100 protein-coding genes, 1 pseudogene and 2 riboswitches are annotated in these 115,343 nt (G+C 34.9%); of the genes and pseudogenes, 33 read left to right on the forward strand and 68 right to left on the reverse strand.

The features are described from left to right. From ACIQ7T_RS17080 to ACIQ7T_RS17100, 5 genes are all read left to right on the forward strand, one after another. On the forward strand, positions 1 to 989 hold a 989-nt coding region (locus ACIQ7T_RS17080), incomplete at its 5' end, for an acyl-CoA dehydrogenase family protein (protein ID WP_402871903.1). After that, entirely contained in the window at positions 986 to 2,062 is a 1,077-nt protein-coding gene (locus tag ACIQ7T_RS17085) for an acyl-CoA dehydrogenase family protein (protein WP_370076199.1), read from the forward strand. The genes ACIQ7T_RS17080 and ACIQ7T_RS17085, both read left to right, overlap by 4 nt. Before the next feature lie 49 nt (positions 2,063 to 2,111). Beyond that, positions 2,112 to 2,918 (forward strand): enoyl-CoA hydratase/isomerase family protein, encoded by an 807-nt coding sequence (locus ACIQ7T_RS17090; protein WP_402871906.1) that lies wholly within the window; start codon positions 2,112 to 2,114, stop codon positions 2,916 to 2,918. Positions 2,919 to 2,938: 20 nt separating this feature from the next. Then, positions 2,939 to 4,081, forward strand: coding sequence for a CaiB/BaiF CoA transferase family protein (locus ACIQ7T_RS17095; protein ID WP_402871908.1), 1,143 nt, complete (start codon positions 2,939 to 2,941; stop codon positions 4,079 to 4,081). A gap of 559 nt (positions 4,082 to 4,640) precedes the next feature. Beyond that, positions 4,641 to 5,408: an IclR family transcriptional regulator gene (locus tag ACIQ7T_RS17100; protein WP_402871911.1), complete on the forward strand. Its 768-nt coding sequence runs from the start codon at positions 4,641 to 4,643 to the stop codon at positions 5,406 to 5,408. A gap of 218 nt (positions 5,409 to 5,626) precedes the next feature. On the opposite strand, the gene ACIQ7T_RS17105 is transcribed toward ACIQ7T_RS17100, so the two are convergent. Genes ACIQ7T_RS17105 through ACIQ7T_RS17120 form a run of 4 tightly spaced genes read right to left on the reverse strand, consistent with a single transcriptional unit; the run spans position 5,627 to position 9,144 of the window. Beyond that, positions 5,627 to 6,190 (reverse strand): 5' nucleotidase, NT5C type, encoded by a 564-nt coding sequence (locus ACIQ7T_RS17105; protein WP_370076207.1) that lies wholly within the window; start codon positions 6,188 to 6,190, stop codon positions 5,627 to 5,629. Between the two features lie 16 nt (positions 6,191 to 6,206). Next, positions 6,207 to 7,292, reverse strand: a complete 1,086-nt coding sequence (locus ACIQ7T_RS17110) for an FAD-dependent monooxygenase (RefSeq protein WP_370076209.1) — start codon at positions 7,290 to 7,292, stop codon at positions 6,207 to 6,209. Then, a complete protein-coding gene (gene ribD, locus ACIQ7T_RS17115; protein WP_370076211.1) occupies positions 7,289 to 8,398 on the reverse strand; it encodes a bifunctional diaminohydroxyphosphoribosylaminopyrimidine deaminase/5-amino-6-(5-phosphoribosylamino)uracil reductase RibD in 1,110 nt (369 codons plus the stop codon). The genes ACIQ7T_RS17110 and ribD overlap by 4 nt, the downstream gene beginning before the upstream one ends. 14 nt (positions 8,399 to 8,412) lie before the next feature. Continuing rightward, positions 8,413 to 9,144 carry a GTP cyclohydrolase II gene (locus ACIQ7T_RS17120; protein WP_370076213.1) on the reverse strand — a complete coding sequence of 244 codons (732 nt, stop codon included), beginning with the start codon at positions 9,142 to 9,144 and terminating at the stop codon, positions 8,413 to 8,415. Between the two features lie 273 nt (positions 9,145 to 9,417). Here ACIQ7T_RS17120 and ACIQ7T_RS17125 point away from each other — a divergent pair, with 273 nt between their 5' ends. The 5 genes from ACIQ7T_RS17125 (at position 9,418) to ACIQ7T_RS17145 (ending at position 14,364) form a co-directional block, all read left to right on the forward strand. Continuing rightward, positions 9,418 to 10,053 (forward strand): GntR family transcriptional regulator, encoded by a 636-nt coding sequence (locus tag ACIQ7T_RS17125; RefSeq protein WP_370076215.1) that lies wholly within the window; start codon positions 9,418 to 9,420, stop codon positions 10,051 to 10,053. 283 nt (positions 10,054 to 10,336) lie between these two features. Beyond that, the gene (locus ACIQ7T_RS17130) at positions 10,337 to 11,536 is read left to right on the forward strand and encodes a quaternary amine ABC transporter ATP-binding protein (protein WP_370076217.1); all 1,200 of its coding nucleotides are present in this window, start codon (positions 10,337 to 10,339) and stop codon (positions 11,534 to 11,536) included. Further along, entirely contained in the window at positions 11,529 to 12,383 is an 855-nt protein-coding gene (locus ACIQ7T_RS17135) for an ABC transporter permease (protein ID WP_402871916.1), read from the forward strand. The genes ACIQ7T_RS17130 and ACIQ7T_RS17135 overlap by 8 nt, the downstream gene beginning before the upstream one ends. Positions 12,384 to 12,465: 82 nt before the next feature. Continuing rightward, positions 12,466 to 13,338, forward strand: coding sequence for a glycine betaine ABC transporter substrate-binding protein (locus ACIQ7T_RS17140; RefSeq protein ID WP_370076221.1), 873 nt, complete (start codon positions 12,466 to 12,468; stop codon positions 13,336 to 13,338). A gap of 312 nt (positions 13,339 to 13,650) precedes the next feature. After that, positions 13,651 to 14,364 carry a 4'-phosphopantetheinyl transferase family protein gene (locus ACIQ7T_RS17145; RefSeq protein WP_370076223.1) on the forward strand — a complete coding sequence of 238 codons (714 nt, stop codon included), beginning with the start codon at positions 13,651 to 13,653 and terminating at the stop codon, positions 14,362 to 14,364. A 344-nt stretch (positions 14,365 to 14,708) separates the two neighbouring features. Here the strand turns inward: ACIQ7T_RS17145 and ACIQ7T_RS17150 are convergent. From ACIQ7T_RS17150 to ACIQ7T_RS17195, 10 genes and pseudogenes are all read right to left on the reverse strand, one after another. Then, positions 14,709 to 14,983 (reverse strand): annotated as a pseudogene (locus ACIQ7T_RS17150) (thiamine pyrophosphate-dependent enzyme); the annotation flags it as partial. Between the two features lie 73 nt (positions 14,984 to 15,056). Beyond that, positions 15,057 to 16,109 carry an HAD-IIIC family phosphatase gene (locus ACIQ7T_RS17155; protein WP_370076225.1) on the reverse strand — a complete coding sequence of 351 codons (1,053 nt, stop codon included), beginning with the start codon at positions 16,107 to 16,109 and terminating at the stop codon, positions 15,057 to 15,059. Positions 16,110 to 16,136: 27 nt separating this feature from the next. Beyond that, the gene (locus ACIQ7T_RS17160) at positions 16,137 to 17,270 is read right to left on the reverse strand and encodes an acyl-CoA dehydrogenase family protein (protein WP_370076227.1); all 1,134 of its coding nucleotides are present in this window, start codon (positions 17,268 to 17,270) and stop codon (positions 16,137 to 16,139) included. A 14-nt stretch (positions 17,271 to 17,284) separates the two neighbouring features. Then, positions 17,285 to 17,554, reverse strand: a complete 270-nt coding sequence (locus ACIQ7T_RS17165; protein ID WP_370076229.1) for an acyl carrier protein — start codon at positions 17,552 to 17,554, stop codon at positions 17,285 to 17,287. Between the two features lie 26 nt (positions 17,555 to 17,580). After that, positions 17,581 to 18,426 carry a 3-hydroxyacyl-CoA dehydrogenase family protein gene (locus ACIQ7T_RS17170; RefSeq protein ID WP_370076231.1) on the reverse strand — a complete coding sequence of 282 codons (846 nt, stop codon included), beginning with the start codon at positions 18,424 to 18,426 and terminating at the stop codon, positions 17,581 to 17,583. 121 nt (positions 18,427 to 18,547) lie between these two features. Next, on the reverse strand, positions 18,548 to 19,480 hold the full coding sequence (locus ACIQ7T_RS17175; protein WP_370076233.1) for an acyltransferase domain-containing protein: 933 nt from the start codon (positions 19,478 to 19,480) through the stop codon (positions 18,548 to 18,550). A 108-nt stretch (positions 19,481 to 19,588) separates the two neighbouring features. Next, complete coding sequence (locus tag ACIQ7T_RS17180) at positions 19,589 to 20,290, reverse strand: thioesterase II family protein (RefSeq protein WP_402871924.1); 702 nt, start codon at positions 20,288 to 20,290, stop codon at positions 19,589 to 19,591. Between the two features lie 58 nt (positions 20,291 to 20,348). Further along, positions 20,349 to 28,298, reverse strand: coding sequence for a non-ribosomal peptide synthetase (locus ACIQ7T_RS17185; RefSeq protein WP_402871927.1), 7,950 nt, complete (start codon positions 28,296 to 28,298; stop codon positions 20,349 to 20,351). A gap of 268 nt (positions 28,299 to 28,566) precedes the next feature. After that, positions 28,567 to 37,728, reverse strand: coding sequence for an amino acid adenylation domain-containing protein (locus tag ACIQ7T_RS17190; protein ID WP_402871930.1), 9,162 nt, complete (start codon positions 37,726 to 37,728; stop codon positions 28,567 to 28,569). 17 nt (positions 37,729 to 37,745) lie between these two features. Next, complete coding sequence (locus tag ACIQ7T_RS17195) at positions 37,746 to 43,556, reverse strand: type I polyketide synthase (protein WP_402871933.1); 5,811 nt, start codon at positions 43,554 to 43,556, stop codon at positions 37,746 to 37,748. A gap of 860 nt (positions 43,557 to 44,416) precedes the next feature. Between ACIQ7T_RS17195 and ACIQ7T_RS17200 the strand changes: the two genes are divergently transcribed. Both ACIQ7T_RS17200 and ACIQ7T_RS17205 read left to right on the forward strand, forming a co-directional pair. Further along, on the forward strand, positions 44,417 to 45,124 hold the full coding sequence (locus ACIQ7T_RS17200; RefSeq protein WP_370076243.1) for an ABC transporter ATP-binding protein: 708 nt from the start codon (positions 44,417 to 44,419) through the stop codon (positions 45,122 to 45,124). After that, complete coding sequence (locus ACIQ7T_RS17205; protein ID WP_370076244.1) at positions 45,124 to 47,469, forward strand: ABC transporter permease; 2,346 nt, start codon at positions 45,124 to 45,126, stop codon at positions 47,467 to 47,469. The genes ACIQ7T_RS17200 and ACIQ7T_RS17205 overlap by 1 nt, the downstream gene beginning before the upstream one ends. Positions 47,470 to 47,548: 79 nt before the next feature. Here ACIQ7T_RS17205 and ACIQ7T_RS17210 read toward each other — a convergent pair whose 3' ends face one another. The 3 genes from ACIQ7T_RS17210 to ACIQ7T_RS17220 form a co-directional block, all read right to left on the reverse strand. Beyond that, positions 47,549 to 47,863 carry a DMT family transporter gene (locus ACIQ7T_RS17210; RefSeq protein ID WP_370076245.1) on the reverse strand — a complete coding sequence of 105 codons (315 nt, stop codon included), beginning with the start codon at positions 47,861 to 47,863 and terminating at the stop codon, positions 47,549 to 47,551. After that, positions 47,863 to 48,204, reverse strand: a complete 342-nt coding sequence (locus tag ACIQ7T_RS17215) for a DMT family transporter (RefSeq protein ID WP_402871938.1) — start codon at positions 48,202 to 48,204, stop codon at positions 47,863 to 47,865. The genes ACIQ7T_RS17210 and ACIQ7T_RS17215 overlap by 1 nt, the downstream gene beginning before the upstream one ends. A 350-nt stretch (positions 48,205 to 48,554) precedes the next feature. Next, a riboswitch (guanidine-I (ykkC/yxkD leader) is annotated at positions 48,555 to 48,649 on the reverse strand. Between the two features lie 31 nt (positions 48,650 to 48,680). After that, positions 48,681 to 49,826, reverse strand: a complete 1,146-nt coding sequence (locus ACIQ7T_RS17220; protein WP_402872075.1) for a PstS family phosphate ABC transporter substrate-binding protein — start codon at positions 49,824 to 49,826, stop codon at positions 48,681 to 48,683. 135 nt (positions 49,827 to 49,961) lie between these two features. Here ACIQ7T_RS17220 and ACIQ7T_RS17225 point away from each other — a divergent pair, with 135 nt between their 5' ends. Beyond that, positions 49,962 to 50,435 carry a YbaK/EbsC family protein gene (locus ACIQ7T_RS17225; protein ID WP_402871941.1) on the forward strand — a complete coding sequence of 158 codons (474 nt, stop codon included), beginning with the start codon at positions 49,962 to 49,964 and terminating at the stop codon, positions 50,433 to 50,435. A 232-nt stretch (positions 50,436 to 50,667) separates the two neighbouring features. Beyond that, positions 50,668 to 50,841 (forward strand): hypothetical protein, encoded by a 174-nt coding sequence (locus ACIQ7T_RS17230; protein WP_402871944.1) that lies wholly within the window; start codon positions 50,668 to 50,670, stop codon positions 50,839 to 50,841. 449 nt (positions 50,842 to 51,290) lie between these two features. Here the strand turns inward: ACIQ7T_RS17230 and ACIQ7T_RS17235 are convergent, their stop codons facing one another. The 3 genes from ACIQ7T_RS17235 to ACIQ7T_RS17245 form a co-directional block, all read right to left on the reverse strand. Next, complete coding sequence (locus ACIQ7T_RS17235; protein WP_402871947.1) at positions 51,291 to 52,550, reverse strand: glutathionylspermidine synthase family protein; 1,260 nt, start codon at positions 52,548 to 52,550, stop codon at positions 51,291 to 51,293. A 14-nt stretch (positions 52,551 to 52,564) separates the two neighbouring features. Next, positions 52,565 to 53,254 (reverse strand): hypothetical protein, encoded by a 690-nt coding sequence (locus ACIQ7T_RS17240; RefSeq protein WP_370076249.1) that lies wholly within the window; start codon positions 53,252 to 53,254, stop codon positions 52,565 to 52,567. A gap of 150 nt (positions 53,255 to 53,404) precedes the next feature. After that, positions 53,405 to 54,451 (reverse strand): DUF418 domain-containing protein, encoded by a 1,047-nt coding sequence (locus tag ACIQ7T_RS17245; RefSeq protein ID WP_370076251.1) that lies wholly within the window; start codon positions 54,449 to 54,451, stop codon positions 53,405 to 53,407. 223 nt (positions 54,452 to 54,674) lie between these two features. On the opposite strand from ACIQ7T_RS17245, the gene ACIQ7T_RS17250 reads away from it, so the two are divergent. After that, entirely contained in the window at positions 54,675 to 54,938 is a 264-nt protein-coding gene (locus ACIQ7T_RS17250; RefSeq protein WP_370076253.1) for a Parvovirus coat protein VP1-like protein, read from the forward strand. A gap of 41 nt (positions 54,939 to 54,979) precedes the next feature. On the opposite strand, the gene ACIQ7T_RS17255 is transcribed toward ACIQ7T_RS17250, so the two are convergent. Beyond that, entirely contained in the window at positions 54,980 to 55,759 is a 780-nt protein-coding gene (locus ACIQ7T_RS17255; protein ID WP_402871951.1) for a GNAT family N-acetyltransferase, read from the reverse strand. Positions 55,760 to 55,918: 159 nt separating this feature from the next. On the opposite strand from ACIQ7T_RS17255, the gene ACIQ7T_RS17260 reads away from it, so the two are divergent. Beyond that, positions 55,919 to 56,449, forward strand: coding sequence for a GNAT family N-acetyltransferase (locus ACIQ7T_RS17260; protein WP_370075012.1), 531 nt, complete (start codon positions 55,919 to 55,921; stop codon positions 56,447 to 56,449). Positions 56,450 to 56,678: 229 nt separating this feature from the next. Here ACIQ7T_RS17260 and ACIQ7T_RS17265 read toward each other — a convergent pair whose 3' ends face one another. After that, positions 56,679 to 57,302 carry an HAD family hydrolase gene (locus tag ACIQ7T_RS17265; protein ID WP_370075013.1) on the reverse strand — a complete coding sequence of 208 codons (624 nt, stop codon included), beginning with the start codon at positions 57,300 to 57,302 and terminating at the stop codon, positions 56,679 to 56,681. A gap of 172 nt (positions 57,303 to 57,474) precedes the next feature. Further along, entirely contained in the window at positions 57,475 to 58,338 is an 864-nt protein-coding gene (locus ACIQ7T_RS17270; RefSeq protein WP_370075014.1) for an AraC family transcriptional regulator, read from the reverse strand. A gap of 229 nt (positions 58,339 to 58,567) precedes the next feature. Between ACIQ7T_RS17270 and ACIQ7T_RS17275 the strand changes: the two genes are divergently transcribed. Both ACIQ7T_RS17275 and ACIQ7T_RS17280 read left to right on the forward strand, forming a co-directional pair. After that, positions 58,568 to 58,789, forward strand: a complete 222-nt coding sequence (locus ACIQ7T_RS17275) for a hypothetical protein (protein WP_402871956.1) — start codon at positions 58,568 to 58,570, stop codon at positions 58,787 to 58,789. A 10-nt stretch (positions 58,790 to 58,799) separates the two neighbouring features. Continuing rightward, positions 58,800 to 59,192 (forward strand): NUDIX hydrolase, encoded by a 393-nt coding sequence (locus ACIQ7T_RS17280; RefSeq protein WP_370075015.1) that lies wholly within the window; start codon positions 58,800 to 58,802, stop codon positions 59,190 to 59,192. A 134-nt stretch (positions 59,193 to 59,326) separates the two neighbouring features. Here ACIQ7T_RS17280 and ACIQ7T_RS17285 read toward each other — a convergent pair whose 3' ends face one another. Then, positions 59,327 to 59,539 carry a hypothetical protein gene (locus ACIQ7T_RS17285; RefSeq protein WP_402871959.1) on the reverse strand — a complete coding sequence of 71 codons (213 nt, stop codon included), beginning with the start codon at positions 59,537 to 59,539 and terminating at the stop codon, positions 59,327 to 59,329. A 22-nt stretch (positions 59,540 to 59,561) separates the two neighbouring features. Beyond that, a complete protein-coding gene (locus ACIQ7T_RS17290) occupies positions 59,562 to 59,738 on the reverse strand; it encodes a sporulation protein Cse60 (protein WP_156304561.1) in 177 nt (58 codons plus the stop codon). A 233-nt stretch (positions 59,739 to 59,971) separates the two neighbouring features. On the opposite strand from ACIQ7T_RS17290, the gene ACIQ7T_RS17295 reads away from it, so the two are divergent. Together ACIQ7T_RS17295 and ACIQ7T_RS17300 are read left to right on the forward strand one after the other, a co-directional pair. Continuing rightward, positions 59,972 to 60,790 carry an MBL fold metallo-hydrolase gene (locus ACIQ7T_RS17295; RefSeq protein ID WP_402871962.1) on the forward strand — a complete coding sequence of 273 codons (819 nt, stop codon included), beginning with the start codon at positions 59,972 to 59,974 and terminating at the stop codon, positions 60,788 to 60,790. A gap of 94 nt (positions 60,791 to 60,884) precedes the next feature. Beyond that, positions 60,885 to 62,006, forward strand: coding sequence for a TolB-like translocation protein (locus ACIQ7T_RS17300; RefSeq protein WP_402871965.1), 1,122 nt, complete (start codon positions 60,885 to 60,887; stop codon positions 62,004 to 62,006). A 113-nt stretch (positions 62,007 to 62,119) separates the two neighbouring features. Here ACIQ7T_RS17300 and glnA read toward each other — a convergent pair whose 3' ends face one another. Then, entirely contained in the window at positions 62,120 to 63,454 is a 1,335-nt protein-coding gene (gene glnA, locus ACIQ7T_RS17305; RefSeq protein WP_402871968.1) for a type I glutamate--ammonia ligase, read from the reverse strand. 458 nt (positions 63,455 to 63,912) lie between these two features. On the opposite strand from glnA, the gene ACIQ7T_RS17310 reads away from it, so the two are divergent. From ACIQ7T_RS17310 to ACIQ7T_RS17325, 4 genes are read left to right on the forward strand one after another with little or no spacing between them, the layout of a single operon-like run. Further along, on the forward strand, positions 63,913 to 65,043 hold the full coding sequence (locus ACIQ7T_RS17310) for a SpoIIE family protein phosphatase (RefSeq protein ID WP_370075020.1): 1,131 nt from the start codon (positions 63,913 to 63,915) through the stop codon (positions 65,041 to 65,043). Positions 65,044 to 65,046: 3 nt separating this feature from the next. Then, positions 65,047 to 65,469 carry an ATP-binding protein gene (locus ACIQ7T_RS17315; protein WP_370075021.1) on the forward strand — a complete coding sequence of 141 codons (423 nt, stop codon included), beginning with the start codon at positions 65,047 to 65,049 and terminating at the stop codon, positions 65,467 to 65,469. Between the two features lie 27 nt (positions 65,470 to 65,496). Further along, positions 65,497 to 67,191: a methyl-accepting chemotaxis protein gene (locus ACIQ7T_RS17320; protein WP_370075022.1), complete on the forward strand. Its 1,695-nt coding sequence runs from the start codon at positions 65,497 to 65,499 to the stop codon at positions 67,189 to 67,191. Between the two features lie 54 nt (positions 67,192 to 67,245). Then, a complete protein-coding gene (locus ACIQ7T_RS17325) occupies positions 67,246 to 67,632 on the forward strand; it encodes an STAS domain-containing protein (protein WP_402871973.1) in 387 nt (128 codons plus the stop codon). 68 nt (positions 67,633 to 67,700) lie between these two features. Here ACIQ7T_RS17325 and ACIQ7T_RS17330 read toward each other — a convergent pair whose 3' ends face one another. From ACIQ7T_RS17330 to ACIQ7T_RS17375, 10 genes are all read right to left on the reverse strand, one after another. Then, complete coding sequence (locus ACIQ7T_RS17330; protein WP_370075024.1) at positions 67,701 to 69,047, reverse strand: sodium-dependent transporter; 1,347 nt, start codon at positions 69,045 to 69,047, stop codon at positions 67,701 to 67,703. 164 nt (positions 69,048 to 69,211) lie between these two features. Beyond that, a complete protein-coding gene (locus ACIQ7T_RS17335; protein WP_370075025.1) occupies positions 69,212 to 69,799 on the reverse strand; it encodes an ECF transporter S component in 588 nt (195 codons plus the stop codon). 222 nt (positions 69,800 to 70,021) lie between these two features. Beyond that, positions 70,022 to 70,220, reverse strand: a riboswitch (FMN riboswitch). Positions 70,221 to 70,514: 294 nt separating this feature from the next. Next, the gene (locus ACIQ7T_RS17340) at positions 70,515 to 71,822 is read right to left on the reverse strand and encodes an RNA polymerase subunit sigma (protein ID WP_402871977.1); all 1,308 of its coding nucleotides are present in this window, start codon (positions 71,820 to 71,822) and stop codon (positions 70,515 to 70,517) included. Continuing rightward, entirely contained in the window at positions 71,819 to 72,352 is a 534-nt protein-coding gene (gene sigX, locus ACIQ7T_RS17345; protein WP_370075027.1) for an RNA polymerase sigma factor SigX, read from the reverse strand. The genes ACIQ7T_RS17340 and sigX overlap by 4 nt, the downstream gene beginning before the upstream one ends. An 83-nt stretch (positions 72,353 to 72,435) precedes the next feature. Further along, a complete protein-coding gene (locus ACIQ7T_RS17350; protein WP_370075028.1) occupies positions 72,436 to 74,211 on the reverse strand; it encodes an ATP-binding protein in 1,776 nt (591 codons plus the stop codon). Further along, positions 74,204 to 74,920: a response regulator transcription factor gene (locus ACIQ7T_RS17355; protein ID WP_049668637.1), complete on the reverse strand. Its 717-nt coding sequence runs from the start codon at positions 74,918 to 74,920 to the stop codon at positions 74,204 to 74,206. The genes ACIQ7T_RS17350 and ACIQ7T_RS17355 overlap by 8 nt, the downstream gene beginning before the upstream one ends. A gap of 157 nt (positions 74,921 to 75,077) precedes the next feature. Then, complete coding sequence (ccsB, locus tag ACIQ7T_RS17360) at positions 75,078 to 76,265, reverse strand: c-type cytochrome biogenesis protein CcsB (protein WP_370075029.1); 1,188 nt, start codon at positions 76,263 to 76,265, stop codon at positions 75,078 to 75,080. After that, the gene (gene resB / locus ACIQ7T_RS17365; RefSeq protein ID WP_402871980.1) at positions 76,262 to 77,926 is read right to left on the reverse strand and encodes a cytochrome c biogenesis protein ResB; all 1,665 of its coding nucleotides are present in this window, start codon (positions 77,924 to 77,926) and stop codon (positions 76,262 to 76,264) included. The genes ccsB and resB overlap by 4 nt, the downstream gene beginning before the upstream one ends. 13 nt (positions 77,927 to 77,939) lie before the next feature. Further along, a complete protein-coding gene (gene resA, locus ACIQ7T_RS17370; protein WP_402871983.1) occupies positions 77,940 to 78,473 on the reverse strand; it encodes a thiol-disulfide oxidoreductase ResA in 534 nt (177 codons plus the stop codon). Between the two features lie 350 nt (positions 78,474 to 78,823). Continuing rightward, positions 78,824 to 79,555, reverse strand: a complete 732-nt coding sequence (locus tag ACIQ7T_RS17375; protein WP_370075032.1) for a pseudouridine synthase — start codon at positions 79,553 to 79,555, stop codon at positions 78,824 to 78,826. Between the two features lie 196 nt (positions 79,556 to 79,751). Between ACIQ7T_RS17375 and ACIQ7T_RS17380 the strand changes: the two genes are divergently transcribed. Beyond that, complete coding sequence (locus tag ACIQ7T_RS17380; RefSeq protein ID WP_402871986.1) at positions 79,752 to 80,201, forward strand: hypothetical protein; 450 nt, start codon at positions 79,752 to 79,754, stop codon at positions 80,199 to 80,201. A gap of 59 nt (positions 80,202 to 80,260) precedes the next feature. Here ACIQ7T_RS17380 and ACIQ7T_RS17385 read toward each other — a convergent pair whose 3' ends face one another. The 5 genes from ACIQ7T_RS17385 to ACIQ7T_RS17405 form a co-directional block, all read right to left on the reverse strand. Then, positions 80,261 to 80,341, reverse strand: coding sequence for a hypothetical protein (locus tag ACIQ7T_RS17385; protein ID WP_402872076.1), 81 nt, complete (start codon positions 80,339 to 80,341; stop codon positions 80,261 to 80,263). A gap of 177 nt (positions 80,342 to 80,518) precedes the next feature. Further along, complete coding sequence (locus tag ACIQ7T_RS17390) at positions 80,519 to 81,106, reverse strand: Asp23/Gls24 family envelope stress response protein (RefSeq protein WP_402871989.1); 588 nt, start codon at positions 81,104 to 81,106, stop codon at positions 80,519 to 80,521. Between the two features lie 172 nt (positions 81,107 to 81,278). Then, positions 81,279 to 82,349 (reverse strand): D-alanyl-D-alanine carboxypeptidase family protein, encoded by a 1,071-nt coding sequence (locus ACIQ7T_RS17395; protein WP_402871992.1) that lies wholly within the window; start codon positions 82,347 to 82,349, stop codon positions 81,279 to 81,281. Between the two features lie 91 nt (positions 82,350 to 82,440). Beyond that, the gene (gene scpB, locus ACIQ7T_RS17400) at positions 82,441 to 83,034 is read right to left on the reverse strand and encodes an SMC-Scp complex subunit ScpB (RefSeq protein ID WP_402871995.1); all 594 of its coding nucleotides are present in this window, start codon (positions 83,032 to 83,034) and stop codon (positions 82,441 to 82,443) included. Beyond that, positions 83,006 to 83,785: a segregation/condensation protein A gene (locus ACIQ7T_RS17405; RefSeq protein ID WP_402871998.1), complete on the reverse strand. Its 780-nt coding sequence runs from the start codon at positions 83,783 to 83,785 to the stop codon at positions 83,006 to 83,008. Before ACIQ7T_RS17405 ends, scpB begins: the two co-directional genes overlap by 29 nt. A gap of 55 nt (positions 83,786 to 83,840) precedes the next feature. Between ACIQ7T_RS17405 and ACIQ7T_RS17410 the strand changes: the two genes are divergently transcribed. Beyond that, positions 83,841 to 84,347, forward strand: coding sequence for a DUF309 domain-containing protein (locus ACIQ7T_RS17410; protein WP_370075037.1), 507 nt, complete (start codon positions 83,841 to 83,843; stop codon positions 84,345 to 84,347). Here the strand turns inward: ACIQ7T_RS17410 and ACIQ7T_RS17415 are convergent. The 11 genes from ACIQ7T_RS17415 to ACIQ7T_RS17465 all read right to left on the reverse strand — a co-directional run bounded on the left by ACIQ7T_RS17415 (position 84,341) and on the right by ACIQ7T_RS17465 (position 94,860). Next, positions 84,341 to 84,715 carry a GNAT family N-acetyltransferase gene (locus tag ACIQ7T_RS17415; RefSeq protein WP_132363147.1) on the reverse strand — a complete coding sequence of 125 codons (375 nt, stop codon included), beginning with the start codon at positions 84,713 to 84,715 and terminating at the stop codon, positions 84,341 to 84,343. The two genes, ACIQ7T_RS17410 and ACIQ7T_RS17415, sit on opposite strands and share 7 nt — an antisense overlap. Before the next feature lie 199 nt (positions 84,716 to 84,914). Continuing rightward, entirely contained in the window at positions 84,915 to 86,234 is a 1,320-nt protein-coding gene (gene lysA, locus ACIQ7T_RS17420; protein WP_370075038.1) for a diaminopimelate decarboxylase, read from the reverse strand. A gap of 256 nt (positions 86,235 to 86,490) precedes the next feature. Continuing rightward, positions 86,491 to 87,939 (reverse strand): spore germination protein, encoded by a 1,449-nt coding sequence (locus ACIQ7T_RS17425; RefSeq protein WP_402872002.1) that lies wholly within the window; start codon positions 87,937 to 87,939, stop codon positions 86,491 to 86,493. A gap of 15 nt (positions 87,940 to 87,954) precedes the next feature. After that, on the reverse strand, positions 87,955 to 88,746 hold the full coding sequence (gene sigF, locus ACIQ7T_RS17430) for an RNA polymerase sporulation sigma factor SigF (RefSeq protein ID WP_370075040.1): 792 nt from the start codon (positions 88,744 to 88,746) through the stop codon (positions 87,955 to 87,957). A 10-nt stretch (positions 88,747 to 88,756) separates the two neighbouring features. Further along, on the reverse strand, positions 88,757 to 89,197 hold the full coding sequence (gene spoIIAB / locus ACIQ7T_RS17435) for an anti-sigma F factor (RefSeq protein WP_370075041.1): 441 nt from the start codon (positions 89,195 to 89,197) through the stop codon (positions 88,757 to 88,759). Further along, positions 89,190 to 89,543: an anti-sigma F factor antagonist gene (spoIIAA, locus tag ACIQ7T_RS17440; RefSeq protein ID WP_370075042.1), complete on the reverse strand. Its 354-nt coding sequence runs from the start codon at positions 89,541 to 89,543 to the stop codon at positions 89,190 to 89,192. Before spoIIAA ends, spoIIAB begins: the two co-directional genes overlap by 8 nt. Positions 89,544 to 89,729: 186 nt before the next feature. Beyond that, on the reverse strand, positions 89,730 to 90,044 hold the full coding sequence (locus ACIQ7T_RS17445) for a hypothetical protein (protein WP_402872007.1): 315 nt from the start codon (positions 90,042 to 90,044) through the stop codon (positions 89,730 to 89,732). A gap of 628 nt (positions 90,045 to 90,672) precedes the next feature. Then, positions 90,673 to 91,923, reverse strand: coding sequence for a thymidine phosphorylase (locus ACIQ7T_RS17450; protein ID WP_370075045.1), 1,251 nt, complete (start codon positions 91,921 to 91,923; stop codon positions 90,673 to 90,675). Between the two features lie 14 nt (positions 91,924 to 91,937). Further along, entirely contained in the window at positions 91,938 to 93,119 is a 1,182-nt protein-coding gene (deoB, locus tag ACIQ7T_RS17455; RefSeq protein ID WP_402872010.1) for a phosphopentomutase, read from the reverse strand. 85 nt (positions 93,120 to 93,204) lie between these two features. After that, the gene (xerD, locus tag ACIQ7T_RS17460) at positions 93,205 to 94,107 is read right to left on the reverse strand and encodes a site-specific tyrosine recombinase XerD (RefSeq protein WP_402872013.1); all 903 of its coding nucleotides are present in this window, start codon (positions 94,105 to 94,107) and stop codon (positions 93,205 to 93,207) included. A 114-nt stretch (positions 94,108 to 94,221) separates the two neighbouring features. After that, positions 94,222 to 94,860 (reverse strand): hypothetical protein, encoded by a 639-nt coding sequence (locus tag ACIQ7T_RS17465; protein WP_402872016.1) that lies wholly within the window; start codon positions 94,858 to 94,860, stop codon positions 94,222 to 94,224. A 52-nt stretch (positions 94,861 to 94,912) separates the two neighbouring features. Between ACIQ7T_RS17465 and ACIQ7T_RS17470 the strand changes: the two genes are divergently transcribed. Then, complete coding sequence (locus ACIQ7T_RS17470) at positions 94,913 to 95,605, forward strand: TcaA NTF2-like domain-containing protein (RefSeq protein ID WP_402872019.1); 693 nt, start codon at positions 94,913 to 94,915, stop codon at positions 95,603 to 95,605. A 71-nt stretch (positions 95,606 to 95,676) separates the two neighbouring features. Here ACIQ7T_RS17470 and fur read toward each other — a convergent pair whose 3' ends face one another. The 3 genes from fur to ACIQ7T_RS17485 all read right to left on the reverse strand — a co-directional run bounded on the left by fur (position 95,677) and on the right by ACIQ7T_RS17485 (position 97,707). Then, complete coding sequence (gene fur, locus ACIQ7T_RS17475) at positions 95,677 to 96,141, reverse strand: ferric iron uptake transcriptional regulator (RefSeq protein ID WP_132363163.1); 465 nt, start codon at positions 96,139 to 96,141, stop codon at positions 95,677 to 95,679. 444 nt (positions 96,142 to 96,585) lie between these two features. Then, positions 96,586 to 97,098: a hypothetical protein gene (locus tag ACIQ7T_RS17480; protein ID WP_370075051.1), complete on the reverse strand. Its 513-nt coding sequence runs from the start codon at positions 97,096 to 97,098 to the stop codon at positions 96,586 to 96,588. Between the two features lie 72 nt (positions 97,099 to 97,170). Continuing rightward, positions 97,171 to 97,707: an NUDIX domain-containing protein gene (locus tag ACIQ7T_RS17485; protein ID WP_370075052.1), complete on the reverse strand. Its 537-nt coding sequence runs from the start codon at positions 97,705 to 97,707 to the stop codon at positions 97,171 to 97,173. Between the two features lie 76 nt (positions 97,708 to 97,783). Here ACIQ7T_RS17485 and ACIQ7T_RS17490 point away from each other — a divergent pair, with 76 nt between their 5' ends. The 5 genes from ACIQ7T_RS17490 (at position 97,784) to ACIQ7T_RS17510 (ending at position 101,390) form a co-directional block, all read left to right on the forward strand. Beyond that, entirely contained in the window at positions 97,784 to 98,683 is a 900-nt protein-coding gene (locus ACIQ7T_RS17490; protein ID WP_370075053.1) for an aldo/keto reductase, read from the forward strand. After that, positions 98,680 to 99,150 (forward strand): VanZ family protein, encoded by a 471-nt coding sequence (locus ACIQ7T_RS17495; RefSeq protein WP_402872023.1) that lies wholly within the window; start codon positions 98,680 to 98,682, stop codon positions 99,148 to 99,150. The genes ACIQ7T_RS17490 and ACIQ7T_RS17495 overlap by 4 nt, the downstream gene beginning before the upstream one ends. Before the next feature lie 190 nt (positions 99,151 to 99,340). Beyond that, positions 99,341 to 99,955 (forward strand): aspartyl-tRNA synthetase, encoded by a 615-nt coding sequence (locus ACIQ7T_RS17500; RefSeq protein ID WP_370075055.1) that lies wholly within the window; start codon positions 99,341 to 99,343, stop codon positions 99,953 to 99,955. Between the two features lie 212 nt (positions 99,956 to 100,167). After that, positions 100,168 to 100,950: an MBL fold metallo-hydrolase gene (locus ACIQ7T_RS17505; protein ID WP_370075056.1), complete on the forward strand. Its 783-nt coding sequence runs from the start codon at positions 100,168 to 100,170 to the stop codon at positions 100,948 to 100,950. Between the two features lie 140 nt (positions 100,951 to 101,090). After that, the gene (locus ACIQ7T_RS17510) at positions 101,091 to 101,390 is read left to right on the forward strand and encodes a hypothetical protein (protein ID WP_370075057.1); all 300 of its coding nucleotides are present in this window, start codon (positions 101,091 to 101,093) and stop codon (positions 101,388 to 101,390) included. 27 nt (positions 101,391 to 101,417) lie between these two features. Here ACIQ7T_RS17510 and ACIQ7T_RS17515 read toward each other — a convergent pair whose 3' ends face one another. From ACIQ7T_RS17515 to ACIQ7T_RS17575, 13 genes are all read right to left on the reverse strand, one after another. Further along, positions 101,418 to 101,825, reverse strand: a complete 408-nt coding sequence (locus ACIQ7T_RS17515) for a hypothetical protein (protein ID WP_402872028.1) — start codon at positions 101,823 to 101,825, stop codon at positions 101,418 to 101,420. A gap of 370 nt (positions 101,826 to 102,195) precedes the next feature. Continuing rightward, positions 102,196 to 102,666 (reverse strand): SMI1/KNR4 family protein, encoded by a 471-nt coding sequence (locus tag ACIQ7T_RS17520; protein WP_402872031.1) that lies wholly within the window; start codon positions 102,664 to 102,666, stop codon positions 102,196 to 102,198. A gap of 159 nt (positions 102,667 to 102,825) precedes the next feature. Next, positions 102,826 to 103,314, reverse strand: coding sequence for a DUF6584 family protein (locus tag ACIQ7T_RS17525; protein WP_402872079.1), 489 nt, complete (start codon positions 103,312 to 103,314; stop codon positions 102,826 to 102,828). Positions 103,315 to 103,718: 404 nt separating this feature from the next. Next, complete coding sequence (locus ACIQ7T_RS17530; RefSeq protein WP_402872034.1) at positions 103,719 to 104,222, reverse strand: GNAT family N-acetyltransferase; 504 nt, start codon at positions 104,220 to 104,222, stop codon at positions 103,719 to 103,721. Positions 104,223 to 104,543: 321 nt separating this feature from the next. Next, positions 104,544 to 105,197: an L-fuculose-phosphate aldolase gene (locus tag ACIQ7T_RS17535; protein WP_402872037.1), complete on the reverse strand. Its 654-nt coding sequence runs from the start codon at positions 105,195 to 105,197 to the stop codon at positions 104,544 to 104,546. Between the two features lie 44 nt (positions 105,198 to 105,241). Beyond that, positions 105,242 to 106,030, reverse strand: a complete 789-nt coding sequence (locus tag ACIQ7T_RS17540; protein ID WP_402872040.1) for a DeoR/GlpR family DNA-binding transcription regulator — start codon at positions 106,028 to 106,030, stop codon at positions 105,242 to 105,244. Positions 106,031 to 106,050: 20 nt separating this feature from the next. Continuing rightward, positions 106,051 to 107,085, reverse strand: coding sequence for an S-methyl-5-thioribose-1-phosphate isomerase (gene mtnA, locus ACIQ7T_RS17545; protein WP_402872043.1), 1,035 nt, complete (start codon positions 107,083 to 107,085; stop codon positions 106,051 to 106,053). Next, positions 107,085 to 108,278 carry an S-methyl-5-thioribose kinase gene (gene mtnK, locus ACIQ7T_RS17550; RefSeq protein ID WP_402872046.1) on the reverse strand — a complete coding sequence of 398 codons (1,194 nt, stop codon included), beginning with the start codon at positions 108,276 to 108,278 and terminating at the stop codon, positions 107,085 to 107,087. The genes mtnA and mtnK overlap by 1 nt, the downstream gene beginning before the upstream one ends. 12 nt (positions 108,279 to 108,290) lie before the next feature. Beyond that, positions 108,291 to 109,265, reverse strand: coding sequence for an ABC transporter permease (locus ACIQ7T_RS17555; RefSeq protein ID WP_402872049.1), 975 nt, complete (start codon positions 109,263 to 109,265; stop codon positions 108,291 to 108,293). Then, complete coding sequence (locus ACIQ7T_RS17560; protein WP_402872052.1) at positions 109,252 to 110,775, reverse strand: sugar ABC transporter ATP-binding protein; 1,524 nt, start codon at positions 110,773 to 110,775, stop codon at positions 109,252 to 109,254. The genes ACIQ7T_RS17555 and ACIQ7T_RS17560 overlap by 14 nt, the downstream gene beginning before the upstream one ends. Positions 110,776 to 110,842: 67 nt before the next feature. Continuing rightward, positions 110,843 to 111,937, reverse strand: a complete 1,095-nt coding sequence (locus tag ACIQ7T_RS17565) for a sugar ABC transporter substrate-binding protein (RefSeq protein ID WP_402872055.1) — start codon at positions 111,935 to 111,937, stop codon at positions 110,843 to 110,845. A 410-nt stretch (positions 111,938 to 112,347) separates the two neighbouring features. Continuing rightward, complete coding sequence (locus tag ACIQ7T_RS17570; RefSeq protein WP_132363177.1) at positions 112,348 to 112,614, reverse strand: YqkE family protein; 267 nt, start codon at positions 112,612 to 112,614, stop codon at positions 112,348 to 112,350. Positions 112,615 to 112,637: 23 nt separating this feature from the next. Continuing rightward, on the reverse strand, positions 112,638 to 113,822 hold the full coding sequence (locus tag ACIQ7T_RS17575; RefSeq protein ID WP_402872058.1) for an acetyl-CoA C-acetyltransferase: 1,185 nt from the start codon (positions 113,820 to 113,822) through the stop codon (positions 112,638 to 112,640). 256 nt (positions 113,823 to 114,078) lie between these two features. On the opposite strand from ACIQ7T_RS17575, the gene ACIQ7T_RS17580 reads away from it, so the two are divergent. Then, on the forward strand, positions 114,079 to 115,050 hold the full coding sequence (locus ACIQ7T_RS17580) for an alpha/beta hydrolase (protein ID WP_370075062.1): 972 nt from the start codon (positions 114,079 to 114,081) through the stop codon (positions 115,048 to 115,050). The last annotated feature ends 293 nt before the right edge of the window (positions 115,051 to 115,343 follow it).

The following is a 115,343-nucleotide window of genomic DNA, read 5'->3' on the forward strand; positions in this document are numbered from 1 at the left end:
GTTGGATTGGCTTAACTTGGCCTAAAAAATATGGCGGTCAAGAGAGGAGTACTATTGATCGATACATTTTAACGGAAGAATTTTTAGCTGTTGGTCCTCCGGTTGCTGCACATTGGTTTGCTGATCGCCAAACAGGACCACTTCTTTTACGGTATGGAACAGAAGAGCAGCGAGAATATTTCTTACCGAAAATCGTGAAAGGCGAATGCTACTTCGGCATAGGTTTAAGTGAACCAAATAGTGGCTCTGACCTCGCTTCGGTTAGCACACGTGCTGAAAAAGTAGAGGGCGGATGGATTGTCAACGGTCAAAAAATATGGACGAGTAATGCACACCTTTGCCACTATATGGTGACTTTAGTACGGACTAGTCCTTTTGATGGAAAAAGTAAACATGCAGGGCTCAGTCAGTTGATTGTTGATTTACATGCGGAAGGGGTAACGGTTGTTCCGATCAAGTTTCTAACTGGTGAGCATCATTACAACGAAGTATTCTTTGACAATGTTTTTGTACCTGACAATATGGTTGTTGGAGAGATCGGTAATGGCTGGGCTCAAGGATTAGCAGAGCTTGCCTTTGAGCGCAGTGGTCCAGAGCGAATATTGAGTACTTTCCCATTAATCGATGAACTAATTCAAGAGTTAAAGCGCCAAAACAATTTAGAAGGGTTACAGCAAGCGTCTAAAATAATAGCTCGTCTTTGGGGTCTACGTAATTTGTCAATTGGAGTAGCCCAGCTTTTAGAATCCGGTAATGGTGAAGACGTATCTATTCCTGCAGCACTTGTGAAAGCACTCGGTACGAAATTTGAGCAAAGTATTCCTGAAATTACACGCTTAATCGTACAGACTTATCCTACTCTTGACGCGCATCGTAAAATTGATCGCTTTATGGCTGAATCCATTTTACATGCACCAGGTTTCACTATCCGAGGAGGAACTTCAGAAGTACTGTATGGCGTTGTAGCGAAAGGGGTTGTAGCACAATGAGCGAAATGAAAGATATGATTCTTGATGTTGTAGAGCGCATGTTAAAAGAAAAAGTCGATAAAGAGTTAGTCGATACAGTGGAACAAGGTCATTGGGCACCAGAACTATGGGATCTGTTTAAAGAAAACGGGATGACAGCTGTAGCCATTTCAGAAGAAAATGGCGGTGCAGGTGGCGACATAGAGGATTTATTGAATATTGTTCGTTTAACTGGAAAATACGCGGCACCGATTCCATTTGCCGAAACCACATTCGCAAATTATTTATTAGAGTTTACTAGTTTACAAGTAATTGAAGACCTGGCGACGTATATGCTCTGCCCTAACCAAGCCTTTACGTTAGAGAATGGCAAATTAACCGGAGAGGCGATCCAAATCCCTTGGGCACGTCATACAAAACATCTAGTGACACTTGCCTATAGCACGGAGGGTACTCATCTTGTAGAAATCGATTTAAGCCAAGCTGAAATTAAGCTAGGGTCGAATTTAGCAGGCGAACCGCGTGATACCGTGAAATGCCATCATACTAAGGTTTCACAAGTATCTGCTGTGTTATCTCCTGACAAGATACACGCTATAACAACACTCAATACTGCTTTTCAATTAGCACTGATGACTGGTGCCGTCGATAAAATAAATGATTTAACTGTTCAATATACGAAAGAACGTGAGCAATTCGGTCGACCGATTCATCGCTTCCAGCTCGTACAACAGCATATTGTACAGTTAGCAGGTGAAACAGCGATCGCCTTAGCAGCATTTAATAATGTTACAGAAGCCCTTCAGATGAACAGTCAAAATAGTGAGGTTGCTTACGCCAGCATTCGTTTCGAAGAAATTATTCAAGCAGTGACAACAATTGCACATCAAGTACACGCTGCAATTGGTACGACACACGAGCATAGTTTGCACCAATTTACACGCAGACTTTGGTCATGGCGCGATGAAGGAGCCAGCACCTCTTATTGGACTAATTTGGTCGCAACACAACTGCTAGAAAATAGTGGAGATAGTCTATGGGAATATTTAACTTCAAGTAGCGCAAGCTCTCCACTTCTCAAAGTGGAAGGATAAGTAATTAATTTGTGACAAACTACTAATGACATGATAAGGAGTGTTATCAATGACTGATTTACTTTTTGAAGTGCAAGACCATGTAGCCACAATTACATTAAATAGACCTGAGGCGTACAATGCTTTTAGTGAAGAGATGATCGCTAAATGGATTGAAGCCCTTGAAACTGTTCGTGATTCAGAGGACATTCGTGTTGTGATCGTAAAAGGTAATGGAAAATCATTTTGCGCTGGCGGGGATATTAAGGCGATGCAAGCTGGTGAAGGATTTTTCCAAAGTGAGGACGATATCTCTTCTACAGGATTAGCACGAAAAAATTCTCTGTGGAAAAAGATTCAACGTATCCCCCTTCTCCTTGAAGAAATTGATAAGCCCGTTATTGCTCAGGTACATGGGTTTGCAATGGGCGCAGGGCTTGATATGGCCTTAATGTGCGATATACGGATTGCTGCAAAATCCACAAAAATTTCAGAAAGCTACATTAACGTGGCGATCGTTCCTGGCGACGGTGGTGCTTATTATTTACCGAAATTAATCGGCGTCGATCAAGCGTTGGACATGTTCTGGACGGCTCGTGTATTAACTGCTGATGAAGCAAAAGACAAAGGTGTTGTGACATTTGTTGTAGAAGACCATGAGCTTGAAGAATACACATTGAATTATGCAAAAGAATTAGCAAGTCGTCCAACTACCACATTGCAATTCATAAAGCGTGCTGTTTATCAAAGTCAACGAATGGATTTACGTAGTGCCCTTGATTACATTTCATCACAAATGGCTATTGTAACAGAGCTAGATGATTTCAAAGAGGGTGTAAACGCAGTTGTAGAAAAACGTAAGCCCGTTTATAAATGACGTATTTAGGAGGAAGAACAATGCAACCTCTTGAAAATATTCGAGTATTAGATTTATCTCGTGTTTATGCTGCTCCTGCTGGCTCCATGATGTTGGCAGATTTAGGAGCAGAAGTAATTCGCATAGAACATCCAGATGGCTCTGATAGTATGCGTGATTGGGGGCCATTTGTGAATGGTCAAAGTACGTATTATTTATGTGCCAATCGCAATAAAAAATCAATCACATTAGATTTAAAGAAAATTGAGGACAGAGAAAAATTTAAAGAACTTGTCAAAGATGCTGATGTCGTCCTCGAAAATTTTAAAACGGGTGACATGGAGCGAATGGGGCTCAGCTATGAGGAATTAAGCAAAGTGAATCCTAGAATCATTTATTGTGCAGTTACAGGATTCGGTCAAACTGGTCCTCTTTCACACGAACCAGGCTTCGATCCAGTAATTCAAGCGATGAGTGGTTTAATGCATGTCACTGGCTCACCTGAAGGGGAAGCGACAAAAGTTGGTGTTCCTATTGCAGATATTTTAACCTCTAACTATGTCGTCATTAGTATTTTAGCCGCCTTACGAATGCGTGATCAAACAAATACAGGGCAATTTATTGACTTAGCTTTATTAGACGTTCAAATGAGTAGCTTAGCGAATGTAGCGAGTGCTTATTTAAATACAGGCTTTATCTCAGAACGTCTCGGTAATCGTCATAATAATGTTGCGCCGTATCAAGTATTTAACTGTGCGGATGGCCCCCTAATGATTTGCGTTGGGACAGATGGACAATTTAAAAAGTTTTGCACGATGTTGCAACGTGAGGAATGGGCCAATGATCCGCGCTTTTTAACGAATACATTGCGCAAGCAACATGAAGCGGAGCTAGTTCGGATGATTACTGACCTTACCATGACAAAAACACGGGATGAATGGATTACCTTATTACAACAATACAAAATTCCCGGCGGACGTGTGAACACAATTGCAGAAGCACTAGAACAACCGCAATTTATGGCACGCGACATGATTGGTGAAATAGAGCACGAACAATATGGTACAATCAGATTCATCAAAAGCCCGTTAAAGTTCTCTGATTTAGATATTCAATATAAATTAGCACCACCTGTACTTGGAGAACATACAAACCAATTCCAAAAGTCCTCTCTACAAAAATAAAATTGCGCTATAATAGAGGTACTTTAATGGTTCATCACTGATAGTTTGGCATGACATTTTATTAAAAAGTCTGTCATGTGGATAAGTTGATTGGAGTTAAGACTGGGCGACTCCTTGGGGATTAGCGATATAGAGGAACAAAGGCTAAAAGCATCACGTCCTGTGATAACGCCTTCGTGACCAACATCCTGTTGCCCCGAAACCCTGGAGCGAGCAACGCGAGTGAAGCGGCTCATCGGACGCGCCCAGGAAGCTCTGCTCTGCGCGAAAGCGAAGCGGCAGCGGCAAATGTTTTATCTGTGCGAAAGCGAAGCGACAGCAACAAATGTTTTATCTGTGCGAAAGCGAAGCGACAGCAACAAATGTTTTCTGTAGCGAAAGCGAAGCGGCAGCTACAAAGCGCCCAGTCGGGATGGAAATCAACCCCACGTTATGGTGATTAGCCAGTTTATTCTTCATTTTATAAATGCTTTTATTGGCAAAAGCATAACGGCATATATATCTGAAGATAAATCCTCCGGCAGATGTCGAAGAAAATTTTATTACTGTAGGTGACGGGATGAATCAGGAGATTTTCGAAAAAAACTATACAATGTCATCGCTGCACAAAGCTATTAAAGTGTTAAAAGCTTTTTCAAAAGATGAACCTAGCCTTTCCCTAACTGAGTTAAGTAAAAAAACAGGGATCAGCATTTCCAGTTTACAGCGCTTCGTTTCTACCTTTGTATACGAAGGCTTTCTTCACAAAGACGAGCAAACTAAGCGCTACCAATTAGGTCATTCACTTCTATATTTAGGGAATTTGGTAAAAGAAGAATCAAGTCTTATTATTGTTGCAGAACCTATTTTAAAAAAGCTAAACGAAGAAATCGGCGAAAGTGTTTCCATGAATATTATTGATGGATTGGAAAGACGATGTATTTTAAACTACGATTCAACATATCCGCTTTCAACGAAAATGTTTGTAGGTGACACCTCTCCCCTTTATGCAGGTGCATCATCTAAAATATTGCTCGCATTTATGCCGAATGTTGAAGAATATGTGGAGAATATAAGTCTTGAAGCTATCACTGATAGAACGATACTTTCAAAAGAGCAGCTGTTAAAGGAATTAAAGCATACCCGTTTACAACGGTTTGCAAAAAGTAATAGCGAACGTGTGCGTGGCGCATGCTCTATATCTGCACCGATTTTAAATGCTTCCAACCAAATAATTGCATCAGTGTCACTCGTTATACCAGAAGTACGCTTTAGTGACTACGATGAAAATTTATTAATTGAAACTATTCAAAGCGTTGCATTAGAAATCGAAAAGCAATTGTATTGATTGAAACAAAGAATACACCCGAACAGGTTCACTTTTAAAGTGCCCTCTATTCGGGTGTATTGCTTTAACTATTTGGTTCATCGGACGCCCCCAGGAAGCTTTGCTCTGTGCGAAAGCGAAGCGACAGCAACAATTGTTTTATCTGTGCGAAAGCGTAGCGACAGCAACATCAAAGCGCCCAGTCGGAACGGAAATCAACTACACGTTATGGTGATAAGTTAATTATTTACTAATCTCAAGAAATCATCCCAATGACTTAAGCGTGGCAGTTCAACATGCTTGTTATAGGATTGATTTTTTAAAATTACTTTTGTATCCACATCTTGCAGTGTTTCTAATACAGCTGGTTTATCATCTACATAAACATCTAAAGCTAGCTCTTTGATGATCGCCACTTTCTCTGTATCCTGCATTCCGCAGAAAAAGTGACCTTCTGTGATTGGAAATCCTTGTGCTTTCATCCATGCTTGTGTTTGCTCACAATACTGTTTAGGACGTGAAGTAATATAATAAATGTCATGTCCCTGCTGTGCCAAGGCTTGAAGCGTCTCTAGTGCTCCCTCAAAAGAAGGACAATCCGTAAAATAAATGTCCTCTAATGAACGATTCCACATCGCCGCTCCTTCAGCATCTGTTAATCCAAAAGGTTCGTGAATTTCAACTCTTTGCAAAGCTTGAAATACTTCTAGCGCAACATTTTTACCAAGTTTTTTATTATAGAGCGCAAAGGCGTGTGCTCGTAAATCGATGAGTGTGTCATCTATATCAAAGCCAAATTTCATGTTGTTTTTCTTCCCTTCAAGAAGCCTTGTTGATGAAGTTAGTCGCGAATGTTTGCTCTTTTTCAATTTGCATCGCTAATACTTCTTCTATGGCTTGCTCGCGCATTTGTTGAAAATCGTGTACGTTAAAATGAACAAGCGTATCTTTATTTAATAATGACGCAAGACACTCTGCGTCCTTGAGTGCACTATTGAGCCCAAATGCTCCAGTTGGTGTCATCGTGTGAACAGCATCCCCTAATAGCGCAAGCCCCTTTGTTCCCCAGCAGTCACAATGACTACTGAATACATCAAGTAAGACAAAATCTTGCCAGGATCTGATATGTTCGTTTACAGTATCAGATAGTTCCGGGAATTGTTTTAAAAGCTGTTGGATAAATGGTGTAAATGCTTTTTTTCTGAGCTGAGGAAAACTTCCTTGTTCAATATTCCAGCCGATTTGAATGAACCCACCTACTTGCGTAAATAAGGATAGCTGTTTATCACCTATTAATGCCATTTTAATCGATGGCTCCCATCCCTGAGGGGCAGGAATTTTTGCCCACAATAAATCAAAGCCATGCTTATGCTTTTGAATCTCAATGTGCGCTTGCTTACGAATAGTAGAGTAACGGCCGTCAGCTCCGATTATTAACTGACTACTAATTTCAATGGTTTCCCCATCCCTTGATGCAATGACACCCGTATATCTGCCCAAAGAATCAACTATGAGCTTCGTTACCTTCGTATTCAGGAAACAAGAAAAGTGAGGAAAATGCTGTGTTTCTTGTAAAATTCCCTTTAATAGATTGGCTTGCGGTACATGAATCCCTAAATGTCCAACAGCTTCATCAGGGAAAATAGTTTTTATTACTCTACCGTCTGCGTAATATTCAAGCTTTCCCATACGTAATAAGCCGAGCGCCTCGACTGCTTCAAAAAGCTGATGACTTTTTAAAACAGCCTCACCCTCCTCATTTAAATGTTCACCGCGAAATGCCTGCCCAAGTGCTGCGTTTTGTTCCAGTAGAATTACGGAAAGACCTTTTTTCGCTAGTAAGTGCGAAAGAAGTGCTCCACCTGGTCCAGCCCCTACGATACAAACATCTGCTTGATAATTCACTTTCCTTCACCTATCTTTGGATAAGCAATAATACGTAAATCTTGCCCAACCTGCTCAAACGAAGCAAATTCTACATCCCATGCTTCATCCATAGTAGATGGATTTTGACCAGCAAAAGGTGTTAATGATAAACGACCACCGAGAATCTTTGGCGCTATGTAAATCACATATTTGTTAATAGCACCTTGCTGTAAAAATGAAGAGTTGATCGTACTTCCACCCTCTACTAAAATATCCGTAATGCCATTTTGATAGAGTTTTTCAAGCATATCATCAATAACAAGCCCCTCAGAGTCATGTCGAACTGGCAATACAGTCACGCCTTTTTTCTCAAATGCTGTTATTTTTTCTTGACTGGCATTCTCACTACATACAATAATTGTTTTCGCTTCTTCTACATTCAGAACATTGGCATGAGCTGGTGTACGAAGGGAGCTATCCATAATAATGCGCACTGGATTTTTTCCGTAATCTTCTTTTAATCTTGTCGTTAAGGATGGATTGTCAGCTAAAACAGTACCAACACCAACTAAAATACCATCAACCTCATGACGAATACGGTGAACATCCTCACGCGCTGCCTCACCCGTTACCCACTTGGAATGTCCTGTATGGGCAGCTATTTTCCCATCTAAAGTCATCGCATATTTTGAAATAATAAATGGTCGTTTTGTTAGCATATTGTGAATAAAACGTTCATTTAAACGGCGAGCTTGAGCTTCTAAAACACCCACCTCTACCTCAATGCCTGCATCTCGTAACAGTTGAATACCACGTCCAGCAACAGCAGGATTTGGATCTTGCATAGCTACAACCACACGACTAACTGCTGATTCCTTCACTAAATTTGCACAAGGAGGTGTTTTTCCAAAATGCGAACACGGCTCAAGAGTTACATAAAGTGTCGCACCTTTAGCATGTTCTCCAGCCATACGGAATGCATGCACCTCTGCATGTGGTTCCCCTGCTTTTCTGTGTAAACCTGTTCCAACAATGACACCGTCTTTGACGATTACAGCCCCTACTAGTGGATTTGGATTCGTATTTCCTTTTGCACTAGCGGCTAAATCAAGTGCCAATTGCATATATTTTCCATCTGTTGTCATCTTCGTTCCTCCACTCACTTCTCTTCGCGCAAATGTCCAGATTTCTCTACTTTTGTGTCTAAATAAAATCGATTTGTCTCCGTTAATCCTCCCCATAATGGGACATGTCCTTCTGCTGCTAAACCATGTGCCTGTAATGCGGCAAGCTTCTTAGGATTATTGGTAATCAGTGTAACTGGTTTTGAACGAAGTGCAGCTAACACATTAATGGCATCTTCGTAAGAACGAGTATCATCTGGGAAGCCAAGAGCATGATTTGCTTCAACCGTATCTAATCCCTCTTCTTGTAATAAATAAGCAAGAGATTTCGAGAATAACCCGATCCCACGACCTTCATGATCAGCTAAGTAGAAAATGGCACCACAGCCATGCTCCACAATCATTTTCATCGATTCATGTAATTGATAACCACAGTCACAGCGCTGGCTTCCAAAAATATCACCTGTATGACAAATGCTATGCATGCGAATTAAAGCATCCTCTGCATGTGTAAAATCTCCATAAACAAGCACTGATGACTGTTGTAAAAAAGCTAAGTTTGCAGATGCTAACCCATCAATAATTTCCTCTTTTGACTGATTAGCGCCTACTTTTAACCAGTTATACCATTGAAATGTCGCTGAAAATTCACCCTGTTTTACCGGTAATTTCACTGGACCAACTAGGCAAATACTTTCAGTTTCTGAATGCTTCACGATCGTCATTTTGTCTTTCACTATATCCAAAACTTTAGTAGTAATTGTCATATTTTTCTCCAACCTTCTATTGTTAAACAGCTAGCTAAACATACTAGCTGAGCACTTGTATTTTCACACCACTTACATAACGTAACTTAGTTTATAATAATAACTAACACCTGTCAAACTATAGCTCCTATTCTATTTTAAAAATGTATTAGAAACAAAAACTGCTATATTACGTTTTTATCATATACTAATAGCTTATGGAGATGCTATTTTTTCTGTGCAGGCTAGTCTATAATAAGCTGAGGGAACTGTAATGACGAAAGGAAGTTTAGAATGCAATTAGAAAAAAATGTGCAGGTGAAACAGCCAAAATATCAGCAAATTGCTGTCGATCTAGCCTCAAAAATCGTGGAAAGAAAATATCGAATTGGCGATAAAATTTACGCAAGATCATCTCTAGCTAGTCAATACAATGTCTCTTCGGAAACTGCAAGAAGAGCGATTGCTGTTTTGCAAGACTTGGAAATTGTAGAGGCCACTAAAGGTAGTGGGGTTATAATCATCTCATATGAAAAGGCTGCACATTTTGTCCGCCAATTCCATGATGTTCAATCAGTCCATGAACTACAACATGAGCTTATGTCTAGCATTCAGAAGCAGCACCAAGAATTAATAAATCTACAGGAAAAAACCAAACAACTTATTAGTCGAACTGAACATTTCAGATCCGTCAATCCGTTCATTCCTTATCAATTAGAGATGACAGTTGAAAGCCCTTGTATCCACCAAACCGTACAGGAATTGAATTTTTGGCAAAATACATCTAGCACGATTGTCGGAATTCGTCGTAAAAATGAATTATTACTATCACCTGGTCCATATGTGTCCTTGGAAGAAGGAGATATCATTTACTTTATCGGCAATGATGAAAGTTTCGCTCGAGTTCAGAGTTTTTTATATCCAAATTAAAATCCGCATAAACGCTGATATAACAGCGTTTATGCGGATTTTTTCTATTTTGTCGATTTGACAGAAGTAACAACTTTTTGTTAGGGTTAAGTTGTTACTTGTTTATATTTGGGTATCATTATCCTCAAATAGTATATATCTTCATTCAGTGAGTGTTCAAACACCTACTGAAATAGAGGGACTCAGCCTAAAAACGCCTCGTCTAGTGGCGATTTATATGTGCGTAAGTGAAGCAACACCCATTACGCCAAGGCGAAATTGATCTACGAAAGGAGTGGTTCTATTGGAAAAAATTAAAGTGGAACATGTTTCTAAAGTTTTCGGTAAACATATTCCCCAAGCCTTAGAACTCGTCAAGCAACAAAAAAGCAAGACTGATATCTTAAAAGAAACAGGTGCAACAGTTGGTGTATACGATGCAAGTTTTACCGTAAATGAAGGTGAAATCTTCGTTATCATGGGATTATCAGGAAGTGGAAAGTCGACACTGATTCGGCTTTTAAACCGTCTCATAGAACCTACAAGTGGAAATATTTACATCGATGGAGAAAATATTTCTAAAATGGGCAAAGAGAGTTTACGTAATGTAAGAAGAAACAAAATGAGTATGGTCTTTCAAAACTTCGGTTTATTCCCCCATCGTACACTTCTTCAAAACACAGAATACGGCCTTGAAATCAGAGGCATCTCAAAAGAAGAACGGCAAGCAAAAGCAGAGCAGGCTCTCGACAATGCAGGCTTACTTGCTTATAAGGACCAATATCCTAGTCAATTATCAGGTGGTATGCAACAGCGTGTTGGATTAGCACGAGCACTTGCAAATGACCCTGAAATATTACTAATGGATGAGGCTTTTTCTGCACTCGATCCATTAATTCGAAAAGAAATGCAAGATGAGTTACTCGATTTACAAAGCACATTGAAAAAAACAATTTTATTTATCACTCACGATTTGAATGAAGCATTACGTATTGGTGATCGTATCGCCATTATGAAAGATGGCTCAATCATCCAAATTGGTACTGGAGAAGAAATTTTAACAAACCCTGCAAATGATTATGTTAAAACCTTCGTAGAAGACGTCGATCGCTCTAAAGTACTAACTGCTGAAAATGCCATGGTTCGACCTGTATCTGTCAATGTAGATGTAGATGGGCCGACCGTAGCACTTAAAAGAATGCGCGAAGAAACGGTTAGTTTACTAATGGCCGTTGACAAAAATCGACATTTAAAAGGCTATATTACTGCTGACGACGCACGGGCTGCAGCAAAAAGACAAGAACAAACGGTACATTCAATTGTTCAATCAGATATGTTGACCGTTCCACCAGATATGCTTTTACAGGATATATTAGGTTTGATTCATAATTGTCCTACTCCTATTGCAGTTGTAAAAGATGAGCGTTTACTTGGTGTTCTTATCCGGGGCGTTGTCATCGAAGCACTTTCAACTAGCGATGAGGAGGCAGTTGCAAATGAATAATTTTTTAGACAATATTCCAGTTATACCACTGGGACCATGGGTAGAATCAGTTATGGACTGGTTGACGAGTAATTTTTCAGTGTTTTTTAACTTGATTCAAAAAAATGGAAAACTACTCATGAATCAGGTCACTGATTTATTAGTGAGCATTCCCCCGATTATTCTAATTTTACTTGTTGTCATTTTTGCCTTTTTCGTTACCGGCAAAAAATTCGGGCTCGCTACGTTTTCATTACTTGGTTTGTTATTTATTTATAATCAAGGCTTATGGACGCATCTTATGGAAACAACCACGCTCGTGCTATTTTCAAGTATCATCTCAATCATTTTAGGTATTCCTCTTGGCATTCTAATGTCTAAGTCAACTGTAGCAGAAAATGTGATTAAGCCGATACTCGATTTCATGCAAACAATGCCTGGCTTCGTGTACTTGATTCCTGCCGTTGCCTTCTTTGGTATTGGAATAGTCCCTGGTGTATTTGCATCCGTTATTTTTGCCTTACCACCAACTGTACGTATGACGAACCTTGGAATTCGCCAAGTACCAAAAGAATTAGTAGAAGCTGCTGATTCATATGGTAGTACTTCAAATCAAAAACTATTTAAAGTAGAAATCCCTCTTGCCAAATCAACTATAATGGCAGGGATTAACCAAACTGTTATGCTATCACTGTCAATGGTTGTAACTGCCTCAATGATTGGTGCACCTGGTCTAGGTCGCGAAGTATTAACTGCACTACAACGTACACAGGTTGGAAATGGCTTTGTTGCAGGTTTAGGTCTAGTAATTTTTGCCATTGTAATAGACCGCTTAACGCAAAGTTTTAATAAGAAGAAAGCCGTTTAGATAAAGAGACAATTTTTTAGTGAAAGTCTTAGTTCTAGCTTTAGATTTACGTGTTGTAGTTGAATAAAGAAAGGAAGATTCGATGAAACTGAAAACATTAACTAAATTAGGGATGGCTTTAGGGCTTGGCTTTTTGCTAGCTGCATGTAGTGGTGACGATTCAAGTAAGAGCGATGGTAACTCAAAGGACGTCAATCTAGCCTACGTTGAATGGGATACAGAAATTGCTTCCACTAATGTAGTTGGGCAGGTGCTTGAGGATTTAGGTTACAATGTAACATTAACACCACTCGATAATGCAATTATGTGGGAGGCTGTTTCAAAAGGTGAAGCAGATGGTATGGTTGCCGCATGGTTGCCAAATACACATGCCCCACAGTACGAAAAATATAAGGCTGATCTTGATGAGCTAGGTGAAAACCTTGCTGGTGCCAAAATAGGTTTAGTAGTACCAAGCTATATGGACGTTAATTCGATTGAGGATTTAAAAAAGCAAGCAGATCGCACAATTACAGGTATTGAGCCTGGTGCTGGGATTACAGCTGCTACTGAAAAAGCTTTAGATGAATATGATAACTTAGCAGATTGGAATCTATTAACATCTTCATCTGGTGCTATGACAACTTCTCTTGCTAAAGCGATTAAAAACAAAGAAGACATCGTCGTGACTGGCTGGTCCCCTCACTGGAAATTCGCTAAATACGATCTTAAATATTTAGATGATCCAAAAGGCGTTTATGGTGGCGAAGAAACGATTAACACATTCGCTCGTAAAGGTTTAAAAGAAGATCAACCAGATGTTTATTCTGTACTAGATAACTTCCACTGGACATCAGAAGACTTAGAGAACGTTATGCTAGAAATTATGGATGGCAAAGACCCAAAACAAGCCGCTAAAGATTGGGTAGAAGCCAATGCAGACAAAGTGGCTGAATGGACGAAGGATGTTAAATAATTATTAAAAATGCGTGTCTAAAAAGCAGTTTTCAACTGCTGCTTTTAGGCACCTTTTTATATTTACCATGATATGGACACCTCATATATATATATTGATTACGATAAAATACATATTGTGTTAAAATAAATTTATGGTTTATAAAAAGAAAATTATTAGTATTTCAAGTATTATAAAGCTAAATGTAGGTCCAATAAGAGAAACTATTGGTCTTATTGTTTAGAAAATCTATTGTTTGAGTTAAATGCAAACAGAAACTTAATTTAGAATTTTGTCTCACATTATATAAATTGTAAAGGATTTGAACGTAAGATGATCGAATTATTTGCTATGAATATCAATAATTCCATTTGTTTTTCAACGTACAAACAACTAATGCAATTCTTACCACAAAAAAAGCAAGACAAATTAAAAAAATTTACTAGAATAGAAGATTCGATAAGAGGTCTTTTTGCAGAAATATTAATACGAAATATTATTATACAACAAAAACTTAAAAATAATTTTCAATTTGAGTTTGCAACTAATCCTTATGGAAAACCATATTTATCTGATGTAGAAAACTTTTATTTTAATTTAAGCCATTCAGAAGATTGGGTAATATGTGCAATAAATAGTAATCACATTGGCATTGATATAGAAAAAGAAAAGTTTATTGATATTACGCTAGCAAAACAGTTCTTTACAGAAAAAGAATGTGATTACATTTTTTCATTAGAAAACTATCAATTGAATAGATTTTTTGAAATATGGACTTTAAAAGAAAGCTATATCAAAGCAATCGGAATTGGTCTATCTCTTCCTCTAAACTCTTTCTCAATTATAAAAGATAGCATTGATCAAAATTTTATAATTGAGTCACAATTCCAGGACAGAAAGTTTTATTTAAAAAATTATTTAATAGATTCAACCTATCAAATCGCAGTTTGCGCACGTAATTATGATTTTCCTTCTGATATAAAATATGTTGATCCTGAAGATTTGGTGATAGAAGCTTTAAATAATAGCTCACTTAAATATAAATAATGTAACTTTAACTACTAAAATACTTTAAATTAAACATAGTTTTTTATAAAATTCTATATACTGTCCTCACAAATCATTCTTTTAAGCCATTATTCGGATTGTAAACACTTAAACCTATTAGTAGAACACTAGTTAATTAATTATATACGGTGCCGAGTATGATGTTGCTTTTGAAAAACAAACTACTTCTCTGAATTATAAAATTTCTTTACATTCATTTTTATGTAATAAAATAAGGCGCCATTTCAGATTCTTTGAAGTTGGCGCCAATGAGTGAAATTTCGATTTTAAGATGTTGGAGTTATGTAGGCTATAACTCAAATTAATATTTCTTTATATTTTAATAAAGATTGGCCAAATGTCATTGATGCTCCATGGTCACGATATGATGGAACTAACCAATCATTTTCATTTAATGCTAATGCACTGCCGACTTGTGATGCCTCTTGCCCCTCAAATGGTGCATACGTTCCAATCCTGCCCTGCCTCTGTAAACTTACTGCTTTTCTATCGAACTCTCTAATCCTACCAATTCTTTTGTGATGAGAGATTCATAATCCTTATTTAAAAGTTTTCCTTCTTCACACACCACTCTTCTTATTGGAAAATGTTGTTCCAAATAATCCACCCCCTATTTTTTATTCACTCAATATCAAAAAGGTTAATTTTTACAATTAGAGAGTTTAAATCTTTTATAAAATAATAAACGAGTTCAATTTTATATAGTTTGGTAAAGGCTGAATGTCCATTAAATTATTTTCTAGCAATACTAAATTTTCATTCTCTTCAATCTCTCCAAATCCTGAAAATCTATAAGTCATATACATCATTCGATTTTTATTAGTTGGAACGAATTCTGCACGTAGACGTACATTTGCATTCTTAGCTAGATGCATAACATAATTGAGCATAATCGTACCAATTCCCCTGGACATAACTCTGCACGACATAAGTAACAGCTTTATAGTCCATACATATTTATCGCATTCAATTAGTACTACTCCTATTTTCCCATATGCTCCATATTTATCTTTTAAATCAGCTATTAATAATTTATGTCTATCCGATTTACTGAAATTATCCAGTTCTTCATAAGAATAAGTATATCCAGTTGCATTTAACTGATGAGTTCTTACCGTTAACTCCTCTGCTCGCTGTAAATCACCACCACTGACTGGAGATATGGTAAGTTCCATATTAAGGGTTTCTAAAAATTCCGCTTTTGTACCCTCATAGCTTTTTTCTTCTTTATTGCGTTCTATATCACTTAAATACATTTTTCTTCTCATTTTCGAATCTTCTGTTATAAAATTCGGATTCATTTCAGGCAGACTAAGTAAGCCATTTAGATCAGTCGCATCTAGACACATTACTTCTGGGACTGAAAAACTGACTTCCTCTCTTTCGAAAGGCTGATCATCTATAAATGCCAAAGTATCAAGTCCAATATTAATAGACTGGGCTATCTTTTTAATAGCTTCCCCCTTTGAATTCCAGTTAATTTGAGGATAAATAAAATACTCCTCAATACCGAATTCTTTAAGCTTCTCAATTGCTAAATGATGTTCATTTTTACTTGCAATAGATTGTAATATGCCACGCTTATCTAATTCCTCTAAAATTTTTTTTACACCTTCACGTAATATAACATTCTTATCTTCAAGTAAAACGCCTTGCCATATTGTATGATCAAGATCCCAAACAACACACTTCACTTTTCGTTCTTGTGAACTAATCTCTAACATGTTACACCTCCGATAAGAACCATTCTTCTAGTTGTTTCCAATAATATTTTTAGCAATTAAAATTTCATGCATCTGTGTAGTTCCTTCAATGATTTCATTAATCTTTGCATCTCTATAATATCTTTCTACTGAATATTCTTGGCTTAATCCATTAGCGCCATGAATCTGCACGGAATCCCCTGCAACCTTATTTATCATTGTAGAAGCAAAGTACTTTGCATTCCATGTCTCCATAATGGTTTCGGGGTCTCCAGTTTCCTTCAGATAGCCAGCATTTAAACACATTAATCTTGCAGCCTTTACATTAACAACCATTTCCGTTATCATTTTCTGAATTAATTGATTTTGACTTAATGTATATCCAAATTGTTCTCTTTTCTTTGCATAATGTACACTTTCTTCAATACACGCCTGTCCAATGCCAACACACCCCCAAGCAATTGTATATCTACCGTAGTCTAAACAAGAGAATGCGACATGGGATAATCCTATACCAGGTCTACCAATCATATTTGTCTCAGGAATATGGCAATCATCCATGAATATTTCTGCTACCATTGATGCCTTCAAACCCATCATTCCATGAATTCCTTTCGTTGAAAAACCTTGGCTATTTTTTTCAACTAAAAATGCAGTTGGTTTACCATCTAATTTTGCAAAAATAATGAAAATATCAGCTATTTGGCCCATAGTAATCCATTTTTTGCTACCGTTTATAATAAAGTTGCCATTTAAAAGTGCAGCAGATGTTTCTATACTTTTAGCGTCACTACCTATTTTAGGTTCAGTTAAACCAAAAGCTCCTATGCTTTCACCTTTCGCCATTTTTGGAAGCCAATATTCCTTTTGCTCATCTGTCCCCCACTTTTCAATCGCAATGGCTACCATACCATGTACTGTCAACAATGCTCTAGTTGAAGAACATCCTCTTCCCACTTCTTCATTTAATAATCCCAAAGTAATCATGTCGTAGCCTAATCCACCATACTTCTTAGAAATAGTTGCTCCTAAGAACCCACTTTTAGAAACCTTTTCTATAAGTTCGGTAGGCAAATATTCAGCTCGATCATTTTCCCCTGCGTAAGGAATTATTTCAGATTGAACAAAAGCTCTAAAACTTTCTTGATATTTTAATTGTTCTTTTGTAAATTCTATATTCATATTTTCACCATCATTCAATTATTATTTACTTGATTTTCGGTAGTTGTTTCATTGTGCTTTTTACTAATAAAAGAGACAATTGAATCAATCGTTCTGAAATTAGCAAAGTCTAAATCTTTATTTTCAACCTTTATGTTAAATTCCTTTTCAATAAACATAACTAACTGCATTGCGAAGAGTGAATTGACAAACCCTGTTGAAAATATATCTTCATTATCCATTAATTCATGGCTTTTAAAAAACTTAGAAAGATACGTTTTTATTTTCATTTTAGTTTCAGACATTTATTCATACTCCTTTGGACATTTTTTTAATAAGTATAAAATCCTTGACCAACTTTCTTACCGTACAATCCTGCATCAACCATTTTACGTAGTAAAGGACAGCAACGATATTTCGAATCTTGGAAGCTTTCATATAAAACATCTAGTGAATTTACAACAGTATCGAGTCCAATTAAGTCAGCTGTTTCAAGTGGCCCCATCTTATGTCCGTAACACTTTTTAAAAATGTTATCTACATCTTTAGGTGCTGCTACTTGATCCTGTACAACATAGGCTGCCTCATTCATAAAAAGATGAGAGATTCTGTTCGATACAAAACCAGGTAAATCATTAACAATAATGCACTCTTTCCCAATATGTTTAAGAAGTTCTTTTGTTAGAAAAATAGTTTCCTCCGATGTATGATATCCTTTAATAACCTCAATAGTAGTCATAAGCGGTACAGGATTCATAAAATGTGTTCCAATACACTTCTCCGGCCTATTGGTTAATGCTGCTATTTTTGTAATAGGAATACAAGAAGTATTAACTAAAAAAATACAGTTTTCTGTACAAATTTTATCTATTTTTTCATAAACTGATTTTTTAACCTCCCATTTTTCAGGGACATTTTCAACAACAAAATCTACTTGTTCTAATAGCTGGTAATCCGTTGAGAAGTTGACTCTTGATAAAATTTCTTCCGAGTCATCATCTATCTTGTTTTTGTTAAATAAAGCGTGAAAACGAATATTTTGGCGTATTTCTTCTTTTGCATGCTCTAATTTCCCCTCAGAAATGTCTAATAATATGACATTTAATCCCTCCTGAGCAAAATTTTGAGCTACTCCTCTTCCCATTACTCCTGCTCCAATGACGGCTATTTTTCTCATACTAAATTACCCCTTTTTATTTACATAATTTTAATAATTATATAAAAATTCACTTCATATCATTATCGAGCATTCATTCAACAACCTCCTGTATTATCATTTTTTTATAAATATAACCATTTTAATGCTTATTTTTTAACCTTACTATTTTTTTGTATGATAAAAACTTATAATCTGTATTTATCACTCTTGATATTTTAGTAAGGGAGTCATCTAGGCTAACTTCAATAAAAGTAGTTATACCAAAATCAATCATTTTTTCTATTGAGATTTTCCAATTCATTGAGCTTGGCATATTTTTCACTAGTTCTTTCTTTAAGTCAGAAGCACTTTGAAGAACATTTTGGTTAAATACTGAAACTATCGGTATTCTACTATCATCAACCTTTATTTTTTCAACAAGATTTATTAATTTATCAATCCCTTTTTCAGCAAATGGAGTATGGAATGCATAGGGGACATTTATTTTTACAACCTTTATAGCGCCCTCCTCTTCCGCTTTATCCAAAATTTGATTTATATCATTTTTCTTTCCAGCTATTACAATGCAGTACTTACTATTTTCACTAGCAATCTTAACAGTTTCGAAAAAATTGTTTTTTTCAATTAAGTTTACAACTTGTTGGTAATTCAAGCCTATTATAGTTGCCATAGACTCCTCTTGCCTTGAAATACCTTTAGGATATTCATATATAGTTAGTAGCATGTGCAATCCTGTTTCAAAAGAAATAGATTTTCCACATGACATTGCAGTAATCAAGCCCATACTGTAACCTAGAAATATTTTAGGGTTTACACCAATGGAAATATATGTATTAAATACTATATTATCACAGGTGTAGATAGCAATCCAATCATTGAAAAAGTCATCATATTTCGTTTTTTTGGAATAAAATAGATAGTTCCACAAATCTAAATCTAATTCCTTTTCCACAATGGCGCAATATTTACGTAATAATTCTAATTGCTCTTCATCCAGTAAATATAATAAACTTTGATATTCTGATCCAACTCCTTGAAAAAGAAACGCATTTCCACCATCAAAATAATCCACCTTTTCCCTCCTATAATATAATTTTAGACACCATTGTTCTAATATTGGAGTATTCATAGTATTGATAAAAAATGTAATCAATACTATGAATACTTATTCTCCAAAGGCTTAAGAGTTTAATAAGTTTTCTTCCATTATTCGGGCTATCTTTTCAACATTAATATTATTGTTAATAAAAAAATGGTTGCCGTTTAAATCGTATAATTCACAATCTCTATCGCACAAATATTTCCAGCTATTTTTTTGATAGAAATCTATATTATCTTCTGTCCCATTTAAAACAGATATATTACACTGAATCTTTTCATCCCTTTCTTTGTAAACATAATTTTCTACTATCCTTATATCATTTTTTAGAATAGGTAAAATAAACTCTAGTAATTCTTTCGATTCTAGTACCTCATCAGCAATTCCGCCTAACGCTACGATCCTATCCATAAATTCTTTATCAGGCATTTTATGACTAATAATAATATTACCTTTTACATTGGGAGAAAATCTGCCAGAAAAAAATAAATGCTTTGGCTTTCTATTACTGGTATTAATGATTTTATAATATAGCTCATATGTCAAAAGCGCTCCCATACTATGCCCATAAATTGCATATTCTTCTTGTTGGATTTTATCATGTATTTGACAATAAATATCCTCCACTGCTTCATTTAGATTTTGATAAAAACCTTCACAAAACCTTTTTCCTCTTCCTTTTAGTGTAATAGCATGTATTTCTATACGTTGATTTATAAATTTATTCCAATTATGATATATCAGCTCTGAACCACCGGCATATGGCAAACAAAATAAAAGCATCATGAGCTCCCCTTTTATGTTTAACATATTTAGTATTTTTAAAGATCTGTTGATTGAATCACCTTAAAAGTGTTATAAGTTCATTAAATATTTTAAAAGGTTCACTTATAACATTACTTTTATCAGCTGCCTCTTGATTTAAATGAATGACAAAACTATATCCATTATATTTATAAAGAATATTCTGAAACCCTAGTCCATGCCCCTCATGTCCTAACATATCGTTCACATTAAAGATACCTAATCCCATATTCACTTTGTAGTCAGTTGGATAATTCATTGAAATATCAATATAGTCATTGATTATATCTTTGTTTTTTAGTAACACTCCATCTACAAATGCATCAAGCCATATAAGTAAATCACTAGCATTAGATATCATACCTCCTGATGCCCAACTTGCACTTAAAGCATTATTTGTCACATCTTTTTTTTCAGGATTAGTATAACAACGACTAAAATTATATAAATTAGGTAACTCATCTACTAACCTCGTTTGTTCAAGACCCAACTTATTGCATATTCTATTTTGTATATTTTCTTCTAAACTTACATGTGTAATTTTTTCGATAATTAATCCTAATAATATATATCCGGTACTAGAGTAAATCCAAATGTTATTATTAAATGTCTGATCGTATGGTAAAGATAAACCATAGTATAATAATTCTTCCTTAGTCCATTCTCTATTACTTTCTAAACCTTTAATAAAACTAGGATGTTTTACAAAGTCATGTATTCCACTAGTGTGATTTAATAAACTTTTTATTGTTATATTATTAAAATAATCCGCTTTATATTGTTCTAATAATTCTGGAAGAAAATGTATAACAGAATCATCTAAATTTAATAACCCTTCCTCCATCAATTGTAATATTATAGTTGCCACAAATGTCTTAGTAATGCTTCCTATTTTAAAATTAGTAGTAGACTTCATATTTATATTATTCTTTATATCCGCAAGCCCTTTTGAAATAACAGTATTTTGTCCATCAGGAGCTTTTATTCCCAATATCAATCCTGGAGCCTTGTATTTATTTAAAAAAAACGATAAATTGTTTTCTAAACTAGCTATATTTAATTGCTTTTTATTTAAAGAAATAAATTCTAATAAAATTTCTTTATATTTTTTTGCTAAATTAGCTATAGTATCAGATTTATATGCTTTTGTATTGAACGTTAATAATATTTTTAATTTTCCATTGCTTATGTTCCCATTAAACTCCAATTCAAAATGTCTTTCACTATTGATACTAATATTACTTCCATGTTCCTCTTCAATTATCTCGAATATTCTACCTTTATTCTCTAAATCCGTTTCTCCGTGGTAATTAAAACAAATTTGAGGAGTCATGAACCTATCAATATCTTTTTTATTTTCTTCTTCAGTTAAATATTTTAAGATATGATAACCTATACCATTTCTAGGGATAGCATTTCTTATCAAGATTGTTCTATCTAAATAATCTATCAAATTATTAGTTTCTGGAGCTTCTAAAATAATAGGATAGATAGATGTAAACCATCCTACTGTTCTTTGAATACTTACATCATTAAATAAATCTTCTCGTCCATGCCCTTCAAACATAATTGCATTTTCCTTACTTCCAGTCCAATTCTGTAAAACAAACGATAACGCAGATAGTAAAATATTAACAACACTTGTTTTGTATAATTCAGAACATTTTTCCAACAAAGCCTCAGTTTCTTCTAGATTAAGAGATATTTCGTAAGTATCGCTATCTCTCATAGTATTAGTATCATGACTAAAATCAAAAGGAACGCTATTTATTTTTCTTTGGATATTTCTCCAATAGGACTTTTCTTTTAAAAACGCTTCACTATTACTAAAATAATAAAGTTTTTTAGACCATTCTTTGATTGAATTAGATTTGTTAGTTAGTTTAATATCTTTCTTACGTAAAAACTGTTTATATAAACTTTGGATATCATTTATTAAAATACCCCACGATACAGTATCGACTGCCAAATGATGAATTAAGATGTATATATAATCAAAATTGTTTGTTTTAAATACAACTGTACTCATCATTGGACCTAATTTTAGATCTACATTTTTTTGTAATTCCTTTACTTTTTTCAAAAAAATTGATTTGTCCTGTTCTAGATTATCAAGGTAAACAACTTCATAATTAAAAGGATAATTAGACCCTAAGATCTCCCCAACTACTTCATCATTTACTGTTGTAAAGCCCATTCTTAATGAATCATGATGCATTTGTACTTCTTTTAATATATCCCTTAATACATCCACATTTATTTTTTCATTACATTTTAAAAAAGTTGCTTGATGAAAATACTCTGGTTCAATTTTATGTGATTCAAAAAACCATTTTTGAATAGGGGTTAATTTAAACTTACCTACTGTAGGTTCTATTAATAATGAATTTCTTTCAAGTGAATTAATAACTTCTACGATTTTTTTTATGGTTCTGTATTTAAAAATATCACTTAGCTTTAATGTTAAATTCTTTTCATTTAACTTATAAATACATTTAATCGCTTTAATGGAATCTCCACCCAAATGGAAAAAATCATCATTTATCCCAACTTTTTTATGAACAAAAATTTCCTCCCAAATTTCCACAAGTAAACATTCGTATTCGTTTGAGGGCTTTTCATAATTACCTTCTTTTAAATATTTATCTCCCTTTAATTCCTTTAAAATTCTTCTATCTGGTTTACCACTTTGATTTTTGGGTATGGAATCTAATTGCATATAATAAGATGGAACCATGTATTCGGGTAACTCATTCAATAAAAAAGTTCTTATTTCTGATAGAATCATTTTTTTATCAGCTACCACATAACATGCTAGATTGTATTCATGATGCTGGTCCTTTATTGTAACAACCACCGCTTCATTTATATGTCTATTTAGAAGTAATCTTCTCTCGATTTCTTCTAATTCTATTCTATATCCTCTTATTTTTACCTGATAATCCTCTCTACCAACATACTCAATATTTCCATCTGGTAACCATCGAGCTATGTCACCTGTTCTATAAATTTTTTCGCATTCAATATAAGGATTTGGAATGAATTTTTGTTTCGTTAATTCTAGATTATTTAGGTATCCTCGCGCTATGCCAATTCCACCAATACAAAGTTCACCATGAACTCCTATAGGCTGTATTTTTTGATTTTTATCTAAAATATAAATTTTTGTGTTATATATCGGTTTTCCAATAGGTACTGTTTTATTATCTTTGTTTATTCTATAATCTGTCCAAGCTGCTGCACATACAGTAGTTTCAGTTGGTCCATAGGCATTTACATATTGTACTTTACCATTCCATTTTTTTACTAACTCACTATTTGATTCGGAGCCTGCTGTTATTAATAATCTTAAATAGTTTATTTTATGAGGACTTAAATTTGAAGCATAGACAGGAGGCAATGTAGCTACCGTTATTCTATTGATATTTAAAAACGCTTCAAAGGCGTTTACATCATTAATTACATATCTAGGAACAATAAAAAGTGTTGCCCCGGTTAACAGTGCCATGCTCATTTCCCAAACTGCTGCATCAAATGTACAATTTGCAAATTGAATTATGTTATCTTTTTCGCAAATGTTATACTCATTTTCGAAATAGGATTTTAAATTAGCTAAACCTTTATGTTCAACCATTACTCCCTTAGGTCTACCAGTGGATCCTGATGTGTAAATAATATAAGCTAAATCATTTATCTCATTTACATTTTCCAAATTTTCAATACTATTTTTATATACTTTATCATCTGCAACATTGACTGTTTCCTTTTCTTTCAACAAACCTGTATTTATATTCCCCTGCGTTAAGATAATTGCTACTCTACTATCTTCTAGAATATATTGAATTCTCTCTTCAGGGTATTCTGGATCAATAGGTAAATATGCACCACCAGCTTTTAATATTGCTAATATACCTACTACCATCTCTATAGATTGATTGACGAAGATACCAACTACAGTATCGCGTTTTACTCCCTTATCCCTCAATATTCTTGCAAGTTGATTAGATTTCTCATTAAGTTGACTATATGTCACCTTATTATTTTCGTATATAACTGCAATTTGATCAGGTGTGTTTTTAACTTGTTCTTCAAACAATTGATGCATTGGTTTATTCTTGTCATATATCATAGATGTATTATTAAATTGATTTATTTTATCTTTTTCCTTTTGAGAAAGTACATTAATATCTTTCAATTTTCGATCTATATTTTCAATAATTGAATATAAAAGATTGCTAAAGCAGTCACTCATCAATTCTATTGTTTCTCTTTTATAAATTTTTGTACAATATTCAAAACTACAATTCATTTCATTTTTTTCTTCAGTTATATTTAAAGTCAAATCAAATTTCGATGTTTTACCTATATAATTGTATTTTTTTATTTTCAATTCTTCAATTTCAAAATTAGCTTCATCTAAATTTTGATAGACAAACATTGTATCGAATAAAGCATTCCTACTTGTATCTCGATTAATTTCTAGCTTTCCTATTAACTCATCAAATTGATAATCTTGATTATCAAATGCCTTCAAAACCGTTTCTTTAGTTTCTTTTAAAAATTCTTTAAATGTCTTATTTGCCTCAGGATAATTCCTTATTGCAACAGTATTCACAAACATACCCATAAGATTTTGTAAATCAATGTGATTCCTACCGGACATCGGTGTCCCTATAATTAAATCTTCTTGATTTGTATATTTTGATAAAAGAGTTGAATATGCAGCAAGTAAAACCATATATAAAGTGCTATCATTTTCCTTTGCAATCTTTTTTAGTTTATTCGTTATAAAAGAATCTATTTCAAATGTGAGAGAATCCCCTTCAAAGTTAAATTTACTAGGTCTTTTATAATCAGAAGGTAAATTTAATATTGGTAATTCACTTTTAAATACATCAAGCCAATATTTTTCTTGTTTTTTTATCTCCTTTGTATTGAAAAATCCCTTTTGCCAAGCAGAATAATCTTTATATTGTATATCATTCACAATTAAATCTTTTTCATTAACGTAACTGGCTAATTGCTCTAATAAAATATTTATTGACGTACCATCTGCAATAATGTGATGAATATCAAAAATTAGTATATGCCGTTTATTATCTATACTAATGACGCCTACTCTTAATAAAGGAGCCTTCTGCAATAAAAACGGTTTTGAAAATTCTCTAATCTTTTTATCAATATCCATTTCATTTACCACTTGCATTCTTTCTATTTTAAAATCAATTTCTTCAAAATAATGAATTTTCTGTACTATTATTCCATCAACTACATCAAAGCTAGTCCTTAGTATCTCATTATTTTTAATTATTTTTTTTAAACCATCTGTTATTTTCGATACATTCAACTTGCCTATTACTTCCATTGCTTCAGTAATATTATAAACATTACTAGCTGTTTCGAATTCTTGAGTAAGGTATATTCTTTTTTGAGCTGATGATGCCTCATAGTATCTTTTTTCTTGAATCTTTTTAATTTTTCTATACTCTTTTTTACGCACTGAAGATATATAGGAAGCAATATTTTTTATATTTTCTAGGTTAAAAAAATCTTTTATAGGAATATCTATATTTAGTTCTTTATGAATTCTTCCAACTACCTTTATAGCATTTAAAGAATGCCCACCTACGTCAAAAAAACTATCGTTAATACTTATCGTATAATTTATCTTTAAGATGTCCTTCCATATTTGAATTAGTTTTTCCTCGATATCATTTTTGGGATGTTCGTATATGCCTAATTTGCTTTCATCTTCTAATTTATTAAGCTTTAATCTATCAACCTTACCATTAATCGTAAGTGGTATTTTCTCTAATTTAATGAAGTTTGCAGGCATCATATAACTTGGCAATGTTTCTTTTAATTTCTCTCGTATTAAATCTTTACTATAATTACAGTTAGCTACATAATATGCGTATATATATTTATTATCTTCAATCTCTTTTACCAATACGACTGCTTCATTTATTTCATTTATTTTTAATAATGCATTTTCTATCTCACCAAGTTCTATTCTATATCCTCTTATTTTAACTTGATAATCTATTCTCTCGATAAATTCAATATTCCCATCTGGAAGCCACCTTGCCAAATCCCCAGTTTTATACATTTTATCATCTGTTTCATATGGATTTTCCACAAATTTCTTCTCAGTTAAATCGTTTCTATTTATATAACCTGATGCTAATCCCTCTCCCGATATACAAAGTTCGCCCGGTACCCCTATTGGCTGTAATTTGTTATTATTACCGATAACATATAATTTTGTATTTGAAATTGGTCCACCAATCGGAACAAATATATCTTCCTCATCTATATCATTTATTGGATAATAAGTTGCGAAAATAGTACTTTCCGTTGGGCCATATAAATTTATTATTCTATTAGGGCCCAAAAAATCGAATGCTTTCTTTGCATGCTTTAAAGATAATTTTTCCCCACCTATTAGTATTTTTTTAACATTTTGTAGGGATTTTAAATTTAATTCTACTAATGAATGGAATAAAGCAGTTGTAATAAACAATATACTTATTTTTTCTTTTTCTATTAATGATCCTAATTCTTTCAAATCGAGGGTATGATATTTTTCTGGAATTACAAGTCTTGCCCCATTTAATAAAGAACCGAATATTTCGAAAATAGATCCATCAAATACATAACTTGATAACTGTAAGAAGATATCATTTTTATTGATATTAATATAATTTGTATTGCCGACTAGGCGACTGATAACACAAGATTGGTTTATTAATGTTCCTTTTGGCCTACCTGTTGATCCGGATGTATAAATGATATACGCTAGTTCATTCCCTTCAAATGGAATATTAAGGTTATCAGCATTTAATATTTCATTCTCTTTAAGATCAATTTTTATTATTTTACACCCCAGGTTAACTATATCCTTTGAATTTCCCTGTTTTAATAATATTTTACAATTCGAATCTTCTAACATATACTTAACTCTTTCTTCTGGGTATTTATAATCAATAGGTAAATATGCTGCACCGGCTTTTAATATTGCTAAAATTCCTATTATCATTTCTGGGGATTTCTCAGCAATTAATCCAACTACGTCTCCTTTTTCCACGTTATTATCTTTTAGTTTATTTGCGATGATATTTGATTTTTCATTAAGCTCTTTATATGAAAACTTTTCATTTTTAAAAACAATCGCAATATGATCTGGGTTATTTTCTACTTGTTTTTCAAAAATTTCACTTAATGACAGATTTTTAGGAAAAGATATACTTGTACTATTAATGTCTTTCAACTTACTTTTTTCCTTTTCACTTATAATATCAATATCATCTATTCTAATTGTTAAGTTATTTATTACCTTTTGTAATATATTTACAAATATATCTTTTAGAATAAATATCTGATTCTCTTCGACATAATCAAAGCTATTAAATATTAAGGAAATTGAATCTTCTTTTACTCTAATATTTAAAGTAAGATCATTATTTGGTAGATTTAAAATATTTTTTATTTGAAGATCACTATGTAATTCTTCCATTACACAAAATACATTTATTTTTTCGTAAATAAAGTTTCTTTTATACAATTGTTCTAAAGGATAAAATTCATATAAAAAAGAATTAAAAAGAACATTTTTTTCATTAGAAAGAACTTTTTTAAAATCCAATTCTTTAGTTAATAGTTGTTTGGATAAAAGAAACTCATTATTTGCTTGTCTTTTATTATCTTTAATATATGGTGGAATTCCGATCGCAAATTGTGAGTATGAACACATTCTAGATAATGCAATTTTGAATACTGTTAATATTAATGTATATATCATTATATTTTTGTCTTTTGTTAATTGTTTTATTTTATTAGTTATTTCTTTATCAATATCAACTTTTAAGAAATAAGATTCATTGCCCTTTTGATTTTTCTGAAATACTAAACGATCAAATTCAGTTGCTAACATTTCAATCCAAAAACTTTTAGATTTATTTATCACATCAGACTTTACTTCTTTCATTCTAGCTCACTCCTCTTTATAATTGTTCTGAGTTTGTGAAACCTATCAATAGAAATAGATCTTTATAGGGAGAAAATCTTCGCCTATACAGGGATAAATTTGAATTATTTTATTAAGTGAATTTAGTTACTTTATCAAGTATGCCTCGCGATAATTGCGTCGGGAATCGCCCGGAGGCTTTAACTTCTTACAGCGGATGTTTGGACATCCGCTGTAAACAGTCTTAGAACCACTACCTATAGAGGCGGGAGACTGCTGCTGAAAGAAGTTAAAAAGTAAATTCTAAATCTTCTTCGTTTAAATCATTAGATATTACACCATTGTAAATATTCGATAATTCCCCCTCGGTAATCAAGTCAATAGTTTCGATCTTTATATCCAGATTTTTTGATGTTAAATGTATAATGCTCTTAAAGTATTCTATAATTTTCTCAATTGTTGATTCTTTAAATAATGACGTTGCATAACTTAAATTAAACAATAATTCTCCTTCTTTTTCCTGACAAGCAATTGTAATGTTGAATTTTTCTGTATTTTCTTTGAAGGGATATGATGTAACTCTTAAATTATCTAGTTCTATTCTATCTTCCTGCATATTTTGAAGAACGAACATAACATCAAATAATGGATTTCTGTTTAAATCTCCCACCACACCTACCTTTTGAACCAACACATCAAATTGATATTCTTGATTATCAAAGGCCATTAGTGTCTTCTCTTTTACAATGTTTAAATAATCTATGAAATTTAATTCATTATCTACTTTTGTTCTAATTGCTAAAGTGTTTACAAACAAACCAATAACATTTTCCAAATCCTCTGACGTTCTTCCAGAAACAGGCGTTCCAACAACTATATCTTCTTGTTGGCAATATTTTGATAATAAAATATTTAAATTTGCTAATATAACCATGTACAGCGTGCTACTAGTCTTACGTCCTATTCCTTTTAAATTATCTGTGATAGTTTTATCTATTTTAAATTCGATGTTATTTCCTTTAAAGTCTCGTTTACTTGGCACAGGATAGTCCGTAGGGAATTTTGTTTCAGGTAACCTCCCTTGATATTCTCCTAACCAATATTTTTCTTGTTTTTTTAGTTCTTCACTTTTTAATATCTTTAATTGCCAAGCAGAGAATTCCTTATATTGAATTTTTAATGATTTCAACTTTTTGTCTGAGTACAAATCACTAAATTCTTTTGTTAATATCGCAACCGAAATGCCGTCAGATACAATATGATGAATATCAAAAATAATGATATTTCTCTCTTCCTCTACATTTATTACTCCAACTCTAATAAGAGGAGGTATTTTTAAGTTAAATGGCCTTATAAAATTTGCTACCTTTTCTGAAATTTCATCTTCGTTTTTGACTGTTAGCATTTCAATTTTAAACACTAAATCATCTATTGGTTGAATTTTTTGTACTATGTCTTCATCAACAATTTCAAAACTGGTTCTTAATGATTCATGCCTTTCTATTAACTGTCTTATTACTCTATTTATTATATTAAGATCGAGTTTGCCTATTACTTCTATAACCTTTGGCATATTATAAACCGTTCCATTATTTCTCTCTTGTAGCAGATACATTCTTTTCTGTGCAGAGGAAGTTCTATAATATTGTTGTTTAACTGTTAATTTTTCTATCTCTTCGTATTTATTCTTCTCCACTTTGCTAATATATTTAGTGAGTTCTTTTATATTTTTAGCCTTAAATAATTCTTTTATTGGTATTTTTACATCTAATAACTTGTGAATTCTGCCTACCAATATTGTTGCATTTAATGAATGTCCTCCCAAATCAAAAAAGTTGTCATTTATACCTATTCTTTTTACCCCTAAAATTTCTGACCAAATTTCCACTAAATTTTCTTCCATCTTATTTCGTGGAGCAACATAGTTATTTGAAATTTGATCTTCTTTATTTGGATCAGGTAAGGCTTTTCTATTTATTTTTCCATTTGAATTTAGTGGCATTTCTGCAACTTCGATAATGAATGAGGGTATCATGTAGTCAGGCAAGGTTGCTGATAAATAATCTTTAATTTCAGATGTATTTAATTTTCTATAACAGGTTACATATGCACAAAGATACTTTTGAGTATTTTGATCAATTTTCCCTACAACTACTGCTTGTTTTATATTTTCAAGACTCAATAATCTATTTTCTATTTCTTCAAGTTCTATTCTATATCCTCTAACTTTTACCTGATTATCTATCCTCCCTAAAAATTCTATTTCTCCATTTGATAGCCATCTTGTTAAATCTCCAGTTTTATATATTTTCAAACCTTTTTCAAACCGACTTTCAACAAACTTTTCCGCTGTTAAATTTTCTTTATTTAAGTAGCCTCTTGCTACTCCATCTCCACCTATACATAATTCTCCCGGAACTCCTATAGGCACTATTTGCATATTTTCATCAAGAATATATACTTGAGTGTTATTTATTGGTTTTCCAATAGTAAGGTTGTTGTCTTCATTTACATAAAGTTTGCTTGTTGACCAAATAGTTGTTTCAGTAGGTCCATATACATTAAAAACTTTTAAATTATCGTTTCTATCTAATTCTTCAACTAAATTTTTAGGAACTTCTTCTCCACCAATTAGCACTGTTTTTAATTCTTTTATTGATTTTTTAAACTTATTACTTTCTAATAAGGATTTTAATCTGGAAGGCGTACATTGCATTACCTCCACTTTATTTGCAACAATTACTTTTGATAATTTATCTCCATCAATTACTTCTTCCTCATTTACAATTACTATTTTCATTCCTTGAGCAAGTGGTACTAAAGTTTCTAAACCAAAAATATCAAATGAAATTGTTGTAATACATAATATATTTTTATACTCATTTAGGCCTGTTGCAGCTACAATGCCATGTATAAAATTATTTACTTGTTTATGTTCAACCATTACTCCTTTTGGATTGCCTGTTGAACCTGAAGTATATATCACATTTGCTAAATCATGTGAGTTATTTACTATACTCAAATTATTATCATCCAAAGAATAACAATCTTTACTAATATTAATAATACTACCAGTAAACTGTAAATCATCTTCTAATTCCTTGGCTGTTATTAAAATTTCTACACCTGAATCCTCGAGCATATACTCTATTCGACTTCTAGGAAGATTTATATCAATTGGCAGATACGCTCCACCTGACTTTAAAACCCCCATAATACCAATGATCATATGAATGGATCTTTCTACAAATATCCCTACTATCGAATCAGCTTTTACCCCTTTTTCCCTAAGAATCCTTGCTACTTGATTTGATTTTCTATTCAATTCATCATAAGTTAATTTATCATCCTTACATACAACTGCAACTTCATTAGGAACTTTTCTTACTTGCTCTTCAAATAATTGTTGAATTGTTTTGTTTTTAGGATAAATTACCTCTGTATTGTTAAAATCTTTAATAATTTTTTCCTTTTCATTATCTGTCAAAAGTTGAATGTCAGATATGGATAAAGCACTATCTTTAATTATATTTTTTAATATTGTTATAAAATATTTTCCCCACAATGTGACACTATCTTCTTTTAATAAACTAGTTTTATAATTCAAATTAACGTTAAATGCCCCATTGTCCTCGAGAATTTCCAATGTGAAATCAAACTCGGCTATTTTTGATTTATAATCATATGTTTTGATTTCAACATTATCAATGCTAAACATTCTCTCGTCTATATTCTCGTATATAAACATGACATTTATTAATGGGTCTCGCTCACCATTATTTTCTGTATTTAGTTTATTAACAAGAAAATTAAATGGATAATTCATATGAGCATAAGCCTCTAGAGAACTTTGTTTTAACCTACTTAAAAATTCAGTAAATTTCATTTCGTTAGAAATTTGATTTCTCAAAATAATTGTATTAGTAAACATACCAATATTATTATCAAATTTACTATTCCCTCTGTTAGTAACAGGTGTGCCGATTATTATATCCTTCGTTTTTGAAAGCTTGTAAAGTAATACCTTAAATGCCGCAGCTAGTACCATAAACAGTGAAGATTCAGTTTTTTTCGCAAACTGTTTAAGGTCAAAAACCAAATCTGATTCTATCGGCATTTTTACAGTATTACCTGCAAATTGATTAATCGAATAATGGTTGTGATCAAAAGGAAGATTTAACTTTTCTCTTTCACCTGATAATTTTTTTAACCAATATGTTTCATTTTCCTTTATTTCCTCAGAATTTAAAAATTCTTCTTCCCATAAGACATAATCTGAATATTGGTTATAAATTGGCTCCAGATTTTCACCTGAATATAATTTTATTAGTTCTTGACCTAATATATCTAATGAACGTCCATCAGCTATTGTATGATGTAGATCTATTAACAATATTTCCTTTTCCTGTGAAGCTTTAATTAGAGTTACTTTAAACAATGGTCCTTTTGATAAATCAAATTTACTAATATTCTCCTTGATTAAATCATCTAAACTCTGAGATTCTTGCTTTTCAACTTCATTAATTTTAAAATCTATTTCCTCTATAACCTCTTGAACAAATAGATCTTCTTCAATGTATAATTTTGTTCGTAAGCTTTCATGTCTAGCTATTATCATTTGGAACACAGTCTCTAATTTTTTTATATTTATTCGACCTTTTATTTCTAATGTCCCTATTATATTATATGGATCATTCTCATTTATTAGAATAGTTGAGAAAAGCCTTTTTTGATTTAAAGTCATTGGAATTACTTTATGATTCGGAAAAATATTTTTTACTTTTTTTAATTTTGTTTCTTCTGAAAACTCAAAACCACTTTCTCTTAATTCATATATACTTTCTTTTATTTTACTTATTATTATTTCAATATCCTTATAGGAAATTTCTGTATTGAAACAACATGTTCTTCTTTCCCACGTATAAATACCTTTATAATTTAATAAATAAAAGAATAAATCCATTTCTATTGGAAACAATGATGAGTCATATTTTCCATATGATTCAAATTTGAATTGTGAACCAAAGTAACTTATTCTCATAGGAACTCTTTCTCTTCCAAAAAACTCGTTTACTTCTTCTACAAATACCCTCGTTTTTTCATTTACTTCCATTTGTAAATCATTGCCTTTTTCTTTCAAAAGAGAAAGTACCGCATACGCAGCCGCCATACTAAGAGGGTTTTTACAAAATGTCCCAGCAAAAGTTACTGTTTCTTTATCTGGTATAGAGTTATCTCCAAATGACCAGCTTCCTCCGTCTATGCTATCTAAATATACCTGCTTGCCGGCTACAACACCTATCGGAAGTCCACCACCAACTATTTTTCCATAAGTAACTATATCAGCTTCAATTCCGAAATAAGCTTGTGCTCCACCCGTTTGAATTCTAAATCCATTTAGCATTTCATCAAAGATTAAAATAATACCTAATTCTTCTGTTAATACTCTTAATTCTTTAAGGAATTCTTTCGGCTGAAAACCAGGTCTTCTACTTTGTACAGGCTCTACTAATACAGCTGCAATATCATTTTTATTCTCTTTAATATATTCTAATGACTCTTTAGACCCGTAGAGTAAACTTACCGTATCTTTAATATTTCCATATGTTGAACCTAATGAAGTAGGATACGGACCTTCTTCATCTGTATCTGTTAGAATACCATCAAACGTTCCATGATAGGATCCAGAAAATTTTACAATCTTTTCTTTTCTTTTGCATGCTCTAGCAATTCTTAAAGCAACCATTACAGCTTCTGAACCTGTATTACAGAAGGCAACTCTTTCTACTCCGGTTAAATCTTTTATCAATTTAGCTACTTTCCCTGCTAAATCACTTTGCGGTCCTAATTCAAAGCCCTTCTCTAATTGAGCTTTGATAGCATCCGTAATAAATGGAGGATTGTGCCCAAAATAATGGACTCCATATCCTATTGCTAAATCTATATATTCATTTCCATCAATATCCCAAAACCTTGTTCCTTGGGATCGTTTGGATATAATCGGATAAAGTAATTTTTTTAATGTCATCCTAAAATTAAGTGAATTTATCCAATCCGAGAATACAGTATTATACTTTTCTGCATGATTTTTTGAGCTTTTTGTTTTAGTATTATATTTTAAGATAAAATCATCTACAAATTTTTTTTGCATATTATTTAATGAGTCTTCTTCAAAAATCATGGAGTTATTATTTATTTTAGGGAAAACACTCCTTGAATTGCTTGCTGGTTTAGCAGAAAGTTCCTTTCTACTTATATCCATCAAATTTTCTAACTGGGCATGGATATCCTTAATTCGGTTTTCCATATTATTTAAATAATTAACATTTTCCGCATTCTCGTAATCAGTATTTTCACATGAAATATTTGACTGTTGTTTTACAGTGCTCTGTTTAAACATTTCTGATTTAGGTAAATGTTTTTCTATATATTCAGCAATTAAACCTACTGTGTTCAAATTTAATAAGAATTCATTTATAGAAATATTTAATTTATATTTATTATCAATATGTTTTTTAAAGTTTAGTAATAATAAAGAGTCAAAACCTAATGAAAATAAATTATCTTCACGGTTTATCTCCTCTATATTCAATCCAGCTATAATATTAATTATATTTTTTATCTCTAACTCTATATCGTATAAACTTAAAGAAGAGTTCTCTATTGTAAGAGTATTATTCCCAATGGAGCTATTCGATCCACCCAATTTTTCTGAATTTTTATTCAACACGAATTCTTTGTAGTTCTTCTTATTCTTATTTAAATCAATCCAATACTTTTTCCTTTGAAAAGAATAATTAGGGAGTATTACCTTCTCCTTTTTATATTCTTTGTAAAAGGATTTCCAATCAACCTGTACACCATTTAAATATAATAGAGATATAGAATCAAATAGTTGCTTATATTCATTTAAGCCTTTTCTTAATGACGGTAAAAATAGCGCTTCACCATTAATACATTGATTAGCTAATCCACAAAGTGTTGCGTCGCCACCTATTTCAATAAAAATATCGCTTTCTAATTCCTTGGCCGTTTCCATTGCTTTATAAAAATTAACTGTATTGGATAAATGATTGGACCAATAGATTGCATTCCCAAACGTGTCTTTATTTTCTTGCTTTCCAGTTATAGAAGATATAAAAGTTACGTTATTTTCCGAATATTTCACATCACTTATTTTTTCTTTATAACTATCGATAAATTCCTTCATTAAAACCGAATGAAATGGATGTGTAATATTTAACTCTTCTATAAACACTCTTTGTTTTTTTTGGATGATTTCAATAACTTTATCTACTTCTTCACTAAGCCCTGATATTGTTACATTTTCAGAAGCATTTATAGCTGCAATTGAAACATTTTTACATCCACTCTCTTTTATTGACTCGCTTGCAACTTCCACACTTGTTAGTACACCTACCATTTTCCCATCAATATCTAGGGTATCCATTAACATACCACGATGAGCAATCATTTTAATTGCATCATCTAAACTTAAAATTCCAGCATAGCAGGCTGCAGTGAATTCACCTATACTATGTCCAATTACTGAGTTTGCCTTAATACCCAAGGACTCCCAAATTTTGGTTAGTGCATATTCAATAGAAAATATAATCGGCTGCGAATAAATAGCTTTATTCAATAAATCATTATCATTTTCTCCATAAATAATATCTAAAATATTGAAATTTAAAATTTTATAAAATTTTTCATTACATAAATCTAGTGTTTTTTTAAAACCCGATGATTTTTCATATAATGTTTTTCCTATATTCTTATAAATTGATCCTTGACCAGTAAATAAAAACGTAATATTATTCATTTTAAACTTGGAAGAATCATTTTTAAAATGATCAAATTTATCAAACATATTTAATATATCGGCTTTGCTTGATCCATTAGCAGCAAAACGATAATCCATATGACTCTTACAAATATTAGAACTGTAACATATATCACCAATTGACTCATTAGATTTAGACAAATATTCTTTCATATTTATGATAGAATATTTCAATGCCTCTTCATTTTTAGCAGATAAAGTTAACAAGTGATAAGGCAATTCCTTCTCTTCGATATTTACTTTAACTAATGGTGGTTCTTCAATAATTGCATGGGCTAAAGTACCTGTGAATCCAAATGCACTAATCCCCGCTCTCCTAATCTTTTCTCCAGGTTTCCACTCAACAAGTTTATTGACTACTTGTAAATTTCCCCAATCGATTTTAGAACTTTTTTTATTGAAATGGATATTAGGCGGTAGCTGATTATGTTTAAATGATTGGATTATTTTTATTAAACCAGCCATTCCTGATGCGGCTTCTAGATGAGCAATATTGGTTTTCACTGCTCCTATTAACAAGTCATTTTTCTTATCTTTAAATATTTCATTTAGAGCTTGAACCTCAATGGTATCACCTAAAGGGGTGCCCGTCCCATGCGTTTCAATATAATCAATATCATTTATAGTCATTTTAGCTTGAGTTAAAGCTTGTTTTATTACTCTTTTCTGTGCACTTCCATTTGGAGCGGTCATCCCATTTGTTCTTCCATCTTGTCCAACCGAAACGCCCTTTACGATTGCATAAATTGTATCGTTATCTGCTTTAGCTTCGGATAACTTTTTTAGTACTATGACGCCACATCCCTCGCCTCTACCAAAACCATCTGCATTCTCAGTAAATGTTTTACATCTGCCGTCTGCAGCTAATCCGTGCTGTTTGGAAAGACCAATGAATGACTCAGGAGTTAATAACATATTAGCTCCCCCAACAATTGCTAATGAGCATTCGCCCTTTTTTAGACTTTCTACGGCAGCATTTAAAGCCACTAACGAGGACGAACAGGCTGTGTCAAATGTTACCGCAGGTCCTTTAAAATCATAGAAATAGGATAATCTACCACTGGCAGCACCATAGGTTATACCGCCAACAGAATAAGGCGTTATTTTTTTTTCATCACCTGAGAACATATGAGCCCTAAAATAATCACTAGAACTAATTCCTACAAATACTCCCGTATTACTCCCACGTAACTTTTTTATATTTACCCCAGAATCTTCAAGCGCCTCCCAACTTACCTCTAACAATAATCTTTGTTGTGGATCTATAGAGCTTGCTTCTACAGGAGAAATTTCAAAATGTCGATTATCAAATTCATCAACAGGGACATTTAAAAATGCCCCGTATTTCGTATACATCTTTCCAATTTCGTCTACATTATCACTATAATATTCTTTATAATCAAAGCGATCCTTTTTAATTTTTGTTACAGTATCAATCCCATTAGAAAGAATATGCCAAAACTGCTCTGGATTATTTGCACCTCCAGGAAATCTGCAACCGTGTCCTACTATAGCTATATCATCATCTTGGTTTTTTTTAGATAATTCTTCGATTTTCCTAGCTGCTTTTCTCAAAGCTTCCTTGTATTTATTCGTTTCTTGTTCCACAACCATTCCTCCCTTTTTTAGTCTACTAAAGACTCTATTTCTGCTAAAAGGTCATCTATAGTTTCAGAAGTATTTAAGCCGTCATTATTTATGTCATTTTCACTAGTCTCTTCTTCGAAAGATAAAACTTCCATAAGCAGATAATCATTTAACTCTTTTAAAGATGGATAATTGAAAAATACAGAAATATCGAGTTCTTTGCTTGTTAATTTATTTATTTCATTTCTCATAGAGAAAATCATTAATGAGTCCGCTCCCTGTTCTGTTAGTGACTGATCTAATACTAAAAGGGATGCATCATCAAACCCCATTAAAGTCGCTGCAATATTTTTCAATTTTTCTTGTAAATAATCATATCTTTCTGAAAACTTTAACGACCTTAAAACTGATAAGATATTAGCCTCACTATTTGTCTTGTCTTTTTTTCTATTAGTAACATCATCTAAATTTATTAGTTTTGATAAAAATGTAGTCATTTCTTCTAATTTAGTGTTTTCATTATATAAATCCCAGTTCATGTCAGCGACCAGAATAGATGAATGATTTTCATTAAGTAATTTATCAATCATTTTCATCCCTAATTCTGTACTAATGCTATAAATTCCTTGTTTCTCTATTCTTTTCATATTCTCTTCATTTCTAGATGCCATACCTATCTCAGACCATGGTCCCCAACAAATCGATATTGCAGGTAAGTTTAATTTTCTTCTATATTGAGCAAAGATGTTCATAAAATAATTCGCGGTTGCATAATTTGCTTGACCTATATTTCCTATTACAGAAGCAATGGATGACATCATAACGAAAAAGTCCAACTCACAATTCCTTAATGAATGATGTAAATTGTATGTTCCAAAAACCTTACTCATAAACATTTGCTCAAAACTTTCCCATGTTTGATCTCTTATAAGCCTATCATCTAAAATACCAGCTGCATGAACTACGCCTTTTATCTCTGGGAAATTCCTGGTAATATCAGATATTAAAGCAGAAATATCTGATTCTTTACTCACATCAACCTGACATATAAGTACTTTTATACCTCTTTCTTCCCAACTCTTTACCTTGTCAAGAATATCCCCCTTGGGCTTATTTCTGCTTAACAAAACTAAATTACGTGCCCCTTTTTCTATTAAATACTCTGAATAGAGCATTCCGATACTACCCGTTCCCCCAGTTATGAGATACGTTGCTTCAGACTTTATTGCTATATCAAGATTTTTATGTTTTTTCTTAGAATAGGTATTTTTGACCAATCTCGAAACATATCTCTTATTATTGTTTCTTAAACAAACTTGTTTCTCATCGTTTGTTATTATTTCTTTTATAATTACATCATCAATTTCCTCATTGATCATGCTACTATCAACGTCAATGATTCCTCCCCATAATGGATTAAATTCTAGTCTAATAACTTGTGAAAAGCCCCATAAAGTTGATTGATAAATAGAAATTGGACTATTGTCTAAATCATGCACGTTATTAGTTATTACTTTTAAGTTCATTTTTTCAACTAAATTCAAGTCAGTTATGGCTTGTACAAGATGCAATAATTGACTGCAAGCTGTTTTTTCTTTCAATGTCTCTAAAGTTATTTGATTGATGCTTTCTTCATTAGATTCAGAAATAAATAAAATGTTAAACTTTTCATTATCAAATTTATATACTATGTCTTTAAATAGTGTGTAAAAATCTTCTTTTTCGTTATCGGAAATGCAATAGGTATTATCATCCAGTTCCATTAAATTTTTACCAGACAGGACTTTAATAGAATCCATTCCAAGTAAACTCAACTTGTCATATATTTTATTGCAGATTTCGTTATTATTTGAAAAAATAATGAATTTTTCATTATTTTTAAATTCAATATTTCCAAATGATTTTTCCACCCATTCAACGTTATAAAGCATTTGATCGCCACTATAGTTTAGTTCCTTTAGTAGGCTTTTTCGATCTGTGAGTTTTGCCATAATGTTTTCTATCTCAAATACGATCTCACCTTTTTCATTATAAACAGCAATATCTCCAATAACCCCTTCTTTTTGATCATTATTAACCTTTACATGGCACCAATAACTTTCTGCATCTTTATAGTAATACTTAATTTTCCCTAATGAGATGGGAATTGTTGTTTTAAGCACATCTGTTGTCTTTTCAGAATTCATTTTCCTACTTAGTTCAGATACAGCGAACACAGATTGGAATATAGAATCTATTAAGCCTGGATATAATGTATATGATTCTTTATTTGGAATTTCTATCTTCGGATCAATTAAGCAGACCCCTTCACTTTCTCCCCTCCATACTCTCTTAATTCTTTTAAAACCTTCGCCTAAATTAAAGCCAAATTTGCTCATTACATCATAGATATTGAAACCTGATAAGTCTTCCGGAAACATATTTTTTAGATCATCTATATTTATCTTTTTCTCAGAGGTCTCGTCCTTTATTACAGTTAAACTTCCTTGACAATGTGTAGACCAATCTCCATGTTCCGCTTTACTGTCTTTACTTATTATTTGAAACTTCTTTCTTTCTTCATGGATATCTTCTATTAATATTTGCACTGTTCTTTCATCACCCTTACTTGCTATTAAAGGTGAATGGAATTCAACATTTTCAATAATACATACAGATGATTTATAATAATCTTCAATAATTGATACAAGCATTGACATATGCGCAGCAGCAGGAGATATTGCCGTGTCAAAAATAATATGCTCTTTCATAAAGTATGGAGAATTCATTGTAAAGGAGTTCTGATAAACTAAACTATTTTTTAATTGTGGTGTACTAAATCTCTGCCCAATAATTGGATGATAATCATTCCTTATTTGATCTGGTAATTTTTTTTCATGAGAACACACCGGTTCCATCCAATATGGTTTTCGTTCAAATGAATACGTAGGTAATTGAACTCGGTTATATGTTTTATTAATATTTGTTTCGAACTTATCCCAAAGTACCTTTACACCACTACAATACAGTTCCCCTAAACTATAACTGATTTGTTCCCAGTCACTTTTCTTCATATCTAAAGAGTTTAATAATTTTATTTCTCCCCTTAAAGATAATTTTGACAAGGCACATAAAGTTTTATTTGCTCCAACCTCTAAAAATACTTTATCCTCTGCATCCTTTATTGAAGTAATAGAATGATAAAAATCAACCTTTTCTTTAATATGGTTTGTCCAATAATTAGCATCTAAAATCTCTTCTTCCCCTATTGCTCTTGCAAAGGTAGAAGAAATATAGTTCACACTTGATTGATTAAATTTCACCTGTGAAGCAATCTCTTTGAAATCCTCTAAGATAGGTATCATCAAGTTTGAATGGAATGCATGGGAAACATATAATCTAGCTACCTTTATTTTTTGTCTTTCAGCTTCTTTTGCAAGCTCTTCAATAGCATTTTTCTCACCTGATACAACAATATTATTTTCAGCATTATAAATTGCTAGAGATAATGCATCATCATATTTTTCTATTAATTTATTCACTGTATTTTCATTTGCATAGATAGATAACATAGCTCCTTCTCCAGGTGCTGAATCCATTAGTCTTCCTCTTATTGCAACTAACTTTACTGCATCATTTAAATTCATTATTCCTGCTACAACAGCTGCAGCATACTCTCCTATACTATGCCCTAAAACAACACTAGGTTTAACACCCATTTTCTCCCACATTTTACAAACAGAATACTCAATTGTGAATATTAGTGGTTGTGCATACAAAGTCTTTTCCACTTCTTCATTTGTACATTTTCCACTATAAATAAGATCTACTAAAGATTTTAAAAGAAATGGTTTAAATAATTTATCACATTCGTCAAATACTTCTCTAAATGTTGGGTTATTATCATATAATTCTTTTCCCATCCCTACATATTGGGAACCTTGACCTGTAAATAAAAATACAACCTCTGTTTCTTTTTTGAATTTTATTGGTTCATTTATATTGGTAGAAATACCTATTTTATTTCCGTTAATTAAATAAGCTTCCATCCTATTCATTATTTCTTCCTTTGTTCTTCCAGAAACCGTGAATCTATAATCAAAATCAAATCTAGATATATTATTTGTATAAACAACATCTTTTATATTTACACTATCACTCTTCATATAATTCAAATAATTTCGAATATTATCCTGTAATGATCTCTCACTCTTTGCTGATAGCTTTAAAATATAGATTGGGTCACTACTGTTTTTTATTACTGTTTTTTTCTTTGGAGGCTCTTCAATAATAATATGAGCATTCGATCCCCCGAAACCGAAACCGTTTATTCCCACTCTTCTTATTTTCCCCTCACTTTTCCAATCAGAGTTACTTTCCACCACTTTTACCGGGGATTTATCCCATTGAATAAATGGATTTGGGTTTTCAAAATACAAGTTTCCAGGAATTACATCGTTTTTAAATGATAAAAGTACTTTTATGATACTAGCCATACCCGCAGCTGCTTCTAAATGCCCAATATTTGATTTAACTGAACCGATTTTCAATGGGTTTTCTTTCGTTCTATTTTTACCGTATGTTTCAACAACTGCTTTTACCTCTATTGGATCTCCCAGTTTTGTACCAGTTCCATGCATTTCAATGTAATCAATATCCGATTCATTTAATCTGGCATCATTTAATGCCTTTTTAATAACTTTTTCCTGAGCTAAACCATTTGGTGCCGTTAATCCATTACTTTTACCATCTTGGTTTATTGCGGTACCGCGAACTACACCTAATATATTATCATCATTTTTTTCAGCATCTTTTAATCGTTTTAAAATAATAACGCCAGCACCTTCTCCTCTGCCATATCCATTAGCAGATGCATCAAAGCTTTTACTACGTCCATCTACAGAAATAGCTTCTAATTTAGAAAAACATACATGAACAGCTGGAGAAATCATCAAATTAGCTGCTGCTACTACTGCAGTGTCTACTTCACCAGCTTCCAACGCTTTACATGCAACATGTAAAGCTGTTAAAGAAGAGGAACATGCTGTATCAAGGACCATTGAAGGCCCCTCAAAGCCAAAAGTATAGGATATTCTTCCACAAGCTGTACTAAAAGTTGTTCCAGTTAGAGAATATGCATCTATTTTACGTAAATCTCCTGATTTATAATGTGCAAATGAGTATTCTTCTCCCGCAATACCTACATATACACCAGTATTACTACCAAAATAATTACCTATATTTATCCCTGAATTTTCAAAAGCTTCCCAAGTTAGCTCTAATAGCATTCTTTGTTGAGGATCTAAAGCATAAGCTTCTTTTGGAGATATATTAAAAAATTTCGCGTCAAATTGTTCTATTGGAATATTTAGGAAACCGCCTTTTTTTGTATATAATTTTCCAGGTTCGCCTTTATCCGGACTATAGAATTTTTCTATATCCCATCTCTCTTCTGGCATATTGGATATACCATCTTTTCCATTCATTAATATATCCCAAAATTCCTCCGGACTATTTCCTCCTGCTGGGAAACGGCAACTAACTCCAACAATAGCTATAGAATCTTTGTCAGTAGCATTTAAATCACTGTCTAAAAAATTATTAACCGTTGTTTCTTCTTTATTTAACTCATTAAATAAATAATCCGTATATTCATTTATATTCGGATATTCAAATAACGAGGAAACTTGAATGTTAATACCAAATCTTTTCGAAACTTTTTCAATAAATAATGGGATATCTATAGAGGCAAGACCTAAATCAGTAAAAGGCTCATCAGAGTGAGAAATATTTAAATCTAATATATCCTCAATCAAATCTACTAAATACGTTAAAATATTTTGTTTTGAATATTTTAAATTTTTTTCCATTAAATACATTCCCTTCAGTTAAGATATTTTATCTAAGACTAATTCACTTACTGTTTAAATAAATTTGATATACCTTATTTTTGTTTTTAACAGAAATTTCAAATATTTCCTCTACATTCAAATAATTCTGATTATTATTAAGAATAAAAAAGGCTAAGAATATATTTTCCTCCTTAAAGATCGATATAGAAAATAGGTCATCTAAACTTACCTTTGCCTTTTAGATGAAAATTTTATTTTACGACTTTGTAAGAAGAAAAAATTCTAAGCACTTAGCATAACTTTTAAAAACATTAAATTTTAAATATCACTCACCACCATCTTTTTGCCCCAGATAATAATTACAGTAATTCTATAAATATAACTATTATTGCCATTTTTTAAAATGTTATCACAGCTTTTTTGGTTAATCAAACAAAAATGTTAATTTTATCAAATTAAACAAAATCCTGTTGTTTTTTGAAAATTTCTATTTTTTTACAAAATAGGTTGATTATAAAAAAAAATTATGATATATTCCTATTGTTGTGAAATATTAGAATTTTTATATTTATCAATTTTAACCTTCTCTTTTCATATCCTTCATGCAACCACACAAATTTTATTGAGTTACCAATTGTATCTATTCTATTTATTAGACATTATTCAGAAGAATTAACTAAGGTCCTTCTACAAAACCACTCTTTTAAGAAAATTTATCTTCAGTTTGATATGAACTGACTAAAGAAGTAAGGCTTTTACAAATAATGTAATAAAAGCTAACGTACCTAATTTACATGGTACGGGAGGGATAAAACACTTTCAATGGGCTCAAAATTGATAGGTAGTTTATTCCATTTTACTTAAGGAGGAAAAAATTAGTGACTAATAATTTAATTGAATTCAGAAATATTACCAAGGAATATTTCATAGGTGAAGTTCCAATAAAAGCGTTAAATGGAGTAAATTTCATTATTGAGGAGGGAGAGTTTGTTGTCATTCTAGGTGCAAGTGGTGCTGGTAAAAGTACAATCTTGAACATTTTAGGTGGCATGGATACTCCTACTTTAGGAGAGGTAATCGTGGAAAAAAAGGATATTACAGAGTTTAATGAAAAAAAACTAACGGACTACAGAGCAAAAAAAATTGGCTTTGTGTTTCAATTTTATAATCTAATACCTAATCTTACTGCTTTAGAAAATGTTGAGTTTGCAGTTGAAGTTTCTAAAAATCATTTAGATCCTGAAGAAACTCTAAAACAAGTTGGTCTAATTGACAGAATGAATAATTTCCCTTCTCAACTTTCCGGTGGGGAACAGCAAAGGGTTGCAATAGCTAGAGCGATTGCTAAAAATCCATTACTTTTACTTTGTGATGAACCAACTGGAGCTTTAGATTATAAAACAGGAAAATCAGTATTGCAACTTCTTGAAGACATAAATAGAGAAACACATAAATGTGTCGTCTTAATAACACATAATTCAGCTATTGCCCCTATGGCTGACAAAGTAATAAAAGTGAAAAGTGGTGTTATTGAGAATATTACTATAAATGAAAATAAAAAACCTATAAAGGATATTGAATGGTAATGAATAAATTATTTTTAAAATTAATAAGAGACCTGAAATTATATAAGGGGCAATTTATTGCAATTACGTTAGTAATTATTGTAGGAGCATTTTTCTTTGCAGGGTTTTCAACTTTCTCAAAAAATCTCAGTGAATATTCCTCTGAATATTTCGAAAAGACGAACCTAGCTGATTTATGGGTTTACTATGACAATATAACTCCTATAGATGTCCAAAAATTAGGGGAAATTGATGGTATTAAAAATATTGAAGGACGTTATGTTTTAGATGCAAATCAAAAGTTTGATGATGTAAAAACGACTTTAAAGCTACATTCACTCCCTCAAAATAATCGTATTAATCAAATAGTAATGATTGAAGGAAATAGACCAACAGACTCTCATTCAATTGTATTAGATACAGATTATGCAAAAGAACATAATTATTCTGTTGGTGATGAAATAAACCTAAGCACAGCTTATAAAGATATCACTTTAAAAATAAGCGGATTCGGCGAAAGTTCCGAATATACTATAAAATCTAGGGATACCTCAGATTTCCCCCCGAACCATAAAGAATACGGGATAGCATACGTTTCAGAACAAACAATGAGTAATATTATAGGGGAAAATATTTATAATGAAGTCGTTATTGATGTAGAGGATGGATTAGATTTAAATTTAGTTGAAAATGAAATAGAAAAAAGTTCAACTAATTTACATTATTTTTATACATTAAAAAGAGACTTAAATTTAAGTTATAAACAGTTTACTGGTGAAATAAAGCAACAAGAAGAACTTGCAAAAATATTGCCTATTATATTCTTTCTAGTTGCTGCTATCATTACCTTTTTAACAATGTCCAGGCTTGTGGATTCGCAAAGAACTCAAATTGGAATCATGAAAGCATTGGGTATTAAAAATTCAAAAATAGTAACTCATTATCTTGGTTATGCAATAATAATTGGATTTATTGGTGGGCTTGTTGGATCATTGTTAGGGTCAATATTCTTTCCAAAAATATTTATGGACCAAGTAAGAGCAATAATTTCACTTCCTGGCTTTGAAATTCGTATATATTATATCTTTATTTTAATCGCTATAATTTTTTCCATTGCATTTGGTGTTTTAGCATCATTCATGTCTTGTAAAATAATTTTAAAAGAAACAACTACTGAATCATTAAGAGTCAAACCCCCTAAAAAAGTTAAAAAAATATTAATAGAAAGAAATACAACTTTTTGGAGAAAGCTTTCTTACAGTAATAAACTTATTTTAAGAAATATTTTTATTAACAAAAAAAGAGCTATTTACAGTTCTTTAGGGGTTGTCTGCTGTGTCACCTTATTGATACTTGCCTTTGGATATAAGGGCTCTAGACAATTATTAATAGATAAGCAATTTAATGAAGTATATAATTATGATCTTAGGGTTGTGTATAAAACACCTATTAAAAATTTAAGTAGCGATATCCCATATAATGATATTAATTTTAATACACTGGCTCAAACTAGTGTAGTTATTACTAATATTGAAGATAAAAAAGATAGCAATCTACTAATTACAAATAAGGAAAATAATTTAATAAATAATTTTAATAAAGAAGGAAACATATTACCTCTAGATGATGAAGGTGTTATAGTCGCTAAAAGATTTGCAGAAAGATATAAGTTATCTATTGGGGATTCACTTCAATTAAAATTAATAGATTCAAAGTATAAAGGGAAATCTATAGAGGTAAAAATCTCTAATATATCTGAACAGTATTTAAATCAAGAAATATTCGCTACACCGAAGCTCTTATCTAATTTGGGCGTTTATTATGAACCAAGCACACTTCTAATTCAAGGAAAAGACCCAACCAAATTGGACGAAATTTATAAAACCTTTAATAGTATGGGGAATCTAAAAGAAGTTAAGTCTAAAAATGAAATAAAGAAGCTTACTGAAGACGGTCTACAAAATCTATATAATATGATTGTGGTATTAATTATTTGTGCAATTGTATTATCCTTTGCAGCAATATATAACATTTCTGTAATTAATATAACTGAAAGGATACGGGAACTGGCAACATTAAAGGTACTAGGTTACCAAAGAAATAAAATAAATAAGCTTATTTTTATGGAAAATATTTTTATTACTATTTTTGGGGTAATTATTGGAATTCCAATAGGGATTGCTTTATATATGCTCATTATAAAGAAATTCACTCTTGATAATATGGTGTTTCCTATCACACTAGATATAGGATCTTTACTGTATCCAGTAATCATCACTTTTATTGTTACTATTTTATGTAACATATTTTTAAGAAAAACTGTAAAGAAAATTGATATGATTGAATCACTTAAGAGTATAGAATAAACAGGAAATCATAAACCAACCAGTTGTCATTATAAATCAGCAACTGGTTGGTTTATTTTATCTTACAAGATATTGTTTTTTAATATAATAGTTTCAAACATATAGCTGCACCTAAGATAAGAATAATGCATACAATTCGCCGCCAGTCCTTGGATTCATTGAAAAACAACATTCCAAGTAAAGCGCCACCGGCCGCTCCAATTCCTGTCCAAATTGCATAGGCTGTCCCCATTGGTAATGTTTCCATAGCATATGCAAGGCCAGCAAAGCTCAAGGTAAATGCGAAAATCAATAACACCAAATTTTTTATACTTTTAGCATCATTATATTTACTAATCATATAAACACCCATCATCTCACATAGTCCCGCGACTACTAATGCAATCCATGCCATTATTCGTTCACCTCTTTTTCTTTAGGCTCACCTGTCACTAGCTTTAAACCGACGACCCCTGCAAGTAAAACGACAATACATAAAATCTTAGCTAATTTCCATGGCTCTCCGAACAGTAAGCTACCAGAACATACAGTACCCGCTGTACCTAAGCCTACGAATACCGCATAAACAGTACCGACTGGTAAACTTTCTCCAGCCTTAATTAGTAAATAAAAACTAACAAAAATTGCAATAGCGGTACCAATCCATTCGAGTGCATTCCCTGCATGCTTTAAGCCAATAACCCAACCGACTTCAAAAAAAGCAGCAATTATGACACTTAACCATTGTTTGTTCATTGCGAATTCCTCCATTTTATTGTTAAACACGGATGTATACTATTATTGGGCAGTTCCCTTTAAGCAAAGTGCGTGGTTTTCCGGCATACCTGATCAAATTACTAACCTACCCGATCACTTCTTTTCCTTACCCGAGCAGTTTCCTGACCTCCCCAATCACTTCTTTGCCTTACCCGAGCAGTTTCCTGACCTACCCGATCACTTCTTCGGCTTACCCGATCAAATTACTGACCTACCCGATCACTTCTTCGGCTTACCCGATCAAATTACTGACCTACCCGATCATTTCTTCAGCTTCCCTCCCATAGTAGCCAAATAAAAAAAGCCTAAGAAACACTGCTGTAAACAGTATCTCCCAGGCTTTTATCCTTCCGTGTCACAAAATCATTTGTGGTTTTCTCTCGGACCAGACTAGCATTGCTACGGAACCCTAGAAAACTATCATATTTGATTGTACTACTAGTATAGCAAACTATTCAGTCATTTTCTACTCGTACATAACCAACTTTTTCAACAAGTGCTTGCCCCTCATCTGATACAATCCAGTCGATAAACTTCTTTACATTAGGATTATCTGTTCCTGCTGTTACAGCATAAAATTCAGATACGAGTGGGTATGTGCCATTACGAATATTTTCCTTTGTGGGCTCAATCCCATCAATGGACAATAATTTAATTTCTTTGTTATTCACCATTTCTGTTGAGTAAAATCTAAACGTGTAGCCAATGGCATTTTTATAATTACGATATTGTGATACCTCATGAATAATACCACCCATACCTGTCGCAACATTTTCAGCAGGTGCTTCCATGATTGGTGTATCTCCCATCATTCTTTCAAGTGCTGTTTGGCTTCCGCTATCAGCTGGGCGTTGAAAGGCACGAATCGCAGCATTTTCACCACCGACTTCATGCCAATTCGTAATTTTCCCAGCGTATATTTGTTTAAACTGCCCCAGTAATAAATTTTCTACGCTGTTCTTTTGATTGACGAAAAAGACAAATGCCTCTCGCCCAATGGGGGTCATTTCAAATGTAAGACCTTCCATCTCAGCTTGCCTCTTCTGTGATTCAGATGGCGCTGCTACAAAAATCAGGTCAACATCTCCTGAAATCAAATTTTGATAAGCTTCAGGTGTACGACTAACCATCACTCTTCTTTTATCATATGGATAGTAATCCTTTGGATAGGTTGCTTCTACAAAGGCAGCATACAGTGGATACATCGCCGTCGCCCCATCTAAGCGTGGTAGTGACTCAACTAATTGCAATGAAGCCTTTGTATCTGACTTTACTACTTTATTTTGCTCTGTAAACGGTTGATAGAGTGACACATCAATTTCTGCATCAACAGTTGGAATACTCATTTTGTAGTAATATTGAATAGGCTTAATCGAGGCAATCAACAACGCAATGCCCATTACTCCAGCTAACCATATTTTCCGTTTTGTTGTTGTCAACCAATCAAAAATTAAACAAACGAATAGGACAAATAAACATATCGGAACAGTTAAGAGTAGTCCACTAAAATGTAGCCCGCCACTAATCATTAAATACAACCCAACTACTCCTGTGAAAAATAATAATCCGATTAGTACAAAAAGAGACTGTAGCACTTTCATAATCAACGGCTTCACCTCCAAAAAAGTAATTTTATACTAACTATTTTTATAATAGGTTATTTCCGGAAGATAACACAACTATAAATTCTGAAAATTATGTTAAAATAGATGTATTGTTGTAAGGAGGTATTACATATGGCAATTGAAAAAGTACGTGAACATTTAGCACAATGGAATGTTCAACACAAAATACAGGAGCTAAACGAAAGCTCGGCGACCGTTGAACTAGCAGCACAGGCACTCGGGTGCGAGCCTGAACGCATTGCAAAATCGTTATCGTTTCTTGTGAACGATGGCGCGATACTAATTGTTGCTGCAGGCGATGCCAAAGTCGACAATGCAAAATTTAAAGCTACCTTTGGTACAAAGGCAAAAATGCTTGGAAAAGATGAAGTTCTTGAAAAAATTGGACACGAGGTAGGAGGTGTTTGTCCTTTTGGCGTGAATGAGGGCGTTGCTATTTATTTGGATGAATCACTTAAACGCTTCACAACGGTATTCCCTGCATGTGGTAGTAGCAACTCTGCTATTGAGCTTACTATTTCTGAATTAGAAACTTATACACCCTTTCAAGAATGGGTTGACGTCTGTAAAGGCTGGAACGAGTAAAATAAAAATCGGCGAAACTTTATAAAAAAGCCTCGCCGATTTTCAATTTTATCAAGCAATGTTTTTCAAAGCGAAGCATATCTTTAGTAATGTTCAAGGCTTATATAGTTGTTTCATTCTAATAACAGAAAAAGCCTTACTAAATTTGAATTGAGGGTATAAAAATTAGAATAAATATTTTACTTTTTATTACAGAGTATCGCGTGTAAGAAAATATACTGGAGGGCTGGCAATGAAGACTATAGCGGGAACAATCTCTTTATCTGTTTCTTTTACTTTATTCATTTATTTGTTTGGACTAAAACTGGAGCATTCAATTAAATATGACTCTGGATTCTTTTTTCTTCCAATAATTTTACTGATACTTTCTCTTATTTTCTTTAGACAAGACTATAAACGAAAATAAAGATTTACGAGACTAATGTTCCCTGCATGTGGTAGTAACACTCCTCCATTGAGTTTACTTTTTCTGAACTAGAAACCTATATTCCATATCAAGTATGGATTGACGAAGGCTGAAACGAGTAACATGGCGTAATTATCTGCGCAATTATGTCTCGGCATAATTGCGTACGGAATCGGCTTTGTACTTGCACAAAGCCGATTCCGTGACATCCGCCTGAGGCTTTAGGCCAACAGATGTTTTTTGCGCGAAAGCGTAGTGCAACGAAGCGACAGCAACAGCACGAAGTTGGTCATTCAGTCATTGCCACAGGACGTGGCGTTCTTAGACTGAGTTCCTCTATTTCAGCGGATACTCACCACCTATAGAGGTGGGTGACTTCTGTAACTGTCGCTTCGTTTTCGCTACCAAAACACTTGCTGAAAGAAGTTAAAAGTCTCGCCGTTTTTTATTTAATTTTCTTCTCTATATCCAACAGCTAACCAGTGAGAATCCCATTCTGTTATTTGATTGCCTACTCTACATGATAAGCCACATGCACGATTATCAGCGATAAATGAGCCGATTAACCATTTCTTTGTTTGTAATCCATCTTTTAGCTTTATCGTTATAGAGGGCATTTCCACGTACTGCTGATAAATAAACAAATTATCATCATAATGGGTATACGCAGAGGCATTTGTTTTCGTACCATCCCCTGCATAAATTTCTACAGTATTCCCTTCCCGCGAATAGACAGGTTTCTTGACAAACGGCAAGTTTTCCTGAACAAATGGCTCTGCCGAAAGGTACGTTGGCAACATATATTTCTGAATAGCAGCTCGCTCTTCTGCATTAAAAAGAAGCGGATCATCTTTTCGCTCCCAAATCAGCCATAATAAAATTTTCGATTGCAGTACATATGCAGCAGGTGCGTTAATAATAGCAAGCTGCCTGTCTTTTACAAGTTCCAGTAATTGTAGACCTATACGATCACCATCGGAAGACATATCATCTATTAAAAACTCTACTGGGTGTGCAGGACGATATAAAATATCAATTTTCTCCATAGCAGGCGTATAAAGGCCTCGAGCTATATTAGCAGTGTTACTTGAAAAAATGATTAGCTCTTGTATAGGGACATATTCCACATCAAAAGGTATACATTTCTTTAAAAACTGTACCTGACAATATTCCTCATAATCTTCCGCAGCCGTTTTCCCTGTAATGATGATTTTAGGTTTTTTCACATCATTTAAATAATGCATAGCCGCAAAAAGTGCACCAGACAAGGATTTATGTAATGCCGAAACATCATTCGGACTATCAAATCCTAAATGCTGACAAAGCGCTTCATTGATTTCAAAGGTTTCTTGGACAAGAAATGGCGTTTCACCATTTAATTCAAGACATTTTATTTCTCCGTCCTCTGTACAAATAAAATCGAAGCGAGCTAGTATCGATTGTTGCTGTAAATAATCTAATTGGATATATGGCAGCATTTCAGAACGAATGCCTAGTGCTAAAAGTTGTTCATCCGATAAATGCTTAAATTGTTTGCCAACCTTTAAAAATATTTTCCAAAGTATAGTAGATGCATAGTTAATTTCATCGATTTTCTCTTTGGGTAAATCTAGTACATCGTATAAGGCGTACTCAAGGTCCTCAAAGTCTGGAAAGGAATTAGGAAATTTAGAATAAAATGCTTGGCGTTGTTGAAAATAATTGTCCATATTGATTTCTCCTTTTAAGAAGATGAAGAGCCACCTCTAGAGGCACCACCTGAGCCAAAGCCTGATTTTCCAGTGCTGGACGATGAGTGATTTGAATAAGAACTATTCGAAGATGAATCTGAACTATTTGAGAATGAACGCTTGCCACTCGAATAAGAGTTGGAACCGCTTGTATTTGAATTAGAGCTATTTGTTGTTGAGTTATTTGAACTATTAGATGTTGTACCAGACGAATTTTGAGAGCCGTTCGTAGTAATTCCATTTGTATTTTTACTTTCGCTAGCATTACTATGATTCGTACGTGGCACTGCTGAACCGCCACCTCTATCCTCTCTATCTGTACCATCCTTTAGATTGCGGCTTTTATAAATGGCACTTCCTAGCATTGCTCCGGCAGTTGCATACATAAGTCCATTAAAGAAATGATGTGCATAATGAGGCGAATTTTCATCTAAACACTCGAACGAACCATCATCACTTTCTTCCCATTCATCACATGCATTTGCCATGTCGCTGTCATACACACTTTGTAAATCACCACTAGCTGTTGCCGTATTGTTTTCTTCCGTTACATTATTTGTATCAGCTGAAGAGGCAGAGGACTCCCCGACATTTTGACTTTCTGTATTCCCACACGCGGCTAATTGCATAGCCATAAATGATGCTGTTGTGACTGCTATATATTTTTTCATTTGTTTTGCCATTTCGTATTTCTCCTTTATGTCGATACCTAATTTACGAATATCCCCTACTTTAGGTTTCATTTTTTACAAATTCATACATATTATCATAGCACTAAAAACCCCCTGGTGGATTGGAATCATTCATCTCCAGGGAGTTTCGCGCAAAAATATTTATTTAGTCGGTACTGCTTTTCTTCCATATGTCATAAAGCGCCATAGCTTTTCAAATGGCCCCATTTTAAAGAATTTGAACCAGATGACACTAAAGATAATTTGAATGATAAAAATTAAGATTGCAATAATCACCGCATCAGAAGGTGAAACAACTTCAAGCCCCATTAACGACATAAGAGCTAGGCCAATAAAGCTTTGAGCTAAATAGTTTGTAAATGCCATTTGCCCAACTCGTCCAATTGGCTTAAGCAGCTTCGCAATTTTCTTATTTTCTAACAAAACAAATAGACAAGCTAAGTAAAAATACGTTGTCGGAATTACCCCTAAACTAATAACGGAATTTAGATTTTCGTATCCATCTTGAGCTGCAAACCAAATCCATATTGAAATGCCAACAAAAAGTGGGAACGTCACAAATTGTAGCCACTTTATTTGTTTTGAGTATTCACTTACATGACTAATCCAATCAGCTTTTGCTACTAAAAAACCAGTTAAAAACATGATAAAAATAGTAATTGCATCATTTCCTAATAAACCAAAAACAGTTGAAAAGGCTTCTTGATTTGGCATTAATATTTGTCCAAGAATACACAGGATATGAACAGTAATAATCGCAAATAACCATTTACTAATTGTTGAAATCTTTGCATGATAAAAAGGTATCAGTAAGAAACCTATTACTGCATAAATAGCAAGGATTGATCCCCAAAAAACAAAAATATGAACAATGCCAATTAACAATAAAGCTAGTAAACGTCTTGCAAAACGCCATCTTGGCTTATCGCCACGAGCTTCTGCACGCGAAGCAAAAATATAAAAACCTACACCAAAGAGGAATGAAAAAATCGAAAAGAATTTCTTCTCAATAAAAATACCAATAAGCGTACTAATAATACCATTAATTCCACTATAGTCAGGCATCGGACCTCCCTCTACTATTATCTGGTAGGCCGCTACATTAATAAACAAAATGCCAAATAACGCTAACCCACGAATAATGTCTAAGGAAACGATTCTTTCTTTTTGAGGTACGGATGGATTCATTCTTTAAAACTCCTTATCTTTCAAACTTTACTGCACTATAGCTATTTTAGCTTTCCATCCTTACAGCAGTTTTTTTATAAGCTTACAGGAACCTTACATTTTATAGATTTTTCTCATAAGTTAATGCCTTTTTTCTCTTACATTAGTTTTTAATCCCTTTCCAAAAGCAAAAATTTCATATTTTATAGTAACCATTATTTCTTTTAAAAAAGGAGAATAGACGATGTACAGACAACGCAAATTTGGTTTTTGCTACCCTGGATATAAATACTGTGGTCCAGGATGTTCAGGACCAGGTAGACCTATCAACGCTGTAGATTCATGCTGCAAATTACACGACGAATGTTATGCTCGATATGGTAGATCAAGATATTGCGATGAAATGTTCCAAAACTGTTTGCGACCACAAATGAACGCTAATAGTAAAATGGCTAGAGATGCTAGATTGTTTTACAACATCTTCGAAATGCGCAATGGGTTCTTTTAAAGAATAAAGAAAGCTCACGATGTTATTTCTACATCGTGAGCTTATCTATCTGTGCTTTTATAAAAAACAGCATATTTCACTAGATTAGTAAAGCCTAATTTAGCGCCTACATGATAAGATCCATGGTTATCAATATCACAATCCCAACAAGGCTTTATATCGTTTAAAAGGCAATCATCAATAAATTTTTCTGCAATGAAGCTTGCTAATCCTAATCCTCTATAATTCGAATCAGTAACTATATCAATCTCTGCAAATTGCTGCGATTTAAAAATAGAAACCGCTTCGCTAATAATCTTATCTCCATGCTTCAAACAGAATCCAAAACCATTTTCAAGGAAATTACTAGTAGAACCCCAGTACTCCTCATAATATTGGTTGTTAAATTCTAAACAATGATCAATTTGATGTTGCTTGATTTTAATGCATTCGTAGTTAAGCGACTCGTGCTTCTCTCTATTGTTATAAGCATTTTTATCAAAGCTGAAAGTATATCTTTCTAATTTATTCACATAAACGTTTAATCGTTGTTCAATTTTTGTGTTCCAATCTTCTGAGTAAGAAAATAATGTGAAACGTTTATTTTGCTCAATAGATTCTTGTAGTAAAGCTGCGAGTTTACTTATAACTTGCTCGCTGGATGAATCACCATAAACATAGTATATTCCTGATTTGGTTTGAAACAGTAGTGAATGAAGGCTTTCATTGTCGGCATAGACAGCACCTTCTATTACCTGCTCCAGAATACTGTAGACAAATGTTGGCGCCCTCTCTATTGTTTCTTTGACAATCGAATAATTCTCGGTCGTTACCTTAAACATTATCATTTCCCCTATTCTTTTGTATCTCTTCATATAGCATAACATTTTAGCAATTACTAGAATTATTGTATAATAGATACATGAAATTTGAAGGGACTGAATTATGCGCAGATAGCAATATTTTTCATCCAAACTTATAAAAAATTGGAGGTAAAAGTATTGATAGAACAAATTTACACAAAAAGATTATATTTAAGAAAAATGAAGATAGTGGATACACATAGTTTATTTAAAATTTGGTCAGATCCCGATGTGACGAAATTTATGAATATCACTAATTTCACTCATGAACAACAAGCGAAGGAAATGATTGAGCTTTTTGATCAACTAGCTAAGGAGCACAAGGCTATTCGCTTATCAATTATTGAGAAGGAATCCAATGAGATTATCGGCTCTTGTGGATTCAATTCATTTGACTTAGAGAACGCTACAGCAGAAATTGGCTATGATCTCGCTAAAGCTTATTGGGGAAATGGCTATGCGCCAGAATGTATTTCCGCTTTGATTGATTATGCTTTCTCCACTTTAAGCATAACTAAAATTGAAGCAAAAATAGAGCCTTGTAATAGGAATTCTATAAAAGTAGTAGAGAAATTGAATTTTACTTTTGAAGGAACATTTCAGGAATATGAAGAATCAAAAGAATCTTTTTATGACATTAATGTTTATTCTTTATTAAAAGAAAATTGACGTAAAAAAAACGAAGCCAAGAATGTGCTTTTTTCATTTCTATTACTTAATCGGAATCCAAATTTCAAAATAAAAATCCAGGCTAAATGGATTTTTGTCCGAGTACACTCCCTACTCAGCTTTCCCAGAAGGTTTGTTTGTACAAATAAATATGATGTTAAAATTCCCTACTCTTCTTAACCAAAACAGAGTATAGAGACCGTCAGAAAAGACAGACTCTATACTCCGTTTAAAATATATTTAATAAATCAAATGGCTTTTCGATGATATAGTCATACTCCTCTGGCTTTCCAAAACCATATGAAGCAAAAACAAAAGGAATCCCTGCAAACTTTGCAGAAAGCATATCTCCTTGTGTATCTCCTACATAGACAGCGTTTTTAATATGATTTCTTTCCATAATTAATTGAATATTTTCTCCCTTTGATAAGCCTGTACGTCCCGGATTTTCAAAATCGAGAAAATATTTCTCTAGTTTATGATAAGCATAAAATGTTTCTATGTAGCCCTCCTGACAATTGCTCACAATGAACAAGCGGAATTTTTTTGAAAGAGCTAGTAAAGTTTCTTCTAACTGCGGATATAAAATACCGCCATTACGTAATAAATCATCTTGCTCTTGCTGGCAGCATGCTAAAATAAGCTCCATCTGCTTTTCTTCATCAAGATATTCAAATAATACAGCTGCTATTTCTTGAATTTGTAAGCCCATCGTTTTAGATAAATCCTCTTCGGTTATCTTTCCTTTACCGTAAGGAGACCCTTGAACTACCTGCGCCCACGATTGCGCTACTGTTTTTCTTGAATCCCAAAGTGTCCCATCCAAATCGAAAATAATGCTCTCAATGTCCATATGAAACCTCCTTTATTAACATTATACAAAATATGGATGTTGAGAAGAGCAAAATTTCTCATCAGGAGGATTTTATATACGATGTTTACTATGTCGGACTAAACAATATAAAACATCATCACTACAAAAAATGGATTTGGCAAACTAATCGTTTACCAAATCCATTTTATCTTTATTGAATTGGAATCCAAATTTCAGAGTATGAATCAGGGCTATAAGCATCTTCATCAGGGTAAACTTCAAGTTCAGCTGTTCCTGCTGGTTTATATGGATTGGATGGGAACCACTCTGAATAAATCTGTTTCCAAGTATTTTGCATAGCATCTGGCATAGGGCCATGCACCTCAAAGACAACCCACTTCGATGCAGGTATCTCCAACGCTAATAGATTTTCTCCCACTTCCCCTACATGATCCGTAGCAATCCAGTAATCAATGAAACCATTTTGCCCTTGGTCTGTATTTGGTACACAAACACCTAGCGTCCCTTTAATGCTTCCGTTATTTAATTGGATAAGTTGATGATCGAAATTTTTCGAATTCATCTCATTCCAAAAATGAGGAATGTCTTGCAAGTTCTCACCATTTTGACAATTATATGTTCTTTTTACCCCTACTACTTGAAACTTTTCTTTTTCTACGATCTTATACTTCATTGGTTCTGCTCCCTTCAGGCTTACCTGGATGACCAGGCGATTGTATGATTGTAGCTGTCCTTGCTTCTTTCTTGCTTCACTAGGCGTTAGATTATGCTGCTTACGAAATGCCTTTGTGAAAGCTTCAGGAGAGTCGTAGCCATATTTGTAGGAGAGATCGATTACTTTTTGTTCTGTATTTATTAACTCCTGTGCAGCTAATGTTAGCCTTCTACGTCTTATATAATCTGCAATAGACATATCCGTTAAAATCGAGAAAGTCCGTTGAAAATGAAAGACCGAAGAATTTACCTCCCGTGCAATTTGCTCCATTGTGATGTCATCTAATAAATGCTCTTCGATATAATTTATTGCTTTTTGAATCGACTCAATCCAACTCAAGTGCTCTCACTCCTTGTTTATAGCTTATAACATCAAAATTAGTTATTCCTGTCTTTTTATGCTAACTTTGGACTGGTAAAAATGAAAGCTTTATTTTCACCATAGCGTGGTGTTGATTTCCGTTCCGACCGGTCGCTTTGTTGTTGCTGTCGCTACGCTTTCGCACAGATAAAACATTTGTTGCTGTCGCTACGCTTTCGCACAGAGCAAAGCTTCCTGGGGGCGTCCGATGAGCCGCTTCACTCGCGTTGCTCGCTCCAGAGTCTCGGGCCAGCACGATGCTGGTCACAAAGGCGTTATCACAGGACGTGATGGTTTTAGCCTTCGTTCTTCTATTGCTGATCCCCAAGGAGTCGACCAGTCTCCACTCCAATCAACCTATATACATAGAATTAACAAAAATCATACCTATTTTTGGATAATATGGGTTAAAATTAGTATAAAATATTAGATTGGAGGTTTTGATATTGGTTAAATGGCAAGGGGCAGCAGGAATTTGCTTAAATGAAGACAATCAATTATTAATGGTTTTGCAAGGGACTAAAGAAGAAGCAAAAACATGGGCAGTGCCATCAGGCGGCATAGAAACTACTGAAAATTTTGAGACATGTTGTATCCGCGAAGTGTATGAAGAAACTGGATTTATAGTAGACATCGTCAGAGAAGTGTTACATAAAAATAATGATGTAGTAGAAGTTCGTTATTTCGAAACAATCGTTAAAGGTGGACAAATGACAATACATGATCCCGATGAATTGATTTATGAAATTGCGTGGAAATCAAAAGATGAGTTACTAGATTTAACATTAACCTTCCCTGAAGATAGACAATTTCTATTATCATTGTTTCAATAATAGAATCATCATGAATTAGGATGGTTGGTGTTAGGAAGATCCAATCAGAAGCTTAGTACTTGGCATAACCTCTCGCATATATCCACAACCGCGGGTATTTCGCTTCCACCCGCGGGTAAACTCTTATATTTTGTTTATTTCATTTTTACTTTTTCAACGGCCGCTTCATATATCAATTCATCATCAATTTTAATATATTGATTTTTCGCTTCCTTACAATAGCCTTCTTGTTCTAAAAAATCCTTTAGTTTAGATTTCTTCGCAAATATTTTTTCAATGACATTCTTCTCCACTCCAGATTCATCATCTGTTCTTTTAGCAATTGATACCCAATATATTTTCGACAAGTTATTTCCCCCTCCGGAACAATCATTTATAAATAATTAAGGCTGAATGTATAACTGTATGTTCCCCTATATATAACGTATTGTATTTAATATCAACTATTAAATACTCGCTTAAATCCAATAGAGCGTTATTAATATCATGTTCAAATTGTACAATATCATTATTTTGGATCGTTACTACTTGGGTCGCTTGCGTCATACATTTTCCCCCTTTTCTTCTAATCATAGATTAACAGGAAGTATTTGTCACAACAAATTATTTTCGTAGTAAAGCACCTTATCCCCCTTTTTCATTGATAAAAACAGGTAATTAACCATTTATATGGTAAAGTGTAATCTAAGTACTGAATATTCCCCATTTAAAATACATAAAGAGTTTAAAACAATATACTAGATTAAAATGTCCAGCATTCATTAGAAGTAGGTTTTTTCATGAAAATTACTGCTATCCTCGAAAATTCGAAATCAGATAAAAATTTAACAGCAAAGCATGGTTTATCATTGTATATAGAAACTGAACAAATGAACATAATTTTTGATTTAGGCCCGGATCACTCCTATATCAAAAATGCACAAGCTTTAGGTATCGATTTAAACAAAGCGAATGCAGTAATTATTTCGCATGGACATTCTGATCATATTGGAGGATTAAGGTATTTGGATGAAGTAAATAAACATGCTCCCATTTATTTGTCTTCGAATGCATTAGAATCTCATTGGCTAAAAATTGGACCCTATTATCATAATGTAGGAGCAAAAGTTACTATAGAAAATTTCGATAATCGTATGAAGTTTGTTGATGATGATATAGAAATTACAAAGGGAATTCATATAATTTCTTTAGATCCTACAAATGAATATACGAAAAATCTTTATAAAGGGGATAAGAAGAAGTTAGACGATTTTAATCACGAAATCGTGTTAGTGATTGAAAGCGAAAATGGGTTAGTATTATTTAGCGGTTGTAGTCATCATGGAATTGTAAACATAACTAAAACTATAACTAAAAAGTTTCCAAATAAGAATATCAACGCAATTATTGGGGGATTTCATTTAATTGGTCTGCCTATAGTTAACACTTTAGGAAAGCCAAAAGAAGAAGTTATCTCCATTGGCAATACATTAAATGAAATGAAGATTGACTGTATTTATTCTTGCCACTGTACTGGAGAAAAAGGATTTAGCATTCTCAAAACTGTTTTAAAAGAAAAATTACAATCTTTTAAAACTGGGGAGATTATTGAGCTTTAGTAGATATTACAAAATCACCTACCAAAAAGAAATTCAAATTTCACCATTTCATTAATATAAATATTATATTCTTAGCCTAAATGGAGAGATTCACTTGAAAATAATAGAGCGAACAATAATACTATCGTGTGCAGCTATATTCCTATTCATTGTTTTTAAAGCCGTTTATAATGGTGCACTGTCAAATAGATCTATAATTAAACCTCAAAGTTCAAATTATTATCAAATAATTGATAAAGATTTTAATAAAACAGTAGACTTACCTTTTACTAGCATAACTTCGTTTAGAGGTAATTCTAGCTCGATTTTTATGAGTGTAGATCATAAGAGTCCAAATGCTCTAGATAATAAAGTCGTTCAATATGATCGAATGACTCAGAAATACAAAACTATATTTAATAGCAAATTTGAATTGCCATCGATGCAAGGTCTAGAATTAAATGAAAATTGGTTAGTATGGGTAGATGCCGACGAAAGTGGATGGCAGTTGAACCCATATTTTATGAATTTAAAGACGAAAGAAATTCAACCGTTGACAAAAGAAAATGAAGAAGATGTTTTTAATGACTTCCCTGTCCTAATTGGGGACTATGCAGCTTGGATTAAATCGGATAGAAAAGTTGAAAAAGCGGAAGTTATGCTAAAGAATCTAAAAACAAATGATACCGAAAGTATATTTGATTTAAATACTTATACATTTATGAATATGCATTTATCTTCGAAGGATGGAAAAATATTATTTACTGATAAAAAAAATAATTATGGTTATCTGTATTTATACGATGTGAAAAGTAAAGAAATAGAAGAAATAAAAACTAACTATGAATTCATTGGTTGGGCAAGTTTGCTAAATGGCAACCAATTTATTTATCTAACCTTTAATGATCCTAGTGAATCTTCAACCGATGACCAAAAGCTTCTTTTTTATAATATTTCTAATAAACATACCCAAGTCGTTCTTTCGGATGTGGTAACTGTAAATTCCCATTATACAGATTTTAATAATCAAGTGTTTTTTTCTTATAACGATGAAGGTATGAGAAAATTTAAGGTAAAGAATAATTTACTAGTTGAAGATGGGGAATTAAACAAGGAATTAGAAACTCCTAACTTTTATAGGCTTTCTGCTGATAATAATATCTATATTATTAACCAGGACCTTTCATATGAAAAACGTAAAAGCAAATTAATTATCCAAAGTGAGCTAACTAACTAAAAAAATGGCTATCTCTATCAATGAAAAATAGGGATAGCCTTCTTTTTGACACTCATTTCCTTGCATTTTAGATCAAAAAAGTGTCGAAGCCCTAAAGCCCCAACACTCCCCTTCTAATACATTTTCAAATATTCTTCCCGCTCCCAGTTATGGACACGTGTGCGGTATTTATTCCATTCTATTTCTTTAGCAACCGTGAATTTTTCAAAGATATGATCTCCAAGTGCTTCACGTACGGTATGATCCATTTCTAGTTCAAGGAGTGCGTATTCCAATGACGACGGGAGGTTGTCGATACTGTTCAATTCACGTTCTGCTCGTGACATTTTATAAATATTGCAATCTACAGCATCCGGTGGTGTGAGATCTTTCCGAATGCCATCGAGTCCAGATGCTAAAATAACGGCCATCGCTAAATAAGGGTTGGCTGCTGGATCGACAGAACGCAGCTCGATACGTGTTGATAGTCCTCGTGAAGCTGGAATTCGAATAAGTGGTGATCGGTTTTGTGCAGACCATGCTACATAGCAAGGAGCCTCATAACCCGGCACTAATCGTTTATAGGAATTAACAAGTGGGTTTGTTATAGCTGTAAAGCCGTGGACATGTTTTAGTATCCCTGCCATAAAGCTACGCGCTGTTTGGCTTAATTGCAATTCTGCACGTTCATCATAAAACGCATTTTTATCCCCTTCAAATAATGATAAGTTGAAATGCATGCCAGAACCGTTAACACCAAATAGTGGCTTTGGCATAAAGGTTGCATGCAGCCCATGCTGTGCAGCTATCGTTTTTACAACAAGTTTAAACGTTTGAATATTGTCACATGCTTCGATCGCACTTGCATATTTAAAGTCAATTTCATGTTGACCAGGTGCAACCTCATGGTGTGACGCCTCAATTTCAAAGCCCATTTCTTCTAACTCTAATACGATATCACGCCGACAGTTTTCCCCTAAGTCAGTTGGGGCTAAGTCGAAGTACCCGCCACTATCATTTAACTCAAGTGTTGGATGCCCCTTTTCATCTAACTTAAATAAGAAAAATTCTGGCTCTGGCCCTAAATTAAATGAGCTAAAACCTAATTCCTCCATCTCCTTTAAAACCCTCTTCAGATTGGAGCGTGGGTCACCTTCAAATGGTGTACCATCTGGTCTAACAACATCACAGATAAAACGAGCCACTTTACCTTTTTCAGCCGTCCAAGGAAAAATTACAAAAGTATCACGGTCAGGGCTCAAGTACATATCTGATTCCTCAATGCGTACAAAACCTTCAATTGATGAACCATCGAACATCATTTTATTGTCCAATGCTTTTTCTAATTGGCTAACCGGTACTTCAACGTTTTTTATTGTTCCTAATATATCAGTAAATTGTAGGCGAATAAATTTAACATTTTCTTCCTCAACACGACATTTAATATCTTCTTTTGTATAACGTTTCATTTTTCACCACTCCAATGTAATTTTAATTAACACGATTCTTTTGTAACTGTTTTTAAAATACATTAAAAGGATGTAAAACACAATATCTATGTAAGGTTTTATTACATGCATTTTATCGAATATATTAATCTTTTTTTCAGATGGATAGAGCCCCCCTCCCCTTCCTACTTATCATTTAAGTCTTTAGACTCATCATACGGTAGTTTAACTAAAAAGTTTTTGACTTTGTTGCTTGAAGCAAGAACTTTATTTCCATATTTTATATCACATTAGTCTTGTATAATGTCATATTTATTGGTAAATTTATAGCAAATTAGAATTTCTATTTTATTCATCAGATAAGTAAATAGGGCGTATATATAATAGTCGGAAATTATCATATCCATTTTACCTTGGCGCAATTGCGTCCGGGGTTATATCTTCTGTTAAAGATACATAAGGCGGTGAATGTAAGAAGCATGTCAGTATTAATTATTGGCAGCGTAAGTAATGATGTATTACGTCTGCAAAAATATTTTCATCGTATCGACATCAAAAATATTCATTGCTTTACAACAACTGACGCAGCAATGAATTATTTATCAGATTCTTTGAAAGAAGAGCTAGAAATAATTATTCTCGATGCAAAAATGACACTTAAAAATTGCGAGAACATTTGTCAACAAATTGACGAACTAAAAAACTGGATCGATGCCCCTATCCTCCTTTCTACTACTTACGAAAAAAGCATTACAATTGATAGGGTTTTTGAAGCTGGGATTTTCGACTTTATTTTAAAACCATTTGATTTCACTCAGTTTAAAACCCGGATTCAGGTGGCCCTTAAATATCAGAAGGAAACCAAGCTACGAAAGCAGCAAGAAAGTATGATTCAAAAAGATTTAATTGTCGCGAAGAAATTTCAAAAAAATGCACTATCTCCTCCATTGAATCTTGAGCATATTCAGATCGATGGACTTTATGTTACATCCAACACACTAGGAGGTGACATGTACTGCTGGTTTAAGATTAATGAACACTTAACTGCCATTCTTCTTTACGACGCAATGGGACATGGCATTGCCGCATCACTCGTTACAATGTCCATTAGATCTTTGTTAAAGGGAATAATTACGAAATTAATTGATCCAGTTTTAGTAATTCGAGAACTTAACCGCCAAATTTACGAGTTATTTTCTGATGAAGATATGGACCGTTTTTTAATGACAGCTATCTACATACTCATTGATACGAAAAACGGAACTGTACACTATGTTAATGCGGCTCATCCATCTGGTTTCTTATTTGGAAAATACGGCGAGACGGTGTTCCTCCCAGCAAATACACCTATATTAGGGCTATTCCCGACCATTCCTATTAATAAAAAAAGGATACCTTTATCCGGATGGCATCGCATAATACTTTATACGGATGGATTATTGACAATCAATGATCAACAAGTTGTTGATATGGATTTTTTCCATTCCTATGCATCACACGATAATGGCTATGCCTTGGAGAAATTTTCCCAAAAATACGATTTATCCGATAATTATTACAACGATGATATAACAGTAGTTTCAATAACAATTACATTACAGGGTCGGTGATTGATGATGGAATTCATACTCAATGTAAATCCTGATACACAAGCTATAGCTTATGTAGATCAAGTTATAGAGAATTATACAAATGTATATAATTTACCTTTTAAAAGAGAATTACGATTTGTCGTACATGAATTAGTTATTAATGCTGTGGAAGCTGTTAAGAAAAATGATCCATATTCCGAAAAGGCTATTCAAGTACACGTATCTCATTCTAATAAAGAAATAAAAATAACAGTTACTGATGAAGCGAAAGGAATCGCTGAAAAGGATTGGGATAAGGCTCTACAATTTGATTTAAACGAACTGGATTATTCAGATCGTGGGCGAGGTTTATTTTTCGTTAAAAATATGGTCGACCATATTTGGTTTGAAAATATTTCTGAAACGAAATTTTTAGTTGGTATTTCAAAAAAGATTCATGTATAAAGTTAACGTAAAATTGGAGGAATTTTCATGAAGCTGTCAATCCGAAAAAAAATGAGCCTGTTAATATTCGGGTGTATTTTGCTACTCACTACACTTTTAGCAGGAATAAATTTTTATGTTGCCAAAAATAATCTTTTAGAAAGCGCAAATACAAAGCTTTTATCAGATATTCAATTGAGCTATGAATATTTAGATGCTAAATTCCCTGGAGAATGGTCCATTAAAAATAATCAATTGTATAAAGGTGACGTCAAAATAGTAGACAATTTTGAGGTAGCTGATAAAGTCGGAGAGCTAACAAACGGAAATGTCGTCTCAATCTTCCAAAACGATACTCGCATTAGTACAAATATAGTCGAGAATGGAGAACGTGCATTAAATACAAAGGTTTCTGATGAAGTTGCGAAAGTTGTATTAGGAGAAAAAAAACGTTTTATCGGATCAGCAAATGTCTTGGGGAGTATGCATCAAGGAGCCTATGACCCAATTTTAAATAGCCAAGGAGATGTTATTGGCGTATGGGCAACAGCTGTACCTACCGCTCCATATATAAGTATTGCTACAAAGTCTGCACTTGAAAATGTAGCGGTCTCCTTAGGAATTGCCATTTTAATGATTGTTGGGATTAGTTGGTTTTTACAGCGACAAATCATCACACCCATTAATATTTTAAGTACAAATGCCAAAGATTTAGCAGATTTAAATTTAAATGTAAAATTATTAAACCCAAAAGGTAAAGATGAGATTGCTGTTTTAGCAAATGCTTTTAGTGATATGAAGAATCGATTAACGGAAACGATGACAATCGTAGCTGGTAGCGCCAATCAAATAGCTAACTCATCGCATTCATTAGCAGAATCATCACATCAAACAAGTGAGGCTTCTAACCAAATCGCACTTACGATGAATGAAATTGCAGTCGGTACTACGACTCAATCTGATCAAGCTGAACAAATAGTGTCTATGATGCAAAAAACAATTGAAGAAGTATCGACCAGTTTACAAAAAGCCGAGAATACGTTAAATAGCGCTATAGAATCGACCCATTTTGCACGCCAAGGTGAAGAGGCGATCAATGAAGCTATAAAACATTTAAGCGATGTCACACAAACAGTGTCTTACGCAACAGATTCTATCCAAAAACTCGGTAAACGCTCTGAAGAAATTGGCGGCATTATTACTGTTATTACGGGTATTGCGGATCAAACAAATCTACTCGCCCTCAATGCAGCCATCGAAGCAGCACGAGCAGGTGAGCAAGGAAAAGGCTTTGCCGTCGTTGCATCAGAGGTACGCCAGTTAGCTGAACAATCAAGTTTAGCATCAGGACAAATTACAAATCTCATTAAAGATATTCAGGCTGAAACCTCTGTGACAGTTCGCACGATGGAAAGTAATCTACTAGCAGTAGAGGAGCAAGTAACAATTATCAATAAAGGAGGAACTGCATTAAAAGAAATCGTTGAAAAGGTCGAAGAAACAGAAAACGGCGTTGAGCAGATGAAGGCTGCATTTACGAATGTAAACAACAACTCCTTAGGGGTTCAACAAGCCATTCAAGATATTTCCCGTATCATTGAAGACTCCGCTGCAGCAACAGAGGAAATTGCCGCAACATCGGAAGAACAATATGCAACTGTGGCAGAAATTACACAAAGTTCAGACGAATTAGCATCGATTGCCGATAAATTACAAAACGAAGTCAATAAATTCAAGTTTTAACTTCTATAGAATTAGAATTTCCTTACATGAAAAAGAAAATGGAGGCGCTATAGTATGGATCAGAAGAAAATTGCGATGGTTATTGACACAAAGTCTGATTATATTTTGATTGCGTTTACTGGCGATTTAGAATATGGGTCGATTGAAGAGATTAAAATTGAGCTTCAATCGTTAAGCTTGGAAACAAAGCATGGATATATTATCGATATGCAAAAGGTTACAAACATCGATAGTACCGGCTTTGGCATGATTGTCAATTTCGCAAAGAAAGTATCTGTAAAAGAAAAGAAAATCGCCATTATTGTTGTCGATGATTTCATTCGCAATTTGTTTGCTATTTCACAAGTCGATAAAGTATTCCCTATTACTAAAAGCGAAGAGCGAGCAAGACAGATCATTAAAGAAGGCTGGTTAGGTGAACTATCACTTAGCGAATACTAACCCTATCGTTGTCCCCCAAACATAAAAGTAAGTTGCATTCCTATTAAACGGAATGCAACCTACTCTTTTTAATACTGTAAAAGCATATTTACAAACACAACGATAATGACAAAAGGTACTACTATTAACATCAGCAGTCGATACGCTGAATAGAACCCCTGGCCCATTTGACTTCCTATTAATAATTCCTTCTTCACAAATTCTTTATCAACTACATACGCAATAAAGATAGCAATCAATAAGTTACCCAACGGAAGCATTAAATTAGAAACTAAAAAGTCAGTTGCATCAAAAATTGTTTTTCCAAAAATTGATACATCAGCTAATGTACTTGATGAAAGTGCTGCAGGAATCGCTGCAATAAAGACTACTACACCTAGTAGCATCGTCAATGCAGAACGAGACATACGTCCCTTCTCCATAAATGCCGCTACGATAATTTCATATAAACTGAAGGAAGAAGTTAGCGTTGCGAATAAAAATAATAATAAAAACATCGCTAAGAATATTTCACCAAATGGCATTTGACTAAATGCTGTTGGCAGAACCGTAAATAATAAGCCTGGTCCAGATGCCGGTTCTAAATCAAAAGCAAATACAACAGGGAAAATGGCTAATCCTGCTAAAAACGATACAAGCACAGTGAGAAGAACAACAGAGCCTGCGGAATTAGGTAAGCTCACATCTTTCTTTAAATAGGAGCTGTACGTCACAAGACAAGAAAATCCTACTGCTAAGCCAAAGAAGGACTGCCCTAACGCTTCCAATATAGCCTTTCCAGTTATATTAGAAAAGTCAGGCCACAAGAAGAATTTAACCCCTTCCATTGCTCCATCTAATGTTAAAGCCCTCACAACAAGCACAATAAACATAATGAATAATAAAGGCATCATCCACTTATTGGCCTTCTCTATACCATTTTGCACGCCAAGTGAAATGACTAATACATTTACTAGCGTAAACAGCCCTAAACCTAGCAATGTAATCCAAGGTGTTCCTACAATCTTTGCAAATAGTTCACTAGGATCCACGGAAGGATCAATAACAGCCCCAGTCACACCAAGGCCACTATATATAAAAATCCAACCTCCTACAACACTATAAAAACTTAATAATAAAAAACAGCCGAGCACACCCATACGACCAACCCAAGCCCAACCTGTTTTAGTAGGTGCAATTTTTTTATAGGCAGTCACAGCCTCAGACTGTGTACCACGACCTAAAATATATTCTGATAATAACATCGGTAAACCAATCAACAATGTAAATAGCACAAAAATCAGGAAAAATGCTCCCCCGCCACTTTGTCCAGTAACATATGGAAGCTTCCAAATTGCCCCCAGTCCGATTGCAGCTCCAGCCGATGCTAAAATAAAGCCTAGTTTACTAGACCACTGACTCTTTTTTTCACTCATCTCTTCAAACTCCTCTAACTTACTCAACTCTTCCTTATTCTACAATAAAATAATACAGTCGACTACATTAATTCTATATGTTACTTTTGCGTAATATTATCCAACACCTCAACCATTCTACATAAAAAACCTCGAACGCTTAACAGCTCGAGGTCTCATCCTAATTATTTTGTTAAATACATAGAACGCTGATGATCAATCCATTTACGCATTGTTGTGAATAGTAATGCCATGATGATAGTAATTAAAATACCTTTCACAATGTTAAATGGCAAAATACCAGCTACGATCATTTTATATAGTGAATCACCTACAACAGGCTCCATACCTAAAAAGTAAGTGTACATAGGTAAAAATACTGCATAGTTAAGGATGCTCATTCCTACTGCCATTACAATTGTTCCAGCAGCTAAACCTCCGATAAGGCCCTTAACTGTTTTGGAGCGATTAAAAACAAAGCTCACTGGTAAAATAAATAAAATACCTGTTGCAAAGTTCGCGATATGTCCTACCGGTACTCCCGTTGGCGTGCCTGAGAAAACCCAGTCCAACACATTTTTAAATAATTCTACTAAAATCCCCGCTACAGGTCCCATAGTGATTGCTGCTAGTAATGCTGGCATATCACTGAAGTCCACTTCCAAAAACATTGGAAATGGCGGAATCGGGAAATTAAAAAGCATTAATAAAAACGAAATACTGCTCAGCATACCAATCGTAATATACGATTGAAGTTTAACATTTTTCTTCATAGAAAACTCTCTCCTCTTTGCTGATTCAATCTCGCAAGAAGAAAGGTTACGACCTAATCAATTATTATCATGAAAAAACCCTTATGCAAAAGAGCATAAGGGAGAATAGGCATGATTAAAAAACGCCATTAATTAACTATTTTCTGAGCATACGCTGTGTGAAACCACATCGAAAAAACGCTCGTACATAGCTAAATTCATAACAATGAATGACGATCGCACCTCCATCTTCTCCCATCCAGACTTTAACTGTCGGCCTTGGAATTGCACCAAGTCAGCCATGCAAAAAAATTATTTGCACAGGTCGCGGGCTGAAGAGCCTTTAGTAAATCATGCGAGCTAATATGTCTTAAAGGAAACATTAGCGATTTACAACTCTATTACCGCCGGTCGGGATTTTCACCCTGCCCCGAAGATGAATCATTATTTTTTTATTTCATAGCCTTACTATAATGAATTATTAGAGAAAAGTAAATAGCTTTGCTTTAAAAAAATCCGATTAAACTTGTATGCTTTAATAAATACTCGTGAAAAGTAGCTTAAATCCTTATTCATCTCATCACCTATAGAGGCGAGAGACTTCGTAGGTGACGCTTCGCTTTCGCTACTGAAAATAATTGCTAAGTTAAATGACAAGAGCATTCACGCACATATAGTGGCGAGAATGCTCCAAAAATTTATTTATGTTCTGTTCGTCTATTTGTTGTTAGGCTGTTTATGGCATATATCGTTTATTGGCTCCTACAGGCTTTGGCAAGAATTTTTTTAAATCAAATCCTTCCCAGGTTTCCTGTACAACATTGTCTAAACGTATTTGTTGATCAAAGCTTGCAGCAGTGAGCATCATAGCTTCTATCAGTTGAGTTGCACGAACAGTATCCATGGTCGTTAAATCAAGCGGCTCATCAAATGTAACAATAACGCCTTCTGCTACTTCTTTTACAGTGTATGCTATATTTTCTGGTACAACTGAAACGTATACATCATCATTTTTATTTCGCATATCGGTAAGCGCTTCTGTTACAGTGGGAAAAGTCTTACGAGAATCGGGTGATAAATATTCAGCTCCATTTTCATCTTTATATAAATAATAATTAAAATGATTTGAGCTTGTTAATGCCTTAGGATTACTTGGCTCTTCTTCCTTGGAAAATTTGTAGGCTGTACCATCAGGATTTTCAAACTCAATATCTTTATACTCTGAATCTGAGAATGTATCCTGTAAAGTCTCTAAATATTCATTAGTATCTGCTGAAGCAACATCATAATCATTTTTCTCCGGCAATACATGAACTAGTTTATCGCCCTTCTCCTTCAATTCTCCTTTATATGGATGATAGTTAGTAAAACCATTTGCTTTCTCATCAATTTGCGGCGCATACTTTTCATACATTTGTAATGTTGTAGGCTTTTTCTTCGGAAAATCAGTGGCAACTCGTTCATTTGGAATGATATACGTCATCGGTACGCTTTTCTTATCACGATTTGCCAAACCAATATGAAACACTACTGCTTCTGTTAAATCTTCCTCATAAACAGATGATCGTAGAGACATAATCCTTGAATGTTTTGCTACTATGTTGTTGGATTCCATAATCTTATCCTGGTTGACAAAGCTTTTCGCTGCTCGACTATCCTGCGATGTTGAATATTGAGAGGTTTCAGGAGCATTAGCCTGGTCTAATTTTGCATCATTATGATTCATGAACATAGAGCCTGTAATTACTGTTAAAGCGAAAACTGCTGCAACACTCATAAAGATTGGCCATTTACGAACTTTCTTCTTTGTTGTTGCAGTCTCGGTACTTTCTTGTTGCGTAGGAATACTGTGTTGTTGCTCTTGCGATGTTATTTCATCATCTATTGGTTGTTGTATAGCTTCTTGAAGATGGACATTATCCTGCAAGCGAGCATCTGTCAATAATCGATTTAATATTTCTTCTTTTGAACGGCGGTCAGAAAGCTTAGGGGCATTATTTAATAGATGCTCAAGTTGATCATCATCAAATTGGTTATGTGTCATTGCCGTTTCGCCTCCTGTTCTCTAACCTGTTGTAGCTGTTGCCGTAAAAATTTAATGGCACGATGCTGAGTGGTTTTTACCTTCGCTTCTGTCCAATCTAGTATTTGTGCAGTTTCTGCAATCGATAAGTCTTGAAAGTAGCGCATAATAATGACCATTTTTTGGTCACCTGTACAGTGTTCGAGTGCTACTTGCACCTGCATAAATTCATCACTGGCCTGCAATACGTCCTCCGGTGATGGTGTGGTTGAATGTAGCTGTTCCGTTTCCCAATCAAAAAAATCAAGTGAATGTTTTTGACGTACAGCCTGCTTTCTAAAATGATCAATAGCGACATTTTTAGCAATAGCAAAAAGCCAAGTCTTTTCACTGCTATTTCCTGCGAACTGATCATATGAGCGCAATACACGAACATAAACCTCATGCGCTAAATCCTCAGCAAGTGTACGGTTTTTTACTAAATAAATAAGAAACTGGAACACGTCTTGATGATATGCATCGTATAACCGATGGAACACGGAGTCATTCAAAGCACTCCACCCCCGTTCTATTTATATTTGTCGTCTAAATGTCCACAGAAGTTACATCCAATTAATACCACTCTTTAATAGTATTAATCAAAAGGTAAATAAAACGTGAAGGTAGTCCCCTCTTTCAGCACACTATCTACCATAATATTGCCTGAATGTGCCTTGACAATATTTCTAGCTATAGCTAAACCTAGGCCAGTTCCGCCTTTAGAACGTGTACGTGCCTTATCTGCTTTATAGAAACGTTCAAAGACATATGGTAAGTCCTCTTGCGGAATACCATGCCCTGTATCCTGAACAGAAACCTTGGCAAAGGTTGGTTCCTGCTCAACCTTCACTGTTACAGACCCTTCATCAGTATGACGAAGAGCATTATCAACTAAATTTGTTAAAACCTGTTCAATTCGATCCTCATCTATACTAATCGAAGCTTCGTCATTAAATTCACTGTCAAATATTAGACGAACATGTTTCTCTTTTGCCACCTGTGCAAATTTTTGAGTAATACGTTCAAATGTTGAATTAATCGGGAGCTCATCTTTGTAAAGCGTCATATGCCCCGATTCCATACGCGCAAGGTCTAATAAATCTGTTACTAGACGTCCCATACGTTTCGATTCATCATAAATAATTTTTGTAATTTCATTACGTTCTTCTTGATCTTGAATAAAATCATCATCCATTAGAGCCTCTGAATAGCCTTGGAGCATCGAAATTGGCGTTCGTAGCTCATGAGACACATTGGCAATAAAGTCTGAACGCAGTTTTTCTAAACGATGCTGCTCTGTCATATCACGAATAACCGCAACCGCTCCACGTATCGATTCCTCACTATAAAGAGGGCTAATCGTAAACGTATAGTAACTTCCATCCATCTCAATTTCTTCTTCAAGCTTATCCTCAAACATCAGTACATGATCGAGCATATGATAAAGCTCTGGCGGAATTGGCTTCGCACTTTGTGATCCCTTATTAACAAACCATGTTTGCATTAAACGGTCCGCTGGCGGATTACTTAATAATATTGTACGATCACGATTAAACGTAATAACTGCGTCTGTCATCGATGTTAATATATTGGAAAGCTGTTCATTTTCTTGATTGATCACTTCTAGATTGTGTTTCAATTGACGGCCCATTTGATTGAAGGCAACTGCAAGCTGGCCAATTTCATCATTTTGTGTAGTCGGCATCTTCGCTTCAAAATTCCCTTTAGAAATTTCAAATGCCAGCTCACGCATTTTACGTAATGGTGACGTAATACGTGATGAAAGGAAAAACGCAAAAAATGTCGTCAGCACAAAGGCAATGAAAGCAGATAAAAAGACAATTTTCGTCGTCTCTTTCGATGTTTTATGCAGCGCATCCGGACTTTGATAAATAAAGACAGCCCCGTGTACAGCATTTTCCACATTTAGCGGGAAACCAAGCACAACATACGATTCCAACTTTTCTTTGTCTGTAGAAGACGGCATCATCATTTCCTTAATAATCGGTTTATCTGATTGAAAAACTTCTTGGAACGATTTATTGGCTAAAATCATATCCTGTATTTCTTTTTTATTGACACCTTCCTGCATAGCGAAAGAAATTCTATCATGGTTAATAGCAATAAGTGCATTTGTACTTTCAGGTAAAATATCTTTTAATAATTCCGAAGTCGATTCTGCTGTTTCATTATCATCTACTATACTGGCAACTGTTGCTGCAGTTTGACGCAAGGAGCTTTCTGCTTGTTGCATATGGTAATTCTGAAGAAATTCAAGCATTAAAACCGTGAAAACAAACAATACAAATGAAACGAGAAGCAATATGGTTACCCATAGCTTCCCGACAACACTGTTCCATATTCTATTCATTGACAACCTCAAATTTGTAACCAACGCCCCATACAGTAACAATCATTTTTGCAGCGTTTTCAGATACACGGTTGAGCTTCTCGCGTAAACGTTTTACATGTGTGTCAACTGTACGTAAGTCGCCAAAGAAATCATAATGCCAAACTTCTTTTAGTAATTGTTCACGGTCAAATACTTTGTCTGGTGATTTAGCTAGGAAATAAAGCAATTCATACTCTTTAGGCGTTAAATTTACTTCAATACCCTCTGCTGTTACACGGTGCGCATCATGATCAATCATTAAATGTTGGAACACAACTAAATCTTTTGAAGAAGAAGCATTTGTCGAAGGTGAGAATGCTTGTGAACGGCGTAATATAGCCTTCACACGTAACACAACCTCACGAGGACTAAATGGTTTTACAATATAATCATCTGCTCCAAGCTCAAAGCCTTGTACGCGATTCGCTTCCTCGCCTTTTGCAGTTAATAAAATAATTGGTGTTGCTGCACGTTCACGGATTTCCGCACAAACTTCAAGCCCGTCTTTTTCAGGCATCATAATATCTAATAAAATACAGTGATACTCTTTTTCCAAAGATTTTTCGATCGCTTGTTCACCATTTTCTGCCTCGTCAACAAGGTACCCTTCTCGCTCTAAATACATTTTTAATAAGCGTCGAATACGATCCTCGTCATCTACTACTAATACTGAAATATTTTCTGACACTTTCACGATCCCTCTCTTCTAATCTTTCTCTACCTTCTATTGTACATGGTACAGCACTTATTGAAAAGAAAAGAAAGCCTTCTTGCCACAGCAAGAAGGCTCTTCTTTCCAATACTAGCGACGTAAAAATATCATATATGCTCAAAATCAACTTAGTCTATGCTGATGCGTATGAGTGTAAACCTGCAAGAATCAAGTTAACAGCAATTAAGTTGAATAAGATAATTCCAAAACCAATTAATGCTAACCATGCAGATTTTTCACCTTCCCAGCCTTTCGATAAACGTAAGTGTAGGAATGCTGCATAGAATAACCATGTAATAAGTGCCCATACTTCCTTCGGATCCCATCCCCAGAAACGACTCCACGAAAGTTGTGCCCAAATCATTGCAAAGATTAAAGCACCTAACGTAAATACTGGGAAGCCGATTATTACTGAACGATAACCAATTTCATCAACTAATTGTAAATTTACTCGTTTGACAAAAGGTTGGAAAATCGCACTAATTCGACGTCGTGCAATTAATCGAATCAATAAATATAAAACAGACCCTACTAATAATGACCACACAACTGATGTTAATTTCTTCGCATTAATGAGCGGAGGCATTTCTACTAACGGAGACATGCCATGTTCTTCAACCGCCTTATATTCATTCATACCAAATAGTGGCGGCATTTTGTATTCAATTTGACGTCCATTACCCTCTTTATCAACATAAGTATATGTTGAATCGTAACCCATCAAACTAAAAACGGATGTAGCAATTACGAAACCAACGACTACTACAAGGAAGAACATTACCGCTTCTAACCAGAAACGTTGTTTAGAAGGTTTCTTTAAATTAACTACTTTTAATAAATAAATTAGTCCTGCTACCGCACTAATTGCTAAAAGTGATTGCCCCAAAGCAGCTGTAATAACATGAATTGTTAACCAGTAACTTTGTAAAGACGGCATTAAAGGAGTTACCTCTTTCGGGAACATTGCTGCATAGGCAATTATTAATAACGCCACAGGTAATGCTACTAAGCCTAGAGCCGTCACGCGATAAATAAAATAAATCAAAACGAATGCCCCAACAATGAACATCCCAAACGCAGTCGTAAATTCAAACATATTACTAACAGGTGCATGCCCTGCATAAATCCAACGAGTGACAAAATAACCAAGCTGCGAAAGTAGACCTACAATAGTGACAGCAATTGCCGCTTTACCCCATTTTTCGGTATTTTTTCCTGTAGCATTCGATTGCTTTATCGAACCACCAAATAATAAAGTTGCAACTAGGTAGGCTATGAATGCTACAAATAATAGGTTTCTACTTATGTCAATCAAACTCATAAGGTGTTGTCACCTTCCTTTTTCTTTGTGGATTTCTTGACATCTTCTGACTTATCTAACTGATCTTCATATGTTGGTAGACCAGCAAATGTAGTGACTGTATCTAAATCCTTTTTCATACTGAACATATTTTTATTCACATGGGCAGCCATCAACACTCGACCATCAGGCTCCACCTGTAACCATAAACGTCGGTGGTTCCAATACGAGCCAATTACTACACCAATCATGAAAATAATACCGCCGACAAATAACAATGGTATCGTACTATCCTTACGAATTGTAAAGTTTGATGAATTACGCGTCTCTGCTCCTACGAATTTCATTCTATATTTGTTTTCACCAAGTGGTTCAAATGGCGGCTTCCTGATTTCTACAAAGCTTACTTCACCTTTTGGAGTTTCTGGTGTTATCATTTTAAATATAAATGCTGGGTTATTTGGTATTGATGTTTTTGTTTGTGGTTCACCATCTTTAAAACCAGAAAAATCTGGTGTATACACAAGAATCTTTACTGAGGAACCATTTCCTAAATCATATTCTTTTTTAGGATTCGTTAAATCAATTTCAATTTGACCTAGTGAATCTTCTTCTGTTGCTTTATTCACTAAATTAAAATTCATCTGTCTCAATTCGTCGAGGCGATAATTCATTTGATACAGTGCAAAACTGTTTTCTTTTAACGGATGATTGACACGAATAGAGTAATCTCTCAATTTTTTAAGATTATCTGTATCTCCAGGAAGAGCTCCGTCAGGTTGTTTGTATAATGTGATGTCTGTTTGATAGTTCTTCGCCATAGCATTGACACCTTGGTTAGATTGCTCATCCTGAGGTTTATCGTCATGGGTTTCCAAAATAAATTTATTATTTTTAATAAAATAGCCGTCCATACCTGGTATAGCTCGTGTCTCACCTTCACGGATCCAAATCGTCTCATCCACATAAAAACCAGGTACTAGGCGCAACATAACACCTGCTAAAAAGATAATGAGACCGACATGATTTATGTATGGGCCATATCGAGCAAAACGGCCGCGCTCTGCTAGCAATGCGCTTCCATCACGACGAACACGATATTTTAATTCAGTCATTTTTTGCTCAACTTTATCTAGCGTTTCATCAGGGTTTGGCACTTGTCCTTCCGCAACGATACGTTGACGCTTCATGAAACTTTCATGACGTTTAACGCGTTGATTTTTTAGAGACTTGTGTAATGGTAAACCACGGTCTAAACTCGCAACAATAATAGATATCGCAAGCATACCCACTAAAATTTGGAACCACCAAGTGCTATACAAATTAGAAAGTCCTAAATTATTATAGAATTTGCCCAACCAACCATACACTTTCTCATAATACTCCGCTTTACTAGGTTCAGGGGCATTAACATACATCTCTTGCGGTAGTATTGTTCCAATTGACGCTGCGACTAACGTTATAATAATAAGAGCAATCCCGACTTTTACATTCGAGAAGAAATTCCAAATTTTATCAACTATTGTTGCGTTATACGTTTTTGAGCGAATCGCCATTCCGTCATAGCGCATATCAACAACTTTTGTTTGTTTACCTTCCTCAGTTAAAGGACGACCACATTTCTCACAAAGCTTCGTGCCATATGGGTTACTATGACCACAAGCACAAATAATGTTTTCCATAGTCATTTACTCCTTATTTTGGCTTCACTAATTCCATGTACGAAGCAATTTTTCCCTCCGCTATTTCACCAGTAATAATTTTGACTACTTTACCATCTGGATCAATAAGGAGAGTTGCAGGTAAACTACCTACATTGTAGGTAGTACTAACGCTTTTCGTTTTGTCAATAACTACTGGGAACGTTAATTTGTGTCTATCGACAAAATTCTGTACTTCAAAATCTGTTTCCGCGATATTGACCGACAATGTTTGTACACCCTGGTCTTTAAAGGCTTGATACTGACGGTTTATTGCAGGCATTTCCCTCTCACACGGCGGACAAAAAGTTCCCCAGAAGTTCAAAAACACTCCCTGCCCTTTATAATCAGACAGCTTATGTTTCTCACCGTTTAAATCTACTAACGTGAAGTCTGGTGCTTTAGAGCCCACTGCTATTAACTCTACTTTATCCTTTGTTGCTGTTCCGTATACCGTGTAACCAATTGCTAAGACTAAGACTGCCAAAATAATGGTACGAATGACGAGACGTTTTTTCTTTTTCTCCAAGTTAATAAACCCCCTATCAATTTACGGCTTAAAGTAACTACAACTGACGCTAAGCTTTTCATACAAACATTCATATGTATAGATTACACTGTCTAATTTACAGCATTGACATGTTTGTCAAATTTTACATTCATTATGAACTTGTGCGTCAAACACCACCTTGCAAACCGTGGAAACGATTTCATCAAGATGCAACTAATCTAGGTTAGCTATTCTCACCTATTATAGCAAAATGAAACAGAAACGCTTAGCTAATAATTATGAATGATTTATGAACGATTTCACTAATAAGAAAGTGAATACATTGCTATTACACATAGAAGTATCACTTTCTCATAGAAAATGCTTATTTATCCGATTTTTCCTGTCTCCGCTAACACACGCAATTGCTTCACTTCATGCTTTGTTAATTCACGATATTCCCCCGGAGTTAGTCCGAATAAATCTAAAAAGGCAAAGCGTTCACGTTTTAGTTTAACTACTGGAGTACCGATCGCCTCGAACATGCGACGCACTTGACGATTTCGCCCTTCGTGGATCGTAATTTCACAGATTGCCTTACCTGCTTTTTCATCAAATGAAGTCATACTAACCATTGCAGGAGCTGTTTTGCCATCTTCTAACTTAATTCCTCGTTGCAGCTTTTTTAAGCCTTCAATCGTTGGAACACCTTTAACACGGGCAATATATGTTTTATCGATTTTAAACTTTGGATGCGTCAGCATATAAGAAAATTCACCATCATTTGTTAATAGCAATAAACCAGATGTATCATAGTCGAGACGGCCAACTGGGAAAATTCGTTGCGGGATATGCTTAAACAAATCTGTGACAGTTTTGCGTCCTTTGTCGTCTGTTACAGCTGAAATCGTTCCACGTGGTTTGTATAGTAAATAATAAACCTTATCCTCTTTCTCAAGCTTCACGCCTTCTACTTCAATCGTATCTGAGTTGGAAACTTTCGTACCTAACTCACGCACTACGACTCCGTTCACTTTAACTTTACCTTCTACAATCAATTGTTCTGCCTTACGTCTAGACGCCACACCCGCATACGCAATGACCTTTTGTAATCTTTCCATTCTTTCACCTCTAATTTTCTTTCACCTTGGTTTGATACCAAGCATTAAACCTCATTCGCACATTATGAATAAGGTTATTTTTCCCGCTAATCTGTGAAAATTATGTCATACTTTTATACATTATTAAAGAAAAACTAATTATGCATAAATAATTAAATGATTTGAAATAGTTTTTATCAACTAGTTTCTGGATAATTTGTACTTAAATATTAAGGATTATCACCATAGTGTGGGGTTAATTTCCGTTCCGACTGGGCGCTTTCTTTGGGGCGTCGGGGCAACAGATATTTTATTGCGCGAAAGCGAAGCGGCAGCAGTAGCAGATTGTTTTTTTGCGCGGAAGCGAAGCGACAGCAGCAGCAGGTTTTATTGCGCGAAAGCGAAGCGACAGCAGCAGCAGGTTTTATTGCGCGAAAGCGAAGCGACAGCAGCAGCAGGTTTTATTGCGCGAAAGCGAAGCGACAGCAGCAGCAGGTTGGTCACGAAGGCGTTGTCACAAGACGTGACTATTTTAGTCTTCGTTCCTCTCCCCGCTTTGCGGCAGTGTCTCATCTGCGACGTTAATCCCCAAGGAGTCAACCAACCGGAACGAAGATCAATTTATATACGTGGAATACGTTTTAACAAAATGGCTTCCAACTTTTGAATTTTATCGGAACACTTTTACGTTTTATCACCTAACTTTTAAGTTTTATCTACCAACTTTTAAGTTTTATCTACCAACTTTTGAGTTTTATCTACCAACTTCTGAATTTTATCCACCAACTTTTGAGTTTTATCTACCAACTTCTGAATTTTATCGACATCTACCTTTCAAGCTTTATCTACGTAGCAAATGTCATCCCCATCTTTTGGTGATGATCCAATTTTAATCAAATCCTCTTATTATTTTTAATCAAATAGCGAGCGCTCTTAATTTCTTATAAAACAAAAAAAGCCACCATTTTCGGCAGCCTTTCATTACTACTCATTTCCACTATATTTATTTTCGATTTTAAGTCCATAGTTACTTAATTCTTTATTAATAAATTGCTTCGTGCTTGATAACTTTTCGGTTAAAGATTGTTCAATTATTGAACCATCTTGTAATGTGAAAATCAATTTTTCCGGTGAACTGACACCATTTTTCTCCACAATAGTCTGTTCAATCTTTACAATATCTTCCCAGCTTGTATAATCTTCTTGCAAACTAAAAAATTGATTCATATGAATTCCTTTTGTATCAATATATTGATAGTTATTAATACATAAAAATATCAATGCACTAGCAATTACAAACGATGACCCCACGATTCCTCGTTGAATTTTCTTCCTTTTTTTTGTTTTAGGAGTCACTAAAAAATTGATTAATAACATGACTGCTAACATGAATAATACTACCATTAATACAATATAGGCTGTAAAAAAAGGATCAAAAAAGTAATATTCTTTTGGTCGATAAAACAATTCTTGAATAGGATATAAAAAAATAAAAGGAGCGATAAAGCTTGACAAGAATAAAATTATTATTACCCCTATTTGATATTGCTTCTTGCTTGATTCAGTGGTCATAAATAATTTCTCCCCTCTATTAATATTCCAAAAATCTAATTAAATACTATTCTAATTAATTTTACCAAATTGCTCATCGTTTGTTAAATAATTCTAAATTTATTCACGAATGGTACTGGCGTCGCCCCAAACGTTATCTAAATGCGGGCCATAAAAAAACAGCGAATCGCTTTTAACGATCCACTGATTCAACTTTTACTGGCACTGCATAGATACGCTCTTCACCTAGAAAGATGGACAGTACACCTTCCTTACGTTTTCTAGAGACATGCAAAACTTGCCTTACACTTTCTTTTTCTTCTTTATTTAACTGTAAAAGAATTGGTTCCTCTAAACGAATGGAGAGGTTTTTATTGACTTTATATTTACCTTTTTTCACCACTGTTTCAAGGCTGTAATCTTGCCAAACCTTATTGGCTAAACCTCGATGTACATTCCAGTCATCGGATTCATTCAAAGTGACGACAATACATGTTTGCCCGTCCTTTTGGAAGGCGGTTGCAAGGGTCCGACCAGCTACTTTTGTAAAGCCTGTTTTTCCGGCAAATGCTGAACCTTTAGCTGATTTTAATGCATTAACAGGTTGTTGTGTCTCATCCCCTATTTCGATGGCAACCCCTGATCCTTCTCGTAATAAACGGTGCTTATTTTCCCATAACATCCCGTTTTCAGTATTGGCACGATATAGAACTGTGGAGGCAATCTTCTTGAAAGTTTTATTTTGGAGAGCAATCCTTAACATTTCAGCAGTATCTCTCGCTGACGATAAGTGCTCATCATGATGCAAACCGGACGGGTTCATAAATACTGTATTTGTGAGCCCAGCAACAACAGCCCGCTCATTCATTAACTTGACAAACCCTTCTACCGATCCACCAGCATGCTCTGCTAAAGCTGTTGCTGCGTCATTTCCTGAGCGAAGCATCAAACCATATAACAGTGTTTCTACCGTAACCTTTTCACCTGCTTGCAAGTAAATTGACGAGCCCTCAGCCGTTGCAGCCCTCGGTGAAATAACTACTTCATCTTGAAGATTGCTATTTTCAATAGCAACAAGTGCTGTCCAAATTTTTGTTAAGCTAGCAATTGGTAACCGTGCATCACTATTTGATTCAAATAAAACACGGCCCGTATCACCATCTAAAACAGCATATCCGCTACCCCCCCGTGCTAAACTGGTTTCTGGAAGAATTAACATTACCACGACTATCATGAACAATATTAAACGTACTAACCGAAGCAACGAGCCACTCCTTATTAAAAGTAATAGGAAAATATAGATTATATTTATGTTTCAAGCTAAGTATTATACCAATCAATTATGCCTTGCTCATTTACTTTACTCCATTAAAAGTTTCTTGGAATTTCGTCATAAATAGATCTGTTTCTTGCTCTTGTTCAACTAACTCTTCTTCAGGTAAAGGCGGCATTTCATCCATACTATTTAATCCAAAGTAGTTTAAGAATTCTTTTGTAGTACCATATAAGATTGCACGTCCTGTCCCTTCCGAGCGACCAACTTCCTTAATCAACCCTCTAGAAACGAGCGTTTGAATTGGTCTTTCACATTTCACACCACGTAAATCTTCAATTGTTACACGTGTAATTGGTTGTTTGTATGCCACAATAGCCAATACCTCAAGTGAGGCTTGCGATAATGATTGAGCGGTTGGATTTTCTACTAATCTTTGAATGGTATCTGCTAAATCAGATTTTGTTATAAGCTGATAAACTCCAGCCATTTCTTTTATAGTAACGCCTCTTGCTAAATCTTCTTCATATGTTGTTTTCAATACTTCCATTGTTTGTACAACTAACTCTTCCGGTTCGCCTAAAAGTTGTGACAATTGTTTAATGGTTAAGCCGTCGTCTCCAACAACAAATAATAAGGCTTCTATTCTACTCTGCAGCATCATTGTTTTCCTCATCATCCCATTCCTCCTTCTGTAATGTAACTGTTAATTCTTCAAAGTTACCGTCTTGCTCTACGATGACGACCTGACGTTTCATCAGTTCAAGAATAGATAAAAACGTCAGAATAAGCGTTGGCTTATCTTCATAGGGAAAAAGCTCGGAAAATGATGCACGTCCACCTGTATTTCGTAATGAATCGACAACTGAACGCATTTGATCTTTCACTGAGCGTTCTTGTCTCGCTACAGTTGTTTTTAGCGGTTTCTTTAATTTTTTTCGACGCATCAGTTTTTGAAAGGCTCCAAGCATGTCATAGATGTTGACGTTCAAATCAAATAACGCCATTTGCTCATCTGATGCTAACTCTGATAAATCAGCTGGAGGCCGTGTAAATACCTGTGCACGATCTGCTTCAAGCTCTTGCAGGCTACTTGCTGCTTCTTTATATTTCTTATACTCTATTAAACGTTGCACCAGTTCTTCACGAGGGTCTGGGCCGTCGACTTCTAATTCGGCATCTTCAAGCTCACCTTCATGAATTGGCAGGAGCATACGACTTTTAATGGCCAATAATGTTGCAGCCATCACTAAATATTCACTAGCCTCATTTAACTCAAGTACCTGCATAGCATGTATATGGTCGATATATTGTTGAGTAATTTCAGCCATTGGGATATCATAAATATCAATTTCCAATCTGTGAATTAAATGCAATAATAAATCAAGAGGCCCTGAAAAGGCTTCTAATTTTACTTCATAAGACATTGTTTTACCACCCTGAGATTCTATGTTCTTTTAGTATAGTAGAAAGGAGTCCAAAATGCATCCACAGCATCACACTTTATTTATCGACTATTGTGCTTTTTTCAATGGTAATCAAGATTTTTTTGAATGCCATGAAGTCCTTGAAGAATACTGGAAGGATATTGCTCCAGGTGATAAAAAGCACCCTCTCGTTGGATACGTACAGCTCGCAACAGGTTTATATCATTGGCGACGTGACAATTTTATTGGTGCTGCGCGAATATTAGAAAAAGCACTCCATAATTTTCAACATAATATGGGCCACATCTTTTTTGACGAAATCGACTACGAAATTCTACTAACACAACTAACAGATTCACTTTCTGCTACCCAAAAGGGCAAGTCCTTTCAAACATTTCAACTTCCTCTTTCAGCCATATTAGAGGAATTAGTATTCGCTCGCATACAGATTTTACCACCAAGTAACTCTAACTATCTTCTTCATAAACATATGCTTCGAGATCGCTCACATATTCTTGCAGAGCGTCAAGAAAGCAAACAAAGAAAAAGCAGACGTCAATGATCGTCTGCTTCTTCATCGATACAATTTATACATTTTTGAACAATATTACGTGTTTCCTCTGTTGCACGCACACTTTCATACTGGCCAAGGTCTGCTACTTCCTGTAACATTTCCTTCGCAACACCCTCGCCTCTATAAGAAGGGACAACGGAAACATGTTGAATCATAGCTATATTATTACTGTCTGTTACAAGTCCAACAATGCCTACATACTCATCGTTCTTTTTCCATAAATATAAAACCCAATTATCATCATTTTCATAGGAGTGGATTGTCTCTTTGAGCTTTTTTATGTCTTTTTCGTTAGGCATAAACGAGAGTAGCCCCATTGCTATTTTCTCGAAAGCTTTTTTATATCGAATTAACATATTTGTCTATTCCCTCATTTTCTAGCTGTACATAATCTTTGACTATCCTACACGATTTGTACTTTTACCGCAAGTCAATTTCTGTCTTACGAACCAGGTCCGAGAATACCTTTAGACGCCAATACCCAATAGACAACGCCCCACAACAAAATAAAAGTTGAAATGGACGCTAGTAATACCCATTTGTTTTTTCTCATATTTACTCACCCTTTTTTAACGTTAGCGGGAGATCGTTTTGTACAATATCTTCATAACTTTCGCGTCGAATTGCTAATTGATGCTTTCCATTTTCTACAAATACAACTGCTGGTCGTGGTACACGATTATAGTTACTCGCCATCGAATATCCATACGCACCAGTACAGAAGATTGCTAGCACATCACCAGAAGCTGCTTCCTGAAGCTTAGCATCAATAATTAATTTATCGCCAGATTCACAAAGTTTACCAGCCACTGTATATGTTTCACTTTTTGATTCATTTGCTTTACTTGCAATGACCGCCTCATACTTCGCATCATATAATGCTGGACGGATATTATCACTCATACCACCATCGACAGCAATATATTTACGAACATTAGGTACTGTTTTTTGTGAACCAATTGTATAAAGTGATGTTCCTGCATCGCCTACAAGTGATCGACCTGGTTCAATCCAAATTTCCGGCATAGTTAGACCAAGTACAGTCGCTTTGTTCTTTACAACTGTAATCATATCCTCTACATATACTTGTGGCTCAAGCGGTGCATCTTCCTCAGTATAACGAATTCCGAAGCCCCCTCCTAAGTTTAACACAGTACATGTAAAATCGTGAGTCTTGTTCCAATCAGAAATCTTATCAATTAGTTTTTCTCCCGCTAAGCCAAAGCCCGCTGTGTCAAAAATTTGTGAGCCGATATGACAGTGTAATCCTAGAAGCTCTAAGTATTCATGGTTAAAAGTTTGTTGGAAAGCTTCATCTGCTTGACCGTTATTTAAGTCGAAGCCAAATTTAGAATCCGCTTGACCTGTCGTAATGAAATCATGCGTATGTGCCTCAACACCTGGTGTGACACGTAATAAAATACGCATTTTTTGTTGACGGCGCTCTGAGATTTCTTGTAAAAGTTGAATTTCATAGAAATTATCCACGACAATACAACCGATTTTCGAGTCAAAGGCTAATTCTAATTCTGCAATACTCTTATTATTACCATGGAAATGAATGCGCTCTGCAGGGAAACCTGCTTTTAAAGCTGTAAATAATTCTCCACCAGAGACCACATCCAAAGATAGACTTTCTTCTGCCGCTAATTGGTACACAGCTACACATGCAAATGCTTTTGAAGCATAAGCTACTTCTGCTTTTACACCTAGTTTTTTAAACGTATCAATAAAGCCGCGTGCACGCTTCCGAATAAGCGCTGTATCATACACAAATAAAGGTGTACCATACTCTTTTGCAAGTTCTAATGTATCTACCTGTCCAATCGTTAAATGACCATCTTCAGAAATCGCTTGTGTTCCATATAAATGCATGTGCATCTCTCCCTTTTCACATCGTTCCATCTTGTGATAAATCGCTCCTCATTTTTTAGAAAGGATATAGGCAATCTATCCTTATTGAGGTATTGCTTCATTCAACAAGGGTTCGAACAGTACACGGGGGCAAATATCACATATATGCCAACACCTTGTCGTGGTATACCTTTTGATGAATGAAGACAATTTTCGCAAAAATCACAAAATACTATATGTGAACTTTATCACATGAAAAAAGCGAGTGCAACGGCTCCTATGATCTTTTTCGATGTTCGGAATCGACTACATAAGGTCTTAATGCATCTGCTGTCATTGGGAAACGGACAAGTACGCGAAGCATCGCTGTTGGAAAGAACGGAATAAGTGGCCATAAATATGGCGCTTGCATCGGACGTAATGAACATAAATACGTAAATAATATAAAGATCCCGATAAATAACCCATTAACTCCCCAAATTCCAGTCATGATTAACAACACTAATCTAAAGAGTTTAATGGAGATACCGAGCTCATATGACGGAATAATAAATGTCAGAATAGCTGAAACAGCTGTATATAACACTACTTCTGGCGTGAATACCCCAACATCAATAGCAATCTGACCAATAATTACACCGGCAACTAACCCCATCGCAGTGGATAAAGGTGATGGGGTATGAATGGCGGCCATCCTCAAAAATTCTATCCCTATATCTCCAATAAGTACTTGTAGTAACAGTGGGATATGTGATTTTTTCTTTGCCCCTAAAAAGGATAACTCATCCGGTAAATGTATCCCGTGCGTCGCACATAAATACCACAAAGGCAATAATAATAAACCCATAATTGCTCCAAAATAGCGCATAAAACGGACGAAGGTTCCGACTGATGGTGCCTGCCTGTACTCCTCAGCATGCTGCAGTAAATGAAAAGCAGTTGCTGGCACAATAATGACAGAAGGAGACGTATCGACAACAATGGCAATATGTCCCTCAAGCAAATGCGCTGCGGTAATATCTGGTCGTTCCGTGTAACGTACAAATGGAACTGGATGAAACTTCTGTTTAAACAGCCATTCCTCTAATGATTTATCAGTCATAGTCAAGCCATCATGATTAATTTCTTTAATGCGCTGCCGCAATTTATCGAGCGTTTCATCACTCGCAATACCCTTTATAAACGCTAGCGCGACATCGGTTTGACCGATTTCGGATATTTTATGTAGCTCGAAACGTAAATTACTATTGCGAATTCGCCGACGAATCAAAGCAACATTTTGTGAAATACCTTCTATAAAGCCGTCCCTAGATCCACGAATAACCTTTTCATTGTCAGGCTCCGCAGGGGTACGCCCTGGGTAACTTCGAATCTCAGCAACATAGCCATAACCACTTTTCGTTATAAAGGCAACTTGTCCACTTAATATTGATAATAAAATGGCTTCACGCTTAGTTTCCTCTGAACGGCCTTGGTAATTGAAATAGGCTTCAAAATACTCCTTTTCATCCTCAATATCAATGTCCTCATCAGGCAACAAATTAGAGAGTAATTGTGTTAACACTATTCCATCCACAAGTCCGCTTATATATGCACAAAGAACCGGCAAATCTTTGACAAATACATGCTTAATACTAACGTCAAATGATTCGCCGTCACCAAATTGTTCTTTAAGAAAATTTTCGGCTTCTTCTAAGCTGTTAAAAAGTTTATCTTTTTCTGTCATGCTGTCACCATTTTCTTAGATGTCTTTTTTTACTTCTTCCTCTTCAACTGTGGCACTTGTGGCCATCCAATTTTTTAATTGAGCAAGAATCTTTTTCTCTAATCGCGATACCTGAACTTGAGATATCCCGAGCCTGTTAGCAATTTCAGTTTGGGTACAATCTGAAAAATACCGTAAATAAATAATGGATTGCTCTCTAGGCTCAAGTCTTGTGAGCACCTCTTTTAGTGGTATATAGTCAAATGGCTGCTCAGATTTTTCGTCCTTCATCTGATCCATTAATGTAATAGAATCCCCTTCGCTCTCATACAATTGTTCATGTAAGGAAGCAGGATCTCTTAATGCATCGGAAGCTGTTACAATTTCCTCAGAGGTGACACCAAGAGCTTGTGCTAACTCATGAATGGTTGGTGGATGCTCATTTTTTTTAATGAATTCATCAGTTGCATGACGAATTTTAAAATTAAGCTCACGAATAGATCGACTAACCTTCACCATACCATCATCTCTTAAAAAGCGCTGAATTTCTCCGATGATCATTGGTACAGCATATGTCGAAAATTTAACATCATACGTTAGATCGAATTTATCCACAGACTTCATGAGCCCTATGCAGCCAATTTGAAATAAATCCTCGAGCTCCACGCCCCTGCTTGCAAAACGTTGGACGATAGACCACACAAGCCTCGTATTTCCTTCAATCATTCGTTTACGAGCCTCATGATCGCCCTGCTGTGCACGTGCAATTAAATCTCGCATTTCTCCCTGTGACAATAGCTTATCGGACGACTGTTCTAGCGGCTTCAAGATCGCATCCTCACATTACCGGTGTGCGAACTGAGTAAAATTTCTTCGTAAACGTGACAGTTGTACCTTCTTGCCACTTGGACATTACTGTCAACTGATCTGAAAAACTATCCATAATGGTAAAGCCCATACCTGAACGTTCCATCGCACCTTTCGTCGTAAATAACGGCTCCATCGCTTGGCTAACATCCTCAATACCCATACCTTTATCCATAACAGACACTGTTACAATATCATCCTCACGTTTTGCATGAACTGTAACAACACCCTTACCATTCTCTTCATAACCGTGAATAATGGCATTAGAAACTGCCTCTGAGACAACCGTTTTAAATTCGGATAGCTCATCAATTGTTGGATCTAATTGTGCGATAAAACCTGTTACCGCTACACGCGCTAAGGCTTCATTTTCACTAATTGCTAAAAAAGTTAATGTCATTTCGTTATCCATTTACAATCCCCCTAACTCGATCAATCGCTTCCTCTTCAGTTGCATTCATCATCCACGGCCCTAAACCTGAAAATTGAAACACTTTCCGCATTGTCGGCGATGGATTCAATAAAATTGTTCGTCCTGCGACTGCCTCTAACTCACGCATTCGACCAAGTACTAAACCTACACCTGAACTATCCATAAAGGAAAGCCCCTCTAAGTTCCAAATAATGGTCGTTACAGCCCCTTGAAAAATTGCTGTAGAAATTTTAGCTCGAATTTGCTCTACTGCATGATGATCGAGCTCCCCAAATAAACGTACAACTACTGTCTCTCTTGTTACCATCTCTAATTGAAAATGCATGAACATCGCCTCCTCCTCGTGCAATTCCACATTCAATGTGGTGATTCCTTGCGGCTGACAGAACTAGTGCAAAGTCTTCCGAAATAGTGTCAAATCGACATACTTATAGCTTTTTTGGTTAATTGCAGTATGGGATAAATCAACATTTTTTAAACGTGAGGCACTCTTTTTACAAAAATTTTTAATTTATAATAACGTGAGGTTGATTTCCTTTCCGACTGGGCGATTTCCTGGGGGCATCCGATGAGCCGCTTGGGCCAACAGATGTTTTTTGCGCGAAAGCGAAGCGGCAGCAACGTGTTTTGACTGTGCGAAAGCGTTGTGCAACGTAGCGGCAGCAACAGCACGATGTTTTTTGCTATCCGTCGCTTTGTCGATTCTATCCACGACTTTGGCTGTTCTATCCATCATTTTGTCGGTTCTATCCACGACTTTGGCTGCTCTATCCATCGCTCTGATTTCTATCCTTCGCTTGGCCGGTTCTATCCACGATTTTGACACTTCTATCCACGACTTTGACGGTTCTATCCACGAATTTAGCTGTTCTATCCATCATTCTGTCGGTTCTATCCACGACTTTGGCTGCTCTATCCGTCGCTCTGATTTCTATCCTTCGCTTGGCCGGTTCTATCCACGATTTTGATCCTTCTATCCACGACTTTGACGGCTCTATCCACGATTTTGACACTTCTATCCACGACTTTGACGGTTCTATCCACGATTCTGACTATTCTTTCCGTCGCTTCGAACCTTCCTTCCGTCACTCAGACTATTCTTTCCGTCGCTCTGACTATTCCTTCCGTCTCTTCGGCTCTTTTTTCCGTCGCCCTGACTTCTTTCCGTCACTTCAGCTCTTCTTTCCGTCACTCTGGCTGCTCTATCCGTCGCTCCGGCTCTTCTTTCCGTCACTCCGACTATTCTTTCCGTCGCTCTGACTTCTTTCCGCCACTTTGACCCTTCCTTCCGTCGCTCAGACTATTCCTTCCGTCACTCCGCCTCATCCATCCGCCGCCTTAGCTCCTTTCCGCCGCTTAACCTCTTCTTTCCGCCACAAAGACTCTCCGCCTTCCCACAGAACAAAAAAAAAGCGAGAACCCCTTTATCAAAGAGAGTTCTCGCTTCGTATTATTTATGCAATTGTATAAGCCTTCAGTACTTTTTCGATTGTTTCCTCATCGATTTGACTATTCGAATATAAATAAGCAATCGTTTCGCCAGCACGAACATGGTCGCCTTTTTTGGCAATCAATTGAATACCAGCATCATAATCAAGTTCAGATTCCTTAGTTAATCGACCTGCGCCAAGACCAACACTAGCTTCCCCGATTAATAAAGCATTAATCGTCCCTACAGTGCCTTCAGTAGTTGCTTTGATAGCTACTTTATTTGCTGTGTCTTTTTGCACGATATCTGCTAAATCGCCACCCTGAGCTACGATAAATTCTTCAAATTTTGAAGCTGCTGAACCATCCTCTAACACTCGTTTAACAGCAGCTGTTGCTTCAGTCTCATTTACACCTGCTGCAACTTGGTACATAAGCGAAGAAATAATAATACATTCCTCAAGCAGATCCTCATGCGTTTCGTCCATACGGCCACTTAATAAAGCAAATGCTTCTACTACTTCAAGCTTATTGCCAATCATTTTACCTAGTGGATTATCCATATCACTAATATGCGCAACTACTTTACGCCCTAGCTTTTCACCGATTGCAGTCATCGTATCAGCTAAAACCTGCGCTTCTTCTTCTGTTTTCATAAATGCGCCTGAGCCACATTTAACATCAAGTACAATGCCGTCTGCACCACTTGCGATTTTCTTACTCATGATAGACGCGGCAATAAGTGGAATGGAATCGACAGTACCCGTCACATCTCGTAATGCATATAATTTTTTGTCAGCTGGTACAAGATTACCTGTTTGACCAGCCACTGCAATTTTATGTTTATTGACATTGTCGATAAATTCTTGTGATGAAAGCTCTGTTTTAACGCCACGAATCGATTCTAATTTATCGATTGTACCACCTGTAATGCCTAGACCCTTACCACTAAATTTCGCCACTGGAATATCTAGTGCAGCAATAATTGGCGTAACAATTAGTGTAACTTTATCGCCTACACCGCCTGTCGAGTGTTTATCAATTTTAAAACCTTCGATAGAAGATAAATCAATAACATCTCCAGATTCTATCATTGCTTTTGTTAAATAAAATGTTTCATCATATGTCATACCCAATAAACGGATTGCCATTAGTAAGGAGCTTGCTTGATAATCAGGAATTGCACCAGTAGTGTAACCCTCTACAAAATATTGAATTTCAGCTTGTGATAGCTCCTTGCCTTGCTTTTTCTTTTCAAATAGTTGCGCCATATTCATATCGAAAATCCCCCTTACTTCAGATTTGTTAAGAAGCTTTTACCAAACTCCGGTGCTTCTACTTTGAAGTTTTCAGCAACTGTTGCTGCAATATCTGCAAAAGTTTCACGAAGTGCTAGCTCGCTACCACCATTAAAACGTGGTGAATAGACAATTAACGGTACATATTCACGTGTATGGTCTGTCCCAGGGAATGTTGGATCATTACCGTGGTCAGCCGTAATGATTAGTAAATCATCTTCTGTCATTGCCTCAGTAATTTCTGGTAAACGTGTATCAAATTCTTGTAGTGCGTTACCATAACCTAGTGGGTCACGACGATGTCCAAAATTCGCATCAAAATCCACTAAGTTTAAGAAGCTTATACCATGGAAATCACGACGTACTACTTCTGCAAACTTATCCATACCATCCGTATTATTTTTCGTACGTACTGCATCAGTGACACCTTCACCGTTGAAAATATCAGAGATTTTTCCGATTGCTATAACATCTAAGCCTGCATCCTTTAAGACATTCATCGTTGTGCGACCAAATGGCTTTAACGCATAGTCATGACGATTAGACGTACGTTCGAAGTTTCCTGGTGTACCGACAAATGGACGAGCAATAACACGGCCAACTAAATATTCTGGTTGTAATGTTAACTCACGAGCAATTTCACAAATTTTATATAATTCCTCTAGTGGAATAATTTCTTCATGTGCAGCAATTTGCAAAACAGGGTCAGCAGATGTATAGACAATAATCGCTCCTGTCTCCATATGCTCCTTGCCGAAGTCCTCGATTACTTGAGTTCCGCTTGCTGGTTCATTGCAAAGAACTTTGCGGCCTGTACGTTCTTCCAGCTCTGCAATTAGTTCAGCAGGGAATCCCTCTGGATACACTTTAAACGGTTTATCAATATTCAAACCCATGATTTCCCAGTGCCCTGTCATTGTATCTTTACCAACAGATGCTTCTTGCATTTTTCCGAAATATGCTTTTGGTTTGTCGGTAGCTTGCATACCTTGTAACGGTTCAATGTTTGCTAAGCCGAAAGACTCCATATGTGGCATTGTAAGCCCATTCATTTTTTCAGCGATATGTCCAAGAGTATGTGAACCTACATCTCCAAAATTCGCTGCGTCTGGAGCTTCACCAATTCCAACTGAGTCCAATACTACTACATGGATTTTTTCAAATGGTTTATTCATAATTTTGCCTCCTAATCTCATGTCTCTATTTTACCAAAAAACAACGAAAAATAAAGGTCAGACCTCCGACCGATAAATTTTTCTCTTAAGCACGTGGATGAAATTGCTTATAAACCTCTGATAGTCGTGATTTACTAATATGAGTATAAATTTGTGTTGTGGAAATATCGGCATGTCCAAGCATCTCTTGCACTGCTCGTAAATCCGCACCATTCTCCACTAAATGTGTTGCAAAGGAATGACGTAATGTATGTGGCGTTAATTCATGTTGGATGCCTGCTTTTAAAGCGTGCTCCTTCATTAATTTCCAACAACCTTGCCTTGTTAAACGTTTTCCTCTTTGATTGATAAAAAAAGCTTCTGTTTTTGGAGATTTCCCTTGTAATTGACTTCGTGCGCCATCTAAATAAGTACTTAATGCAGAAAGGGCGCTTTTTCCAAGGGGAATGATACGTTCCTTGCCACCCTTACCAAAAACGCGTACGAAGCCCATTGTTAAGTGAATATCTGCTAAATCCAATGCAATCAGCTCACTAATGCGCATTCCTGACCCATATAATAGCTCTAACATTGCCACATCGCGAATGCCTTGTGGTTTGCTGCGATTTGGTGTCGCTAATAAAGCTTCTATTTCTTCAATAGAAAGGACATTTGGTAGCTTTTGCTCAATGGTCGGCATTTCTAAATGGACAGTTGGATCTGTTTCTGCTCGCTTTTCTCGGAGTAAAAATTGGTGGAAACTGCGAATGGAGGAAATATGGCGGGCAACAGTACGACTTGTCTTTCCTTGCATACGCAACTGCTCTAGATGACGCAAAATGGTCGTCCTTTCCACTTTACGAAAATCAGACATTCCCTCTACTTCCCGCAAAAAATTCACGTAATTTTCTAAGTCTCGGCGATAGGATGCTAATGTATTATCAGATAATTGCCGTTCTACTTGGATAAAGTGGATATAATCCTCTATTGCATATTGAAATTCATTCATCACAGCGCCTCCTTAACAATCTATTATCTTTCATATTAACATGTTCAATAAACCAAATGCTTTCTCTACAAAAAAAAACCTCCCTTCACTTTCAACATAAGGGAGGCAGTTTATTTATTTTTTCAATTGATACTGTCGCAAAAAACCACCAGCGGCAAAACTTGCAAAAGAGACGATAAAAACAAGTAACACTGTTGCAATCATTTCAAACGCAAATGAAAACTGAACTATTTTACCGGTAGCTTCAAAATCGAGCTGAATATTCACAAAATAAATAAGCATCAACTGTAGCGCTGTAAATATACCGGCAAAAATCAAACATTCTTTCCAATTCATACGATGGACAATATATAATATATAGCCTGCTGCACCAATCAATAAGATCGTGATTAGTACTAATATAAATGAAGGCAATACCGAAAATTTACCTTCTTCAAATAAACTATTTAAAAAGTAAAAATTATATACACCAGATTTATCGTTCCCAAAAAGGCTGTAAGATACGCTCTCTGACAAACCATCACTTAATACATTCAGATGTAGCTTTGAAAAAAACGTACATATCCAATTCCAAGTACCCATATAAATACTACTAAAAATCGAAACAGTTCCAACTAATCCCTCTGGCAATTCTGATTCTAAACCCTTTTTATCCAAACTAAAATAAATGTTTAAGAAATTAATAAGTAACCCAATACATGTAATTGCTACAGAAAACATAGCATATTGGACATATTTTACTTGATAGCTCAACTTTTCAAAAATAGATTTATTAAAATAAGTTAAAATTGCAGTAAACCCAAATATGACAATTGATAAGATAGTCGTAGATCTTGCTGATTATCAGATACATCTTACATCTGATATTGAAGATGCAATTGTATTTATTAACGGAAAAAGTACAGGAAAGAAAGCACAAGATGTTAAACTTTTTGCTGCAAAGCTAGATGATTCTGTTAAAAAAGGACAAGATGGACAAGAAGAAAAATCCGAAATTATTACACTGAATAATACGGAAAATCACCTTCAATTTACCTCAGTACAGGCTAAACAAAAAGTTGAAGAAGAAAAAAAAGCAAATCAAATAGCAACGCAAACATTCTTATCTGAATATGAAGACTCGGCTCGTTCACTCTTCTATGATTTCCGTAATAACTACAAGTACGCTTTAGAAAATGCTGATTTTAGTTATGTTCAGGATTATTTTTTAGAAGGTACACAAATACGTAAAGATTACAGTAAATTCGTAACCGACCATAACACATTCGGTTACTATTCCTATGATTTCAAATCTAATATGATTGACAAGATATATGCTACTGATCCATCCACAATCATTCTTGATTCAACAGAAATTTTCGATTTCTATCAAACTGAAGATGGTACTTGGTCATACCAGTGCGAAAAACGTTACACAATGAAATTATCAAATGATACGTTACGTATTACAGATATCAAAGACCGTTCAAAAGTTATTAAAAATAAAATTTCGGATTAAATAAAACAACAAAATTTTGCTAATAAAAAAAGATGTCTCAAAAAGTCATAATACTTTTTGGGACATCTTTTTTACTTTTCTTCTGATACCTCGTCGTTTTTATCATGACAGCGCCAGCAAATGCCGTGGAAAGTTAGTCGGTGATCCTTTATGATAAAGTTCCAACGTTTTTCAACAACGGCTTCCACATCTTCAAGTAAATCTTCCTGAATTTCATCAACCGCACCACATTCGATACAAACTAGATGATGGTGGAAATGCGCAGCTCCCTCTTGGCGTAGATCATAGCGCGAAACGCCATCGCCAAAGTTGATTTTGTCGACAATTTTGAGCTCAGTTAGTAATTCTAACGTTCTATAGACAGTCGCTAGACCAATTTCCGGTGCCTTTTCTTTTACTAAAAGGTAAACATCTTCTGCACTTAGGTGGTCTTCCTCGTGCTCAAGCAGTACAGCAACTGTTGCTTCTCGCTGCGGCGTCAGCTTATAACTAGCACTATGCAACTGTTTTTTTATACGATCAATTCGGCTCTCCATGTGACGCCCCCCTAAACTCTTTCCATTATACCAAAGGAGTAAATCCTATTACAAGATAGTGAGTATATTTCGAATATGCTTTTGTATGTTTTTACCTGATAATCAATTATGCCTCGGCATAATTGCCGCTGATGCTTCGCTTTCGCGCAGTAAACATTTGTAGCTGACGCTTCGCTTTCGCTACAGAAAAAAATTGTAACTGCCGTTTCACTTACGTTACACAAAACAATTGTAGCTGTCGCTTTGCTTTCGCTACAGAAAAAATTGCTGAAAGAAGTTAAATTTTCATAGCTCATCACCATAACATGTGGTTGATTTCCATTCTAACTGGGCGCTTTCCTGGGGGCGTCCAGTCTTCACTCCAATCAACTTTATAAAAGGTATACGTTTTAACAAAATGCCATCCACAACCTTTGGTGATGAGCCATTTTCATGTTGTACTTATCAATTTAATACATAAGAAATAACAACAAACTCAGCCACTATTATGATGAAAAATACGATAAAATTCAACAAAATTGTCCGACCATGTATCATTTTCCCGATTTTTCTCTTTGACCAAGCTGGCACAAGTAAATTGCATAGGTTTAGCAACAATATACAATAGATAAGCTGAAATGGAAACCACCAAATCGTATAAACCCAGAAAGCTTCAAGCTTCTGTAATAAAAAAACGGAGCTAAAGCCAAAAAAGGTAGCACGTATCGCCACTGTTACACGTACTAGAACCTTCAGGACACTATGTGTTGCAAGCAATAATACAAGCGCTATTGAAACAGCAACAGGTAGCACTAAACGAAATAGAGAATGCCTGTCCCCATTTGTTAATCGAGGCTCTATAAATGAAATAAAAGGCTCTGCATTCGGCCCACCAATAATATGAAATAAGATAACGCCACAAACGAAACTCACAGCAATGATGGATGCGTGATAAAATATAGACACCGTACGAGACATAAACATGCTCCTTTTCTATCAAGGTTTGTACAGCTTATGCTCGTCCGCTTCTATTATGCTAAAGATATTTTCTTATTGTGCCGCAAGCCAAAGTACTGCAAATGCTGTCTTGGCGTCAAATATACGCTCATCTGCAACCATTTGCCCCGCTTCTTCCAACGAAACTTCTAATAATTCGACAAATTCATCCTCATCTAGATCTGCTTTGTTTTCAATTTTATATAAATCCTTTGCCACAAATAGATGGATGATCTCATCTGCGAAGCCTGGGGATGTTGCAAACGCTTGTAAATAAGTTAAGCATTGTGCACCGTAACCTGTTTCTTCCTCTAATTCGCGGCGCGCGGTCTCAATCGGCTCCTCACCAGGTTCTAGCTTGCCAGCTGGTATTTCAATAATTGATCGTTCTAAAGCTTTGCGATATTGCTCCACTAATACTAACTTTCCTTCATCGGTAACAGCAATAACTGCAACTGCACCAGGATGCTTTATAATCTCCCTTTTTGCAACATTACCATTCGGTAAAGTGACATCATCAACCTGTAGTTTCACAATTTTCCCGTCATAAATGGGTGTAGTCTTTGTCGTTTTTTCCTCAAACTTTTTCATTGACTATAACCTCGCTTGTTCTTCAGATATGTTCATTGTACCATTACAAGTAGAGAAATCGAAGGAGGGCATTGGCATGAAAAAAAGACAGCTTGGCTCAAGTGAATTGTTTATTTCAGAAATTAGTTTAGGGGGCATGTCTCTTTCGACAGATAAGAAAAAGGCTGCTGAAATCGTCGCTATGGCACTAGATGCTGGCATTAATTACATCGACACAGCCGATTTATATGATTTTGGGGCAAATGAAGAAATTATTGGCGCTATTTTAGGGAAACGTCGTCAGGATGTTATAGTCGCTACGAAAGTTGGGAATCGATGGACAGAAGGTGTAGAAGGTTGGCATTGGGATGCATCTCCGTCTTATATAAAGGAAGCTCTCCACGCTAGCTTAAAACGACTAGGAACTGACTATATTGATGTTTATCAATTACATGGTGGGACGATTGAGGACGATTGGGATGGCATTATCAACACTTTTGAAGAGTTGAAAAAGGATGGATTGATTCGAGAATATGGCATTTCCTCTATTCGACCAAATGTACTAAAGCGTTTTTTACCAACAAGCTCCGCTAAAAGTGTCATGATGCAATACAGTGCTTTAGACCGTCGACCAGAAGAATGGTTCGACTTTATCGCAAGTGAAGGGGCTTCTGTTGTAACACGCGGGACTGTTGCAAAAGGTTTACTAACAAATAGCTGGAAAGAACGTTTACAGCGTGTCAACGGCTTTAACACATATACAGCGGACGAATTAACAGCAGTATTAACAGGCTTATCTTCACATTATGACGATTTACATGCACTAGCAATCGCCTTTAATCTAAAGGAACCAACTATAGCCTCAACAGTGATTGGTGCAAGCTCACAGGAACAGTTGGCACAAACACTCGTTGCCTATGAAAAAATTGATTCAATAACAGATTTTAAAGCAATAAAAGAGCTAACAAAAGCCGACCAATATATGGAGCACCGATGAAAAAATGGCTTATCTTAATAGCATTTTTAGTAGTACTTGCAATCTCCTCTAGTATGACCTATGAACAACAGTCTATTATTCCTGAGTTGGAGCAAGTATTAGCAAATAAACCGTTTGAAAAGCAATTATCTGTGTTAAAAATTCCTTATTGGGACACAGTTGTTTCTGTGGAAGAACGTGGTTACTTTAAGTTCGTAGAATTTTTAATTCGAAAATTAACACATTTTGTTGGATTCGGCTGTATCGCACTTGGTATTTTCTTTGCATGGGGAAAACGTCGATTCGCCGCAGGTGTCGCTATTGCTGGTACAGCTCTTATAGCAACGCTTGATGAAATCCGTCACAGCTTTATACCAGAACGCATGATGAGCGGACAGGATGTTATTTTGGATACAGCTGGAGCGATTGTTTTTGTTGGGATTGTCGTGTTGGTGAGGAAAACTTTTAAAAGACAAAGGGCGTTTTAAAAAATTATTAAAAAGAGTTAAAGTAATATACTTAATAGATCGATTGGTATATACAATGTGCAACATTATTATTTATAGCTGAACTAATTTTGATATTAGTTCAGCTTTTATTTGTGTTTAAAGAAGTCTAAAATATTTAATAAAAATGTAGTAATTTTTCTATCGATTATTCAACTAAGGGGCAAGTTAATTGAATAGAGGCATAGATTTTTATGGTAAAATAATGGTGAATAATAGGGGTGTTCAAATGAAAAAAGGCACTTTAAACAAAAATACAGTTATCGCATTTGCAGTGATCGTAATTTTTATGACTGTTATATGGTTATTTTCTGAAAAGTCTATTTCCTATTCAGAACCTCAAGAAGCTATATTTGCCGTTGAAAAAGATTTAGAGTTAATTCCAGCCTATAAAATAAACAGTAATGCTCTTTTCTTTTTCATAAAAAATAAGAATAATCTAGGAGCTACGTATGTACGAAAAGGACTTTGTGGATGGAAAGCAGACTTCCTTACTTGGGGCCCTATGGATAATAAAAGAAATTATGAGAAATTAAACGGTTATCAAGGATATGGTGAAAATCTACTATTTGGAGTAATTAAAGATGGCGATGACCGACTTCTTCAACTTGATGATAAAAATGCTACAATACTAAATTTAGAAATGTTACCTGCTGAAGTCTTAGAAGAATATCAATTAAAAGGATTGTATATTTGGTACTTTGAAAGTGACACTGCTCTAGAAGAAGGAACAATCAAACTAATTAATAAATCCACAGAAGAAGTGCTAGATGAAATTGATTTATAAATAACTTATAGATGTTATTTCGTTCTAAGTTAAAAGGAAGAAAAAATAAATACAGGGGGCGTTAATTGTAACTAACAGGGGCTTGAGTTGCATAGGCAGCTCTTTTTTCTTTATTGAACTATCGACGCAGGTTAGTTCAATAAGTGGCAAAAGGATACTGGGTTATACTATAGAACAAATAAGGAAGTAAAATAATTTTTTGGAGGTAATGGATGATTAAAGATTCGTGGTTTACTGTGCAACAGATTGATTGGAATACTTACGCAATTAGTGAATATGGACATTGGGAGAAGGTACATTCATTTTTATTATTGGGTAATCAAAAAGCGGTACTAATTGATACTGGTCTTGGAATTGATAATATTAAGAGAATTACTGATCAATTGACTACCTTTCCGATTGAGGTCATTACAACTCATGTCCACACTGATCATATTGGAAGTCATGGAGAATTTGAAAAAATCTATGTTCATGAGGGAGATAAAGATTGGTTAGTGAATGGAATAAAAGGCTTGTCAATAGGGCAAATTAGAAAAGATATTAGTAGAGATATAACATTACCTACTCCAAATACATTTAATCCAGACACATATCAACCATTTCAAGGGGAACCTACAGATTTGTTAGTTGATGGTGATGTAATTGAGTTAGGTAATAGAAAATTAGTCATCTATCATACTCCGGGACATTCTCCTGGTCATATTTGTGTTTTTGATGAAACAAACGGTTATTTGTTTACAGGGGATTTACTATATGATGAAACCCCTATATATGCTTTTTATCCTTCAACAAACCCTGTTGATTTAGTCAATTCATTGAAAAAAATTTCAGAGATACCAAACGTTTCAATGGTTTACGGTTCACATAATACTTTAGGGCTTGAACCAAAAATTTTAAAAGAAGTAAAAATTGCAGTTAAGTTTTTGAATGAAAATAAACTTACTAAATTCGGTACTGGAATCCATAAATTTAATGGTTTTAGCGTACAGTTTTAACGGTTCTTATTGAACGAAAGATGCAGGCCAGTTTAAGTAGCCGGCATGTGTAGCATCGTATCGGATTAACCGACGCAAAAAGATGGGAATTCCCTTATTATTAAGAAATTTTAATATAAAAATCGAAGGGGACTTGAATTATGTTTAGATTACTTTTGGAATTAATACGAATAACTGGAATTTTATTAATTCTAGGTGCTATGATGGGGACTTTGGTGAAATTAATCTATGCGAGTTTAGGGATAAATGTAGATCATACCAATGGTGGTTGGTTAGTTGGTATTTCAATTCTTATTTTAATTTTCGTGTTATACAGAAATAAATTTCAATTTTCCGGATTTTATAAAGGACCAGGAAAAGTAAAGCTTCCAAAAAGAGTTAGTAATTCTCTAATTTTATGTTCTATTCTAATGTTATTCATAGCTCCACTCTTCAACTAACGCACTCAGTTAGTTGAAGAAGAGAAGTTATGAATTCATCAATTTGTTAAATTTTTTGTCGTAAAGACTTCGCTTTATAAAAACTGAACGCCAATAATCATATAGATCTTTTCGACTTGCTTTTAGAAAAGTTTTTAATACTTTTTTTAAATCAGAGTTATAAGGAAATGCGATGTCTTTACCTAAGCTGTAGCCTTTATTAAAGAAAAACGCTGCAGATTCATAATCTTTAATTTCTTGATATAAAATGCCTATGAATATAAATCCACTAGCTAATTCTTCTACTTCGAAATCTTCGTCATTTAATTTACTATAAAAAAACTCTATCGCTCTTAATTTTTTCTTCCTCGAAAACAAACCATATAATGAAATAACTTGCGCTACCACTTCATTATATTTTTTTGAAGGGTCTTTTATATTATAATTGTATTTCATTTTATCACCTATCTCCTTAAAACCTTTTTACACCAATCTGCCCTATCTCCCCATACCTATCCTCGCTCGTCATCTCAGAATTTAAAAAGTTATCGTATCAACATTTCAGGTGTTTTCCTATCTAAATCTCATATCTTAATAAGGATTCTTAAAATGCACCCAAAGCGTCGTTTTGGTTACCTTTCATAAAAGAATGTTATTCAATAATATGGCCCGATCGTTGAACACAAGTTAAACAACATTGTTGAACTAACCTGCCTTGTTCATAAAAAAGAACTGCACATACAATTCAAGCTTCTTCAAGTAAAGCACCCGAGAATGTAAGTGTAATTCTTCACAAATTAAGTCTTAAAAGCGCTATTCAACAATTTTACTTTTTTATGGTCGCAACTAGGAAAAGGTCAGATAATTTTTCTACCACAGTTAGTTTATTTTCAATTATCATCTCAGTCTCTTCACCATATTCATGATTTAATATATAGACAGGAGGGTTATTACCTTCGTGTATATTTATTGCGTAAGGATTTCCAATACCTATTTCTAATCCGATACAAATATAACCGTTTTTATGTACTGCACATCCAGGAACAGCGTCTAAACATTCTTGAATAATACACTTTGGATTCAAGAATTCTATTCGTAATTCAGCTTCTTCATCTAGAGGAACCACCAATTTACTATCACACACTTCTACCGTAGTCATTAATTCTATCAACCATTCAGGAAGTTTAATATCTAGTTTTTTATTTAGGTCATTTATTTCTCCAACTGTCGCTATCCTAGTGGATGCTCCAGACCTTTGAATCATTTCTTTAGCATTTGTCATTACTTCATTAACCAACGTGACTCCTCCATACAATTAGAAATATTTTTCTTTTAAATTTCTTTTTACCTTATCCTTTTACTAAAAAATCCGTCAAATACAGCCTTACTTTCAGCTATTACACCTCGTTAGAAAAAATTTCTTTCTATTATCCTCTATTGAAAAAATAATTTTAATTTAAAATATCCATTTAAAAAATGTATAAACTCCAACTAATGCAAAAATAAATATTAAAATTATTATTGAAAGACAACCAAAAATAATCCAGTTTTGTTTACCCTCTATTGGAACATCTGGTTCTTCTACTAATTTTTCTTTTACTTTATATAAAAGTGCTGGGTCTAATTCCATTCCTTTTAAAAGTTCAATATCGCCTTTATACTTTAAAGCTCTTGCTATATTATTAATGTCATTTCCCATAGATTTTTCAAATTCAATACACGCGTGTACCATTAATGGAGTCTTATTCTCTTCTAAATACCAGTATCGACCAGCCATTGCAGGATATTTTAACTCGAAATAAATGTCTCCCAACTTTTTACGGAGTTCTAATTCATTTGGAAAGGTTGATATTAACCCGTGTAATCTATCCCTTGCCTTCCCCAAATCATCATTTTTAATATCCTCTTCTATGCCTTTTAAAGTCTTTGAAATTTTCTTTTCAATAAAAAACACCCTCTTAATTCTTTACTCTTATTATTTTTCGATAGTATACTGCTTGGTTAGTAAAAAAACGTCTCCACTTGTTGAAGAAACGCTCTCGCTCTAATTTCTTTCCATGGAATACTTGACCTATCAAATCTTAACAATGTATGGCCTTATTATATATATGTAATTTTTTCCCCATTCAACTAATATGCCCAGTTACCTGTATAACTAGTGGAGAAAAATTGTATATATTATATTTTCAGACTATGTCTTTAAACACAAATAAAAGCTGAACTATATCAAAATTAGTTCAGCTTAAAAATATCGTATTATAATATTGCACATAAGATACTGATCTATTAAGTGTATTACTTTGACTCTTTTTAAAAAAATTTAAAGTGTTCCCTTTGTTTTTTATAATCTTATTCGAATCTCCAAAAATATAGTTCTTCAGATTCTGAATATAAAATTGCCCCTGCTTTTTGTAATACTTTATGTGAGGCAATATTATTTTTATCCGTATCGGCAATTACATACTTAACGTTAGATTGACGTAGTAACCAATCTTTCATCTTCCTAACAGCTTCCGTCATGTATCCCTTTCCCTGATATAGTGGAAATGTATAGTACCCGATTACGACATCGCCCTGCTCATTCGGTAGTCCTTTTAGCATAATGCCACCAACAATACTATTTGTTTCTTTCGATACGATTAACCAATTTGTATGCCAAAAATAATTTTTTTCATCATCTAATACCTTTGCTAGTCTAAACTTCAAAGCTTGTCTTAGTTCCTCATCAAGATAAACTTCTTTACTATTTACTGACAACTCTATTTCCAATGACTTTTCATCATTGATTAGTAAGTCTAAACATTTTGCATTCAATGGGATTAATCTTAATTTTTTAGTGCTTAATTCAATCATTTTTTCTCTCCTATCATAGATTGTAACTAAACTATTATTAAGAGATATATGTATTGGCAGCGTCTCCCGTTGTTTATTTTTAAATAAAGGATAGCACTCTTTTACCCTTGTATTTAAAGGTGATTAATTCTATCACTCGAGGAATATAATGTAAATAAATTCTTCTTCACTACTATTGTTCCGATAAAAACATAAATCATTCCGATAAATCTTAGAATCTTTCCGATAAAACATAAAATTGTTCCGATAAATCTCGAAATCTTTCCGATAAATAAAATATCCCTCCTCGAAAAGTTGATAATTTGAGGAGGGTTTATATGATTATTTATTTTCTACTGGTTTCCCGTAAGTTGTGAATCGTTCTAACATATATGTCATTTCTTGATCATCTAAAATAACTGGTGTGCCAATGGATCTAGCACGAACATATACTTCTGCACATAGTTCTATTTCTTCAGCGATATTAAAGGCTTCTTCCACATTCGCACCCGCTGCTAACAAACCATGATTAGCTAACAAAACTGCTTTCGAACCTTCCATTGCTTTAAGTGCATTTTCCCCGAGGTCTGGTGTACCAAAGCTTGCGTAATCAGCGCATTGAACTGCTTTACCTGCTACTGCAACCAGATAAGAGACTGCAGGTAAGGACTCACGCAAACAAGAAAGTGTTTTGGCAAAAATAGAATGTGTATGCACAACCGCTTCAAGTTCAGGGCGCCTTTTATATACCATTGTATGCATCGCCCATTCACTAGAAGGTTTATGATGCCCCTCGATTACATGCCCCTCTAAATCAATCAAAACGATATCAGCAGCAGTTAGCTCATCGTAGGGGATACCACTTGGACTGATGGCGACGCAATTTTCAGTAGGAACATAGATACTAATATTCCCACCAGTACCTTTCGTTAATCCATTTCGAATCATTAATTGACAATGATGAATAACTTTTTCTCGCTCTGTTTGTAGTCTCATCTTATTCCACCTTCCACTTTTGCTCTATCACAACATGGTGATGCTTATTTATTTCGCACAATGCGTAAATCTAAATTACTTTTCAAAAATTCATTAACGACTTCTTGCTGTTCGTCGTTAAACGGTTTAATTTCATCAACGATAATTGTAGAAATAGCATCGGCTGGCATGACTTGGAATAGTTTTTTGACGCCAACCTTGCTCTGATCAATAAGTGCTATTACCTCATTAGATTTGTGAATCATTGCTTGTTTAGCTTCGCCTTCATCAATTGTTGAGTCTGTTAATCCTTCTTGTAATGTCAAGCCCCTTGCAGAGATGAACAGTTTATCGATATTGATAGATTCCATATATTTTTTCAAAGACGTTCCCATCGTTGAAATAGAGTTTGGACGTACATAACCGCCAAGTAAAATCGTCGTCACTTCACTCGAAATTAAATCAAGGGCAACGCTTATATTATTCGTAACAACTGTTATATTCTTAATCCCTTTTATCAATTTTCCTACTTCTGCTGCCGAAGTACTTGCATCGATACCCACTACGTCCCCATCTTGAATTATTGTAACCGCTTCTTGAGCCATTAATTGCTTAGCTTCTAAATTTTCAGATGCGCGTAAATTTAAATTATCTTCAACAAAGGATTTTTGGATAGGCTTTGCACCGCCCAACACACGAATTAATAGCCCTTCACTTTCCATCTTTTCTAAATCGCGTCGAATCGTCATCTCAGACACTTGAAAACGTTCACTTAAATCTGAAATTTCTACGTAATTTTTTTGGTTCACTAGTTTATTAATTTCATCTTGTCTTCGTTTAAGAGAATTTGTCATGCGTGTCATCCTATCTTTGATTAGTTAAAAATTGCACGCACCTTTTCTTCTGTCGGGTGTTCGATAATCCCTTTTTCTGTAACAATCGCTGTTATGAGTGCAGCAGGTGTCACATCAAAGGACGGATTGTACACCTTTACATCAGCTGGCGCGATGTATTGTCCTGTTGGTTTTAACACTTCATCTACACTACGCTCTTCAATCGGGATATTTGCACCAGTTGGGCAATGTAAATCAATCGTTGGTGTAGGTGTCGCTACATAAAAGGGAATATTATAGTATTTTGCTAAAATGGCCACCCCGAGTGTACCAATCTTGTTAGCAACATCGCCATTTGCAGCTACACGATCACAGCCAACTATGACTCCCTGCACTTTGCCCTGTGCCATCACCGTCGCTGCCATATTATCCGTAATCAACGTAACATCAATACCAGCATTAAAGAGTTCAAAAGAGGTAAGCATGGCACCTTGGAAACGAGGTCTAGTCTCGTCAGCAAATACTTTAAAACTCATCCCCCGCTCCTTTGCCAAATAAAAAGGAGAAGTTGCTGTGCCATATTTTGTCGTAGCCAAAGCGCCGGCATTACAATGAGTTAGTACCCCTTGGCCATCTTCCAATAGCGTCAATAAATGTTCACCTATGGAACGATTAATCTCGATATCTTCAGTATTAATAGCAATTGCCTCTTGTAATAAAATGTCTTGGAACGTTGCTAAATCACTCGTCTCTATTTGCAAAGCTTTCTGTTCCATTCTTTCTAAAGCCCAGAATAAATTGACAGCTGTAGGACGAGACGTTGCTAAATACTGTACTTGCTTTTGTACTTCTTCCTTTGCCGCACTAACGGAACCTTCATAGTGCTGAATCGCCACATATACCCCGTAAGCTGCTGTTACACCTATGGCGGGAGCCCCTCGTACTATCATTGTATGAATAGCACTCCATACTTTTTCTACAGTTTGGACTTCTACATACACAATGTCATTTGGCAATTTTGTTTGATCTAGTAGAATGAGTGTATCTTTTTTCCATTCTATTGTATTTAATTCCATTAAATCAACACCCCATTCTTATATTTTAGTAATAGCTTTATATAGCCCTGAATATGGCTGATTTCCTTATTTAAGATACACTCTTTCGCAATCTTTAAACAACGTCTTTCGGCTGTTATACGAGCGTCTTTTGGTTCAATGGTCGTAATATCTGCTACTTTGGCTAAGCCAATTATTCGACGGTTCATCTCAATCCCTGCAATTGCAAATGCATCTCGACTGATTCGTTCCATATAGTCATCGAGTAAGGTTGCATAAACAGCAAACTGCTCCGTTGATGTTGCTAAGATATTTCGTGCCTTCTTGTGGAATAATTGAATAGTAGATAGTAATGTTTCTTCAATCCACGAAACAAATTCGTCTTCTTCGTAAGCTAATCCTCTTGCCCAGGAAAATGTTAGGTTGGCGATTAAATTCCCCACATCATAACCTATAGGTCCATAAAAGGCGAATTCTGGATCAATAACCTTCAATGTTTTCTCATTAATAAAAATAGAGCCTGTGTGCAAATCACCATGTAAAAGCGCTTGTGCCTCTGTTAAAAACTGTATTTTCCGTTTAGCAACTTCTAAATGTAAATCTGTATCCTCGTATACATACGAATGTATCCACTCTTCATTTCCAGCCGTTAGAATATTTTGCTTTTTGAAATCAATATAAGGCTCTGTATAAACTAGATGTTCTGTAATTTCACACAGCTCAGGGTTGATGAATCGCTTTTGACATTCTTTTTTCTTTTTTGGATCTAATAAAAAATCCGTTGTTCGAATAAGATTTTCCGCCATAAAAGTAGAGATTAACTCGGCGAAATGATCAAACGTTTTAAATTCGTTCAATTGCTTTCTCATAATCTCAAAATCTTTTAAATCTTCCATTACGCAACAACTCATAACTTCATCAAACAATAAAATTTCTGGTACAAGGGAAGGTGTCAGTTCCCCTTCAATTATTAAAGCTTCTGTTTCTATTCGATTCCGATCTGTCGAGAGCACGAAATCATCAGAGATACGAGCTTGTGGACCAGCTTGTTTGACGATGACAGAGTCACCTTGCTCATTTTTCACACGAAATACATAATTTAAATTGCCATCACCAATTTCGTCACTATGTAGCGTTCCACTAAAACCTTTAATTTTTGCTTGTACATAGCTTTTTACATCTTCTTCGTTCATTAAAAAATATTTGGAATACATAACAATAACCTCCTATTTTTTTCGGCTGTAGTACGTTGAAGCTAGCGCAAATGCTAAAACAAGTCCTTTAATAATATTTAAAGAATAGTAAGGAACTGATAACATTACTAATCCATTTTCTAAAATACCGACTAATGCGGCTCCGAATAATGTTCCAATGGCATTTGGTTTACCATGACCAGCGAATGATTGCCCTATAAAAGCAGCAGCAACAGCTGGCATTAAATACCCTGCACCTGCATTAATTTGCGCAGACCCGATTTGAGATGCGAGTAATAACCCACCAATCCCAGCTAAAACTGCTGAGAAAATATAAGCTAACATTTTATAACGGTTGACAGGAATTCCCGATAATTTTGCTGCTTCTTCATTGCCTCCAACAGCGTATAAAAAACGTCCATGTTTGGTATATGTTAAAAATACATGTACTAACATAACGATGACCAACATGATTAAAATGATCCAAGGTGTCTTACTTAACAATAAGAAGAAATCCGAAATTCTACCTTCTGTTGGTGTCCCATCTAAACGAGGCATACCAACAGAGATTGAACCACCTCCTGTATATGTCATAGCAACACCTTCAACAATAAACATAGTTGCTAATGTGGCAAACAAATCGGGTATTTTCACTTTTACGATTAAAAACGCATTAAATAGTGCTACACAAAGCACGGCTAAAATAGCAACCAAGATGGATACACTTGTTGGCATGCTAAACCATACAAACATAGATACAACAACTGAGTTCGCCAATGTGGCTGTCGAACCAATCGATAAGTCGAAACCATTAACAGATAAAGAAACTGTTAATCCAACTGCTATAATCGTAACGATTGAAATACTTCTTAAAATATTTAAGACATTATTTGTTTGCATAAAATTAGGGATAGAAACAGTAAAAACAATAATCAATAAAATAACAGCTAATACAATTGCCCAATCCTTTATAAATAATAGCGTTTGATTATTTTTACGCTCTTGCATACGCTTCCCCTCCAGTAGCATAGAACATAACTTCATCTTCTGTCGTTTCGCTTGTGACTAACTCTTTCACAATTTTCCCATCGTACATCACATAGATTCGATCGGTAATTAACAAAATTTCACTTAATTCACTTGTCGCATAAATAACGCTCTTTCCTTCTTTTGCCTGCTCATCAATTAGATTAAAAATATCGCTTTTAGCTCCAACATCGACACCTTTTGTAGGTTCATCAAAAAGAAGAATTTCTGCATCGGTCATTAACCATTTACCAATTGCGATTTTTTGTTGGTTACCACCAGAAAGATTCGCTACCTTTTGAAGTTCGTTCGGTGTTTTAGCGCCTATTTTTTGAATCATTGATCGAGCAGCCTCTCGTTCATTCGCTTGTTTAATAAAACTACCTAAACGTGTGAATGGCCGTAAATTGACCATCGATAAATTTTTGAATATCGGCTCTTCAACAAATATCCCTTCTTTCCGGCGTTCTTCAGGAATTAAACCGAAACGGTTTTTAACAGCATGGTAGGGACTTAGGTTTTTAATAGGTTTCCCATACAATTCCATAGAACCAGATTTAATATTAGACATACCAAATATCGCTTTGCATAATTCTGTTTTACCAGCTCCAACTAAACCAGCCAGACCAATAATCTCATGTTTATTGACATGAAAAGATACGTCATTTACTAAGCCTGAATCGTCGACAAGATGGTTGATCTGTAAGGCTATTTGTCCTTTTTCTTTTAATTGTTTGTGATGAACTAAATCAAAAGTTTTACCAAGCATTTGCTCGATAACTTGATTTTGAGTAATCCCTTCAATTAAGCTTTCTTTTACAATTTTGCCGTCTTTCATAATGGTAATTTTTTCGCAGATTTCAAATAGCTCTGGTAATCGGTGAGAGATAAAGACAATTCCAAGATGATGATTTTTAACTAAATCTCGAACTAGAGAAAACAATTTCTCAGTTTCTGCTTGGCTTAAAGGGGCGGTAGGTTCATCTAATATAAGAAATTTTCTCTCATGAATTAATGCCCGCGCTATTAACACCATTTGTTTATCCGCTAAAGAAATATCCTGCACCTTTTTTTCAATATTTAACTTAATACCAATCCGATCTAACACATCTTTTGTACTCTGACGGATTTTTCGCCAATTGATAATTGACTTTTTATCGAATATCAGTTGATCTAGCATAATATTCTCTGCAACACTTAAATAGGGTATTAACGCTGTATCTACTTCTTGATAAACAATATCTATACCTAATTCCTTTGATTTTTTCGCATCAGTAATAGAAACTAGTTCATCGTTTATAAAAATATCACCCGTATAATGCGGATAGGCTCCTGAAAGAATTTTCATTAGAGTCGATTTACCAGCCCCATTAGCACCAATGACAGCGTGAATTGTGCCTGATTCTAGTTGAAAATCGACATCACTTAAGGCTTTCACACCGGGAAATTCGATTGAAATTTTTTTCATCTCAATGACTGTCTTGGCTTTCATAGCTAACACGCCTTTCACTTTTAGGTAAAAGAAAACGTCTTATTGAAAACAAGACGTCATCTTTGTATTATTTTGAATAGTGTTCACGTAATGTTTTCATCCATTCCTCATCAAAATCAGTAGATACGCCCCAACCATCAATAATTTCATTTAAATTGAGCATCGTTGTATTATCTTTTAAATCACTTTGTTTAATTAGCTTTGCTTCTAAATCATACTCTGCTGGAGTTTCTTCACCCGCTAATTTTTTCGCCATTAAACGCATATTCATACGACCGATTAGCGCTGGGTCTACAGCAGCTGTGGAAATCCATTGACTATTATTTTCTTTCATTAAGTTAATATCTTGATTTGATACATCGATTGAAACCAATTTAATGTCTGAACGATTGTTATCTACTAATGCTTTATAAGCCCCTTTTGCTAACTCATCCCATGAACCCCAAATAGCATCTACTGTACCTTCAGGATATTTTGCTAAAACGGCATTCACTTTTGCAGCAATATCACCTTGAATATCTTGGAAATTAGTAGGTCCAATTGTTTCTAAAGTGACAATTTCACCTTTATCTTCAAACTCTTTATATATTTCCTGACGTCTATCTAAAGGAGATAATCCCCCAAACCATAGTTTAATAACCTTTACAGGCTCCTTACTTAAATCCGCAATTTCTTGAAGAGATAAACGTGCTAACTCATAATCATCTTGGAATGTAGCAGTAACACCATCTAAACTCTGACCATTCTTTTTAGCGACAGTATCAAATAATGTCACTTTAATCCCTTTATCAACAGCAGGCTTAATCATGTCATATGAATAATCTTCTTTACCGTGTGAAATAATAATACCGTCATAGTCTTGCTGTATAATTTGCGAAACTAATTCTTGGAACTTAGCATCATTATTTTCAACTATCTGCGTATCCACTTTGAACCCCAGCGCTTCGCCTTCCTTACGTGCACCATCTAAAAATTGTTTCGTATGATCATCTGATGCTAGATTACGTAATACAGCAATTTTTTTACCGTTTTGTACACCTTCAGGAACACCTTCAATAATTTCGTTTGTGTCACTTTTAGCATTATTTCCGCTATTGTTACTACAAGCTGCCAAAACAAGTATTCCCACAAGCAACATCAACGAGACTCCAAATCTTTTCATGAAAATCCCCCTTTTCTATTAAAAAATGATATGAAACTCTCGACTAAGCATCAATTTCAAATAATCATATTATTCAGAATATTTTTTGTCAACTTAAAATGTTAAATAAAATCATTTTTTAGTTATTTTTTTTCATCAATAATTACATTTTGTTTATTTTAAACGGAATTATTAATCGAAACGTTTATTATTTCACAATACAGAAGAATATATAAAATCAAATCTTTTATCCTCGTGAGTAAGACAAATCTATTTGGTAGTTTTCACGATTCTCAAATTAAATAATAAAAAAACTGTTTTTAAAAATAGTATTTGGCAACAATTTTTTTCTAATTGTTCCGATAAATCTCGAAATCTTTCCGATAAAACATAAAAAACAGTGAATCCGCATTTGGATTCACTGCTTCTCTTTAAAATTTTGAGCCTTTATCGCCGTATTCGTTTAGTAGTTCTTCAAACGATTTGTTTTTTTCACGTTGTTTGCGCTCAAAGGCTAGTTTTGCTTGGCGCTCTTCTTCTGCGGCCTGCTCTTTCGCTGTTAAATCTTGCTTGGCCGCTTTTAATTTGGCAAGCACGTCACCGCCTAGCTGATCGGCTAATGTAACTGCCTCCTGCTTTGGTAGACTAGCTGTTACGCTACTATCCACGCGTTGCTGTTGTTTTCGTTTCTTTCCCATTGCAATTCACCTTCTTATTCACTTCAAGGGCGCTTGACTACAGTTGCTACACCTTGTCCACCACCGATACATAGTGTTGCGAGACCTGTCTTTGCATCACGCTTTTCCATCTCATGTAAAAGTGTTACTAAAATACGTGCTCCACTTGCACCAATCGGGTGGCCAAGGGCAATTGCGCCCCCGTTCACATTTAGTTTATCATGATTAAAGCCTAGTTCGCGATCTACAGCGATTGATTGAGCTGCAAAAGCTTCATTTGCTTCAATTAAATCTATATTATCTAACGTTACATCAGCTTTTGCCAATGCTTTCTTTACGGCCGTTACAGGGCCAGTTCCCATTATAGCTGGGTCAACACCCGCGCTTGCATTCGCTGTAATTAGTGCGAGAGGTCGAATGCCTAACTCGTCCGCTTTTTCTTTCGACATGACAACGACAGCCGCTGCACCATCGTTAATGCCTGATGCGTTTGCTGCTGTTACGGAGCCATCCTTTTTAAAGGCAGGTCGTAGTTTTGATAGCGACTCAGCTGTAACGCCTTGACGCGGGAATTCATCTTTATCAAAAATAATAGGATCGCCCTTACGTTGAGGAATTTCCACCGCAACGATTTCCTCGTTAAACTTCCCTGCTGCCATTGCCGCTTCTGCGCGCTGTTGTGAACGTGCTGCAAAGGCATCTTGTTCCTCTCGGGAAATCTCATAGGCATCACATAAATTTTCAGCTGTAACGCCCATATGATAGTCATTGAATGCACACCATAATCCGTCATGAATCATCGTATCGACTACTTTTTGATCTCCCATGCGGAAGCCTTCTCGTGCATTTCTTAATACATACGGTGCTTGGCTCATATTTTCAAAGCCACCTGCAACGACAATATCCGCATCACCTGCTAAAATGGCTTGTGTCGCTAAGTGAACCGATTTTAGTCCTGATCCACAAACTTTAATAATCGTTAATGCAGATACTTCATGTGGCAAGCCTGCTGCAATCGCTGCTTGACGAGCTGGATTTTGTCCAAGTCCAGCTGATAAAACATTCCCCATAATAACCTCGTCAACTTGTTCACCTGCTACACCAGCACGTGCTAATGCTTCTTTAATAACAATACTCCCTAATTTTGTCGCTGGTACGTCCTTTAATGTTCCTTGGAATGAACCAATAGCTGTACGTACAGCACTTACTATTACTACTTCTTTCGTCATAAACATTCTCCCCTTTTCCCCGTTCAAAAATGAACACTGCATGCATATGCTACTAGCAGATATATCTATTTTAACAAATATTTTGACGATTTTCGATAATAGAAATAATCGCAGTTTTGCTAAAGATAATGTAAAATGTTGACGTGTTTTAAACAATCTCAGTTGGGAACATTACAATTAAGAAAAGTGCATACATACAAAAGATGTCGCTTGTATGCCAAGACAACAAAAGAAACAGGACGTGGAGGTGCTAATAATGAAAAAGAAAATGCTTTTATTTTCAGGTATAACAACGACGATTGCCGCAGCAGCAACTGGTCTATTCGGCTTCGCGCTCTCCAATAAATTAATGTACATTAAGCAAAAGGATCCTGAATTTGTTCGTGAACGTGAAACCACTGCTAAACGTTTTGATGAAGCTTGGTACAATAAAAATTTAAAATGTGAATTAAATATTGACTCGCCAAATGGCTATACGATTCGCGGCATTATGTTTCAGCCATTGGAAACAAATAATACCATCATTATTTGCCATGGTGTAACAGAAAATAAAATCAACTCCGTCAAATATGCTCGACTTTTTGAACGACTTGGCTACAATTCCGTTATTTTTGACCATCGTAGACATGGGGAGACAGGTGGGAAAACGACTAGCTACGGCTATTATGAAAAAAATGACCTTGACGCGGTAGTCAAAACGATAAAGGCAATGATTGGAGAAGACGCCATTCTTGGTATTCACGGTGAATCGATGGGTGCCGCAACAATGCTACTATATGCAGGAACTGTAGAGGATGGTGCAGATTTCTATATTTCTGATTGCGCGTTTTCTGATTTTTCAATGCTGCTGAAACAAATTGCGAAGACGGAATTTAAATACGGCTCGATTATTCCAATTCGTTTTGCAGATTTTTTTGTCCGCTTACGAGACGGTTATTCGTTTAAAAGCGTGACACCTTCTGAGGCTGTGACAAATATCGAAAAGCCTGTGCTTTTTATCCATAGTATACCTGACACATTTATCCCAGCTTCCATGTCACTGGATTTATACAATAAAAAAAGTGGTCCTAAGAAACTGAAGCTTTTTGATAAAGGTGCTCATGCACAGTCCTTTAATGAAAATATGGCTGAATATGAGGATTTAATCCATGACTTTTTAGAAAACTTCATCTATCAAAAAATTAATCGTGATTCTTCTTCATCTAATGTCATTCCATTTCATTTTTAGGACAAATGAAAACAATGTGTCAACATTAAATAAAATATAGCTCTTCTGCAAAACGAGGGGGTGATTTCCGTTCCGACTGGGCGCTTTGTAGCTGACGCTTTGCTTTCGCTACAGAAAACATTTGTTGCTGCCGCTTCGCTTTCGCACAGAGCAAAGCTTCCTGGGGGCGTCCGATGAGCCGCTTAGGCCAACACGATGTTGGTCACGAAGGCGTTATCACAGGATGTGATGGTTTTAGCCTTCGTTCCTCTGCCTGCTCGCTCCAGGGTCTCGGGCCAACACGATGTTGGTTA

This window comes from Lysinibacillus sp. NPDC096212, assembly GCF_044763105.1.
In the GTDB taxonomy this organism is placed as follows: Bacteria; Bacillota; Bacilli; order Bacillales_A; family Planococcaceae; genus Lysinibacillus.

Coding starts and splice junctions, on each gene's coding strand:
- ACIQ7T_RS17095 (WP_402871908.1), top strand. CDS start 2,939: ATGCAACCTCTTGAAAATATTCGAGTATTAGATTTATCTCGTGTTTAT.
- ACIQ7T_RS17290 (WP_156304561.1), bottom strand. CDS start 59,738: ATGACGCAAGCGACCCAAGTAGTAACGATCCAAAATAATGATATTGTA.
- ACIQ7T_RS17160 (WP_370076227.1), bottom strand. CDS start 17,270: ATGAATATAGAATTTACAAAAGAACAATTAAAATATCAAGAAAGTTTT.
- ACIQ7T_RS17235 (WP_402871947.1), bottom strand. CDS start 52,550: ATGGACAATTATTTTCAACAACGCCAAGCATTTTATTCTAAATTTCCT.
- ACIQ7T_RS17375 (WP_370075032.1), bottom strand. CDS start 79,555: ATGGAAAGATTACAAAAGGTCATTGCGTATGCGGGTGTGGCGTCTAGA.
- ACIQ7T_RS17530 (WP_402872034.1), bottom strand. CDS start 104,222: ATGATTGAATTAAGCACTAAAAAATTAAGATTAATCCCATTGAATGCA.
- ACIQ7T_RS17320 (WP_370075022.1), top strand. CDS start 65,497: ATGAAGCTGTCAATCCGAAAAAAAATGAGCCTGTTAATATTCGGGTGT.
- ACIQ7T_RS17265 (WP_370075013.1), bottom strand. CDS start 57,302: ATGGACATTGAGAGCATTATTTTCGATTTGGATGGGACACTTTGGGAT.
- lysA (WP_370075038.1), bottom strand. CDS start 86,234: ATGCATTTATATGGAACACAAGCGATTTCTGAAGATGGTCATTTAACG.
- ACIQ7T_RS17220 (WP_402872075.1), bottom strand. CDS start 49,826: ATGAAAGTGCTACAGTCTCTTTTTGTACTAATCGGATTATTATTTTTC.
- ACIQ7T_RS17275 (WP_402871956.1), top strand. CDS start 58,568: ATGAGCCGCTTCACTCGCGTTGCTCGCTCCAGAGTCTCGGGCCAGCAC.
- ACIQ7T_RS17510 (WP_370075057.1), top strand. CDS start 101,091: ATGTTTAGATTACTTTTGGAATTAATACGAATAACTGGAATTTTATTA.
- ACIQ7T_RS17480 (WP_370075051.1), bottom strand. CDS start 97,098: ATGTCTCGTACGGTGTCTATATTTTATCACGCATCCATCATTGCTGTG.
- mtnK (WP_402872046.1), bottom strand. CDS start 108,278: ATGTATTCCAAATATTTTTTAATGAACGAAGAAGATGTAAAAAGCTAT.
- deoB (WP_402872010.1), bottom strand. CDS start 93,119: ATGAATAAACCATTTGAAAAAATCCATGTAGTAGTATTGGACTCAGTT.
- ribD (WP_370076211.1), bottom strand. CDS start 8,398: ATGACAACAGATGGAAAATATATGCAATTGGCACTTGATTTAGCCGCT.
- ACIQ7T_RS17330 (WP_370075024.1), bottom strand. CDS start 69,047: ATGAGTGAAAAAAAGAGTCAGTGGTCTAGTAAACTAGGCTTTATTTTA.
- ACIQ7T_RS17230 (WP_402871944.1), top strand. CDS start 50,668: ATGAAGACTATAGCGGGAACAATCTCTTTATCTGTTTCTTTTACTTTA.
- ACIQ7T_RS17570 (WP_132363177.1), bottom strand. CDS start 112,614: ATGGGAAAGAAACGAAAACAACAGCAACGCGTGGATAGTAGCGTAACA.
- ACIQ7T_RS17560 (WP_402872052.1), bottom strand. CDS start 110,775: ATGAAAGCCAAGACAGTCATTGAGATGAAAAAAATTTCAATCGAATTT.
- ACIQ7T_RS17195 (WP_402871933.1), bottom strand. CDS start 43,556: ATGGAAAAAAATTTAAAATATTCAAAACAAAATATTTTAACGTATTTA.
- ACIQ7T_RS17240 (WP_370076249.1), bottom strand. CDS start 53,254: ATGGCAAAACAAATGAAAAAATATATAGCAGTCACAACAGCATCATTT.
- xerD (WP_402872013.1), bottom strand. CDS start 94,107: ATGAATGAATTTCAATATGCAATAGAGGATTATATCCACTTTATCCAA.
- ACIQ7T_RS17425 (WP_402872002.1), bottom strand. CDS start 87,939: ATGACAGAAAAAGATAAACTTTTTAACAGCTTAGAAGAAGCCGAAAAT.
- ACIQ7T_RS17335 (WP_370075025.1), bottom strand. CDS start 69,799: ATGAAGAAAAATGTTAAACTTCAATCGTATATTACGATTGGTATGCTG.
- ACIQ7T_RS17225 (WP_402871941.1), top strand. CDS start 49,962: ATGGCAATTGAAAAAGTACGTGAACATTTAGCACAATGGAATGTTCAA.
- ACIQ7T_RS17105 (WP_370076207.1), bottom strand. CDS start 6,190: ATGAAATTTGGCTTTGATATAGATGACACACTCATCGATTTACGAGCA.
- ACIQ7T_RS17210 (WP_370076245.1), bottom strand. CDS start 47,863: ATGGCATGGATTGCATTAGTAGTCGCGGGACTATGTGAGATGATGGGT.
- ACIQ7T_RS17515 (WP_402872028.1), bottom strand. CDS start 101,825: ATGAAATACAATTATAATATAAAAGACCCTTCAAAAAAATATAATGAA.
- ACIQ7T_RS17245 (WP_370076251.1), bottom strand. CDS start 54,451: ATGAATCCATCCGTACCTCAAAAAGAAAGAATCGTTTCCTTAGACATT.
- ACIQ7T_RS17155 (WP_370076225.1), bottom strand. CDS start 16,109: ATGTTAGAGATTAGTTCACAAGAACGAAAAGTGAAGTGTGTTGTTTGG.
- ACIQ7T_RS17555 (WP_402872049.1), bottom strand. CDS start 109,265: ATGCAAGAGCGTAAAAATAATCAAACGCTATTATTTATAAAGGATTGG.
- ACIQ7T_RS17180 (WP_402871924.1), bottom strand. CDS start 20,290: ATGCTTTTATTTTGTTTGCCATATGCCGGTGGTTCAGAGCTGATATAT.
- glnA (WP_402871968.1), bottom strand. CDS start 63,454: ATGAAACGTTATACAAAAGAAGATATTAAATGTCGTGTTGAGGAAGAA.
- ACIQ7T_RS17575 (WP_402872058.1), bottom strand. CDS start 113,822: ATGACGAAAGAAGTAGTAATAGTAAGTGCTGTACGTACAGCTATTGGT.
- ACIQ7T_RS17165 (WP_370076229.1), bottom strand. CDS start 17,554: ATGTCTGAAACTAAAATGAAAATAAAAACGTATCTTTCTAAGTTTTTT.
- ACIQ7T_RS17350 (WP_370075028.1), bottom strand. CDS start 74,211: ATGAATAGAATATGGAACAGTGTTGTCGGGAAGCTATGGGTAACCATA.
- ACIQ7T_RS17540 (WP_402872040.1), bottom strand. CDS start 106,030: ATGACAAATTCTCTTAAACGAAGACAAGATGAAATTAATAAACTAGTG.
- ccsB (WP_370075029.1), bottom strand. CDS start 76,265: ATGAGTTTGATTGACATAAGTAGAAACCTATTATTTGTAGCATTCATA.
- ACIQ7T_RS17295 (WP_402871962.1), top strand. CDS start 59,972: ATGAAAATTACTGCTATCCTCGAAAATTCGAAATCAGATAAAAATTTA.
- ACIQ7T_RS17415 (WP_132363147.1), bottom strand. CDS start 84,715: ATGTTAATTCGATATAAAAAAGCTTTCGAGAAAATAGCAATGGGGCTA.
- ACIQ7T_RS17170 (WP_370076231.1), bottom strand. CDS start 18,426: ATGAGAAAAATAGCCGTCATTGGAGCAGGAGTAATGGGAAGAGGAGTA.
- spoIIAB (WP_370075041.1), bottom strand. CDS start 89,197: ATGGATAACGAAATGACATTAACTTTTTTAGCAATTAGTGAAAATGAA.
- ACIQ7T_RS17125 (WP_370076215.1), top strand. CDS start 9,418: ATGCAATTAGAAAAAAATGTGCAGGTGAAACAGCCAAAATATCAGCAA.
- ACIQ7T_RS17135 (WP_402871916.1), top strand. CDS start 11,529: ATGAATAATTTTTTAGACAATATTCCAGTTATACCACTGGGACCATGG.
- scpB (WP_402871995.1), bottom strand. CDS start 83,034: ATGAGGAAAACAATGATGCTGCAGAGTAGAATAGAAGCCTTATTATTT.
- ACIQ7T_RS17490 (WP_370075053.1), top strand. CDS start 97,784: ATGAAAAAAAGACAGCTTGGCTCAAGTGAATTGTTTATTTCAGAAATT.
- ACIQ7T_RS17100 (WP_402871911.1), top strand. CDS start 4,641: ATGAATCAGGAGATTTTCGAAAAAAACTATACAATGTCATCGCTGCAC.
- ACIQ7T_RS17565 (WP_402872055.1), bottom strand. CDS start 111,937: ATGAAAAGATTTGGAGTCTCGTTGATGTTGCTTGTGGGAATACTTGTT.
- ACIQ7T_RS17495 (WP_402872023.1), top strand. CDS start 98,680: ATGAAAAAATGGCTTATCTTAATAGCATTTTTAGTAGTACTTGCAATC.
- ACIQ7T_RS17215 (WP_402871938.1), bottom strand. CDS start 48,204: ATGAACAAACAATGGTTAAGTGTCATAATTGCTGCTTTTTTTGAAGTC.
- ACIQ7T_RS17255 (WP_402871951.1), bottom strand. CDS start 55,759: ATGTTTAAGGTAACGACCGAGAATTATTCGATTGTCAAAGAAACAATA.
- ACIQ7T_RS17315 (WP_370075021.1), top strand. CDS start 65,047: ATGATGGAATTCATACTCAATGTAAATCCTGATACACAAGCTATAGCT.
- ACIQ7T_RS17185 (WP_402871927.1), bottom strand. CDS start 28,298: ATGAAAGAAGTAAAGTCTGATGTGATAAATAAATCTAAAAGTTTTTGG.
- ACIQ7T_RS17405 (WP_402871998.1), bottom strand. CDS start 83,785: ATGTCTTATGAAGTAAAATTAGAAGCCTTTTCAGGGCCTCTTGATTTA.
- ACIQ7T_RS17580 (WP_370075062.1), top strand. CDS start 114,079: ATGAAAAAGAAAATGCTTTTATTTTCAGGTATAACAACGACGATTGCC.
- ACIQ7T_RS17485 (WP_370075052.1), bottom strand. CDS start 97,707: ATGAAAAAGTTTGAGGAAAAAACGACAAAGACTACACCCATTTATGAC.
- mtnA (WP_402872043.1), bottom strand. CDS start 107,085: ATGGAATTAAATACAATAGAATGGAAAAAAGATACACTCATTCTACTA.
- resB (WP_402871980.1), bottom strand. CDS start 77,926: ATGGAAAACATTATTTGTGCTTGTGGTCATAGTAACCCATATGGCACG.
- ACIQ7T_RS17535 (WP_402872037.1), bottom strand. CDS start 105,197: ATGAGACTACAAACAGAGCGAGAAAAAGTTATTCATCATTGTCAATTA.
- ACIQ7T_RS17250 (WP_370076253.1), top strand. CDS start 54,675: ATGTACAGACAACGCAAATTTGGTTTTTGCTACCCTGGATATAAATAC.
- ACIQ7T_RS17140 (WP_370076221.1), top strand. CDS start 12,466: ATGAAACTGAAAACATTAACTAAATTAGGGATGGCTTTAGGGCTTGGC.
- spoIIAA (WP_370075042.1), bottom strand. CDS start 89,543: ATGCATTTTCAATTAGAGATGGTAACAAGAGAGACAGTAGTTGTACGT.
- ACIQ7T_RS17145 (WP_370076223.1), top strand. CDS start 13,651: ATGATCGAATTATTTGCTATGAATATCAATAATTCCATTTGTTTTTCA.
- ACIQ7T_RS17090 (WP_402871906.1), top strand. CDS start 2,112: ATGACTGATTTACTTTTTGAAGTGCAAGACCATGTAGCCACAATTACA.
- ACIQ7T_RS17085 (WP_370076199.1), top strand. CDS start 986: ATGAGCGAAATGAAAGATATGATTCTTGATGTTGTAGAGCGCATGTTA.
- fur (WP_132363163.1), bottom strand. CDS start 96,141: ATGGAGAGCCGAATTGATCGTATAAAAAAACAGTTGCATAGTGCTAGT.
- ACIQ7T_RS17325 (WP_402871973.1), top strand. CDS start 67,246: ATGGATCAGAAGAAAATTGCGATGGTTATTGACACAAAGTCTGATTAT.
- ACIQ7T_RS17205 (WP_370076244.1), top strand. CDS start 45,124: ATGAATAAATTATTTTTAAAATTAATAAGAGACCTGAAATTATATAAG.
- ACIQ7T_RS17505 (WP_370075056.1), top strand. CDS start 100,168: ATGATTAAAGATTCGTGGTTTACTGTGCAACAGATTGATTGGAATACT.
- ACIQ7T_RS17340 (WP_402871977.1), bottom strand. CDS start 71,822: ATGACACATAACCAATTTGATGATGATCAACTTGAGCATCTATTAAAT.
- ACIQ7T_RS17390 (WP_402871989.1), bottom strand. CDS start 81,106: ATGACCACTGAATCAAGCAAGAAGCAATATCAAATAGGGGTAATAATA.
- ACIQ7T_RS17310 (WP_370075020.1), top strand. CDS start 63,913: ATGTCAGTATTAATTATTGGCAGCGTAAGTAATGATGTATTACGTCTG.
- ACIQ7T_RS17410 (WP_370075037.1), top strand. CDS start 83,841: ATGCATCCACAGCATCACACTTTATTTATCGACTATTGTGCTTTTTTC.
- ACIQ7T_RS17450 (WP_370075045.1), bottom strand. CDS start 91,923: ATGAATATGGCGCAACTATTTGAAAAGAAAAAGCAAGGCAAGGAGCTA.
- ACIQ7T_RS17120 (WP_370076213.1), bottom strand. CDS start 9,144: ATGACAATTACTACTAAAGTTTTGGATATAGTGAAAGACAAAATGACG.
- ACIQ7T_RS17470 (WP_402872019.1), top strand. CDS start 94,913: ATGACAATTGATAAGATAGTCGTAGATCTTGCTGATTATCAGATACAT.